This window comes from Streptomyces sp. SLBN-8D4 (assembly GCF_049739545.1).
Lineage (GTDB): Bacteria > Actinomycetota > Actinomycetes > Streptomycetales > Streptomycetaceae > Streptomyces > Streptomyces canus_C.
Genome location: NZ_JBMGQC010000001.1, coordinates 4,732,241 through 4,841,646, shown reverse-complemented (window position 1 = coordinate 4,841,646; position 109,406 = coordinate 4,732,241). Strand labels below are relative to the sequence as shown.

Sequence of the window (109,406 nt, the reverse complement as noted above, 5' to 3'; positions counted from 1 at the left end):
GCGGCTCCGGCTACACGCCGTCCTACACGCCGTCGTACACGCCCTCCTACACGCCTTCGCCCTCGGCGACGCAGCCGTCCGAGACGGCGACGCAGCCGTCCGACACGCCGGAGCCCACGGACACGGCGCCGCCCACGGACACGGCGGAGCCGACCGGCGGCGGTCTCGTAGGAGGCCCGGGCGGTGGCGACGGAGGCGACTCCTAGACCGACCGCGACGCCTCACGCGCGCGTGGCCCCGGAAACGGGCGCCACGCGCGCGTGCCGTTTCCGGGGCCCCGCGTCAGCCCGCGAACGCGTCGCACACCGCGTCGTACTCCCGTGTCCACCACACCACCAGCGCCGAGGCCGCCGGGAACTGGGGGTCCGCGCGGGTGTCGCCGCGCTCGTAGTGCCAGCGCAGCATCCAGAAGTCGTTGAGACGCTCCCACCACACGCGGTGCACGGCCGCCGCGAGTTCCGAGGGCGTGGCTCCCGCCGTACGCCGGTACGCGCGCGCGTAGGCCCGCACCTTCGGCAGGTCGAGCGTCCCCGCGGGCCGGACGAAGAAGATCGCGGCGGCGCGTACGGCCTCCTCGGCGCGGGGCTTCACGCCGAGCCGGTCCCAGTCGACGATCGCGGCGGGGGCGTCGCCCCGGTAGAGCAGGTTGAACGGGTGGAAGTCCCCGTGCACCCACCCCACCGGTCCGCTGTGCGGTGGCCGGCGCCCCACATGCTGTTCGAGCAGGGCCCGCCGCTCCAGCAGCCGGTGCCGTGCCAGCTCGTCGAAGGAGTCGGCGGGCCGGTGCCGGCGCACGCGCGCCAGGAGGTCGTCGATGAGGGCGAAGGTGGTGGCGGGGTCGGCACCGGCGTCGACGGGACCCGTGTCGACGGAACCCGCGTCGGAGTCCGCGACCTCGGTGGCCGGGTGACCGGCGTGCGGCTCTTCCGCGCGGACGCCGGCGGCCCGAGCGCGGGCATGGCACAGCGGTAGTGGGGTGCGGTGGTGCGGCGCGGTGGCCGGGGCGCCCGCGTCGCCTCGTACGCCCCCGTCTGCCCGCGCACTCTGCTCCGTCCCCGCACGCCCCTGCAGCGGCATGACCCGCTCCAGACTCGCGTGCACCATGCCCAGCAGTGCCCCGAGGCGGCCGCACTGGGCGGCGGTGAGCTGGGAGCCGTGGCGGTGGCGGCCCTCGATCCAGGGGTGGAGGGCGTAGGCGTGGCCCCCGACGACCGCGACCGTGCGGCCGTCCCGGGCGGGGAAGGGCGGGGCCACCGGGACACCCAGGGCGGCCAGGCGCTGGGTGGCGCGGTGCTGGCGGGCGATCGCCTCGGGGGCTGCCGTCTCGGGGTCGAAGTGGTGCTTGAGGAAGTAGCGCCCACGGGTCGTGCGGAGTCGGTAGCCGCGGTTGAGGAGACCTTGGTCGACGGGATCGCAGGCGAGGGCGGAGCCCGCGGCGTACTGGCGGAGGAGGGCGCCCAGCGGGGGCGCGTGAGGCATGAGGGGTGGTACAGGAGAGCGCGGCACGCGCCAGATGCTAGGGCACGACACAGGGCTGTGAGCTGGGCGTTGTCACAGGACGTCACAGATCGACACAGGGGGTCGGGCTCGGTCTGCTTCGGTCACGGGACGCCCTCCAGGAGGCTTTCCCCGCCGGACGATCTCATGTGGTCGAGGAGAAAAACCCTGATTTCTCCTTCTGGGCGCGGCCGGGAAGTCAGACACGGAAACTCTTCCGGTGACCTGGGTAGACGGGATAACGTGCCGTTGCTCCGGCCTCCTGCAAGGCTGTGACCAGCGCCGCTTCCACCCTTTCCCGATTTACTTGGAAATCCAAGCAAAATCGCAGGTCAAAGGGGGTTTCACAGAAATGTGACGCACTGGGTAACGTGATTCTTGCAGGGCGCTCGCCGGGGCACCTGTCACGCCTGTTCCGGCCGAGTGGCACCCACCCCGTGCACGGGGGTCGGGAACAGGTGAGCCGCACTGGTACACCCGGCAACCCCGGGGGCCGGACCGACGGAGGAGCACACGTGACCGTGGAGAGCACTGCCGCGCGCAAGCCGCGACGCAGCGCCGGGACGAGGAAGTCCCCGAGCACCAAGCCCGAACTGGTTCAGCTGCTGACGCCCGAGGGCAAGCGCGTCAAGGACGCCACGTACGACAAGTACGTCGCCGACATCACCCCCGAAGAGCTCCGCGGCCTCTACCGCGACATGGTGCTCACCCGCCGCTTCGACGCCGAGGCCACCTCCCTCCAGCGCCAGGGCGAACTGGGCCTGTGGGCCTCGCTGCTCGGCCAGGAGGCCGCCCAGATCGGCTCCGGCAGGGCCCTGCGCGACGACGACTACGTCTTCCCCACCTACCGCGAGCACGGCGTGGCCTGGTGCCGCGGGGTCGACCCGACCAACCTGCTCGGCATGTTCCGCGGGGTGAACAACGGCGGCTGGGACCCGAACAGCAACAACTTCCACCTCTACACCATCGTCATCGGCTCCCAGACGCTGCACGCCACGGGCTACGCGATGGGCATCGCCAAGGACGGCGCCGACTCCGCGGTCATCGCCTACTTCGGCGACGGCGCCTCCAGCCAGGGCGACGTGGCTGAATCGTTCACCTTCTCCGCGGTCTACAACGCCCCGGTCGTGTTCTTCTGCCAGAACAACCAGTGGGCCATCTCCGAGCCGACCGAGAAGCAGACCCGCGTCCCGCTCTACCAGCGCGCGCAGGGCTTCGGCTTCCCCGGCGTACGGGTCGACGGCAACGACGTGCTCGCGTCGCTGGCCGTCACCAAGTGGGCGCTGGAGCGGGCCCGCGCGGGCGAGGGGCCGACGCTCGTCGAGGCGTACACCTACCGGATGGGCGCCCACACCACCTCCGACGACCCGAGCAAGTACCGGGCCGACGAGGAGCGCGAGGCGTGGGAGGCGAAGGACCCGATCCTGCGCCTTCGCCGGTATTTGGAGGCCGCAAACCACGCGGACGAGGGATTCTTCGCGGAACTGGAGACCGAGTCCGAGGCGTTGGGCAGGCGAGTGCGTGAGGCGGTCCGTGCGATGCCGGACCCGGACCGTTTCGCCATCTTCGAGCACGCGTATGCGGACGGGCATGCGCTGGTCGACGAGGAGCGGGCCGGTTTCGCCGCCTACCAGGCGTCGTTCGCGGATGGGGAAGGGGCCTGATCATGGCAGTGGAAAAGATGGCTCTCGCCAAGGCGATCAACGAATCGCTCCGGCGCGCCCTGGACACCGACCCCAAGGTCCTCGTCATGGGCGAGGACGTCGGCAAGCTCGGCGGCGTCTTCCGGGTGACCGACGGACTGCAGAAGGACTTCGGCGAGGACCGGGTCATCGACACCCCGCTCGCGGAGTCCGGCATCGTTGGCACGGCGATCGGCCTGGCCCTGCGCGGCTACCGGCCGGTGGTGGAGATCCAGTTCGACGGATTCGTGTTCCCGGCCTACGACCAGATCGTCACGCAGCTGGCGAAGATGCACGCGCGGTCGCTGGGCAAGGTCAAGATGCCGGTGGTCGTGCGGATCCCCTACGGCGGCGGCATCGGCGCGGTGGAGCACCACTCGGAGTCCCCGGAGTCGCTGTTCGCGCACGTGGCGGGGTTGAAGGTGGTCTCGCCGTCGAACGCGTCGGACGCGTACTGGATGATGCAGCAGGCCATCCAGAGCGACGACCCGGTGATCTTCTTCGAGCCCAAGCGGCGCTACTGGGACAAGGGCGAGGTCAACACCGAGGCGATCCCCGGCCCGCTGCACAAGGCGCGGACGGTCCGTGAGGGCACCGATCTGACGCTGGTCGCCTACGGCCCGATGGTCAAGCTGTGCCAGGAGGTCGCGAACGCGGCCGCCGAGGAGGGCAAGAACCTGGAGGTGCTGGACCTGCGCTCGGTCTCGCCGCTGGACTTCGACGCCATCCAGGCCTCGGTGGAGAAGACGCGGCGGGTGGTGGTGGTGCACGAGGCGCCGGTGTTCTTCGGCTCCGGCGCGGAGATCGCGGCCCGGATCACCGAGCGGTGTTTCTACCACCTGGAGGCGCCCGTGCTGCGGGTCGGCGGCTACCACGCCCCCTACCCGCCGGCGCGCCTGGAGGAGGAGTACCTGCCGAGTCTGGACCGGGTACTGGATGCCGTCGACCGCTCGCTGGCGTACTGAGGAGAGGGCCGTGACGACGATGACGGATGCGTCCGTACGCGAGTTCAAGATGCCTGATGTGGGCGAGGGTCTGACCGAGGCCGAGATCCTCAAGTGGTACGTCCAGGTCGGCGACACGGTCACCGACGGGCAGGTGGTGTGCGAGGTGGAGACGGCCAAGGCGGCCGTCGAACTGCCCATCCCCTACGACGGGGTGGTGCGCGACCTGCGCTTCCCCGAGGGCACCACGGTCGACGTGGGCACGTCGATCATCGCGATCGACGTGAGCGGCAAGGCGCCCGCGGAGGCGCCGGCCGAGGCTCCCGAAGCCCCCGCGGCCGCCGCCACCGCCGCTGACACCGCCCCTGAGAAGAAGCCGGAGGGCCGCCAGCCGGTCCTGGTCGGCTACGGCGTGGCCGCCTCCTCCACCAAGCGGCGTCCCCGCAAGGGGCCCGAGGTGCCGGTCCAGCAGGCGTCGGTGTCGATCCAGACCGAGCTGAACGGCCACGGGCCGGCCCCCGCGGACCCGGCGCCCACCGCGCCGGCCGTCCTCGCGGCCGCCGCCGGGCAGTCCCGCCCACTGGCCAAGCCCCCCGTCCGCAAGCTGGCCAAGGACCTGGGCGTCGACCTCACCACGGTGATCCCGTCCGGCCCGGACGGCATCATCACCCGCGAGGACGTCCACGCGGCGGTCACCGCGACCGAGACGCCGGTGCCCGCGCCCGTGGTGCCCCAGGCCCAGGCTCAGGCCCCAGTCACCGTCCCGGCTGCGCCCGCCGCCTCCTACGACGCGGCCCGCGAGACCCGTATCCCCGTCAAGGGCGTCCGCAAGGCCACCGCCCAGGCGATGGTCGGCTCGGCCTTCACCGCCCCGCACGTCACCGAGTTCGTGACGGTGGACGTCACCCGGACCCTCAAGCTCGTCGAGGACCTCAAGCAGGACAAGGACTTCACGGGCCTGCGGGTCAATCCGCTCCTGCTGATCGCCAAGGCCCTCCTGGTCGCCATCAAGCGCAACCCGGACATCAACGCCTCCTGGGACGAGACGAACCAGGAGATCGTCCTCAAGCACTACGTCAACCTCGGCATCGCCGCGGCCACCCCGCGCGGCCTGATCGTCCCGAACGTCAAGGACGCCCACGCCAAGACGCTGCCCCAACTCGCCCAGGAGCTGGGCGAACTGGTGACCACCGCCAAGGAAGGCCGCACCAGCCCCACCGCCATGCAGGGCGGCACGGTCACCATCACCAACGTCGGCGTCTTCGGCGTTGACACCGGCACCCCCATCCTGCCGCCAGGCGAATCCGCGATCCTCGCCGTCGGCGCGATCAAGCTCCAGCCCTGGGTCCACAAGGGCAAGGTCAAGCCCCGCCAGGTCACCACCCTGGCGCTGAGCTTCGACCACCGGCTGATCGACGGGGAGTTGGGCTCCAAGGCCCTCGCCGACGTGGCGGCGATCCTGGAACAGCCGAAGAAACTGATCACCTGGGCGTGACCCCGCGCGGTGGACCAGTCGTCCCGCACTGAAGGGACGGCCGCACGCTCTGTGTGCGGCCGTCCCTTCATGACGAAGGGGCCCGCCGGTGGTGCCGTGGCAGGCCCCTTCTGAGGTGCGGAGATCAGCCGATCGTCGCGAAGCCGTAGGTGAGGAGCTTCTTCGCGTCCGCCTCGCGCTGGGCGATCGAGGTGGAGGCGAGGACCGTGCCGATGACGGTCTTGCCGTTGCGGGTGGCGGCGAAGACGAGGCAGTACTTGGCCTCGGGGCCGGAGCCGGTCTTCACGCCGATGGTGCCGCTGTAGCTGCTGAGCAGGCCGTTGGTGTTGGTCCACGCCGCCATCGTGCGGGTGGAGCCCGTCTTGGTGATGGTCTTCGCCGTGTACTTCTTCGTCTTCACGACCGTGCGGAACGTGGAGTTCTTCATCGCGCTGCTGGCGATCTTCGTCAGGTCGCGCGGAGTCGAGTAGTTGTTGCCGTTGCCGATGCCGTCGAACGAGTCGAACTTCGTGTTCCGCAGGCCGAGGTCCGTGGCGGCCTTGTTCATCTTGCTGATGAACGACTTCACGCGTGCGGCACGCGTCGAGCCGGTGCCGTAGGTGTCGGCGAGCGCGTACGCGGCGTCGCAGCCCGAGGGCAGCATCAGGCCGTACAGCAGCTGACGGACGGTGACCTTGTCGCCGACGATGAGGTGGGCCTGCGAGGCGTTGTTCGCGACGACGTAGTCGCTGTACGCCTTCTGGATCGTGACCTTCTTGTCCAGGTTCAGGTTCGACTGCGCGAGCACGACCTTCGCGGTCATGATCTTGGTGGTGGAGCCCGTGGAACGCTTGGTGTCCGCCGCCTTGGTGTACAGCGTCTTCGCGGTGGCGTTGTTCATGACGTAGCCGCCCTTGGCCACGATCGAGGGCGCGGTGGCGGCCTGCGCGGGCGCGGCGGCCAGGGCGCCGGTCGCGAGCATGGCGCCCGCGGTGATGCTGACCGCGGTGGCTCTGCGGATACGGCTGCCCTTGGTGCCGGTGATGGCGGTAATCAACTGAAATACCCCGATTATGTTGAATGCCCCTGAGGTGCGGCCGAGTTGAGGGGGAGAAAGGGGGCCGCACGCATGAGACACGTATGTAGCACGAATGGTTGTGGGGTGAAGCGGCCGGGGGTGCCTTCTGTGACACCGTTGGTACACAGGTCCGCATGTTGGACGCATGCTCCATGCGTACGTGTTGTATCTATGCTGTCGGCATGAGTCTGGCCGTGAAACAGCCTCCCGCCGCCGACCGCGTCTACGCCCACGTCAAGCAGGCTGTCCTGGACCGCCGTTACGAGGGCGGGACCCTGCTCACCGAGGGCGAGCTCGCCGAGGCCGTCGGGGTTTCCCGCACTCCCGTTCGAGAAGCGCTGCTCCGCCTTGAGGTCGAGGGGCTGATCAAGCTTTACCCGAAAAAGGGGGCGCTGGTCCTGCCCGTCTCCGCCCAGGAGATCGCCGACGTCGTCGAGACCCGCCAGCTCGTCGAGGGACACGCCGCCCGCAAGGCCGTACCCGCGTCGCCCCGGCTCATCGCGCGCCTGGAGGAACTGCTCGCGCGGCAGAAGGAGCAGGCCGCCGCCGGGGACCTGGCCGGCGCCGCCGTCACCGACCGCTGTTTCCACGCCGAGATCGTGCGCAGCGGCGGCAACGAGATTCTGAACCGGCTCTACGACCAGCTCCGCGACCGCCAGCTCAGGATGGGCGTCGCCGTCATGCACGCCCACCCGGACCGCATCACCAAGACCCTCGTCGAGCACGAGCAGATCCTCCGGGCACTGCGCTCCGGCGACGCGGAGGCGGTCGTAGGCCTGATTCACGGGCATGTCGAGTGGTTCTCCCACCTCGCCCGGGGTGAGGTCCGATGAACAGGTCCGCTCTTCCGGGTGACCCTCCGGGCGGCAGGCGCGCGATGGCCGTGTGGGGCATCGGCGTCTCCGTCTACTTCGTCGCGGTCATCTTCCGCACGTCCCTCGGGGTCGCCGGCCTGGATGCGGCCGACCGCTTCCATGTGAACGCCTCGGCCCTGTCGACCTTCTCGATCCTCCAGCTCCTCGTCTACGCCGGCATGCAGATACCCGTCGGGCTGCTCGTCGACCGGCTCGGCACCAAGAAGGTGCTGACGCTCGGCGTGGTGCTCTTCACGGCGGGGCAGCTCGGCTTCGCGTTCTCACCGTCGTACGGCACCGCTCTCGCCTCCCGCGCCCTGCTCGGCTGCGGCGACGCGATGACCTTCATCAGCGTGCTGCGCCTCGGCAGCCGCTGGTTCCCGGCCCGGCGGGGACCGCTGGTCGCGCAGCTCGCCGGACTCGCCGGCATGGCGGGCAACCTGGTCTCCACCCTGGTGCTGGCCCGGCTGCTGCACGGCATCGGCTGGACGCCCGCGTTCGCGGGCAGCTCGCTCGCGGGCGTCGTGGTGCTGGTGCTGCTGCTCCTCTTCCTCAAGGACCACCCCGAGGGGCACGAACCGGAGCCGTTCCCGCACCGGGGCGCGGCCTATGTACGGCGGCAGATCGCCGCGTCCTGGCGGGAGCCCGGCACCCGGCTCGGGCTGTGGGTGCACTTCACGACCCAGTTCCCGGCGATGGTGTTCCTGCTGCTGTGGGGCCTGCCGTTCCTCGTCGAGGCGCAGGGACTGTCCCGGGCGGTGGCGGGCGAACTGCTCACGCTCGTCGTGCTGTCCAACATGGTCGTCGGCCTGGTCTACGGCCAGGTCGTCGCCCGGCACCACGGGGCGCGGCTGCCGCTCGCGCTCGGGACCGTGGGGGCGACGGCGCTGCTGTGGGCGGCCACGCTGGTCTACCCCGGCGAGCGGGCGCCGATGTGGCTGCTGGTCGTGCTGTGCGTGGTGCTCGGCTCGTGCGGTCCCGCGTCGATGCTCGGCTTCGACTTCGCGCGGCCGGCCAACCCGCCCGAGCGGCAGGGCACCGCGTCCGGCATCACCAACATGGGCGGGTTCGTCGCGTCGATGACCACCCTGTTCGCCGTCGGTGTGCTCCTGGACGCGACCGACGACAACTACAGCGTCGCCTTCTCCTCCGTCTTCGTGCTCCAGGCGCTCGGCGTCAGCCAGATCCTGCGGCTGCGCGGGCGGGCGGCCCGGCGGGAGCGCGAGCGGCTGGTGGCGAGCCGGGTGGAGACGGTCCACGTGCCCGCCTGAACACGTGTCAGCGGACCTGGACGAGCGCGCGGCAGGCGGGCCGGCCGAGAGCGGGAACGGTCCCGGCCGCACCCGTCCGCTAGCGCGTCACCGTGAAGTTCCGCAGGATCGCCGACGTCAGTTCCGGGTCGCCCTCCGCCTTCACCCGGTCCGCCGCCGCCTCCACGCTCACGCGGCCGCAGGCCAGGCGGACGTAGGTCTCCCAGTCGAGGCTGAGGGCGGCGGCCGGGCCGAGCGCGGGCGCGGTCTCCAGAGTGCCGCGCCCCTGGATGTCGACGCGGATGGTGCGCAGGAACTCGACGGGCCCGTGGACGTCGAACACGATCGCCGAACTGCGGGGCGCGTCCGCCTTGACGGCCACTATGTCGGGGAGCGCGTCGAGCAGGACGTCACGGGCGATGTGCGCGCCGGGGGAGTCGAGGTTGCCGGGCCGGCCGAGAGCGGTACGCAGGTCCTGCTCGTGCACCCAGACGTTGAAGGCGTGCTGACGCATGGCATCCGCGAGGGTCAGCTCGGTGCCGAGCGGGCCGCGTACCTTCGTGCCGGGGTCGCGGGACTCGTTGCGCAGCTGGCGGTTGCGGCGGATGACGACGTACTCCAGCTCGGAGGTCATCTCCGGTGCCGTGTGGTGGCGGCGGACGTCGACCTGCATCTCCATGTACCGCTGGGACTCGTTGGTGACGTGGTAGAGGTCGCGCGGCAGTGAGTGGATGGGGCGCGGGTCGCCCAGCATCTCGCAGTCCAGGCCGATGACATGGGACACCACGTCCCGCACCGACCAGCCCGGGCACGGGGTCCGGCGGTTCCACTCTCCCTCCACGAGGGGGGTCACCAGCTCGGATATCGCTTCGATGGAGTGGGTCCAGGCGTCGGCGTAGGGCTGGAGGGTGGGATGCAGACTCACGGAACGGGACCCCTCGGCGGTCGGAGCACGGGCTGGTGATGGCGGCGTTGCCAGTGGAGGTGGTGGCTGTCGGCGGGTGTCTTGGAACGCTAAGTTACGCTGCTGTGAGGCACCCCGGCAGTGCTTTCGTGTGACGATCGTAGGCCCGTAAGGGACGGCCCGAATGCCAGGACGGTGGTAGTGTGCGCGCCTCTCTGATCCAGATCGCCGTGGATGAGGACGAATCGGTCGAAACGCGTCGCCTTCGCGTGGCGTCACTGGTACGCGAACAGGCCGGAGCCGACCTCGTCGTGCTGCCCGAGCTGTGGACCACCGGGGCGTTCGCCTTCGAGGAGTTCGCCGGCCAGGCCGAACCACTGGAAGGGCCGACCCACGAGGTCATGGCGAAGGCCGCGAGCGACGCGGGCGTCTGGCTGCACGCGGGCTCGATCCCCGAGCGGACCCCGGACGGCACCCTCTACAACACCTCCCTCCTCTTCTCCCCCTCCGGCGAACGCGCCGCCTCCTACCGCAAGATCCACCGCTTCGGCTTCGACAAGGGCGAGGCCGTCCTGATGGGCCGGGGCGAGGACCTGGTGACGGTCCGTCTGCCCGAGACGACCCTCGGCGTCGCCACCTGCTACGACCTCCGTTTCCCCGAACTCTTCCGCGGTCTCGTCGACGCGGGCGCCGAGACCCTGGTGATCCCGGCGGGCTGGCCGGAGCGCCGCCGGGAGCACTGGACGCTGCTGGCCCGGGCACGGGCGGTCGAGAACCAGGCGTTCGTGCTCGCTTGTGGAACGGCCGGGACGCACGCGCGAGTTCCACAGGCCGGTCACTCGATCGTGGTGGATCCATGGGGCCAGGTCCTCGCGGAGGCGGGCGCCGCCGAGGAGGTCCTCACCGTGGAGTTCGACCCCGGGAAGGTGGCCGTGACCAGGGAACAGTTCCCGGCCCTGAAGGACCGGGTGCTCTGAATCCCCCGTCGCCGCGTCAGCCGCCCCCGCCCGCCGCGTCAGTCGTCCTCCCGCTCCTTCTCCGCGAGGTGGATCACGCACACCGCCACCGCGATGAGCAGCGCCGGGTCCGCGTCGTCCCGGACGATGTCGACGCCGTAGGTCTCCCGGACGTGCAGCCAGCGCCGCGAGACCACCGCGAGCAGCTCACCGTCGTACTCGACGGCGAACTCCCGGTCGAGGATCTTGCCGCTGACGTCGAGTTCGGTGCTGCCGTCGGCGAGGGCCACCCGGTAGTGGTTGCGCAGCAGCGACAGGCGTTTCTTCTTGATCGTCGCCAGCGGCTCGCCGTCCCGCTCGATCACCATCGTGTCGCGCAGCGCGAACATCTTCTGGTGGATGTCGATCAGGACCCGCCCCTGGGTGTCCTTCAGCTCGAAGGTGTCCCGGACCCGCATGGCCTTGCCGTCGACGAGGAAGACCTTGTTGCCCCGGTCGTCCTCGATCCAGTAGTCGTCACCGATGCCGAGCAGCCGGTCGCGTACGAGGAATCTCATGCCGTTACCGCTTCCCCGGCGCCGGTCCCGAAACGCCGCCGATAGGCCGACGGGCTGAGTCCCGTCTCGCGCCGCACGCGCGAGCGAAGGTTCGCGGCCGTCCCCAGACCGCTCCTCGCGGCCACCACGTCCAGCCGCTCCTCCCCGCGCTCGATGAGCCGGCACGCGAGCGCCACCCGCTCTCCCGTCAGCCAGGCCAGCGGGGTCGTCCCGAGCTGCGCCTGGAAACGGCGGTGCAGGGTCGCGGGGGAGACGGCCGCGCGGGCCGCCAGGGCGGCGACGGTCAGCGGCTCCCCCAGCCGCTCCTGCGCCCACGCGAGCAGCGGGCCCAGCGACTCGTCCCGTACGTCGGGCACGGGCCGCTCCACGAACTGCCGCTGGCCGCCGTCGCGGTGGGCGGCGAAGACCAGTCTGCGGGAGACGTGGTTGGCGATCTCGGCGCCGTGGTCCCGTCGCACGAGGTGCAGCCCCAGGTCGAGCGCCGAGGCGCTGCCGGACGCGGTGAGGACGTCGCCGTCGTCGACGAAGAGGACGTCGGGTTCGAGCCGGACGCGCGGGAAGCGGGCCCGGAACGAGTCGGCCCACATCCAGTGACAGGACGCCCGCCGCCCCTCCAGCAACCCGGCCTCCGCCAGGGTGAAGGCGCCCGAGCAGAAGCCGACGAGCCGGGCGCCACGCGCGTGTGCCCGTCGTACGGCATCCAGCACGCGGGGCGAGCGCGGGGTGTCGGTGTCGGGCCGGTTCGGCACGATGAGCGTGTCCGCCTCGTCCGCCGCCTCCAGCCCCGCGACACCGGTGAGTGTGAAGAAGCCGTCCCGCATACGGGTGTTCGGCTCGGCGGCGCACAGGGTGAAGTCGTACAGCTCCCGCCCCAGTTCCGGCCGCCGCAGTCCGAAGATCTCGATGGCGCAGCTCATCTCGAACGGATTCGAGTTCTCGTCCACCACCAGGACGACACGATGAGAGGATTCTTGCGGCATGTGCGATTCCTAGCACTCGTACGCCGCCGGGGCCATCCCGCACGATGACGCCATGGCAACCGAACCCGTCTCCCTGCCCGCCGCCCTCGCGTCCTTCACCGAGCAGTGGAGCCCCCGCATCGTCACCGCCGTCAACGACTACGACGTCCGCGTCACGCACGTCGAGGGCGAGCATCTGTGGCACGTGCACGCCGACACCGACGAGTTCTTCCTGGTCCTCGACGGCGAACTGCACATCTCGCTGCGCGAACCGGCCGGCGAGCGCACGGTAGTCCTGCCGAAGTCCTCCGTCTTCACCGTCCCGCGAGGCGTCGAGCACAAGCCGTACGCCCCCGTCCCCACCGACATCCTCCTCCTCGAACCGACCGGCACCTCCACGGTCGGCGACCGCCACGAGGAGGTCCCCGACCACGTGGACGTGACGACGGGTCACGCGCTGGGGTGACTGTCGGTGCCGGGTGGCACTCTTGATCCATGAGCGGTTCCGCACCCCGTCGCGTCCGTGTCCGAGCCCCCGAGCTGATCGGCGAGGGCGGCTGGCTGAACACGGACGGGAAGCAGTACACCCTCGCCGACCTGCGGGGTCGCATCGTCATCCTCGAGTTCTGGACCTTTTGTTGTGTGAACTGCCTGCACGTCCTCGACGAGCTCAGAGAGCTGGAGGAGAAGCACTGCGACACCGTCGTGGTGATCGGGGTGCACTCGCCGAAGTTCGCGCACGAGGCGGAGCACGCGGCGGTGGCGGACGCCGTCGAGCGGTACGGCGTCGGGCATCCCGTCCTCGACGACCCGGAGCTCGCGACCTGGAAGCAGTACGCGGTCCGTGCCTGGCCGACGCTCGTGGTGATCGACCCGGAGGGGTATGTGGTCGCGCAGCATGCCGGTGAGGGGCATGTGCGTCGAGTCGGCCCGGCACCGGCTGACCCGGCTCAGGCTGCCCGAGGAGGCCGTACGCGTCGAGTCGACGGCCCACCGCACCCGGCGCGCGGCCACCGAAGTGGCTCCGGGCAGGCTTCGGTTGGACGTGGTCTTCCAGGCCCCGGCGGGCCAGAAGCCGGACACCGGATACGGCCCCTCGACCCGCCTCCTGGTCTCCGCCACCCCGCCCGAACTGCTGAAAGACGGCGAGGGTGCGGGAACAGAGCTGTTCCGCACCCTCGACCTGAACCCCGCGATCGAGCAGGGCGTCCTGCACATCTCGGCCATGGCCGCGTCCTGCGACGACGACCCGGCGAACGAGTACCCGGCCTGTCACGTCCACCAGCAGGACTGGGGAGTCCCGGTCCGTCTGACACCGTCGGGGACGGACCGGCTTCCACTGATCCTCGCCGGGATGGACGAGAGCTCGTAGGACCCCTACCGCCTGCGCGGAACCAACTTGAACAGCGCCACCCCCGCCGCCACCAAGGTCGTGGCGGTCACCAGCATCGCCATGCTGTTCAGCCACAAACCGGTCGCGGCCAGCGTGGCGCCTCCGGCACCGGTCGTGCCGGCACCGATCACTCTTCCGTACATGCGCTTTTCTCCTATGAGGGGTACATACCGAGGGTCACGTCGCCACCCACTTCTCCTCGCTGCGGCGCAACAGGCCCCACAGCGAGGTGAAGTAGACGGCGTGCTGGAAAAGGTCGTAGAGCATCTCCGGCACCATGAGCGCCGCCACCAGAACGGCACGTGGTCCCGCCCGGCGCACGGAGACCGTCTTCTCGACCACGAAGACGAGCCCGATCGCGGTCCAGAAGGGGGAGAAGCCGGGCCAGCCGTACAGGGTGGTGTAGGTGACCATGTAGGTCAGGTAGACCAGGAAGGACAGCGCGCCGAAGCCCATGAGGAACTGCTGCACGAAGTAGCGGGCGGTGACGCGGGTCCAGCCGTAGTCGCGCAGGTTCTCCAGGGCTCCGCGCTGCCAGCGCAGCCGTTGGTGCCACAGCTTGCCCAGGGTGGGCATGACCTCGGTGGTGACCGCGCAGCCGGCCGGGGACATGGCCCGGTAGCCGAGGGTCTTGACCGCCTTGGTCATCTCGTCGTCCTCGGTGAGCGAGGCGAGACTGTAGTAGGCGTGGCCGCCGCCGATCAGTCCGTCGCGGCGGGCGACGCGCACCTCGCGCAGGACGCGGGCGCGGAACATGGTGCCGGTGCCTGTGAGGACCTGGGCCTTGCCGCCGGTGCGCTCCAGTTCCCAGGCGTAGCGGTGGAACTCCATGCGCTGGAGCAGTCCGAGCAGTCCGCCGCCGTCCTCGCCGTAGAAGACCCCGCCGACGGCACCGACCTTGCGGTTGAAGGTGCCCATCGCCGTCTCGCTGAACGAGGGGTTGAGCACGGTGTCGGCGTCCTGGACCAGCAGCAGGTCGCGGTCCTCGAGATGGGGCAGCACCCAGGCGATGGCCTGATTGAGGGCGCCGGCCTTCTTGTGCGTGTTGCCCTCGGTGGCGAAGACCCGGGCGCCGTGCGCGACGGCGATCTCGGCGGTGGCGTCGGTGCAGTTGTCGGCGACCACCACGATCAGGTCGGGGCGCCGGGTCTGCCGCCACAGGCCCTGGATCGCGTCGGCGATGCGGTCCTGTTCGTTGTGGGCCGGTATCAGCGCCACCAGGCGCAGCGGGAGGTCGAGTTCGTCGGGGGCGGCGTGGGCGCGGCGAGCGGCGTGCCGGTGGGGGCGCGCTGATCTCGGATCGGGCGCCACGACGGTTGTCGTGGGGTGGAGCACGGGGAGCCCCCGGGTGTGCTGGTGGTTCACGCCCGGCACTGCAGACCCCCCGGGCTCTCAAGGATCCCGAGTTTTCACTATTTCCACACAAGCGGACAAGACAACTGTGATCACGGAATGCTCACAGTTGTCTCTGGACGCCCTGTGCGTCCGTCGTCCCGCTCGATGTCCCTTACGCGCTGTATTCGTCCGCGCGCCAAATCTGTCCATACGCCGTATCCGTCTACACGCCGTATCCGTCGGAGTATCCGTCCCGGCGCTCCTCCACGACCGTCGACGTGGTGGGCGGTACCACCACACGCCGACGCCGGGCGATGCTGCTGAACGTCGTCACGCCGATCAGTCCCACGATCATCAGGATCACACCGACCAGGTCGAGGTTGACCCCCTGCATGTGCCAGTCGGTGGCGAACGTGAGGATTGCTCCCACGGCGATGAGGATGATGCACCCGCCGAGGCCCATGAGTGTCGCCTCCCTGTCCGGTCCGGTAGTTCCGGCCCGGACCTCCGGGTACCCCCACTTCGCGCGAACTACCCCTCCAGGAACGCGACCAGAGCGTTCGCCAGCAGATGCGGGTCGTCCGCGCCGCACAACTCCCGCACGCTGTGCATCGACAGGATCGCCACGCCGATGTCGACGGTCTTGATGCCGTGCCGGGCCGCGGTGATCGGGCCGATGGTCGTGCCGCAGGGCATGGAGTTGTTGGACACGAAGGACTGGAAGGGCACGTCCGCCCGCTCACAGGCGGCGGCCCACACGGCACGGCCCGAACCGTCCGTGGCGTAGCGGTTGTTGACGTTGACCTTCAGGATCGGGCCGCCGTTGACCCGCGGGTGGTGCGTCGGATCGTGCCGCTCCGCGTAGTTGGGGTGCACGGCGTGCCCGGTGTCGGAGGACAGACAGACCGTCCCCGCGAAGGCCCGCGCCCGGTCCTCGTACGACCCGCCGCGCGCGAACACCGACCGCTCCAGGACCCCGCCGAGCAGCGGCCCGTCCGCGCCGGTGTCCGACTGCGAGCCGTTCTCCTCGTGGTCGAAGGCGGCGAGCACGGGGATGGACGACGGCTCCGAGCCGCTCGACACCGCGGCCAGGGCGGCCACCCCCGCGTGCACGGACAGCAGGTTGTCCATTCGCGGGCCGGCCACCAGCTCCTTGTCCCGGCCCAGGTAGGAGGGCGCCTCCACGGAGTGCGTCATCAGGTCCCAGCCGGTCACCTCGCCCGCGCCGAGGCCCAGTTCCTCGGCCAGGAAGGCGATCAGGTCGCCGTCGCGCACGTCGTTGCCGAGGCCCCAGACGGGCTGCAGGTGGCGCTGCTTGTCGAGCTTGAGCCCGTCCGACGACACCGCGCGGTCCAGGTGGATCGCGAGCTGGGGCACTCTCAGCAGCGGCCGGTCCACGTTCACCAGCCGTGTCGAACCGTCCCGCAGGGTCAGCCGGCCGGCCAGCCCCAGGTCACGGTCGAGCCAGGAGTTCATCAGGGGACCGCCGTAGATCTCCACGGCGACCTGGCGCCAGCCGTGCGCGCCGCTGTCCGGCTGCGGCTTGACCCGCAGGTTCGGGGAGTCCGTGTGCGCGCCGACGATGCGGTACGGCGTGTGGGGCGCCGTGCCCTCGGGGACGTACCAGGCGATGATCGCGCCGCCGCGCAGCACGTACTTGCCACCGCTCGACCCCTCCCAGGCGTCCGTCTCCGAGACCTGGCGGAAGCCTGCCTTCTCCAGCCGCTCGGCGGCGTTCGCCACGGCGTGGTACGGCGTGGGGCTCGCCGCCAGGAAGGTCATGAGGTCGTCGGTGTGGCCGCGGTCGAAGCGGTGGGGTGCGCTCATGGGGTTCACCTTAACGACGTACGAGAGCCCGCTCCGGCGATGGGAGCGGGCTCTCGTGAGGTGGGTGTGCAGCTGTACAGGTGTGTCCTAGAACGCGGCCTCGTCCAGCTCCATCAGGTCCAGCTCGACGCCCTCGGCGACCTTGCGGGCCAGGGTCACGCCGGGCAGGACGTTGGCCGCGAAGAACTTCGCGGCAGCGATCTTGCCGGTGTAGAACGCCTTGTCCTTGGCGGAGGCGGTCTCCAGCTTCTCGGCGGCGATCGCGGCGCCCTTGAGGAGCAGGTAGCCGACGACCACGTCACCCGAGGCCATCAGCAGGCGGGTGGTGTTCAGGCCCACCTTGTAGATGTTCTTGACGTCCTGCTCGGTGGCCGCGAGGTCGGTCAGCATCAGACCGACGATGGCCTCCAGCTCGACGGCCGCCTTGGCGAGGTGCTCGCGGGCGTCCGCGAGGTCCTCGCCGCCGGTGCCGAGGGCGAGGAACTTCTTGATGTCCTCGGCGAGCGAGTTCAGCGCGCTGCCCTGGTTGCGGACGATCTTCCGGAAGAAGAAGTCCTGGCCCTGGATCGCGGTGGTGCCCTCGTACAGGGTGTCGATCTTGGAGTCCCGGATGTACTGCTCGATCGGGTACTCCTGCAGGAAGCCGGAGCCGCCGAAGGTCTGCAGGGACTGGGCGAGCAGCTCGTAGGCCTTCTCGGAGCCGTAGCCCTTCACGATCGGCAGGAGCAGGTCGTTGAGGGCGTTCTCGACGGAGACGTCCTCGCCGTTCGCCTCCTTGACCTGGATCTCGTCCTGGACGGCCGCGGTGTACATCACCAGGGCGCGCATGCCCTCCGCGTACGCCTTCTGCGTCATCAGCGAGCGGCGTACGTCGGGGTGGTGGGTGATGGTGACCTTGGGCGCGGTCTTGTCCATGAAGTTGGCCAGGTCCGGACCCTGGACGCGCTCCTTGGCGTACTCCAGCGCGTTGAGGTAGCCGGTGGAGAGCGTGGAGATCGCCTTCGTGCCGACCATCATGCGGGCGAACTCGATGATGCGGAACATCTGGCGGATGCCGTCGTGCTTGTCGCCGATGAGCCAGCCCTTGGCGGGGTGGCGGTCGCCGAAGGTCATCTCGCAGGTGTTGGAGGCCTTCAGGCCCATCTTGTGCTCGACGTTGGTGGCGTACACGCCGTTGCGCTCGCCCAGCTCGCCGGTCTCGAAGTCGAACAGGTACTTGGGCACGAGGAAGAGGGACAGCCCCTTGGTGCCGGCACCGGCGCCTTCGGGCCGCGCGAGCACGTAGTGGAGGATGTTCTCCTCCATGTCGTGCTCACCGGACGTGATGAAGCGCTTGACGCCCTCGATGTGCCAGGAGCCGTCCTCCTGCTGGACCGCCTTGGTGCGGCCGGCGCCCACGTCCGAGCCGGCGTCCGGCTCGGTGAGGACCATGGTGGAGCCCCACTGCTTGTCCACGGCGATCTTCGCGATGTGCTTCTGGACGTCGTTGCCCTCGTCGAAGAGGATGCCCGCGAAGGCCGGGCCGGAGGAGTACATCCACACGGCCGGGTTGGCGCCGAGGATCAGCTCCGCGTAGGCCCAGATGAGGGAGCGGGGCGCGGTGGTGCCGCCGATCTCCTCGGGCAGGCCCAGCCGCCAGTACTCGGAGTCCATGAACGCCTTGTAGCTCTTCTTGAAGGACGCCGGGACCGGCGCGGTGTTCGTCTCGGGGTCGAAGACCGGCGGGTTGCGGTCGGCGTCCGCGAAGGACTCCGCCAGCTCGTTCTCCGAGAGGCGGGTCAGCTCCTCCAGGATGCTCTTCGCGGTGTCGACGTCCATCTCCGCGAAGGGCCCGGTGCCGTACAGCTTGTCGCGCCCGAGTACTTCGAAGAGGTTGAACTCGATGTCGCGCAGATTCGACTTGTAGTGCCCCATGGCGACGGCTCCGTTAAGAGTTCGGCGAGGCACTTGGTTCCTCGCGCTAGTTCACGTACCAACAAGTAGCTACGATGATGCTACCCGTCGGTAATAAGTCGCAACCCCGAACCGGCCATCTGTGACGGTTCACACCGCGATGGTCAGCGTGGCGTTGTACCCCTCCTCCACGCTCCCCCTCACCGTCGCGAGCTGCTGGTCGTGCCCGTCACGGAAGACACTGTCCGACTCCAGCGAGAGCCGGCCGAGATTGTCCACGCTCCGCTCGTAGCCCGCGGTCGCGTACACCGTCTCGCAGACGTCCTTCGGCAGCGCGAGCTGCGAGGTGTTCGTGATCGCGGTGGCGCCCGTCGCGTCCCGGAGGCTGCCGTAGACCTCGAAGTGGATGTGCGGCCAGCGGCCGGTGTAGCAGCCTGGAAAGACACTGGTGAAGGTGACCCGCCCCCGCTCGTCGGTCTCCTGGACCCCGCGCAGGTAGTTCTCGTCGGCGACCCCCTCGGTGTACAGGGAGTAGCCGCCCTCCCGGTCGCAGTGCCAGACGTAGACGGCGGCGCCCTTCCTCGGGGTCCCGCAGCCGGAGGCCGCGTCCACCACGGTGAGCGTGAAGGTCAGGGGGACGCCCTCGGCGGTGCTGCCCGCCGACTCACCGAAGCTCCCGGTGATGTCGCTGCGGACGACCCCGCTCTCCTTCAGCACGTTCACGCCGTTCGAGCCGTCGCCCGGGTAGGGGCCCGCGGTCTCCTCGGGAACGCCGGCGCAGTTGGCCGCGGAGTCCGCCGCGGAGGAAGAGGTGCCCTCGGCGGTGCAGCCCGCCAGGGCCGCCAGGCCCGCCCCCACCGCGGCCCCCGCCCCCGCTCCCGCCAGGAGCCGGATCATCCGTCGGCGGGCGAGCACGGGAAGGTCGTAGGACAGCCCTCGGTCGTGCTCGTGGACCTCGTCGTCGCCGTGTCTGCGCATGAACCGACGCTACGAGCGGCAGACGCCGGAACCCAGGGCCGGCGGCTGTCGGGTCGCTGTCGGTTTCCCGGGTGCCGGTAGCCGCCCGCGGCGCCCGCCCCCCTCGGTACGCTTACGCTCATGTACGGCTACGACCAGAACGCTGGTGCCCAGCAGCAGTACGGCGTCCCGCCACAGCAGCCCATGGCCGGCGGTGTGGGCGGGTACGGCCAGCAGCCGCCGCTGTACCCCGAGCCGTCCCCGCCCTCCCTCGCGGACGCGGTGCGTGCCTTCACCACCGGACAGATGTCGGCGGAGGACTTCCAGCAGGTCTTCGCCACGTCCAAGGTCTACTGCCCGCGCGGCGACAACCCCGGGTTCCTCGCCCTGCACAACACCCAGCAGCCGGTGATCCCCATGTTCACCACGCTCAAGGAACTGCGGCGGTACGCGGGCAAGGAGTCCAAGTACTTCGTCATCACCGGCGCGGAGGTCCTCGACCTGCTGCCGACGGGCTACGGCTTCGTCCTCGACATGGAGGGGGAGCACCGGATCGTCTTCGACGCGAAGGCCGTGGAGCAGATGGTCGAGTTCGCGATGCGCAGGATGTACGGCTAGCGCGTGCCCGGGCGGCCGAGGCGCTCCGCGATCACCGCGTCGCCGTCAGGAGCCCGGCGCTTGCAGGCGCAGTGACAGGCCGTCCAGGACGATCTCCAGGGCGGCCTCGAATTTGGCCTCCCGCAGGGCCGCCGGGTCCGTCGCGACCGCTTCCTCGGTCTCGGTGTAGCCCTGGGCCAGATGGCTGTGGGGCGCTGTGGCCTGCTGCACCGCGGGGAGAAGACGGGCGATGAGGCCCGATTCGGTGTCGCCGGAGCGGCTGACCGTGGTGAGCCAGGCGGCCTCCGTGGTGCTCATGCCGATCACGTACGACAGCACCGCGTCGATCGCCGTGCCGGGATCCGGGAACCCGGCGGCCGTGAACAGGGCCGCCAGCCGCTCCGAGTAGGACATGAGGTTGGGGCCCAGGTAGGCCAGGCCCGCCTGGCCGAGGACCGGCGGCAGCCACGGGTGCCGCAGGGCCGTCGCACGGAAGGAGCGGGCCGCCTCCGAGACGGCCGCCCGCCAGTCGGCGCCACCGGCCGACGGGACGTGGATCTCCGCGGCGACCTCGTCCACCGCCAGCTCCATCAGCTCGTCCTTCGTGGCCACGTGCCGGTAGAGGGAGGCCGCGCCGGCGTTCAGCCGGGTGGCCAGCTTGCGCATGCTCAGCGCTTCGACCCCCTCCGCGTCCAGCATCACGATCGCCTCGCGCACGATCGCGGCACGGCTGAGCGCCGGCTGGTCGGGCTCCCGCTGGGGGCGGGCCCAGACGGAGGGGATGGGGGTCGGCTTCGTCGCCATCGGTACTCCTGATCTCGCGGCCCGACCTGCTGCGTACGACGTTCGCGTCCAGCGTACAACAATCAGTGCTTGCGTACGACGTTCCGCTGTGCGTACAGTGTTCGCATCGAGGGAACGGTGTCACGAAGCCGGAGGGGAACCGACATGAACACCCTGGAAGTCCGCAACCCACGCCGCTGGTGGATCCTGGTCGTGCTCTGCCTGAGCAGCCTGGTACTCGTCGTCGACAGCATGGCGCTCACCGTCGCGGTACCGGTCATGACCGAGGAGATCGGAGCCGGCGCCCAGGACACCCAGTGGATCCTGGACTCCTACATCCTGGTCTTCGCCGGCCTGCTGCTCACCTCGGGCAGCCTCGGCGACCGGTTCGGCCGCCGCAAGGTGATGCTGATCGGACTCCTGCTCTTCGGGACCGCCTCACTGGCCGCGATCTGGTGCACCACCCCCGGCGAGGTGATAGGCGTCCGCGTCGCGATGGGCGTCGGCGGCGCGCTGATCATGCCGTCCACGCTCTCCATCCTCATCACCGTCTTCGACGAGGACGAGCGCGGCAGAGCCATGGCGGCCTGGAGCTCGGTCGCGATGCTCGGCCTGGTCGGCAGCCCGGTGCTCGGCGGCCTCCTGATCGACCACTTCTCCTGGCAGTCGATCTTCCTCCTCAACGTGCCGGTCGTCGCCCTCGCGATCATCGCGGGCCTGACGCTGATGCCGGAGTCGAAAGCGCCCTGGCAGAAGGCCGACCCGCTGGGCGCGGTGCTGTCGGCCGCCGGGATGACCGCCCTGGTCTGGTGGATCATCGAGCTCCCGCAGCACGGCATGTGGACGGCCGCCCTCCCCGTGGCCCTCGTCTCCCTGACCGGCTTCGTCATCTGGGAGAACCGCACCAAGTCCCCCATGGTCCCGCTGGTCCTCTTCAAGCACCGCAACTTCAGCGGCGGTTCGCTCTCCCTGGCCCTGGTCCAGACGGGCAACGGCGGACTGCTGCTGGTCCTCACCCAGTACCTCCAGTTCGTGCTCGGCTACTCACCGGTCAAGGCGGGCCTGGCCTTCCTGCCGCTTGCGGTCACGGCCCTGCTGGGCAACGGCGTGGGGGTCAAGCTCGCCGCCAAGTACGGCAACCGGTGGGTGATCCTCGCGGGCATGCTGGTGATGGTCGCCTGCTTCGCCCTGCTGACCACGGTCTCGGCGGACTCCGGCTTCACCGTCCCGGCGGTCGCGCTCGGCCTGCTCGGGCTCGGCGCGGGCCTGGCGATGCCCGCCGCGGTGGCGGCCCTGATGGGCACCATCCCCGAGGACAAGGCGGGCGTCGGCTCGGCCCTGAACGACACCGTCCAGCAGGCCGGCACCGCACTGGGCATCGCGATCCTCGGTTCGCTCCTGTCGAGCGGCTTCGCGCACCGGATGCCCGAGGGGACGCCCGAGCAGGCGAGGCACTCGATAGCCGGGGCGGTCGCCCTGAAGGACCCGGCGCTGGTGGCGGCGGCCCGCGAAGCCTTCGCCGCCTCCATGTCGACGACCTTCACGGTCAGCGCGGTCGGCGTCCTGGCGGCGGCGCTGCTGGCGACGCTGGTGATGCGCGAGGACCGGCCCGCGCCGGAGAAGATCGCCGATCGGGAACCGGAACTCGCCGCCTGACCTCTTCAGGGGGTGCGAGGTCTTGGAGAAGCCTGGAGGGAATGCCCTCCGGGCTTCTGCCGTTAGAGGTGGCAGAAAGTTCAACGCTCAACTAAACTCGTTCCACAAGGAGGTACCGACATGCCTGCAGTGACTGTCGACAACCCGCTGACCCTGCCGCGCGTGACCGCGACGGCGGACGCGGTGGCCCGTCCCGTCCTCGGCGTGACGACCGCGCCGAGTGGCTTCGAGGGCGAGGGATTCCCGGTGCGCAGGGCGTTCGCCGGGATCCATTACCGCCACCTTGATCCGTTCATCATGATGGATCAGATGGGCGAGGTGGACTATGCGCCGGGCGAGCCGAAGGGGACGCCCTGGCACCCGCACCGCGGCTTCGAGACCGTCACGTACATCATCGACGGGATCTTCGACCACCAGGACTCGCAGGGCGGTGGCGGCACCATCACCAACGGCGACACCCAGTGGATGACGGCCGGTTCGGGTCTTCTCCACATCGAGGCGCCGCCGGAGGCCCTCGTCATGTCCGGCGGTCTTTTCCACGGCCTCCAGCTGTGGGTGAACCTGCCTGCCAAGGACAAGATGATGGCACCGCGGTACCAGGACATCCGGGGCGGCAACGTGCAGCTGCTGTCGACGCCGGACGGTGGCGCGCTGCTCCGTGTCATCGCCGGTGAGCTGGACGGTCACCAGGGTCCCGGTGTCACCCACACCCCGATCACGATGATCCACGCGACGGTGGCGCCCGGTGCCGAAATCACTCTTCCGTGGCGCGAGGACTTCAACGGTCTGGCGTACGTGCTGGCGGGTCGCGGTTCGGTGGGGGCGGAGCGCCGGCCGATCCACCTGGGTCAGACCGCGGTGTTCGGTGCCGGTGGCTCCCTGACCGTCCGCGCGGACGAGAAGCAGGACTCCCACACCCCGGACATGGAGGTCGTCCTGCTGGGCGGCCGCCCGATCCGTGAACCGATGGCTCACTACGGCCCGTTCGTCATGAACACCCGCGAGGAACTCCAGCAGGCGTTCGACGACTTCCAGAAGGGACGGCTGGGGACGATCCCGGCCGTGCACGGAATGACTGAGGGCGGGCTGTAAGTCCGGTACGGTACGACGCAGGCCCGAAGCCGCAACCTTGTTTTGCGGCTTCGGGCCTGTCTGCGTAGGTGCTACCGGGCTACGGCAGCACGTAGAACGGTGCGCCGTCCGGCGCCCGGCCCACCTGCCGCACGCGCCCGTGCTCGGACAGCAACTCCAAGGAGTCACGGACACGGTCGGGCGTCAGCCCGGTGCATACGGCGATCTCCTCCACGCTGTAGTCGGCCCCGCCATGCAGCAGTGCGGGCGCCAGATGGGCGGCCACCCTGTGGATGTCCTCGGTGACGACCAGGTTCCTGGTCTTCCAGTTGATCAGGAGTTGCTCGGGCGTCAACTCCGGGGCCTGGACGGGCCGGGACCGGTCGCTGGGACGCCGGAGGGTCTGGGCGATGTCCCGCAGCACCTCGACGATGGCGGTCTGGCTGTTGTTGATCTGCCGGAGCAGGTCGTCCGTCCGGATGCTCCGTTGTTCCAGCGCGACGAGGGCGTCGGCGACCCGTTGGGGCATGACGTAGGCCGTGCAGCCGGCGGGGGCGGGTGGCACGACGGCCGGTTCCAGGGACTAGGAGCCGTCGCGCTGGATGGTGGCGATGACTTCGGAGACCCATGCCTTGAACGGCTGGGACTCCGGCTTCGTGCAGCCGTTGACCAACTGGATCAGACCCTGAAGATCCACCAGGTTCATATCTCGGCGCCACTCTCGACCTGCGGGAATGCCGAGAGTGTGACTTCCGGTCACACTCTCGAGAATCTCTCGATGGTCTTCAGGAACATGATCCAGCAGTGCCTTTCGAGTGGTCGTGTAATAGCGAAAGAAGTATCGACTCAGTCGCTGTTCTTGATCGCGCCGCGGGAAGCGTTACCGGCCGTCCGCGCCCGAGGACTCGTACAGCTCGAACCAGATGCTCTTGCCCTCGCCCTGGGGGTCGACCCCCCATGTGTCCGCCAGTAGTTCGATCAGCATCAGGCCGCGGCCCGAGGAGGCCAGTTCGCCGGGGCGGCGTTTGTGGGGGAGGTCGTCGCTGGTGTCGGTGACCTCGATCCGCATCCGGCGCTCGCCCGTCTCGCCGCGGACCTCCGCGAGCAGCAGCGCGTCCGCGTCGGTGTGGACGAGGACGTTGGTCAGCGTCTCGGAGAGCAGCAGGACCGCGGAGTCGACCTGGTCGGCGGAGGGCCAGTCGTGCAGCAGTTCGCGGAGTTGCTGGCGGGCGACCGCGACCCGTTCGGGTTCCGCCTGGGCCACCGAGAGCATCGTGCGGCGGACCGTGGGCCGTGCGGCGGCCGGGTCGCCGCCTTCTCCCTCCCGGTGCAGGAGCAGGATCGCTATGTCGTCCTCGCGGCGGTCGGCGAGGGGCCCGGTGGTGTGGTGGGAGGAGGGGCCGTGGACGGCCTGGATCAGGGCGTCGGCGAGTTCCTCCAGGTCGCCGTCGTGGGTCTCCAGGATGGTGCGGATGCGCTTCCAGCCGGTCTCGAAGTCGTGGCCGCCGGTCTCGATCAGCCCGTCGGTGCACAGCATCAGTGTCTCGCCGGGCTCCAGGGTGATCCGGGTGGTGGGGTAGTCGGCGTCCGGGTCGATGCCGAGCGGGAGACCGCCCTGCGTGCGGCGGGCCAGGACCGTGCCGTCGGCCATGCGGATCGCCGGGTCGGGATGCCCGGCCCGCGCCACCTCCAGGACGCCGGTCACCGGGTCGGCCTCGACGTACAGGCAGGTCGCGAAGCGCATGTCGGAGAGGTCGTCGACGCCGTACGCCATGCCGTTGAGGAAGCGTGAGGCGCGGGAGAGGACCGCGTCGGGGCGGTGGCCCTCGGCGGCGTAGGCGCGCAGGGCGATGCGGAGCTGGCCCATCAGGCCCGCCGCCCGCACGTCATGGCCCTGGACGTCCCCGATGACCAGGGCGAACCGCCCTTGCCCCGACTTCGTCCGGGAGGTGCCGCCGGGCAGCGGGATCATGTCGTACCAGTCGCCGCCGACCTGGAGGCCGCCGCCGGTGGGGACGTAGCGGGCGGCGACGGTCATGCCCGGTATCTCCGGGCCCAGGGTGGGGAGCATCGAGCGCTGGAGGCCGTCGGTCAGCTCGCGTTCCGATTCGGCGAGGCCCGCGCGGGACAGGGCCTGGGCCAGCATGCGGGCCACCGTCGTGAGGACCGAGCGCTCGTCCGGGGTGAACGCGACCGGGTAGGCGAAGCCCGCCATCCAGGCGCCCATCGTGCGGCCGGCCACGGTCAGGGGCAGGAACGCCCAGGACTGGCGGTCGAAGCGCTGGGCGAGCGGCCAGGTGACCGGGTAGCGGGAGCGGTAGGCCTCGGGGCTGGAGAGATAGACGGCGCGGCCGGTGCGCACGACCTCGGCGGCCGGGTAGTCCGTCTCCAGGGACATGTGGGAGAAGGGGCTCTCGTCGCCGGGCTGCTGGCCGTGGTGGCCGATGATCGTCAGCCGGTCGCCCTCGACGCCGAAGACGGCCAGGCCGTCGGGGCTGAAGCCGGGCATGGACAGGCCGGCGGCCACGCGCAGCACCTCGGCGGTGGAGCGGGCCTCGGCCAGGGCGCGGCCCGCGTCCAGCAGGAAGGCCTCGCGGGAGCGGCGCCAGTCACCGGTGACCGCGGTGCGTCCGGCGGGGGTGCCGGGGGTCGGCTCGGTGACCTCCTGGAGGGTGCCGATGAGCTGGAACGACTTCTTCTGGGCGTCGTACGACGGCTTGGAGCGGCTGCGGACGGTACGGGTCACGTGGCCCCGCTCGTCCATGATCCTGATCCGGACCTCGGCGAGCGTGTCCTCGGCGACGGCGAGTCCGACGACGCTGATGATCTCGTTCCAGTCGACCGGGTGCAGTCGGGCCCGTGCCTGGGCCTCTGTGAGGGTGGTCCGCTCGGCGGGCAGCCCGAGGAGCCGAGCCGCCTCCGCGTCGACGGTGACCAGTTCGGTGGCGGTGTCCCAGTGCCACAGGCCGGTCGCGAGGGCGGTGAGAACCTCCCCCACGGCGGGCAAGGGCTCACCAGTGCGCATTGCCCCACTTTAAGAACAGGAGATCCTGGAGTGCCACTGTTGGCCGAGTCGTAATGGTGGGGAGGCGATCTCGGGGTCCCCGGTAGGCTGGGGGCTGTTTCACGTGAAACACCTCCCCGATCCGCGAAGACTGGATGAACGACGATGCATCGGTACAGGTCCCACACCTGCGGCGAGCTCCGCTCCTCTGACGTCGGCACCGACGTCCGGCTGAGTGGCTGGCTGCACAATCGGCGCGACCTGGGCGGCATCCTCTTCATCGATCTGCGTGACCACTACGGCATCACGCAGCTGGTCGCCCGTCCCGGCACGCCGTCCTACGAGGCCCTCGACAAGCTGACCAAGGAGTCCACGGTCCGCGTCGACGGCAAGGTCGTCTCCCGCGGCACCGAGAACGTCAACCCGGACCTGCCCACCGGTGAGGTCGAGGTCGAGGTCGGCGAGGTCGAGCTGCTCGGTGCGGCCGCCCCGCTGCCGTTCACGATCAACACCGAGGACGGGGTCAACGAGGAGCGGCGTCTTGAGTACCGCTTCCTCGACCTGCGCCGCGAGCGCATGCACAAGAACATCATGCTGCGGTCGTCGGTGATCGCCTCGATCCGCTCGAAGATGGTCGCCCTCGGTTTCAACGAGATGGCCACGCCGATCCTGTCCGCGACCTCCCCCGAGGGCGCCCGTGACTTCGTGGTCCCCTCCCGTCTGCACCCGGGCAAGTTCTACGCCCTCCCGCAGGCGCCGCAGCAGTTCAAGCAGCTGCTGATGATCTCCGGCTTCGACCGCTACTTCCAGATCGCGCCCTGCTTCCGTGACGAGGACGCGCGCGCGGACCGTTCGCCGGGCGAGTTCTACCAGCTCGACGTCGAGATGAGCTTCGTCGAGCAGGAGGACGTCTTCCAGCCGATCGAGAAGCTCATGACCGAGCTGTTCGAGGAGTTCGGCAACGGCCGCCATGTCACCTCGCCGTTCCCGCGGATCCCGTTCCGTGAGGCGATGCTGAAGTACGGCTCCGACAAGCCGGACCTGCGGGCCCAGCTGGAGCTCGTCGACATCACCGATGTCTTCGAGGGCTCGGAGTTCAAGGCGTTCGCGGGTAAGCACGTGCGGGCCCTGGCGGTGCCGGACGTGTCGGCGCAGCCCCGGAAGTTCTTCGACCAGCTCGGTGACTTCGCGGTCTCACAGGGTGCCAGGGGTCTGGCCTGGGTGCGGGTGGCGGAGGACGGTTCGCTGTCCGGCCCGATCGCGAAGTTCCTCACCGAGGAGAACGTCGCCGAGCTGACCAAGCGGCTGTCGCTGGCCGCCGGTCACGCCGTGTTCTTCGGCGCCGGCGAGTTCGACGAGGTCTCGAAGATCATGGGCGCGGTCCGCGTCGAGGCCGCCAAGCGTGCCGGGCACTTCGAGGAGAACGTCTTCCGGTTCTGCTGGATCGTCGACTTCCCGATGTACGAGAAGGACGAGGAGACCGGCGCGATCGACTTCTCGCACAACCCGTTCTCCATGCCGCAGGGCGGTCTGGAGGCCCTGGAGACCCAGGATCCGCTGGACATCCTGGGCTGGCAGTACGACATCGTCTGCAACGGCGTCGAGCTCTCCTCCGGCGCGATCCGGAACCACGAGCCGGACATCATGCTGAAGGCCTTCGAGATCGCGGGCTACGACCGGGAGACCGTCGAGGAGAAGTTCGCGGGCATGCTGCGCGCGTTCCGCTTCGGCGCCCCGCCGCACGGCGGCATCGCCCCCGGCGTCGACCGCATCGTCATGCTCCTCGCGGACGAGCCCAACATCCGCGAGACCATCTCCTTCCCGCTCAACGGCAACGCCCAGGACCTGATGATGGGCGCGCCGACGGAGCTGGAGGAGGCCCGGCTGAGGGAGCTGCACCTGTCGGTGCGCAAGCCGCAGCCGAAGTAGGCGCCATCGACCGAAGGGGCCCGAGACCGACGCCGGTCTCGGGCCCCTTCGCATGCGCGGTGCCGCGCACAGCAAGCCACAGTCCGCTCCCATGCTGAGAACAGCCTTCTTACCTACCTTCGCCTTCCATGACGGGAAACCAGCCGAAACACAAGAAGGACCTGACCCGGCGCAAGGTCGTCGTCGCGGGAGCGGGCGCGGCCGTGGCGGTGGGGGCGGCGGGCACCCTCGCCGCGTCGGGGGCCTTCGCGGGCGAGACGAGCACGACCGCCTCCGCGAGCAGCGGCTCCACGGCGTCGGAAGCCTGCTACAAGCTCACCTCGGAGACCACCGAGGGGCCGTACTACATCGACGCGGACAAGATCCGCCAGGACATCACCGAGGACAAGGAGGGCATCCCGCTCACCCTCAGGCTCAGGGTGATCGACTCCGAGACCTGCAAGCCGATCGCGGATGCCGCCGTGGACATCTGGCACTGCGACGCGCTCGGCATCTACTCGGGCTACGAGGCCTCGTCGACCGGCGGTGGCGGCACCGCCCCGACCGACGCGCCCTCGGGCATGCCGAGCGGTACCCCGACGGGTGAACCGCCGTCGGGTGCGCCGAGCGGTGGCACCGGTGGCGGTGTCCACCAGAACCCCACCGACGACGAGCGCTATCTGCGCGGCACCTGGAAGACCGACAAGCACGGCCAGGTCACCTTCAAGACGATCTTCCCCGGCTGGTACCAGGGCCGTTGTGTGCACATCCACACCAAGGTGCACGTCAACGGCGAGTGGACGGACGCCGGTTACGAGGGCGGCAACACCTGCCACACCGGCCAGTTCTTCTTCGACGAGGAGTCCGTCCTTGCCTCCGCCGAGGTCGAGCCGTACTCCACCAGCACCACCACCCGCACCACGCTCACCGAGGACACGATCTACGACCAGAGCGGCACCACCGGCGGCCTGCTCAAGCTGAAGTACAACAAGAAGAACATCGCCAGGGGCGTCATCGGGTCGATCACGATGGGCGTCGACCCGGACGCGACGAACGACAACACGACGATGTAGCTCCGCGAACACGGACGAGGGCGCCCGGGACCGTGTGGTCCCGGGCGCCCTCACGCGCGCATCCTCTGTCTCCACAGCCTGGTGAGTGCGGGCGCGGGAAAAACCTGCGCACGGCGGCAACCTCCCTGATTCCGGCGGCTACTTGAGGACGGAAGCGCCTTCACCGGTGCTCCATGAAACGCACATGTCCCACCGCCGCTCGTAAGGAATCCCCCGTGGCCTCTGCCTCCCACCGCCGGTCCCTCCGCACCCGCCGCACCCTGGTCGTCTCCGCCGCCGTGGTCGCCGCGGGCGTCGGGGCCGGTGCCGTCGTGATGAACGCGAACGCCCAGGCCGTGGACCTGTACCACCAGACGCTCGCCGCGAAGGACGGCTGGGCGTCCTCCGGCACGGGCACGACCGGAGGCACGAAGGCCGACTCCGCGCACACCTTCACCGTCTCCACCCGGGCCCAGCTCGTGAAGGCGCTCGGGTCCGCGTCCGACACCACCCCGAGGATCATCAAGGTCAAGGGCACGATCGACGCCAACACCGACGACGCGGGCAAGAAGCTGACCTGCGCGAACTACGCGTCCGGCACGGGCTACTCGCTCTCCTCCTACCTGAAGGCGTACGACCCGGCGACCTACGGCCGCTCGAAGCTGCCGTCGGGCACGCAGGAGACCGCGCGGGCCGCCGCGCAGAAGAAGCAGGCCGCGACCATCGTCTTCAAGGTGCCCGCGAACACCACGATCGTGGGGGTGCCGGGCACGAAGGCCGGGATCTCCGGTGGCATGCTCCAGATCCAGAACGTGGACAACGTCATCGTCCGCAACCTCGCCTTCGCCGGCACCGAGGACTGCTTCCCGCAGTGGGACCCCACGGACGGCGACGACGGCAACTGGAACTCCAACTACGACTCGGTGACCCTGCGCGGCGCCACCCACGTCTGGGCGGACCACAACACGTTCACGGACGCGCTGCACCTGGACTCCGCCAACCCGAAGTACTACGGCCGTGAGTACCAGATCCACGACGGGTCGCTGGACATCACCAAGAGCTCGGACCTGGTGACCGTCTCCCGCAACCGGTTCACCAACCACGACAAGACGATGCTGATCGGCAGCAGCGACAGTGAGCCGAGCGGCAAGCTGCGGGTCTCGATCCACCACAACGTGTGGAAGGGCATCGTCCAGCGGGCGCCGCTGTCCCGAGTCGGCCAGATCCACATCTACAACAACTACTACGACGTGACGACCCTGAACGGCTACGCGGTGCAGTACAGCATCAACTCCCGCGCCAAGGCCCAGGTCGTCGCCGCGAACAACTACTGGACCGTCCCGTCGAGCGTGAAGGTCTCCAAGCTGCTGTCCGGCGACGGCACGGGCGCGATCGCGGGCTCCGGCAACCTCGTCAACGGCACGACGACCGACCTGGTGGCCGCCTACAACGCCGCCTCCTCGAAGGACCTGAAGACGAGCGTGAACTGGACCCCGACCCTGACGGCGGGCCTGGAGACCTCCGCGAAGAACCTGCCGGCGTCGCTGGCGACGACCACCGGCGCGGGAGTGCTCTCCTAGCTCACGTGCAGCTCACGTGTCGTAGGTCCCGTCCCAGGGTTCCGCGAAGGCGAGGCGGTCCGGGTAGAGCTCCGCCCACTGCTCGCCCTCGTCCTCGCGGATCACCAGGCCGAAGCGGACGCCCTCGTGGGTGACGCTGAAGGGACGGATCGCGATGTCCGTGTACGAGCGGCGGGGCAGGCTGCGGAGCAGGGTCGCGCGGTGGACCTGGGCGCGGGTCAGGGGCGAGGCGTCGCCGCCCGGGTCGCGCTGCTGCTCCGCCCAGGTCCCGGCACACCAGATGTCCGAGTCGCGGTAATTGCCCTCGGTGTCGAAGGTGTGCAGGACCGCGTAGAGGCGTTTCTGATCTTCCCAGCCCTCCTCGAGGTGGAATCCCTCAGGGAAGGCATATGTGATCGACGCCAGGAACTGACCCTCCGCATACCGCCCGATCGTCTCGGTGCGGTGCTTCGGCTCGTACGCGACAGGAATGACCCCGGGCACTGCCATGGCGCAAACCATACGGCTTGGCGCGGACACGGCGATGCCCGGGTCGGTATCCGGACGGTCCGGTGACGGCTTCCGGACTACTCCGGGGAGCCGCCGAAGCGCTCCTTGTAGTTCTCCAGGTCCTCGTCCGTCAGCTTGGCGAAGAGGACCGGGGGGACGGTGAAGGCGATGCCGGGGGTGAGGGCGGTGAGGGCGCGGGCCTCGTCGGCGGTGATCCAGGTGGCCGTGTCGGAGGGCAGGGCGAAGGCCTGGCGCATGGCGGCCGAGGTCGCCGGGATGAAGGGTTCCGAGACCACCGCGTACAGGTGGATCAGGTTCATCGCGGTGCGCAGGGTCAGCGCCGCGCCGTCCTTGTCGGTCTTGATCTCCAGCCAGGGGGCCTTCTCCTCCAGGTAGGAGTTGCCCGCCGACCACAGGGCGCGCAGCGCGGCCGCCGCCTTGCGGAACTGGAGCGCCTCCATCTGGGACTCGTACTCGGCGAGGAGGCGGGCGATCTCCTCGCCCAGCTTCGCCTCCGCCTCGCCCGGCGCACCGCCCGCCGGGACCTCCTCGCCGAAGCGCTTCTTCGAGAAGGACAGGACGCGGTTGACGAAGTTGCCGAGGGTGTCGGCCAGGTCCTTGTTCACCGTCGCCGTGAAGTGCTCCCAGGTGAAGGACGAGTCGTCCGACTCCGGGGCGTTGGCGATCAGGAAGTAGCGCCAGTAGTCGGCCGGGAGGATGTCCAGGGCCTGGTCGGTGAAGACGCCCCGCTTCTGGGACGTGGAGAACTTCCCGCCGTAGTACGTCAGCCAGTTGAAGGCCTTGACGTAGTCGACCTTCTTCCACGGCTCGCGCACACCGAGCTCGGTGGCCGGGAACATCACCGTGTGGAAGGGGACGTTGTCCTTCGCCATGAACTCGGTGTAGCGGACGGTGGTGTCCACGTCGTACCACCAGGACTTCCAGTCTCGGTTCGACGGGTCAAGATCCGCCCACTCCTTCGTCGCGCCGATGTACTCGATCGGGGCGTCGAACCAGACGTAGAAGACCTTGCCCTCCGCCGCCAGCTCGGGCCAGGTGTCGGACGGGACCGGCACGCCCCAGTCCAGGTCACGGGTGATCGCACGGTCGTGCAGGCCCTCGGTCAGCCACTTGCGGGCGATGGAGGAGGCCAGCTGCGGCCAGTCGTCCTCGTGCCGGGAGACCCACTCCTCGACCTCGTGCTGGAGCTTGGACTGGAGGAGGAAGAGGTGCTTGGTCTCGCGGACCTCCAGGTCGGTGGAGCCGGAGATCGCCGAGCGCGGGTTGATCAGGTCGGTGGGGTCCAGGACGCGCGTGCAGTTCTCGCACTGGTCGCCGCGGGCCTTGTCGTAGCCGCAGTGGGGGCAGGTGCCCTCGACATAGCGGTCCGGGAGGAAGCGGCCGTCGGCGGGCGAGTAGACCTGACGGATCGCGCGCTCTTCGATGAAGCCGTTCTCGTTCAGACGGCGGGCGAAGTGCTGGGTGATCTCGACGTTCTGCTCGCTGGAGCTGCGGCCGAAGTAGTCGAAGGCCAGCGCGAAGCCGTCGTAGACCGCCTTCTGCGCGTCGTGCGCCTGCGCGCAGAACTCGGCGACCGGCAGGCCCTGCTCCTTCGCGGCCAGCTCCGCCGGGGTGCCGTGCTCGTCCGTCGCGCAGATGTAGAGGACCTCGTGGCCGCGCTGGCGCAGGTAACGGGAGTAGACGTCCGCCGGGAGCATGGACCCCACCATGTTGCCCAGGTGCTTGATCCCGTTGATGTACGGAAGGGCGCTGGTGATGAGGTGTCGAGCCATCGGGGGCTGCTCCCAGGTTGGTCGTGCGGGTGAGTCGCTTCGCGAGTCTTGAAATCGTATCCGACATGGGTGGGCCGCCCGCTTCCCGTTTTACGGTCTGGGAAGGGGCGGCCCGGTGGTGCGTGGTGGTGACCTTCGGGGGTTACGGGCGCCAGTTCGCCAGGATGCCCTCGTAGATCTCCGCGTCCGTGAGTTCCTTCGGGGTCTCGCCCGCGAGGAAGTGGGACGTGTTGGCGAGCTTGAGCTTGCGGAGGTAGTCGAAGGCCTTGTTCTCCGGGTCACCGAAGGCGACGAAGGAGAAGAAGACGCCGGGGTGGGTCTTCGCCGCCTCCGTGAGGGCCTGGGTGGCGGGGGTCTTCGCGTCCGGGGCGCCGTCGGTCTGGAAGACGACCAGGGCGGGGGTGTCGGGGGAGTTCTTGGTGTGGTGCGCGAGGACTTCCTCGACGGCCGCGTGGTAGCTGGTACGGCCCATGCGGCCGAGGCCGGCGTGGAGTTCGTCGATCTTGTTCTCGTGGTCGGTGAGGGTGAGCTCGCCGGTGCCGTCCAGTTCGGTGGAGAAGAAGACGACGTGCACCTTGGACTCGGGGTCCAGGTGGGCGGCGAGGGCGAGGGTCTGCTCGCCGAGGGCCTGCGCGGAGCCGTCCTTGTAGTACGGGCGCATGCTCGCGGAGCGGTCCAGGACGAGGTAGGTCCTGGCGGTGGTGCCGGTGAGGCTGTGGGTGTCGAGGGTGGTGGCGGCGGCGTCGTAGGCGGTGCGGAGGGTGGCGGGTACGGTCACCGACCGGCCTTCGGCCGGGTCGTCGTTCCCACCCGCACCACCCGTAACACTGTCCTCGCTGTCGGCGGCCGCGGCGACCGCCGTGACCTCGGGGGTCGGCTCCGGCTCGGCCTTGTCTTCCTTCACGGCCACTGGCTCGGTCTCGGGCTCGGGCTCGGGCTCGTTGGTCGGCTCCGCCTCCGGGGTGACCTCGGCCTCGGGTTCGGCCTTCGGCTCCGCCTCGGGCTCGGGTTCCACAGCCTCGACAACCGGATCCGGGTCCGGGGCCGCCTCGGGCTCCGGCGCCGCTACGGCCGCCTCCTCCGCCACCGGCTCCTCAGCGGGCGACTTCTCGGCCACCGGCTCCTGCAAAGCTGCCACGGCCTCGGCCGCGGGCTCTTCCGCCGCCGGGGTCTCGGCAGCCGGCTCTTCGTCGGCCGTCGCAGGCTCCTCGGCCGCCGGTGTTTCAGCCACCGGTTCCTCGGCGTCTGGCGTCTCCGCGGCCGTCGCAGGCTCCTCGGCCGCCGGTGTTTCAGCCACCGGTTCCTCGGCGTCTGGCGTCTCCGCGGCCGTCGCAGGCTCCTCGGCCGCCGGCGCTACAGCCACCGGTTCCTCGGCGACCGGCGTCTCCGCAGGCGCCGCCGTCGGCTCTGCCGCGGGCTCCTCCGTCACCGGTGTCTCGGGTGTCGTCTTCTGCCGCGGTGCCGTGGGCTCCGGTGTTTCCGCCGGAGGTGTCTGCTTCGGGACCGCCGCCACCTTGTCGAAGGCGGCCGCGACCAGTTCGTGTTCGGAATCGGTGGGGTGGGTGGACGTGCGGGGCTCGGGGACCGTCGCCGTCGGAGGGACCGGCTCGGACGCCGGGGAGGGAAGCTTCGGTTCCGCCTCCTGCGAAGGAGTCGTCTCCGCACCCTCTGCCTCGGTGGCAGCGCCCTTGCGTGATCGGCCGCCGAACGCGTTCCGCAGGAGAGTGAGAATGCCCATGTGCGCAACCCTTCGCATGAGTTGTAGCCCGTCAATCCCTGGCCAGGACGGACACGTAAGGTTAGCGGCCCCGGATTGCGATCTTGGGCAGGGGCAGGTGACCCGGGCCCCGGGCGTCAAGACCTACTTCCGGACTTCACCCGCGCGGACGTCAACTCCGCTTCGTCCAATCCGCATTCATCCACCGTTCACCGCTCCGCCCGCCCCGCTCTCGCACAGACGCGCACCTACCGTCCGTCAAGCGAGCTTCAAGGGGAAGTAAGGGGAGAGCAAAAGTGCGCACACAGCTGCCGTTGATCAACACCGTCCTCGGGCGGTCCGCCCTGACTTGCCGTTTCCGGTGCGGGGACGCCTGTTTCCACCCGGCGCCCAACACCTCCTCCAACCCGTACGTCGGCGATGTCATCGCCATCGCTCAGCCGCCGCCACCCGCGGTGAACTCAAGCAGTTCCTGACCGTGCCGACCGGCGCCGAGACCTGCGGTCCGCTGGTGCAGGACCGGCGCGTGCTGGTCGCCGTGCAGCACCCGGGGGAGATCAACGGGGCGACGGTGGAGAAGCCGGCGAGCACGTGGCCGGACGGGCCGGGGAAGATCGTGCGGCCGAGGCGGTCGTCGATGCCGCGCGGGTCCACGTCCGGTACGGCGACGACCTCGGCCGCGTGCCGCAGGGCGTGGTCGACGGCGCGGGCGGTCTCCGTCACCGGGACCGGCAGGCTCAGCCCGGTCGGTCCCGTGGATCCGCATCCGGTAGGCGTCCGCGGTGTCGCCGATGACTCCGGACAGGGCGCCCATGGAGGCGAGGGCGCCGTACGCCGGCCGGTCGACCGCGAGGCCGATCGCCAGGGGCAGGGTCATCGCGATGGCGGCGCGGGCCACGGCGGGCCGGTTGACGGGTGACGGTTGCGGTTGGAGGTTCCGGACCAGCCAGTCGGGCGGGGTGAGGCCGATGCGGGACATGGGGACATTATGAACAGCCGGGTCAGGTGGGCCCGTGCAGTGTGATGTCCACCAGCAGGGCACGGTGGTCGGTGTCCGCCAGGTCCAGGAAGCGGGCGTCGTCCGCCGAGAAGTCCGCGGACACCAGCACGTGGTCGATCTGCGCGCCGATCACCGGGGCGGTGCGGGCCGGCCAGGTCGGGGTGCGGCCGGATCCGGCGAGGCGGGCCGCGTCGCGCAGTCCGGTGTCGAGGATCGCGCGGAAGGCCGCGTGGTCCTGGGAGGCGTTGAAGTCGCCGGCGAGGACGGTCGGGGGACGGCTGGCGGCGGCGAAGTCCCTCAGCTTTCCCAACTCCTGTCGCCATGGTTCCAGTTGGCCGGGCAGTGGGGGCATCGGGTGCGCGAGTTGCAGCCGTACGGCATGACCGCGCACGTCGGCGACGGCCCCCGGCATGCCCATGGTGGTGCCCCGGATCGCGGCGGCGGGCCTCAGGGGGAAGCGGCTGAGGAGGACGGACCCCGCCGAACCGGAACCCTCCACGGACCGCCGGTACGGATAGCCCCCGGACAGGGACCGTCGCAGGGTGGCCGAGCAGCCGTACTCGCACTCCTCCACGAACACGAGGTCCGGCTTCTGTTCGCGGACGGCGGCGACGAGGGCGTCGGTGGCCCGCCCGAACTCGACGTTCGAGGTCATGACGCGGAAGGAGACGAGCGCCCGCCCGTCCGGCTCGCCGCCCTGACCGTAGGGGGCGATGAACCACGCCAGCAGACCGAGGACCACGGCCGCCCAGACCGTCCCGGGCCACCAGCGGGCCAGCAGGGCGAGGGCCAGGCCCGCTCCCGCGGGCGCGAGCAGCCAGGGGAGGAAGGCGAGGAGCTGGGGGACGGGGGTGACACCGTCCGTGTCGGCGAGCCGGCACCCCAGGACCACACTCACGGCGGCGAAGAGCAGGGCGGCGGTCCAGGTACCGAGTCTTCGGCGGGTCACCGTCCCGAGCCTACGAGCGGGCGTCGACCTTCGCCAGGAACTCCCCGAGCACGGCGTTGAACTCCCCCGCCCGTTCCAGGTTCGGCAGGTGCGCCGCCCCCTCGAAGACATGCAGCCGCGACTGCGGGAGCGCCGCGTGCAGGGACTCGGCGTCGGCGACCGGTGTGTAGGTGTCGTCGGCGCCCACCAGTACCAGCGACGGGACCGCGACCCGGGTGAGCAGGTCGCGGTAGTCGGGGCGGGCGGCGCGGGCGCGCAGGGCGGCCGCCGCGGACGCGGGGCGGGTGGCCGTCATCATGCCGTGGACGTGCGCCTTGACCTCGGGGGAGGCGTACGGCGCGACCATCTTCTCCAGCACCTCGTCGGCGTACCCGCGCATCCCCTCGCGCTCCAGCCGGTCCGCCATGGCGTGCCGGACCCGGACGCCCTCGGGGGTCTCCGCCGCCGGGAAGGTGTCGGCGAGGACCAGGCCCCGGAGCCGCCCGGGGAAGCGCCGGTAGCAGTCCATGGCGATCTGGCCGCCCATGGACAGGCCCGCCACCACGCAGGCCCGCACGTCGAGTTCGTCCAGCAGTGCCTCGATGTCCTGCGCGAACCGCTCGAAGCGGTCGACCTCGGCGGCCGGTCCCGAGGTGCCGTAGCCGCGCAGGTCCGGGGCGATCACGCGGCGGGAGGCGGAGAACGCCTCGATCTGCGGGCGCCACATCGTGTGGTCGAAGGGATGGCCGTGGACCAGGACCAGGGGGATCGCCGTCATGCCGTCGACCCTAGGTCGGCCGAACTTCTCGGTGCAATAAAATCTTTGCCCTCAGTGCAATCGCGGGACAGCCGCAATCACAGGGGGTCTTCGTGCACGACTACCGGCGCATCGCCGACCGCATAGCCGCCGACATCACCACCGGCCGGCTCCGCCCGGGCGAACGTCTGCCCCCGCAGCGGAAGTTCGCGCGCCGGCACGGAATCGCCGCGTCGACGGCGGAGCGGGCCTACGGCGAACTCGTACGGCGGGGACTGGTCGTCGGCGAGGTCGGACGCGGCACCTTCGTGAAGGCCACCGGGCCGGGGTGGCCCGCTCGGGGACTCATCGAGGACGTGGGGGCACCCGTCAACCTGGAGCTCAACTACCCCTCCGCGCAGGGCCAGTCCGAGCTGCTCGCCGACGCCCTCGCACCCCTGCTGCGCCCCGACGTGCTGACCGAGGCGCTCCGCCCGGCCGCCGTCACCGGCACCCCGGCCGCCCGCGAGGCCGCCGCCGCCCTCCTCACCACCCCCGGCTGGCGCCCCGACCCGTCCCGGATCCTCTTCACGGGCAACGCCCGCCAGTCCGTCGCCGCCGCCCTCGCCTCCCTGGTACGGCCGGGCGGCCGGGTCGGCGTCGAGGAGCTGACGTATCCCGTGGTCAAGGAGATCGCGGCCCGGCTCGGCATCACGCTGGTGCCGCTGGCCACGGACCAGGACGGCCTGCGTCCCGAGTCGGTGGCCGCCGCCCACCGCACGGCTCCCCTGGCGGCCCTCTACGTGCAGCCGACCCTGCACAATCCGACGTCCGTCACCATGAGCGCCGGGCGTAGGCGCCAACTCGCCGCCGTCGTGAGCGACTTGGAGATCCCCGTCGTGGAGGACCGGATCTGGTCGTTCCTCGCGGAGGCCGACGACCCCTTCGCGGTGCACGCTCCCGCCCTCACCCATGTCGTCGACGGTCTGTCCAAGCGGGTGGCGCCCGGGCTCACCGTCGGCTTTCTCGTCGTACCCGAGAAGCGGGTGGACGCGGTGGCGGACGCGGTCCGTTCCGGTGGGTGGAGTGCGGGGCGGTTCGCGCTGGAGGCGGGGGTGCGGTGGACGGCGGACGGCACCGTGGCGCGGCTGGTCGAGGCGAAGCGGGCGGATGCCGAGCGCAGGCAGCGGGTGCTGGCCGAGTGCCTGGACGGGTTCGCCGTACGGTCCGATCCGCGCGCCTATTACGCCTGGTGGGAGCTTCCGGTCCCCTGGCGGGCGGACACCTTCACGGCCGCCGCCGCGGCGCTCGGCATCGCGCTCTCGCCCGGGCCCTCCTTCGCCGTCGACCCGCACCGCACCCCGGACGCGGTCAGGCTCGGGCTCGCGTCGGCTGCTGTGCCGGATCTGGAACGGGCCCTGCGGACGCTCGCCGGGCTCGCAGCAAGCCGTACCGACCGGTGAGCCAGCAGGTCAGGGCCACCGCCAGGCCGACGGCCACCAGCAGCCAGGAGACCGTGCGCAAGGTGCCCGTCAGGGCGTCGTAGACGGCGCCCGCGGCCGGGCGGCGCACCCGGTCGGGCAGGTCGGTCAGGGTGAGACTGCGGCCGACGGCGACGGCGAGGCCCAGCAGGGCGCCGCCGAGCGCCGTGCCGAGGGCGGTCGCGGTGACGGCGCGGCGGCGGCAGGCGGCGACCGCGATGCCGGCGGCGGCGAGGACGGCGGCCGTGACGGGCAGCCAGAAACCGGCGACTTCGAGCACGTCGTACCCCTTCCGGAGACGGTCGAGTGCGGAGGCCGGGAGCACGGCGACCTCGGTGCGGGGCAGGGGGACCCGGTGCTCCACCCGGGCGGCGATCGGGGCGATGTCGACGGTCACCTCGTGGTGGCCGCCCTCCCGCAGCGCCCGCAACACGGCTTGGTGGACCGCCCTGTTGCCCGCGTCCCACGCGGTGCCGAAGTCCCGGGTGCGGGTGAGGGAGCGGACCAAGGGCCGTACCGGTTCGCCGACTTCGTCCGCCACCGCGTCCGCGACGCCGTCCCGCACGGCGGGGTCCGCGGCGAGCGGTGCCATGGTCGTGACGTACCGGCCCGTGTCGGCGAGGCCGTACGCCGCCCAGGCCGCCAACGCGCCGAAGGGCACGAGCAGACAGGCCAGGGCGATCAGGACGGCCGACAGGGCGTCGCGGACACGGGAGGTCACCCTTCCAGGCAAAACGGTCGCGGGCGGCCGCGCGAGCGGTGGAGCCGCAGATTCCGCCCTCCGGTGGAGAGTTCACCCGAACGGGTGTCTCATGGTGGTAGGGAGAAGGAGGCCGACCATGCGCACCACTCCGGCCCTGCGGACCCTGGCCGTGGCACTGTTCACCGGCGCGACCCTCGCCGTCACGGCGGGCGGCACCTTCGCCGCGGCGGCCCCGCCCACGTATGCCGAGGGCCGTGGCGGCGGTCCGATCCGGGGCACCATCGTCTCGCGCACCGCGATCGACGTGCGGGCGGCGCCCACCACGCACTCCGCCGCCGTCGACCGGCTCGCGCCGGGCAGTCGGGACCGGATCGCGTGCATGGTCCGCGGACAGAGCGTCAACGGCAACCCGTACTGGTACTGGTTCACCGGTGCCCGGGGCTGGGTGAGCGCCGCGTTCGTGGACACCGGCCGGCGGTCCGTGCCGACCTGCGCGGACCCGCGCCCGCAGTGGAGGAACGGCGGTTGGGACAACGCCGACCGGAACGACCCGAGCTGGAACTCCGGTTCCGACTCGTGGGCAGCCTCCGGCTCCGTCTCCCGGAGCTTTTCGGGGACCTGGAGCCGGAGCGTGGGATGAGGGAAGCCGTGGGCCCCGGTCGTCTCACCGGCCGGGGCCCACGCGCGTCCGCTAGCGGATCCGGTTCCCCTCGGCGTCCTCGTGCGTGTAGTAGCGGTAGAAGAACACCAGGAAGACGCCCGCCGCGACCGCGAGACCCAGGGCCGTCGAGCGCAGCACGCTCTCGCCCGTCTGGCTGTACAGGAACCCGACGGCCGCCCCGGCGAAGCCGGACTTCACGGCCGAGTGGAGTTCCCGCTTCAGCAGCGGGGCGAACGTCGCCACGGCGAGGCACAGCACGATGAACGCGATCGCCGTGACACAGCCGAACAGCACGTTCCAGCCGGTGATCGGCCCGCCGCCGCGGCGGTTCGCGGCCGCCCAGTAGCCGTAGACGAGGCCGAGCACGACCGGGATGCCGTACCTGGCGGCCGTGTGCATCTTGGCGCCGAAGACATCGGGTGTCCGGGCGAACCCGCCCGCGGGTGCCGCATGAGCCATGAGAGCACTCCTCTCTGTCCACCCCGATACGCCCCCGACTACCAGAGCACACCTGCGAAGGGGCGCTGGCAAGTCGGATGGCGGCGGCAAGCGCCCCGTGTTTCGCTGACTCCATGAGCGGTGTCGGCCGGGCGCAGGTGCTCCGCGTCCGCGGCCGCGGTGTCGCCTGGGTGCCGCCCCTCCTGCTGCTGGTCGCGATCACCGCGATCCCCCTGTCCGCCGACGGCCCGCCGCCCGTCCACCGCGTGCCCCTCGGCCCGGGCGAGACCGTCCTGCTGACCAGCGACGGCGTCACCGAGGCCCGCGACCCCGCCGGGCAGTTCTACGCCCTCGCCGACGAGGTGGCCCGCGCCCTCGCCGCCGACCCGCGCGCCGTCGAACCCCGCCGCCTGGTGGCCCTCGTCCGCGACGGCACCCTCGGGCACTGCCGCGGACGACTGCTCGACGACACCACCGTCTTCGCGGTGCGCAGAGCCGACGAGCGGGCAGGAAAGGGACGTCTGCCGTCCTGAGAACCTCCCCTTCGCAGCCGCAGCGGATACCGTGCTGCCGTAAGTGATCGAGGGGGATGGGGAGGGACCGATGCCCGGAACCGTGCTGCTGCTCGCCGCCTCACCGGTGGGCAAGAGCCGTCTGGTGGACGCGGCGTCCGTGCTTCCCGTCCTCGCGGCCGTGCCGCCGGCCGTGCTCTCCGGCACCGACACCGCCAACGTCGTCGAGCTCGCCGACCCCCTGGAACCGCAGGCCGTCCTGACCCGGCTGCGCGCCGTGGCGGCCACGCCGGGCCCGCTCACCGTGTTCGTCACCGGCCAGCTCGCCCTGGACCGCCGCCAGCACCTGCCTCACCTCGCGCTGGCCCGCACCACACCGGCCACCGTGCGCTACACCGCGCTGCCCTGGCAGTGGATTCGTGAGGAGTTCCGGCTGCGTTCCCCGGGCTCGACGACCCTCTTGGTAGACCTGCACGCCGACGCCGACACCTGGGGCTGGCTGCGGACGCACACCCTCGACTCCGGCCGCAACAACGCGGTGTTCGGGCGGATCGCGCCCCCGCCGTCCCGGCGTACGGTGGCCGTGCCGGCGTACATGAAGACGATCGCGACGATTCTGCGCAGCGGGTGGCGTCCGCCCGTCGAGCAGTTGCACCAGCAGGCGTTCACCAGGCTGGGCCCCGAGGCGTACGGGGACCTGGTGCTGACGGTGCCGCCGATGCCGGTGCCGGTGGCCGCGCCCGGGGGACCTTCGTACCGGCCCGAGGGGCCGCGTGCCCAGGCGCCGGGCGGGCCGGTGGGCGCCGACCGGGCCCCGCAGGCGGCCGCCGCTCCTCCTCAGCCGCAGGAACCCCACCGTCCCGAGGTGTACGGGGACCTGGTGCTGACCGTGCCGCCGATGCCGGTGGCCGCACCCGGGGGCTTCGCCGCCAGACCGTCGTACCGGCCTGCCTCGCACCCGGCAACCGTCAGTCCTCCCCCGCCCCAGGACCCCCACGTCCAGGTCACCGCCGCCGTCCAGGCCGGCCGCCACCAGGAGGCCGACGAGCTCGCCCTGGCGCACGAGCAGGCCGCCACCCGGGCCCACGGCCCCGCCTCCGAGCAGGCCCTGCACTGGTCCGAGGTCCGGGCGGATCTCGCGATGTTCGCCAGGGACTCGGCGCGCAGCTGCCGGATCTGGCTGACGGTGGCCGAGACCCGGCTGGCCGCCGGACAGGCCCCGGACTCGCCGGGCGTGGAGAAGGCCGTGGACCGCGCCCACCACCAGTGGGGGCAGGTCCGCGACAAGGCCCGGGCCCAGGAACTCGGCGCCCTGCTCGCGCAGTTGCGCGCCCGCGTTCCCGGCCGTCGCCCGGGCGCCCTGGAGAACGTACAGAAGCAGCTGCGGGAGCTGCAGGCGACACCGTTCTAGACGAGACAGGCCAGCGCCCCCGACACCAGCGTCCGCACGCCCGGCGCCACCGCCGACAGGTCCGGGGCGAAGTCCGGGCTGTGGTTGCTGGGGACGGCGTCGAACTTCTCCATCAGGTCCGCGCCCGGCGCCGCGTCCCAGGTGGCGGCCGGCGTGCAGGTCACGAACCAGTAGGAGTACGGGAGTTCGCCGAGCGCGAGCTTCGAGAAGTCCTCGCTGCCCATCGCCGGGCCGGAGTCGAAGACGGTGTCGGTGCCGAACACCTCGCGGTGCACGGCGGCGATCCGGTCGTCGGTCTCCGGGTCGTTGACCGTGGCCGGGAACGAACCGCCCAGGATCACCTCGGGCTCGCGCGGACAGCCCGCCGCATGGCACTCGCCCTCCGCGATACGGCGGATCGAAGCGAGCATCCGGTCCCGGACCGCCTCGGACTGGGTGCGCAGATTGAGGGAGATACGGGCGGTGGAGGGGATGATGTTCGGGGCCGTGCCCGCCTCGATCCGCCCGACGGTCAGCACGGCCGACTCGCGCGGCCTGATCTCCCGGCTGACGATCGTCTGGAGCCGCGTGACGACGTAGGCGGCCGTGACGACCGGGTCGACCGTCGTCTCGGGGCGCGAGCCGTGGCCGCCCCGGCCGTGCACCACGATCTCCACGTCCGTCGTCGCCGACATGATCAGGCCCGGCACGTGCGCGTACAGGCCCGCCAGGCCCGGCACGGCGTGCTGGCCGAGCAGGACATCCGGGCGCGGGACACGGTCGTAGAGCCCGTCGGCGACCATCGCGGCCGCCCCGCCGCCGGCCTCCTCGGCGGGCTGGCCCACCAGGAGCAGCGTCCCGGACCAGGCGTCCCGCCCGTCCGCGAGCGCCTTCGCCGCCCCCGCCAGCCAGGTCACATGCAGGTCGTGCCCGCAGGCGTGCATCACCCCGGGCGTCGTCGAGGCGTACGGCAGTCCGGTCCGCTCCTCGACGGGCAGCGCGTCCATGTCGGCGCGCAGCAGGACGGTCGGCCCGTCGCCGTTGCGCAGGAGGCCCACGACACCGGTGCGGCCGATGCCCTCGGCGGTCTCGAACCCGGCCGCCTTCAGCCGCTCGACGAGCCGGGCCGCCGTGCGGTGCTCCTGGAAGGAAAGCTCGGGGTGGCGGTGCAGGTCCCGGTAGAAGTCCTCCAGGTCGGGGACCGGGAGCGAGGCGGTGAGGTCCAGCGCGGTACGGGCGGCGGAAGACGTCATGCGGGCAGCGTAGGCGCCGGGGGCGTCGCCCGCAGGGGGTCGTGTCCAGGGGGCGCGGGCCGTGAGAGGGAGGGGCCGCGGACGCCAGGGGAGTGGGCGTCGGCGGGGGCGGCACGGGGGCCTCCGGCTCTGGGTCGTCCCGGCCCCGCAGTCGCTCGGCGGCCCGCCGACCACCCCGGGGAGTGGAGCGACGGACGTACACCCCCGGCGCGGAGTCCCGGGGGATCTGCCGACGGCACTTGGTGGAACCTTTACCCGGACCTGTCCGTTGACCGGGTGAGATCACTCAGACGAGTACCGAGGTGACGTCATGGCACTGTTCGACCGGCTCAAGGACCAGGCCAAGAACCTGCAGCAGCAGGCGCAGGGCGGGCGCGGCACGACGACCGGTGGGCACGGACAGGGCGGCTCCCGCGGCGGTTCGCGGTCCCAGCTCGTCGGCGTGCTGAAGACCCAGCTCGGCTCCCTCAAGACCGAGTTGAAGAGCGGCGCCTACCGGGACGCCAGCATGGCGATGTGCGCCCTGGTCGCGGCCGCGGACGGCCAGGTGGACGCGGCCGAGACGCAGCAGATGGAGTCGTTGATCCTCGGCAACGAGGTGTTGCAGAACTTCCCGCCGGAGCAGCTGCGCCAGCGCTTCCACAAGCATGTGGACCAGCTGACCCGCAACTTCCCGCAGGGCAAGGCCGAGGCGCTCCAGGAGATCGCCAAGGCCGCCAAGAAGCCCACCGAGGCGCGCGCCGTGATCCAGACCGGCATCGTCATCGCCGGTGCCGACGGCCACTTCTCCCAGGCGGAGCAGGCGGTGCTGAGAGAGGCCTGCGGGGCCCTCGGTCTCGCGCCCGCGGAGTTCCAGCTCTGAGAGCCGCTCCCCGGACGAAGCTCCTCGGCCGTCGGTCCGGTGCCTGAGCCGGGCGCTCAGTCCGCGGTGGGCCCGGCCGGATGCCGGGCCTGCGCGGCCTGTTCGGCGGGGCGCGGCTCGGACGCCTTCGCGGGGCCCGCGTTCGCCGCCAGGACCAGCGTGGCCACGGCCACGACCGCGGCGGCGAATCCCCTGGCGTAGCGTGCGGTGGTGCTGGTGCGTTCGAGCACGGCGACCTCGCAGCGGTGGCGGTGAGTACCCAGGACGGTGACGGCGTATTAAGCAGGGTTAATACGCCGTTTAACCTAGGGGCTGCGCGAGCCGAACGGCAAGAGGGGCTTGGGGAGTTGGCCATGTCGGAGCGGGACGACCCGGGCATCATCGGGCGACGGGTGCAGCAGCTGCGGGTCGAACGCGGGCTGACCCAGAAACAGCTGGCCGAACCGGCCTACACACCGGCCTACATCTCCACCCTGGAGTCCGGGCGGGTGCGGCCCTCCGACGACGCGCTCCGGCACCTCGCCGACCGTCTCGGCGTCGGCTTCGAGGAACTGGCCACCGGCCGTCCGGCCCGGCTCGTCACCGATCTGCGGCTGCGCCTCACCGAGGCCCAGCGCACCCTGGCCACCGGGGAGGCCGAGGAGTCCGCCGCGCAGTACGCCCGGCTGCTCACCGAGGCCGACGGGCTCGACCTCGCCGAGGCGAGGGCCGCCGCCCTGCTCGGGCTCGGGGAGTGCGCGGTGGAGACGGGCGAACTCGGCGCCGCACGCGAGTACTTCGAGCGCGCGGAGAAGGCGCTCGGCGAGGACGTACCGCTGCCCGCCCGCGTTCCCGCCCTGCGCGGACGAGCCCTCGCCCACTACCTCACCGGTGAACTGCGCTACTCCGTCTACCTGTTGGAATCCACCATCGACGAGCTCAACCGCGGTGGCCTCCACGACCCCGACGCCCTGCTCCTCCTCTACGCGAGCGTCATCGGCCCCTACATGGACATGGGCGCCCACGCGCGCGCCGCCCAGGCCGCCGAACTCGCCCTCGCGCTCGCCCCGCAGTCCGGCGACCCCGCCCTCGTCGCCCGCATGCACCGCTCCGTCGCCCGCACCCTGCTCGCCGAGGGCCGCCTCGCCGAGGCCGACGCCTCCCTCGCCAAGGCCGCCGAACTGTACCGGCAGCTCCAGCTCCGCACCGAACTCGCCAACTGCCACTGGATGCGCGGATACGTCTACGCCCAGAACGGCGAACTGGAGCGCGCCGAGGCCGAGTTGCGGCAGGCCCTCGCCATGCTCTCCGCCAAGCGGGCCGCCCTCTACTCCAGCCAGGCCGCCGTCGAACTCGCCGACGTGCTGCACCGGCGCGGCAAGTCCGACGAGGCCGCGGCCCTTCTCCACGACGTGCTCAGCGACCTCAGCTCCGAGCGCGGCGCCCTGCACTCCGCCGCCGCCCACCGCCTCCTCGGGATCATCGCCGAGGACGCCCGGGACACCGAGGCCGCCGAGGAGCACTACGTCCGCGCCCTGAGCCTCCTGGAACGGGCCGGAGCCGCCGGTGACCTGGCCGACCTGTGCCGGCTGCTGGGTGATCTGCTCCGCCGTACGGGACGGGTCGAGGCGGCGCTGGACGCGTACCGGACGGGCCTCGGACACCGTACGGCCCCCGGCACCACCACGCTCGGCCCCGCACCCGCACAGCCCCCGCTGTGACGGTTCAGGGCGGCCCTCCTGGAAGGTCCCCGGTCCGCTCGGGAGGAGGCGCCCGGGTCGGCGTCGCGGAACAGGGACGAAGAGCACGGCACGGCTGAGGCCGGCGGCCGAGGGGTGGGCGCGAGCCCCGGTCCTGGGCGTTTCGCCCAGGGGACGAGGGGTAGCCGGGCGGTGCCCCTGGGCGGGAACGCCACGAGCGGCGCCCCCCGCTTCCGGTGAGTCTGCTCGGGGGCCGGTGACGGACAGCTCCGCGTCGACCGAAGGAGGCGGTGACCGTGCGGCCCAGGGACGCGTACGGCGAGGAGCCCGGTCCGTTCTCCGGGGCGTCCGACGAACCCGACGTCGATGCCGACTCGTCCGCCCTCCCACGAGGCGCGCACGAACGACAGCACGGACGGGAACGGGGCCGCCGGGGCGGGCGTGAGGGCGGCATCGAGCGTGAACGTGAGACGGGACGTGATCGCGGCGGCGGCCGGGAGTACGGGGTCGGGCGGGAGCGCGAGGTCGGACGCGATCGCACGGCCGGACGGGAGCTCGGGACCTGCCAGGACCACGAACCCGCCCCCACCCACCGCACCGACCCCCCACCGACCCGCGATCATGCGCGGGTCTCCGAGGTCATCGCCGCAGGCGTGCGCGGCTCCGGCCCCGCCGAGATTCCGGGCAAGCTGTGTGTGGCCGCCGTCGAGTTGTTGCCGGTGGCCGGGGCGAGTGTGTCGTTGTGGACCGACGGGATGCCCGTGCAGCTCAGTGCCAGCAGTGACCGGGCCGCTCAACTGTCGGACATCCAGGCCACGTTGGGGGACGGCCCCTGTGCGGCCGCCGCGGCGACCGGTGCCGCCGTGTTCGCCACCGACCTGACGTCCGGCCGGGACGCGGGCCGCTGGCCGGTGTTCGCCGAGGAGGCCACCGCCGCCGGGATACGGGCGGTGTACTCGATGCCGCTCGGCAACGACACCGTGTGCGTGGGCACCCTCGACCTCTGTCGCGAGGCCCCCGGCGCACTCACCCGGCGTGAGCTGCGCGTCGCCGAGCTCGTGGCCAGTGTCATGACGGGTGGCCCTGATGGCCCTGCCCCGGGGCGAGGAGAACGGCCCCGACGGCGAGGACCCCTGGCTCAACGGCCTGGCCTCCGCGCACGACGAGGTGTACCAGGCCGTCGGCATGATCATGGTGCAGCTCGGCGTCGACTCGGACGAGGCGCTGGCCCGGCTGCGCGCACACGCCTTCGCACACGGCCGGACCGCGCTCGAGGTCGCGCACGACGTGGTCTGGCACCGCAAGCGGTTCGACGGGGACTGACCGCTCACACCTGCACCCGCCCCTGCCTGCGCACCTCCGTCAGCCGCTCCGCGCCCAGCTGTACGGCCGTCCGCGTGGCGTCCGTCTGCACGTCGCCGAAGCCGCCGTTCGTCACACTGATCGCGTCCTGCCCCACGCGCAGCGCCGCGACCTCCAGCGTGAGCGTCGTCGGTGCGCCGTCCGGCGACTGCCCGGTCAGCAGCACCCGCAGCCCCTGCCGGGCGTCCCCCGCCTCCGGCAACGGCATCGCGGCGACCTGCACCCCCAGGACGGCCCCGGTTGCCGTGGTGGCCGCGAACCGCCCGCACGTGCGCGGAAGGCTCTTGAGCCAGTCCAGGGTCCTGCCGATCTCCGCAGGCGGACGCGCGAGCACCTGGTACCGCATCTGCGCCTCGTTCCACACGTCGTCCATCCCGACGACCGCACGGGCCTGGGCGTCGGCCCCGAACACCTCGTCCGCGTACAGCGCGTCGAGCAGCCGCTGACACGCCCGCCGGTCGGCCTTCGCCTTCAGCACCCCGTCGTGCCAGGTGGCCACCCCCTGGGCCGGCGTCCAGGGCTCACCCAGGTCCGTCTCGGTGACGAGCGCGGCCCGTGCCATGGCCTCGGTGAGGACCGAGGACGCGGCGGGAGACGCCTTCGGAGACCGGGGCGGCGCGCTGCTGGGCGGCGTGATCGGCGCCTTGGGAGCGGTGGGCGGCGTGGAGAGCGCGGAACAGGCCGTGGCGGCGAGGAGCCCGGAGAGGGCGAGGGCGGAGGCGGCGGCGCGGGCGACGCGGGGCGGGGTCATGCTTCAAGTGATCACCGGGTTCACCGAGGTCACCAGCGGTCCGGGCCGTACGGGTTACGGGTGTGCCGGGCCGCGGGCCGCAGCTGTGCCGCGCCGCGACTACGACCCGTGCCCGCCCACGGCCTCCACGCCCTCCACGAGCACCACGGCTTCCTCGCAGGCGACCCCGATCGGGTCGGCGAAGACGCGCAGTCCGTGGGCGACCAGTGCGCCCTCGTGCAGGAGCATGAGCGTGCGGGCCTGTGCGGGAGCCAGGTCGGTGAAGAGCCGGAGCATCCACCGCTTCTGGCCGGTGATGACGGCGTACGCCGGGTGGGAGGGGTCGCTGATCTCGGCGTGCGCGTTGACCATGCCGCACCCCTTGGGGCTGTGCTCGTCCATCCAGTCCCGGGAGGCCGCGAAGACCGCGCGGACCCGGTCGACGGCCCTGGGCCCCGCCGTCTCCAGCCGTTCCCCGACATACGCCCGCCAACGCTCGTCCCGGTCGGCGAGGTACTCCACGACGATCTGCTCCTTGGAGCCGAACCGGTCGTAGAGCGTCTTCTTCGTCACCCCTGCCTCGGCGGCGATCAGGTCCACGCCGACCGCGTGGATGCCGCGCTCGTAGAACAGCCGGGACGCCGACGCGAGGGCGCGCCGCGCGGCCGGGGTCATGTCGATCCGCCGTACCTGAGGTGTGCCGTCTCCGTCTCCCACCCTCCCGACTATACCGATCTGTATAGTGGGCGGCCAGGGACGGAATATACAGATCGGTATAGTCACGGGTGGTGACCCTCATGAACGTCCTGCTCTCCGCGGCCTTCGTCGTGTGCTGGAGCTCCGGATTCGTCGGCGCCAAGCTGGGCACGCAGGACGCCGGCGCGACGACGCTCCTGATGTGGCGGTTCCTGCCGCTGGCGGCCGTCCTCGCGGTGTTCGCCGCATACCGGGGCCGGGCCTCGTGGCGCGCCCTGACGCCCCGCGCCGCCGGCCGGCAGGCCCTGATCGGGCTGCTCTCCCAGAGCGGCTACCTGCTCACCGTCTACCACGCCATCCAACTCGGCGTCTCCAGCGGTACGACGGCCCTGATCGACGGCACCCAGCCCCTGGTCGCGGGAGCGCTCGCCGGCCCGCTGCTGCGCCAGTACGTCCCGGCCCGGCAGTGGCTCGGCCTGTGCCTGGGCCTCGGCGGGGTCGCCCTGGTCACCACGGCCGACGCGGCGTCGACCACCGGTGTGGCCTGGTGGACCTACCTCGTCCCGTTCGCCGGGATGCTCTCCCTGGTCGCGGCCACCTTCCTCGACCGGCGTTCGCGCACCCCGGTGGCCCCGGCCGTGTCGATGACCGTCCACTGCGCCACCAGCGCCGTCGTCTTCACGACCGCCGCCCTCACGACCGGCACCGCGACCCCGCCCGCCACCGGGTCCTTCTGGCTGGCGATGATCTGGCTCGTGGCCCTGTCCACCTTCGGCGGCTACGGCCTGTACTGGCTCGTCCTCCAGCGCTCCGGAGTCACCGAGGTCAACACCCTCATGTTCCTCATGGCGCCCGTCACCGCCGTCTGGGGCGCGTTGATCTTCGGCGAACCCTTCACTCCCCAGACCGCGTTGGGCCTGGCGGTCGCCCTGACGGCGGTGGCCGTGGTGCGCGGGGTGAGCTCCCGCGCGCGCCCGGGTGTCGGCGTCTCAGCGACGGTCTTGGTCACTGTGGTGGGGTTCTGCGTCGGCGTCGAGTCGGTGCCTCCACAGCCGCTCACGCCGATCACTGCGGTCAGCAGCAGTGACACTGCTCCCACATGAGCGACGCGGTTCATGGGTGTTACCTCATGGCAAGGGACGTCTTCATCTCCAGACTGCGCCCCCGCCATCGGGACAGCAACGTGTGGCGGACACCATGCGAGGCGAACTGGATCAGCCGCCCTGGTCCCGGCTGTTCCCCGTGGTTCCCCGCCCGATCTGGCACGGGTCTGGCACGGGTCTGGCACGGCCGGGTCCTCAAGCGGCGCGGCAAGTTCGCTCAGGTCGTTGGACGCCTCGGCCAGCGACCACAGCTGGTGGAGGCGACGGTGCTCTAGAAGCACCGCTTCAGCAGTTCGATCACTGACCTGTGGGCCCAAGCAGTCCGGCTAGCGCTTCTTACGTATCGTGCGCTTCTTCTCTTTGGCCTCCTTCTCCTTGCGCTGCGCCACTCCGTACGCCGACCACGAGCCTTGATGGACTGGGCAGCGGGAGGTGCCGGACACGACCTTCCTTTGACACCGCCCGCCTGTCTTCGTTCGTGCGCCACACTTCGCCATGCCTTCTCCCTCGTCTGATGCGCAGTGCTCAGGGCGCTAGGCACCGTGACGCGCTCTCTCGTCACTGCGAAGGCGTGAACCGCGGCGAGTTGTAGTGCGCGGGCGCACCCTGCCGTCAGTGGCCGTGGGGCCCGATGCCGTTGTCGTTCGTTACTGGCGCGACCACCTGTGGAGAGAGCGTCGAGGCCGAGCCGTGGCTCTCACCGCCTCCGGACAGTTGCCCGTCGCGCTTCCTTGGGATGTCCAGTTCCGCCCATACGGTCTTGCCCACCGTGAGCCTCTCCACCGCCCAACGACCGGCCAATACGCGCACGATGAGCAGGCCCCGGCCGAACTGGTCGTCCGGCGAGGCCGGGTGGGCGTTGGGCAGGCGTTCCCCCCTCGGGTCGGTCACCACGACGCGGAGTGCCGTGTCCGAGAGGGACGTCTCGACACGGAAGAGGCGGTTTCGTAGGCAGCCGTGGAGCAACGCGTTCGTGCACAACTCGCTTGCCAGCAGCGCCGCGTCGCCGGCGAGGTCGGGATGGCCCCAGTCGGCGGCGAGCCCGGCGACGCGTCTGCGGGCGAGGGTGATGCTGCGGGGGTAGGGGGTGTAGCTGACCTCGTCGTGGCGGGCGTAGGGCTTGGGCGGGCCGGGAGGGCAGGTGTCGGTCACGGGGTCCTCCGGGGTGGGGGGAGTTGCGGTGGCTCCGCCGTGCGGGCGGCACGGTGCACTTCCGCCAACTCTCTGCACTGAGCGAGCGATCGAGCACTGACGGTAGTGGCCCGCTCACGGTGTGCACAAGCAGTCTCGGGGAAATATGTCTCCAGTTTCACTTGTGTTGTGACCACGGTGAACCACACACTGGCCACGATCAGGAGGTGACACGAAGTGTCCACAGGCCAGTTCACACGCGGCAGCCGCGTATCCACCGTCCTCGCACGCAAGTTGGGCGGTGAACTGCTGAGGCTCCGGGACCGGGCAGGCCTGACCCAGCCGCAGGCTGCGGAGGCGCTGTCGGCTACGGCCGCCAAAGTGGCCAAGATGGAGCGCGGGTGGGTGCCGTTCCGCGATCCTGACATCAAGATCCTGTGCGAGTTGTACGGCGTGACCGACCCGAAGGCCCTGGAGCGGTTGTTGAGCCTCGCCAGGACCGACCGGGAGCGTCGCAAGGCCAAGGGGTGGTGGAACCAGTACCCCGAGCTGCGTTCCCTGGTGGAGTACGTGGCCCTGGAGGACATTGCGACCGGCGTCCGGACCTGGCAAGGGGCCTTCGTCCCGGGTCTGCTGCAGACGCCGGACTATGCCAGGGCGCTGGCCATCGGCAATGCCGACTGGGACGAGCCGGGCGAGATCGAGCGCTTCGTGGAAGCGAAGATCGCACGGCAGGCGCGGCTGGCGGACGGCAGTCCGCTCGACCTGTGGGCCGTTGTCGGAGAGGGGGCACTACGTCAACTGGTCGGCGGACGTGAGGTCATGCGTGCCCAGCTGACACACCTGGTCGAGGCGTCCGGGCTTCCCAACGTCAAGGTGCAGGTGGTTCCGTTTCTCGCCGGCTCCCACCCCGGCATGACCAGCGCCTTCAGCGTCGTCTCCTTCGCCGAACCTGGTGCGATGGACGTGGTCTACATGGACACGACCTCGTCTACGCTGTGGCTGGAGAGCGAGGCGGACGCGGTCCGGCACAACACCAAGTTCGAGCGGATCGCCAGGAACGGACTCGTTCTTCACGACTCCGTCGAGCTGATCGAACGCATCCGCAAGGAGCTGTGAACCGTGCCGCACTTCGAGTTCGCCAAGTCCAGCCACAGCAGTGGGAACGGCGAGTGTGTCGAAGTCGCCCGCAACATCCCCATCACCGTCGCCGTCCGCGACTCCAAGACCCCCCACGGGCCGATACTCCGCGTCGTCCCCCACACCTGGACCACTTTCATACGGTCCCTGGACAGCCGCCGAAGCTGATCCACCCGCACCATGACCTGGACCGAAGCCGAGTACCTCCACCTCCTCCAGTCCAAGCGCCGCGCCTACGCCTGGGTGATGCGGCGCTATGGCGGCAGAGGCATGGCACTGGGCGATGAGCCGGATCCACGGGGCGCGCTACCCCGTCGAGCATCCCGAACCGACCGATCCGTCACCCGCGTACCGAACCGCCCTGTCCTGACCGGCCCAGCCTCTCAGGACACCTGCCCCAACAACCCCCGCACCGCCTCGTCCACCACCCGGTACCGCACCACGCGCCCCTCTTTCTCCCCCGCGACCACCCCCGCCGCCCGCAGCAGCCGCAGTGCCTGAGATACGGCCGGGTCGTTCATCCCCGTCGCGATCGCGAGGTCCGAGACCGCCAAGGGGCCGGTGCGGTGCAGGGCCAGGAGCAGGGCGAGGCGGTTCGGGTCGGCGAGGAGGGCGAAGCGGTCGGACCAGGTGCGGACGTGTCCCGGGTCGCCGATCGCGGCGATGGCGTCGCACACCCGGTGTCCGTCGATGGTGCGGCGGTCGGCTCGGTCGGCCGGGACGAGGTGCATGGGGCACATCCTCGCAGGCGGCCTTGTGTGATCTTCCATACCTGCGCAGGTGTGCAGCTATGCAGGAGCCCCCGCCCCCGCCTACGGTGGGCGGGCCGTGGTGCTCGGGAAACCGGTGACGACCCCTCAAAGGTCCATGCCGGTGCGGCCCTCGCCACTGTGATCGGGGAGTTTCCCTCCCACGTCCCCCGCGGGACAGCCACTGGCCGTCGTCATCAGGCCGGGAAGGCGGGCAGGGAAACGCACGACCCGTAAGCCAGGAGACCGGCCACGGCAGCTCACGCGTTCATCCACGAGGTGCTGGAGTGACCACCGTATGACCGACCCTGCCCTGCCCGACGCCGCCCAGCCCTCCGCCTCGTTCCGCTGGCGGCGCGAGGACACCGTCAGGACGGCCGGTCTGATGGCCGCGATAGCCGCCCTGCACGTCCTCGCCTTCGGCATCCTGTTCCTGCTGGTCGTCCCGGGGCACTACGAGGTCGGCGACAAGGCCTTCGGCATCGGCCTCGGCATCACCGCCTACACCCTCGGCATGCGGCACGCCTTCGACGCGGACCACATCGCCGCGATCGACAACACCACCCGCAAGCTGATGGCCGACGGCAAGCGGCCGGTGTCGGTGGGGTTCTGGTTCGCGCTCGGGCACTCCAGCGTGGTGGTCGTGCTCGCCGCGCTCATCGCGGGCGGCACCCAGCTCGCCGGCAAGGTCATGAACGAGGGGTCCGGCACCCACCAGGTCCTGGGCTTTCTCGGTACGACGATCTCAGGGACCTTCCTCTATCTCATCGCCGCCCTCAACCTGGTCGCCCTGGTCGGCATCCTGAAGGTCTTCCGGTCGATGCGGGCGGGGTCGTACGACGAGAAGGAGCTGGAACAGCACCTGGATTCCAGGGGCTTCATGAACCGGATCCTCGGGCGGCTCACCAAGTCCATCACCCGGCCGGGGCAGATGTTTCCGCTGGGCTTCCTCTTCGGGCTGGGCTTCGACACGGCGACCGAGGTGACGTTGATGGTGATGGCCGGGTCGGGTGCGGCCGCCGGTCTCCCCTGGTACGCGATCCTCTGCCTCCCCCTCCTCTTCGCCGCCGGAATGAGCCTGTTCGACACCCTCGACGGCACGTTCATGAACTTCGCCTACCAGTGGGCCTTCTCCAACCCCGTCCGCAAGGTCTTCTACAACCTCGCCATCACCGGACTGTCGATCGCGGTCGCCTTCTTCATCGGGACGATCGAGCTCGTCGGTGTCCTGCACGACAAGCTCGACCTCACCGACGCCCTCACCACCTGGATCGCCGACATCGACCTCGACAACGTCGGCTACGTCATCGTCGGCCTGTTCGTGGTGGTGTGGGCGGCGGCGATCGCCTACTGGCGGCTCGCGAAGGTGGAGCAGCGGTGGGGCGTCAGCAGTTCCTGAGGGGACCGGACCCGCGCTAGACCCCCTCCACCGCCGTCAGCCACAGCTTCACGTACCGCTCCACGTCGACGCCCAACCCCACGTCCACGAGGGTCACTTCACGCTCGCCCTCGTGGAGCTCGGACTCACCGGGACGGCGGCGGCGGTCGACGACGGTCTGGCCGCGGGTCGGGCCCGGGGCCAGGCTCACCTCCACCGGCAGCAGCTCGGTGGTCAGTCCGTCCGGGTCGACGACCGCGCAGACCGCGCCCGCGTCGCCGAGGCCGCCCGTGGGGGTGGGGTCGCCGGAGGTGGCGGGGTCGCGGTGGGCGAGGAGTTCGCCGGCCATGCGCAGGCTGGGCTCCGAACTGTCCCGCAGCCGCTGGACGTCGGCGGCCGGGACGACGACCCGCTCGAACACGTCCAGGCCGTACATCGTGATCGGTACCCCGGCGGTGAGCAGGACGGCGGCCGCCTCCGGGTCGTGCCAGACGTTGAACTCCGCGACCGGCGTGGCGTTCCCGGTCGCCACCGCGCCGCCCATGAAGACGATCCGCTCGATGTTCCGCACCACTTCGGGATGCGTACGAAGGAGCAGCGCGATGTTGGTGAGCGGCGCGGTCGGGATCAGCGTGACCGGTCGGGGCGAGGCCAGGATCTCCCGCCTGAGCAGGGTCACCGCGTCCACGTCCACCGCCACCCGGGTCGGCGCGGGCAGCCCCAGGTCGCCCATGCCGTCGAGGCCGTGCACGTGCTGCGCGGTGCGCACGGGCTCGATCAGCGGCCGCGCGGCACCCCGGGCGACCGGGATGTCACCGGCCCCGGCCTGCTCCAGGACGGTCAGCGTGTTGCGGACCACGCCGTCGACGTCGGTGTTCCCTGCGACACAGGTGACCGCGCGCAGGTCGATGCCGGGATGCCGTACGGCGAACAACAGGGCCAGGGCGTCGTCGACACCGGTGTCGCAGTCGATGATCACCGGGATGGGCTGACCGGTCACGGCGGGGGTCCTTTCGTCACTGGCGTACGGGACCGACCTTACGCAGCCGCCCAGAGTTCGGCCCCGCGATCACCGTCCCGGGCGCCGATCCGGTCCAGCAGCTCGTCGACCGGCACGGCTCCGGGCCTGCGGCCGTCCCGCAGTCGTACGGCCGCACTGCCGGCCTCGGCCTCCCGCTCGCCGATCACCGCCTGGTACGGCACGAGGCGCGCGGCGCGGACGCGGGCGCCGAGGGTGCCGTGGCCGGGGCCGGAGAGTTCGGCCCGGATGCCGCGCTCCTCGGCCCGCCGTACGACGTCGAGGGCCTGCTCCTCCTGGGCGTCGCCCACCGGCAGGACCACGAGCTGCACGGGGGCGAGCCACACCGGGAAGGCGCCGCCGTGGGTCTCGACGAGATGCGCGACCGCCCGTTCCACGCTGCCGATGATGCTGCGATGGACCATCACCGGGCGGTGTTTGTCGCCGTCGGGGCCGATGTAGTGGAGGTCGAAGCGTTCGGGCTGGTGGAAGTCGATCTGGACGGTGGAGAGGGTGGACTCCCGGCCGGCGGGGTCGGTGATCTGCACGTCGATCTTGGGACCGTAGAAGGCGGCCTCGCCCGCGACCGACTCGTACTCGACGCCGTCCAGGACCTCTTCGAGGAGGGCGTTGGCGCGGCGCCAGAGCGCGGGGTCCGCGACGTACTTGCCGGAGTCTCCCGGGAGGGACAGACGGTACCTGGACGCCCGGATGCCGAGGTCGTCGTAGGCGCGGCGGATGAGTGCGAGGGCGTCGCGGGCTTCCGCCACGGCCTGTTCCGGGGTGCAGAAGATGTGGGCGTCATTGAGCTGGATGGCGCGGACGCGGGTGAGGCCGCCGAGGACGCCGGAGAGTTCGGAGCGGTACATGCCACCCAACTCTGCGATGCGGAGCGGGAGTTCGCGGTAGCTGTGAGAACGGGACCGGTAGATGAGGGCGTGATGCGGGCACAGGCTGGGCCGCAGCACGACCTCCTCGCCACCTAGCCGCATCGGCGGGAACATGTCGTCGCCGTAGTGCGACCAGTGCCCTGAGATCTCGTACAGCTCCCGCTTCCCGAGCACGGGCGAGTACACGTGCCGGTATCCGGCGGCCCGCTCGGCCGCCCTGACGTACTCCTCCAGGACATGCCGTACGACGGCCCCGTCGGGCAGCCAGTACGGCAGCCCGGCGCCCATCAGCGGATCGGTGTCGAACAGATCGAGTTCACGGCCGAGTCGGCGGTGGTCGTGCACGGGGTTCATGCGGTTCTCCTTCGCGGTGGGGGGCGAGGAACCGGCGGGAACGGCGAAGCCCCGGGGCACTCGCCCCGGGGCTTCGGACTGCGTCAGCGGTCAGCGCGCCGGGACCTGCTCCGGCGTCGTCGTGATCGACGGGATGGCGAGGGCTCGGGCGCGCTGCATGGGGTGAGCGTAGGGGAGGGATGGAGGTCGAGGCGAAGGATTTTGGTGCCCTTCGCATCCAATCCGCGACGGCCGCAGAAACGGATTACGCCCGGACATGTCCCGATCGTGGAGGCCCGCGGTGAAAGAAGCAGTACACATCGGAAGAAAACCCTCTGCGGAACCCGATCTTCAGGAGCTGGTGGGCCGGGTGGCGCTGGGCGACGAGGAGGCGTTCGCCCGGGTCTACGACACGGTGGTGGGTTCCGTACTGGGGGTCGTGCGCGCCGTACTGCGTGATCAGGCGCAGTCGGAGGAGGTCGTGCAGGAAGTGCTCGTGGAGGTGTGGCGGACCGCTCCCCGTTACCGCTCCGACCGCGGGACGGCCCTCAACTGGATCCTCACCCTGGCGCACCGCCGGGCGGTGGACCGGCTGCCCGAGTACGACGAGGTGGTCGAGCACGTCGAGGCCCGCCTGGAACGGGAACAGGTACGGCGCTGTCTGCGCACCCTGACCGAGATCCAGCGCCAGGCCGTCACCCTCGCCTGCTACCGCGGACTGACCTACCGCCAGGTGGCGGAGGCGCTGGCGCTTCCGCTCGGCACCGTGAAGACCCGACTGCGCGACGGACTCATCCGGCTGCGCGACTGCCCGGGGGTGACCGCATGACGACCGTCGACCTGCACCGGATGACGGGTGCCTACGCACTGCACGCGCTGTCCGACGACGAGACCGCCGCCTTCGAACGCCACCTTCCGCGGTGAAGAAGGCCGGGCTGGTCGACACCCTCAACAACGCCCAGGACATCACCGTGTTCGCGCCGACCAACGACGCCTTCGCGAAGATCCCGAAGGCCACGCTGGACAAGGTCCTGAACGACAAGGCCCAGTTGACGAAGATCCTCACCTATCACGTCGTCGGCCGGAAGCTCACCCCGAAGGACCTGGAGAACGGCTCCTTCGACACCCTGGAGAAGTCGAAGGTGACCACCGCCGGTTCCGGCGAGTCGTACACCGTCAACGACTCCGCCAAGGTGGTCTGCGGCAACGTCAGGACCGCCAACGCCAACGTCTACATCATCGACAGCGTGCTCATGCCCACCAGCTGACGATCCGTCGATGAACGGGAACCCGAGGGCGCCACTCCCCGTGGCGCCCTCGGGCCGTTTCCGGTGAGTTGTTCTGGCGACCGAGCCGGTCCGGCGGCCGCCCCTCGCCGAACCGGCCCCGGACACCGAGCCCGTCTGCGGCGCCGTGGAGCGGGCATCCGTACGGGAACACCCTCGTACCGCAGGAGGTGGAGCGTGATCTCGCGCACCCGTGGCACCGTCGACCGGGCCGCTCTCGGCGTCATGGGACTCCTGTTCCTCCGCACGGGCTCGTGGCCCGCCGCCACGGACCGCGCCGTCGCCGGCCGGCTGCCGTCCGGGTGGCCCGTGACCCGAGAGGGCACCGTCCGCCCGCAGGCACCGGCCGAGGCGCTGACCGCACGGGTGGCCGCCCTGCCCGGCGTCGCCCGCGACCGGGCCCGTGTGCCGTCCCGGCGGGCGCAGCGGCCGGAGGCCCGACTGCGGGTCCGGCTGGAACCGGACACACCCCCGCACGCCCTCCTGCCCGGTCTCCGCGCGGCGACCGCGGAGGCCGAACGGACGGTGGCGCCCCACGAGCTGCGCGCCCGGGTCCGCCTGAGCGCCGCGTCGCACCGCATGCCGCATGTCCGCTGAGCCCTGCGTCGACGACGCCCGCCGGCCCCGCCGTCTGCCGCGGCCGCCCGCCGCCTGGTGGCCCGCGCTGCGGCGCACGCCGGTGTCGCTGTGGAACGACGACCTCTCGGACGACGCGGCGGCGCTGACGTACTACGCGATCCTCGCGGTGCTGCCCGCGATGCTGGCCATCGTCCTGGCGGTCGGCATGATCAGCCCGGACACGGCGGAGGAGTTCGTCCGGCAGGTCACCGCGTACGCCCCTGCCCAGTCCGGTACCGACCTGCACGCCGTCCTGGCCCGCGCGCTGGGCGGCGGCCGCACCGCCTGGCCCCTGCTGGTGGCCGGTGCGGCCAGCGCCCTGTGGTCGGCGTCCAGTTACCTCGCCGTCTTCCGCCGCTCCCTGCACCGCATGCACCGGGTGGAGGACCGGCGGTCGCCCTGGCGCAAGGCGCACCGCTTGGTGCTCACCGCGCTGGCGCTGCTCGGGCTGCTGCTGGTCGGCTCGCTCACCCTGCTGCTGACCGGCCCCCTCGCGCAGGCCGCCGGCCGGGCCGCGGGCGTGGACTCCACCGCCGCCTGGGCGTGGAGCCTGCTGCGCTGGCCCGTGCTGCTGTGCCTGGTGGCACTCCTGGTCGTGGTCGTCTTCCGTACCGGCCCGGCTCCGGCGCGGCGGCGCGGACACAGCCTGCCCGGCGGGGCGCTGGCCGCGGGCCTGTGGCTGGCGGTCTCCGCGGGCTTCTCCGCGTACGCCTCGACACTCGGCGCCTACAGCCGGCTGTACGGCTCGCTCGCCGGCGTCGTCGTCTTCCTCGTCTGGCTGTGGCTGTCGAACCTGGCCCTGCTGACGGGAGCGCAGTTCGCGGCGGAGCTCGCGGGGGCCCGCGGTCGGAGCACCGGGAAGTCCCCGGTGCCGTAGCACTCCCGGGCAAGCGGGTCGGGGGTGCCCTGCGGGTCGGGCAGATGGACGACGACGGCCGCGGCCGCTCCGCCGCCGGGCGGACGGATTCCGCGCGGCGGCCCACGCGGGACCGGGGAGGTGCGGCGATCGTCGTCGTCCCCGCGGAGCCGCCGGCCACGCGGCCGTGCGGCGGGCCGCGCACCGGACGAGGGGGCGCGTATGCACTGGCCCGGCGCCCGGAGCAGCGCGCCGTGGACAGGCCCGTGGCACAGAGGCGTCACTCCCGGCGCCTGTCGGCCTTGTCCGCGTCAGAGCCGGCCCCCGGCCGGGACGTCGTGCCGCTGTCCGTACGTCAGCCGCTTGTCTCCGGCCCCCACCGTTCCGGCCCACCCCCCTTCCACTCGATCCACGGCGACTGCGCCACCTCCGCCGCGTCGATCTCCAGCCCCGCCCGGCGGAGGAACTCGGCGACGTCGGTCAGGTTGTGGGCCAGGCCGAGGATCTCGCCGTCGACGCGGACACGGCGGCCGCCGGTGGGGGACGGGGGGTGCACGATCACGCGGATCGGTCCGGACATGTCCTCAGGATCGTCCGGGACGTACGGTCCCGCACTTCGGTCCGTCATGAGTGCGACCGTTCGCGCCCGTCGTTGCCACGGCGCCCCAGATCACGGAGCTCCCACCACTCCGCCGGGCGGGGGCGCCGTTGCTGCCAGTAGGGGTGGAAGAACAGCTGGGCCGACAGCCGGTGCAGGCGTCGGCGCAGCTCGGTGCGGCCGGGGCGCTCGGCGAGCTGCCGGTAGGTGGCACTCCACTCGCGCTGTGCTCGGGCCAGGTCGTCGGGGAACGATCGCATGCCCGGATTCAATCATGTGTTCGATTTATTGGGCCATGGCGAGTACGGCGACGCATCCGGTACGGCGATGACTTCCGGAGGCGGGCCGGGTCTACCGGGAGGACGGACAGACGGACATCCCTTCAGAAGACCGGAGAACGACATGACCGCCACGTACACCTTCGACGTTTTTTCCAGCCTCGACGGCTACGGCGCCGCCGGCGGCGACTGGGGCGGCTACTGGGGCAAGCAGGGCCCCGAGCTGCTCGACCACCGTCTCGCCCTGTACGGCGCGGAGCAGCGGATGGTCTTCGGGGCCACCACCTTCCGGGCCTTCGTGCGGATGCTGGCCGAGAGCAGTGAGGGGGACGACGTGCGGGACCCCTGGGTCACCCGGATGAAGAACCTGCCGACGACGGTGGTGTCGAAGACGCTGGAGGGCCCCCTCGACTGGCCGGACGCGACCCTCCTGAGCGGGGACGCCGTCGAGGTCGTGGCCCGGCTCAAGAAGGAGTCCGAGGTGCCGTTGCGCTCGCACGGCAGTCTGGCGATGAACCGGGCCCTGATGGCCGCCGGCCTGGTCGACCGTGTGCAGGTGACGGTTTTTCCCGTCATCACCGGCCGGACCGGCCTTGACCCGGTCTTCCGGGGCGCGGAGGACTTCGATCTGGAGCTGCTGGAGAGCCGGACGCTCGACGGGAACATCCAGGAGCTCGTCTACCGGCCCACCCTGCACTGAACCCAGAAGGGCCGCCCGCACCGCGAACGGTGGGACGGCCCCCTCGGAAAGGGTCAGGCGAAAGGGTCAGGCGCGCGAAGCCTTGCGGCGACGCGTGGCGAGCACGATGCCCGCGCCACCCGCGAGCAGCACCGCCGCACCGCCCGCGATCAGCGGGGTGTTGCTGCTGGCGCCGGTCTCGGCGAGGTTGTCACCGCCGCCACCGTTCGGGGTGGGGGCGCCCGGAGTCGTGGTGGACTCCGAGGCGGACGGGGTCGGGCTGTCGGTGCCCGGGGTCTCGGAGGCCGGGGGCGTGCTCTCGGACGCCGGCGGCGTGGACTCGGAGGCCGGCGGGGTCGACTCCGAGGCCGGCGGAGTGGTCTCCGAGGCCGGCGGGGTCGCCGGAGGCGTGGTCTGCGTGGTCGTGCAGTCCTTCGTGCCGCCGTTCCAGGCCGCGATCAGCTTGTCCTTGATGACCGGGTGGTCCGGGCCCTTGGGGAGGTCGCCGTGCGGAAGGCCGTCCTTGGCGTCGAGCCGGCCGTCGAACTTCGTGTTGCCCCGGTAGAGGTCGATCTGCGCGTAGCAGCCGAGGTCCGGGATCGAGATGTCGAGGGAGTCCACGGAGCCGGCCTTGACGGTCACGGTGTCGAAGTCGTGGAAGACCTGCTCGCCGGAGGTGGCGAACGTCGGGCCGTGCGCGCGGTAGGACGCGAGAGAGGCGGTGCAGGTGGACGCGTCGCCCGCCGCGCGGACCTTGACGTGCACCTTGCCGTCGTCGGTCGGCTTCAGGTTCAGGTCGTCGACCTTGACCGAGGCGAAGAAGTTCTTGCCGTCGAGGGAGAACTCGCAGCGGTCGGTCTCGGTCTTCGAGCCGGCGCCCGTACCCGGCTTGTAGCTTCCGCCGTTGTCCCAGCCCTTGCCGCCGGGGCAGTCGGAGGCGGAGGCGACGGAGGCGAGGGCAGCGGAGAAGGCGAGCGTCGCGGCGCCCGTCCCCAACAGGCGCCGCATGGTGACACGTCTCGCTATGGACATACGTATCCCGTCAGGATGAGAGTGAGTGGTTACAGCAAGCATCAGAAACACTGGGCCCATTGGTCACACGGGCCACGGTGTTCACACATCGTGGATCTCGTTGCGGAATGCTGTCAACCTGCGGTGATACGGGGGCCGTTCGGCGGCCATCACAATTTCGACACACCAGGAATCATTCACTCCGCACAACCCAGGTTCACTTTTCCATCGACGTGGACAGATATCCCCTTTGTCGCCTTGATGGGCCGCACTTCCGCACCCGCCTTGCAGAGGAGCCCGCGTGACCGCCCGCACCACCACGCCCGACCCCTCGCCCGACCTTTCCAGCAACGACCCGAACTGGTGGCGGCAGGCCGTCGTCTACCAGGTCTACCCCCGCAGCTTCGCCGACGCCGACGGTGACGGTCTCGGGGACATCAGGGGCGTCACCGAGCGCCTCACGCACCTGGCCGCCCTCGGTGCCGACGCCCTGTGGCTGAGCCCGTTCTACCCCTCCGAACTCGCCGACGGCGGCTACGACGTGGCCGACTACCGGAATGTCGACCCGCGCCTGGGCACCCTCGACGACTTCGGCGCCATGGTCGCCGAGGCCCACCGGCTCGGCCTGAAAGTGATCGTCGATCTCGTCCCGAACCACACCTCCCACCAACATGTCTGGTTCCAGGAGGCCCTCGCGGCCGGGCCCGGGTCCGCGGCACGCGCGCGGTACGTCTTCCGGGACGGCCGGGGAGCGCACGGCGAACTCCCGCCCACCGACTGGCAGTCCGTCTTCGGCGGCAGCGCCTGGCGGCGGGTCGCCGACGGGCAGTGGTACCTGCATCTGTTCGCCCCCGAGCAGCCCGACCTCGACTGGTCCCACGACGAGGTCCGTGAGGACTTCCGCACCACCCTGCGCTTCTGGTCCGACCGCGGGGTCGACGGCTTCCGCGTGGACGTGGCGCACGCGCTGGCCAAGGACCTGACCGAGCCGCTGCGCGACCTCGGCGACCTGCCCGGCGTCGCGGAGGAGGCCCTGGACCTGCTGCCCCCGGGCGGCCACCCCTACTGGGACCGCGACGAGGTCCACGAGATCTACCGCGACTGGCGCACCATCCTCGACTCCTACACGCCACCGCGTACGGCCGTCGCCGAGGCCTGGGTCCCGGGTCCGCGCCGCGCGCTGTACGCCCGCGCGGACGAACTCGGCCAGGCCTTCAACTTCGAGTACCTCCAGACGCCCTGGGACGCCGGCGAACTGCGCCAGGTCATCGCCGACTCCCTCGCCACCGCCCGCGCGGCCCACGCCTCGGCCACCTGGGTGCTCTCCAACCACGACGTCGTACGGCACGCCTCGCGCCTCGTGCTCCCGCCGGGCACCGACGAGAACGCCTGGCTGCTGTCCGGCGGCCACGCCCCCGGGATCGACCTCTCCCAGGGCCTGCGGCGCGCCCGCGCGGCCACGCTGCTCATGCTCGCGCTGCCGGGATCGTCGTACGTCTACCAGGGCGAGGAACTCGGGCTGCCCGAGGCCGCCGACCTGCCCGTCGAGGTGCTCCAGGACCCGATCTGGGAGCAGACGGGCCGGGTCCGCAAGGGGCGCGACGGGTGCCGGGTGCCGCTGCCGTGGACGAGGAGCGGTCCGTCGTACGGCTTCGGCGCGGGCGGTGCCTGGCTGCCGCAGCCGCAGTGGTTCGCCGAATACGCCGTCGAGGCCCAGGACGGTGTCGAGGGCTCCACGCTGGAGCTGTACCGCACCGCCCTGCGCCTGCGCCGCAAGCTCCTCCAGGGGGAGGAGCTCACCTGGACGGACACCAGGCCGGCCGGGGTGCTGGACTTCGTCCGCCACGAGGGCTGGCGGTGTGTCGCCAACCTGTCGGGGACCGCGGTGCCGCTGCCCGCCGGGGAGGTGCTGCTGACCAGCAGCCCGGTGGAGGACGGGCTGCTGGGGCCGGACACCACGGCCTGGCTCGGGTAGGGCTATCCGATCGTCGGCGTCGGGCTCGCGCCCGTGGCCGGGGTGGCGCCGTTCGCGTTCTGGCCCGGGATCCCGAGCGGCGTCGACGTCGGGTTCGGCGGCGGGGTGAGCACGACCATCTGTGCGCCGGGCTGCGGGGCCGGCGGGGTCAGGTCACTGCTGGGCAGCTTCGGCGGAGTGGTCTGCATGAAGAGGGCCTGGTCGAAGTTGACGAAGCCGGTCTTCTCCATGACCGTCATGTGGTCCAGCACCGTGTCGTTGGCCATGTCGGCAAGCGACCGCACCAGCGAGTTCTTGGTGGTGGAACGGATCTTCGCGATCGCGTTGAAGATCGAACCGTGCGTCACCCGCAGGATGTTGGCGAAGTTCGTGTCGAACTGCTGGCCGGAGCTGGAGTCGATCGTGTTCACGAAGCCGACCTGCTGCGGACTCGCCACGTTCGGGATGGTGATGTTGAGCATCGGCGCGATCTTGCGGCAGGCGTCGTCCAGGGCCGCGTGCCCGTCGATGAGGTGGCGCCCGGCCTCCTTCACCTCCGGGGTCGTCCCCTTCTGCAGGGCGATCTGACCCAGCGGGTACTCCCACAGACCGGCCGCGCGCACCTTGACGACGAAGTCGCGGTCCTGCTCGGTCAGCGGGCCCCACTGCGTCTGGGCGATGATTCTGTCCTGCGCGGTCGAAGCCTGACTGACACCCAGCATGGACGGGTACGTGAGAGCGCCCAGCGTCAGAATGAGGGCTCCGCCCACGACCAGCGTTCCCATCGCGTTGCGCGAGAGTGGCACCGTGCCTCCTGCCCGGTAGGGGTTCCCCGCCGGGAGGCGGGTCGGACGCACAGGAGTACGGACGCGGGGGCGTGAGTGTTCATCAGCTCTGCCTGGATGACCGTAGTCACAGACGGGCGGCGCGTTGACCGTCCGTTGACCGGTTCGCGGGGAAGTCCGGGGGAAATCGCGGGAGAGACCTGACGGGCCCCGGACCTAGATTCGCTGCATGTCCATGCCACAGCGGTCGCAGCGGCCCCTGCCCGTCCTCCCGTACCGCAAGCCCACCAAGGGCCGTGACTACTGGGTGCTCGACGACGTGCTCCCGGATGCCGACGCCGTACGGGAACGCTGCCTCGCCAAGGACGACTGGGTACAGGGGCATCCGTACACCTCGGAGACCTGGCCGGGGCTGCGGGCCATGCCCGGACTCGAACCCGCCGAACTCGCGAGCGTGGAGCGGCTGGTGCGCAAGGCGACCGGTGCCGGGAAGCTGTGGGTGCAGCAGGCGCCCGGCGGGGGCACCCTCAACCACAACTGCGTACAGGTCGTGGGCGAGGGCGAGAGCGAACCCCGGCCGCACACCGACTCCCGGGCACTGTGCCGGTACGCCGCCGTGCTGTACCTCAACCCCGGCGTCCCCAAGGACTGCGGCACCAGCTTCTACCGGCAGTCCCTGCCCGGCGGCCGGCTCGGCGGCAACGTGGTGCAGGCCCCGCACACCAACCTCGTCGAGGCACTCGGCACCCGGTTCGTCGCGCCCGACGCCTTCGAGGAGGACGTACGGGTGCCGCACAAGTACAACCGGCTGCTCCTCTACAACGCCAACCTGGTGCACAGCGCGACCGGTTACACCGGCCGCACACTGGAGGAGAAGCGGATGACGGCCGTCTTCTTCTGGATGGCCTGACCCACGCCGGCCGCGCGGGCCGGTGGACGCGTCAGTAGCGCACCGCCCGGGACACCTTCGCCCGTACGTCCCCCGACAGGTGGTGCGTACTGCGGGCGGTGCCCTTCCCGGTGCCGCCCGCAGGGACGTCCGGCACCGTCACCACCACCGCGTCCAGCAGCTTGCCCGTCCCGTCGGTGAAGTCGACCTGGACGGCGAAGGACTTCGCCGAGGCCGCCCTGTTGGCGGCGGTGACCGCGACGGTGGTACGGCCGCCGGAGGCGGTCGCGGGCGTACCGATCCGTACGTCGTCCCTGGCGTCGACGCCGTTCTTGATGTCGTCGAAGCGTCGGCCGGCCTCCGCCGTCGCCGACGCGACGGCGTCCCCGGCGCGGGAGGCGGCCGACGCGACCTTGCTCGCCACCGACGAGGGGCTGCCGTCGTCGGAGCAGGCGGTCAGGCCGGTGAGGGCCAGGGCCGTCAGCAGCGCGGCCGCCGTCCAGCGGGTCATCTCGCCTCCCGGGTGCAGGTCCCTCCAGTGAAGGTCCGGCGCGCTGCGGCCGCACCTCCCGTGTCACCCGTACGGCCCACTCCCATGGTGGCCGGGCCCGCCGCGCCGGATGGTCGAAGCACATCGACCACGAAAGGCGGGTCACAGCCATGACGCAGCAACCGCACGCCCCGCAGTCGTCCGCCGGCACGACTGCCACCCCGACGCCGGCCCCGGGGCTCGGACCCACGCCGACCGAGGCCGCGTGGGCCGCCGGCGGGGTCGTCTTCGCCGGTGTGCTGATGCTGATGAACGGCGTCCTCGCGATCCTCCAGGGCATCTCCCTGCTCGCGGACGACGACGTCTGGGCCCGTGTCGGCGACTACGTCTACAAGATCAACCACACCGGCTGGGGTGTGATCCTGCTCTGCCTGGGCGCCCTCGCGGCCGTCACCGGCGCGTTCATCCTCAGAGGTGCTGCCTGGGCCCGGATGACGGGCATCTTCCTGGCCTCGCTGAGCATGCTCGCGCAGTTCCTCTTCCTGCCCTACGCGCCGGTGTGGTCGGTCATCATGATCGGCATCGACTTCTTCGTGATCTGGGCCCTCGCGGTGTACCGGCCGCAGGATCAGGCGCGGGCCTGACCCCGCGGGGCCCGGTCACACGTGCCCGAGGCCGCCGCTGCCGAAGCCGCCGCTGGAGCCGGGCAGCCAGCGTTTGCGGTCCTGGTCCTTTCCTCGTCTGCTTCCCGAGTGATGGAGCTGGTACGGCATCAGCCGTTCCTGCTCGTCCGCGGTGACCGGCACCTCGTCCGGCTCGCGCATCTCCCGCATCTCACGGATCGGCCCGGTCTCCGGGAGGTGCGGCTGCTCCTTGCTGAGCGGCCGTGGAAGCTCCCGGTCCTGGACCCGCATGCCGAACACCACGGCACACACCAGCGCGCCGGCGATGAACAGCCCACCGGCGAAGGCGGCGATCACGTTGAGTACTTCGCTCGACGAGGCCGCCAGGACAAACGTCGCGGTACTCATACGCCGATTATCGCCCAATCGGGGCGAAAGGGGAGTCCCGGGGGACCACCGTGACCCGGTGGAAGTTGCAGGCGGCCGGACCGGCGGCGCGCGGGCCCGTCTGATGGGCCTTGAGCGCCATGCTGACCAGGCTCATCAGCAGGTCCACGTCGGTCTCGCAGTCGAGGTGGACGGTGACCCAGCGAGAGCCCGGCAGGAGCCGCACCGCGGTCGACTCCTCGAGGTCGTCGTGGAACCGGCGGATGGCCGCTTCGGTGAGGTGCAGATCCACGTCCCGCCCCGGGTGGAAGTGCACGATCTCGCTGTGGACGGAGCGCAGCGCCAGGCCCGCTCCGCAACTGGGCAGGCCCGTGCTGAGGTCGGACCACGCTTCCAGACGCTCCAGGGCACGCTCGGCCAGAGTCATGTGCCCATCGTCGCCCGCTCATCGCCCCGCAACCAGGGGTTGAGCAAAACGTAACCGGGGCGGGAGGTGTCGCGTGGGCCACAAGTGACCGGTCGGCGGGCGAACTCGCGGGTCCCACCGGGTTCGCGTGAACCGATCGCGGGGTTCGCGACGATGACGGGGTGAACCGATGCTTCGAAGGAGGACCCCGTGAGTGAGAACGCAGGCCGGGACGCGCTGTGCGGCGTGCGCGGCTCCGCCCGGCTCGCCGTCACCGGACTCGGGCTCGCCGGGGCCGCCTGGGCGGTGCGGGCCGTGTGGCACATCCGGCTGGCCCTGGCGGGGGAGCCCGCCTCGGGGCCGCCCGACCAGGGCGAGGGCCGGCACCGGCCGCTGAACTCCCTGGAGGACTCGTACCACCTGGTCAGCACCGCGGGAAGCATCCTCACCCTGCTGTGCGCGGCCCTGTTCATCGGCTGGCTGGGGCGGATGCGGGACAACGCGCGAGCCCTGTCCGGCCGGCCCCCGCGCCATGCCGGCATCTGGGTCTACGTCTCCTGGTTCGTGCCGGTCGCCAACCTCTGGATCCCGCGCGGCATCGTCGCCGACATCCACGAAAGGAGCGCCCCGGGCCGGAAACTGCCCGTCGTCGTGAACGTGTGGTGGGCGCTGTGGCTGGCCGGCATGGTCACCGGGGTGGGGCTGATGTACGACGGCGACACCGACGACGTCATCGCCCGCGCCTACCACGGGGTGACCACGCTGCTGGTCGCCGACCTCGCCGTGGTCGGTGCCGCCGTGGCCGCGATCCTCATGGTCCGTGCCCTGACCGCCGTACAACTTGTGCACATCGACGCCCGGTTGCGGACGCCGGGTGGTGATCCCTTGAAGGAAACGGTCAGGGCGTTTGATCGGGATTGAGGGCACTTACTGTTGCGCCTACGTGACAGCCCCCCACCCCCAGGATCGCCATGCGTCCCATCCCCCCTGTCATGGCCGTCTGCGTGTCGGCCCTTCTGCTCACCTCCTGCGGGGTGGGCAGCACCAACACCGCGGTGAGCCCCAAGAAGGGCAACGACATCACGCTGGGTCTGCTGCTGCCCGACCGGGGCACCAGCCGCTTCGACCGGTTCGACTACCCCCTCATCAAGAAGGAGGTGGCGACCCTCACCCACGGCAAGGGCAAGGTCAGTTACGCCAACGCCGAGGCCAGCGCGAAGAAGCAGAGCCGGCAGTTCCAGCAGATGGTCGCCGACAAGGTGGACGTGATCCTGGTGGACGCGGTCGACGCCAAGGCCATCGGGCCGGACGTCCAGAAGGCGAAGGACGCGGGCATCCCCGTCATCGCCTACGACCGGCTCGCCCAGGGCCCCATCGACGCCTACGTCTCGCACGACAACGAGCTCGTCGGCGAGGTGCAGGGCCGGGCCGTCGTCGAGGCGCTCGGCGACAAGGCGGAGACCAGCAAGATCGTGATGATGAACGGCTCGCTCGCCGACCCCAACACCGCGCTCTTCAAGAAGGGCGCGCTCAACGAGCTCAACGGCAAGGTCGTCATCGCCAAGCAGTACGACACCCGGGAGTGGCTGCCGTCGGTCGCCAAGGCCAACATGAAGGCGGCGATCGCCTCCGTCGGGCTGAACAACATCGCCGCCGTGTACTCGGCCAACGACGACATGGCGGGCGCGGTCATCGACGAACTCAAGGAGGCGGGGGCCACCAAGATCCCGCCGGTGACCGGGCAGGACGCGAGCCTCGCCGCGGTGCAGCGGGTCGTGTCGGGCGAGCAGTACATGACCGTGTACAAGTCGTTCCTGCTGGAGGCGACCAACGCGGCGCAGATCGCGGTCTACAAGATCCAGGGCCGCGACCTCCAGTTCGACGCGCTGATCCGCGACAAGTTCGACAGCCCCACCCAGAAGGACATCCCGTCACTGCTGGTGCCGGTGGTCGCCCTGACCAGGGACAACATCAAACAGACAGTGATCAAGGACGACGTCTACACCGTGAAGCAGATCTGCACCGCCGAGTACGCGGCGGACTGTGCGGCGATCGGCCTCAAGTAGGCGTTCCCCCGGACGGCCGGCGCTTCCTCAGGGGCCGGTGCGCAGACGCCGCACGGCAAGGACGGTGGCCGTCAGCGCGGTGACCGTGCCGAAGGCCAGGTGGACGGCGGTGTCGGCCGGAGTGAAGGACGCCAGCGCGTTGCCGAGCACGCTGAGGACGAGCAGGGGCCAGAGCAGCAGGTGCACGGGGTACTCCAAGGGGCTGTGGGGTGTCTTCGGTGAGCACGACGCTACGAGCCGCGGCCCTCGTCCGGCGATCCAGCACTCCGCCCGCTCCGGGGTACAGCAGGCTGTACTTTCCGCCTCCCGGCCTGTCCGTGGACCCGCCCTCCGCCTAGGGTCGGTGTCCTCCGGCCCGAGGAGGATTCGCATGGCCACCGCCGACGTCAAGGGCCTTGCCGTGGGGACCGCGACCACCGCGGCCGCCGCGCTCGGCCAGCTGGTCTCCGGACTCGGCACGGCGATCCTGACGCCGTTCGTGCTGCTGTGGCTGGTGCTGGCGCCCGGCGGGGTGCGCGTGCTGCACGCCCTGGCCGACATGGAACGGGTCCGGCTCGCCCGCTGGGGTCCCGAGGTCGTCGCGCCCGCGCCGCCGCCGGTGCGGCTGCGGGCCGCCCTCGCCGACCCCACGACCCGGCGCGAACTGCTGTGGCTGGTCCGGCATCTGGCCATGGGCCTGCCGCTGGGCCTGCTCGGCTTCGTCCTGCCGGTGCTCGCCCTGCGGGATGCCGCGTTCCCGCTGTACTGGCGGCTCGCCCCGAAGGACGCGACCGCCACGTCCATCGGGATCGGCGTCGCGCACTCCTGGCCGGACGCCCTCGCGGTGTGCCTGCTCGGCGTGGGCTGGATCGCCATCATCCTGGGGCTCACGCCCGGCCTGGCCCGGCTCCAGGCGAGCCCGGGGCGCCGCCTCCTGTCGGCCGGCCCCGACGCCGACCTGTCCCTGCGCGTCGCCGAGCTGACCGCGACCCGGGCCGCCGCGCTGGACGCCCACGCCACCGAACTGCGGCGCATCGAGCGCTCGTTGCACGACGGCACCCAGAACCGGATCGTCACGGTGACCGTGCTGCTGGGGGCCGCCCGCCGGATGGTCGCCCGCGACCCGGCCGGCGCCGACGAGCTCCTGGAGCGGGCCCAGTCCGCGGCCGAACAGGCCCTGGCGGAGCTGCGCACGGTCTCCCGCAGCATCCTGCCGCCGGTGCTCGCGGACCGGGGTCTGGCGGGGGCCCTGACCGGGCTCGCGGCCGAGAGCGCGGTGCCGTGCGCGGTCGACGTGGAGATGCCCCGACGCTGTGCCGCGTCCGTCGAGGCGACCGCGTACTTCGTCGTCGCCGAGGCGCTCACCAACATCGCCAAGCACAGCGGGGCGTCCCGGGCCACGATCACCGTCCGCGCCCCCGGCCCCCGGCTCCTGCTGCGGGTCACGGACGACGGGCGGGGCGGCGCCGACGAGCACACCGGCTCCGGCCTCACCGGCATCCGCCGCCGCGTCGCCGCCCACGACGGCACCCTCCGCCTGACGAGCCCGCCGGACGGCCCGACGGTGGTGGAGGTGGACCTGCCGTGCGGTGTGTGACAGGCGCCGGACCCGCCGGCCGCGCGGACGTCCTCTGCCCGGCGAGACCATCGGGCGGACCTGTGACCCTGGAGAGTGAGCTGCCATGCGGATCGTGATCGCCGAGGACGACCCCCTGCTGCGGGAGGGGCTCGCGCTGCTGCTGCGCGCCGAGGGACTGGACGTGGTCGGCACGGCCGACACCGCCGAGGGGGCGCTCGACGCCATCGAGGCGCACAAGCCCGACGTGGCCATCCTCGACGTACGGATGCCGCCCACCCACACCGACGAGGGGGTCCGCGCTGCCGTCGAGGCCCGGCGGCGCAGCCCGGACCTCGCCGTCCTCGTGCTGTCCGCCTACGTCGAGCAGAGCTTCGCGACCGAGCTGCTGACCGGCGGGGTCGGGGGGCTTGGCTATCTGCTCAAGGAACGGGTCGGCCGGGTCGAGGAGTTCCTCGACGCACTGCGCCGGGTGGCCTCCGGCGGCACCGCCATCGACCCCGAGGTCGTCGCCCAGCTGTTCACGCGGTCCCACCAGGACGTGCGGCTCGAGCGGCTCAGCCCGCGGGAGAAGGACGTACTCGCCCTGATGGCCGAGGGGCTCGGCAACAGCGCCGTCGCGGAGAAGCTGTTCGTGACCGACGGGGCCGTGCACAAGCACATCCGGAGCATCTTCGCGAAGCTCGATCTGGCGCCGACGGACCAGGTCGACCGGCGTGTGGCGGCCGTACTCCACTACCTGGAGGACGCGCGGCGACGGTCGTAGTACAGCCTGCTGCACCGGACTCGGGCCCTGTACGGCAATGATCCGCGGACCTGGCACTGGTGTGCTGGACGCATCACATCAGCCCCCCTTTTTTTGATCCTGCTGGCCGCGACCCGGGGCCGGCTGGGCCTGCCCCGGCGGTGACCGGCACCCACCCGGCCTCCATCGCACATGAAACGGGCTCCCGGCGCCTCCCTCGTCGCCCCGGGAGCCCGTTTCGGTGCGTCCCCTGGTGCTGTTCGTCGTTCGCGGCCGACCGGATGTCGTTTCGCCGCGGGAATCTCGACGGAACGCGCGGTTACTTCTGCGCGCCGCCCGCGAACTGGAGCGAGATGCGCCGCAGCACCTCCGCGGAGCTGTCGGTGCGGCCCGTGTCGTGGGCCTCGGCCAGCTGTACGAAGGCGAACGCGAAGCAGTGGGCGATGCTCGCGATGGCGGGCCCCAGCTCCTCGACCACGGCGTCCGCAGCCGCGTGGCCACTGGCGTCCGCGGGCAGGTGGATCTGTGGGAGGGTCTCCACGAGCAGCGCGGAGACGGCCCCGGTCAGGGAGACCTGCTGGTCGGGGTGCTCGCGGACCTGCCGCCGCATCTCCAGAGCCTCGGTGAGGATACCGACGACGTTCTGCATGACCTCGCGCTGTTCCATGGCGCGCAGCGTAGGCGGTCCGCCGGGCGGGACGCGCTGCGTCGCCCTCGTCCGCCGTGGCGTGTGGTGCAGGACACAGGAACCCGGGACCGGGGTGCGGAGCGTTACGGGTGTGAGGGAAACAGAAGCGGCGGAACCGGAGCGGGCACGGATACGGGCCGGGGACCGGGCGGCCTTCGGCGAGCTGTACGACCGGCACGCGCGGGCGGTCTACAACCACGCCCTGCGGCTGACCGGCAACTGGGCGGAGGCCGAGGAGGCGATGTCCGAGACCTTTCTCGCCGCCTGGCGGACCAGACAGACCGTGGAGCCGGAGGGCGGTTCGCTTCGGCCCTGGCTGCTCGGCATCGCCACGCACAAGGCGTACAACGCCAACCGGGGCCTGCGGCGCCGGCTCGCGTTCCTGGCGCGCAGTCCGGAGCCGCGCCCCGTCGAGGACTTCGCCGAGGAGACCGCCGGCCGTATCGACGACGCACGGCGGCTCGCGCTGGTGCACCGCGCCCTGGGCCGGCTCAAGAGGCAGGACCGTGAGGTGTTCGCGCTGTGCGTGTCGGCGGGCCTCGACTACCAGCAGGCCGCCGAGGCCCTGGGCGTACCCGTCGGGACCGTGCGGTCCCGGCTGTCGCGGGCCCGCGCCCGGCTCGCCCGGCTGAGTGCTCAGGCGGAACCGCCCCCGGCCCACGGAGAGATGGAGAGTGAGGCCGCACTCGCGGCCCTGTTCCTGCGGGAGGAGACCCGATGAGCGAGGCCGAGGAACTGCTGACGGCCCCGGCGGAATGGGACCTCCCGCCGGAGCGCCACCGTCACTTCAAGGACGTACTGATGCAGCAGATCGATCAGGACCAGGACCAGAACCAGGACCAGAGCCAGGACCTTCTCGTAAGGACCCCGGTACGGCCCTCCGCGCGACGCCGGTTCGCCCGCCCCGCCGTCCTGGTGCCCCTGGCCTCCGCGGCCCTGGCGGGCGCCCTGCTCGTGACCCTTTCCGTGGACGGCCGGGGCCCGGCGGCCGGGCCGACCCCGTCGGCGACCGCCGCCGGCGCCTCCGTCACCCTGAACCGGATCGCCACGGCCGCCATGGCGAGCGACGCGATCCGGGTGCGGGACGACCAGTTCGTGTACGTCAGGACGCTGGAGCGTTCCAACACGGGCGACTTCAGCGGCCCCGTGCGGCTCGGCGCCCTGCACACCGAGGAGCGCTGGACCGCGCAGGACCCCGGCCCGCTCCATGTCACCGGGTGGATCCGGGCCAGCGGCAAGGACGCGATCATGCCGGACCGGATGCTCCCCATCGAGTCCCCCGACGCCATCCGGGCGGGCCTCCACCACCCCACCTACCGGTGGCTGGCCTCGCTGCCCACCGAGCCCGACGCCCTGCTGCGCCGGCTCCGCAAGGAGGCCAGGCCGGTCGAGGGCGAGTCGCGGGACCAGGCGGTCTTCTCCCTGATCGGGGACCTGATCAGCGGCACGGTCATGCCGCCCGCCAACGCCGCCGCGTTCTACCGGGCGGCCGCCAGACTGCCCGGGGTGCGGGAGATCCCGGACGCCGTCGACGCGGCCGGCCGGCACGGCATCGCCATCACCCTCGACGACACCGGCTTCGCGACCCGCGACGAGTGGATCTTCGACAAGGAGACCCTGGCCCTGCTCGGCTCCCGTTACTACGTCACCGATCCCGACCGGGGCATCACGAAGGAGACCCTGTACGGCACCAGCGCCGTGATGGAGACCGCCGTCGTCGACGCCAAGGGCGAGGTGCCCGCCCGGGCCGCGTCCCGCTGACGTCCCGTTGATGCCCCTTGGCGCACAATGGCCGCCATGAGCATCGTCAAGATCAATGTACTCACGGTCCCCGAGGAGCAGCGCGAGACGCTGGAGAAGCGGTTCGCCTCCCGGGCGGGAAGCGTGGAGGGCTCGGACGGCTTCGAGTGGTTCGAGCTGCTGCGTCCCGTCGAGGGCACCGACACCTACCTCGTCTACACGCGCTGGCGGGACGAGGAGTCCTTCCAGGCCTGGATGGAGGGGTCGATGAAGGCGTCCCACCAGGGCGGCGAGGGCGGCGGCGAGCGTCCCAGGCCCGCCGCGAGCGGGTCGACGCTGTGGAGCTTCGAGGTCGTGCAGCAGGCCGCGCCCAAGTAGGGGACGGCGAGGAGGCCCCGGACCGTGCGTCCGGGGCCCCCTTCCGTTGCGCTACGACCTTTACAGCGTGACCTGGCGGCCGCCGAAGGTCACCAGGAGGCTGCCGTTCGAGGCGAGCGACCAGCCCAGGGCGCCGGAGTAGGCGGAGCAGCGGGACCCGTTGGTGCCGGACCAGAACTGGTTCGAGCTGTCGGAGTCGCCGATGATCCGGTCGTTCGTCCCGCTGCTGAAGCGGCACGAGGTGTTGGTGCGGAACACCGAGGTCCCGCCGTCGAAGTTGAAGTTGCGCTCGGTGTTGTCGATGGACACGTTGTTCGACACGGTCATCGTGCCCGGGTTGCTGTTCCAGGTGAACCCGTGCTTGCCGTTGGCGTAGGCGATGCTGTGCTGGACGACGTGGTTGACCGCGATGTCGTCGCCGCCGAGCTTGTAGCCGTTGCGGTCGCCGTTGCCGGCCTGGGAGCCGTCGCTGAGCGTGCCGTTGTCGTAGGACAGGGAGTACTCGACGGTCACCGGGCCGATCGCGCCGGTGTCGGTCTTGGTGTAGAGGTCCCAGCCGTCGTCGATGTTGTTGTGCGAGACCGCGTACCGGAAGACGTTCCCGGTGCCGGTGGTGAGCTTGGCGGCGAAGCCGTCGGCGTCCTCGCCGTCGGAGTCGGCGTTGTCGTGCGACTCGGCGCTGAGGATCAGGTTGTCGGCGGGCCAGGCGCTGCTCGGGGTGGTGGAGGCGATCCGGCCGAGCTGGAGGCCGGTGTCCCGGTTGAAGCGGGTCACCGTGCGCTCGACGACGTTGTTGCTGCCGCCGACGTAGATGCCGTTGTCACCGGCATGCTCGACGACCAGGCCGTAGAGCTTCCAGTAGTCGGCGTTGAGCTGGATCCCGCGGTTGGACGAACTCTCGCTCTGCGCGGAGAAGTTGAGCACCGGGGTCTCGCCCGGGTAGGCGGAGAGCGTGGTGCGGGCGGCCGAGGTGCCGTTGTTCCCGGCCGGGATGGTCACCGTCGAGGAGTAGGCGTACGTCCCTCCGCGCAGGTAGATCGTGCCGCCCGCCGCGATACGGCTGATCGCCGAGGTGAGCGTGGTCGGGGCGGTCACCGTGCCGGCCGCTCCGTCGGTGCCGCTCGGCGACACGTACAGGGCGCTGCTCGACGGCGGGGTCGTGGTGCCGGACGTCTCGGCGTCCACGTAGTCGACGTTGGGCAGACCGTTCGCGCTCGTCGGGTTCAGCCGGACGGTGTTGCTGCCGGCGGTCACCGGGACGGTGAGGGTCTTCGTGGTCCAGCCGGTCCAGGTGCCGGTGGACGCGAAGGAGGCCGAGGAGACCGTCGTACCGTTCACGATGATGTCCGCGGGGCGGGCGGTGGTGGTGCCGTTGGCGAAGCGGACGCTCAGGGTCGCCGTGCCCGATGCGGGTGCGGTCACGGTGAACTGGGCGTACGCGCCGCTGGCGTTGGTGCCGTTGCAGAATCCGCTGCCGGAGTAGCCGGCGTACTCGGTCTCGACGGCTCCGGTGCAGATGGCGGGGGATGTCTCGGCTTCGTAGCGGGCGGTGGCGGCTTGTGCCGGGGTCGTGCCGGAGAGTGCGACGAGCGTGCCGGCGAGGAGGCCGGCGGAGGTGATGAGGGGTCTCAAGTGCATCGTTCGTCTCCATGGTGTGCGGCGACGGGGGCACGTATCCTTCGGACGGTAAGCGCTTGCCATGGGCGCGTCAACGGTCGTGTATGTGATTGCTGTTCACACATACGAATTAGATACGGTGGGCGGCATGACGCTCTTCGTGAAAATCTGCGGCCTGCGGACCGGGCAGGACGTCGACACGGCCGTCGAGGCCGGCGCCGACGCCATCGGGTTCGTCTTCTCCGACAGCCCGCGCCGCATCGACCCCGCCGCGGCGGCGCGGCTGGCCGCCAGGGTCCCCGAGAGCGTCCTGACGGTGGGTGTGTTCCGCCGTGAATCCCTGGAGTACGTCCGGTCCGTGGCCGCCGAGTCGGGCATCGGGGCGGTCCAGCTGCACGGTCCCGAGGACCGCGGCTACTACGCCGAACTCGCGACGGGCGGCTGGACCCTGATCCGCGCGGCCGCCTTCGGCGACTCCGTACCGCGCTGCGGCGAGCTGGGCGAGGACATGCTGCTCCTCGACGCCCCGGTGCCGGGCTCCGGCATCGCGTGGGACTGGTCGAGGAAGCAGGTCGCCGGGGCGGGGGAGAAGTGGCTCCTGGCCGGGGGGCTCACGCCGGAGAACGTACGGGAGGCCGTGGACGTCACCCGCCCCTGGGGCGTCGACGTGTCCAGCGGTGTGGAGGCGAGCCGGGGCGTCAAGAACCCGGCCCTGATCACCGCGTTCGTCGAGGCGGCGCGTGCGGGGGTTGTCACCTCGGGGTGAGCCGCCGGCGCCGGTGCGGGTGAGTCGCCCGTGGGCGTCGGTGCTCTGCCGGGGCAGCGCCGTGGGGGCCGGTCGTCGTTGTCGGGTGCGGGTCCGTCGTGGCTGGGTGCGCAGTTCCCCGCGCCCCTGGGGGGTGTGCCGTGTTCGTCGGCTTTCCGTCGGGGGTCCGGATGCCGGTGCGGTCTGTTGTCGGGTGCGGGACCGTCGTGGCTGGTCGCGCGGTTCCTCGCGCCCCTGGGGGGTGTGCCGCGTCCGCCGAACGGGCCGGCGGACGCGGGCTCTTGGGTTACTTCGACGGGGAGGGTGAGGGGGAGGACGGCGGCGTTCCCGTGTCCGCCGGCTTCTCCTTCAGGGGGACGAACGCCAGCGCGTCCCAGGCGATCGAGGCGTCGCCGGTGCCGTCCGCCGTGGCCGAGCTCAGGGAGACGCTCGGGGTGCCCTTGAACTCGTACGACCCCAACGACACCCAGGCGTTCTCGCCGCCGGTGTTCTGGGAGATCGTCTTCTCCACGACCGTGCCGTCACCGAGGTCGATGCGGTACGTGGCCGACGGGGTGTTGGCCTCGTGGTCGGGCAGGTGCACCATGACCTCCGCCCAGCCGCCGAGCTTCCGGTCCGGCGTCCAGGTGCCGGTGACGACCGAGTCGGTGTAACTCGGCACCCGGGTGTGGGTGAGCCAGAAGTGCCCGCCGAAGCCGGCACCCAGCTGATGGAAGTCGATCTTCGAGGGGTAGACGGTCGCGCCGTTCTGCTGGGCCGACCCGAAGGTGAACCTCAGGCTGCCCCGACTCGTCCAGTTCCGTTCGCCCGCGCACGGGTTGGAGCCGCCGACCCGGAACTTCACCGTGTTCGGCACGTCGTCCACGACCAGGGCGTTCGCCGGCAGGGTGGACGTGCAGGCGGCCGGGTGCGGGGCCGCGACCTTCGGCTCGGGGTCGGTCGCCTGGTACTTGAGCACCTCGGTGCCGCAGGTGGCCGTGCAGTCGGTCCAGCTCACCGGCTGGTGCCACCAGCACTTGAAGTCGTCCCGCTGGCACGGGCCCTCGGGCTGGGGCGACCCCTCGACCTTGTGCGGCTTGGTGATGTCGCAGTCGTTGACCGTGGGCTTGCAGAACGTGTCGTGCGCGGGCTCGGCGGCCGGCGCGCCCGCGGGCCAGTCGCCGACGGTGAACGCCCTGACCGTGGCCCCGGTCGCCGGGTCGGTCTTCTGCTGGGAGTAGGCCGCCCAGCCGAGCACCCGCTCCGGGTACGTCCACAGGTTGGGGTTGCGGGCGTCGTCGTAGCCGGAGGACAGGAACATCTTGCGGTCGGCCGGGTATAGGCCGTTGGCCGGGTTGTTGAACCAGCCCAGGCCCCAGGGGGCGGTGGCGTCGGTCGAACTGGGCAGGTTGAAGCCGCTGTTGTAGGCCCACAGCGCGAGCCACCAGTTCTCCAGGTACTTCGGGTCGCCGCCGTTGACGAGCAGACCCTTGTCGTACAGCTGGTTCCACTTGTCCTGGAGGATCTGGAGCCCGGCGGCGATGTTGGCCGCGTAGTCCACGGTGAGCGCCTGCTGCTGCTCGGCGGTGTAGGTGGTGTCGGCCTTGGCCATGCCGCTGGTCACCTGGGCGATGCCGTAACCGCAGTCGGCGGCAGCCCAGTTGACGGTGTGGACGCTGCCGGCGTTGCCGTAGTAGCCGCCCTGGATGAAGTTGCTGCTCTCGCCCGCCGCCGCCCGGGAGCTCGCCTGGAGGAGGTTGGACTCCTGGGAGAGCACCCCGAGCATGATCTGCGCGGGCACCCGGCCGCCGCCCTTGAGCGCGGTGGACGGGAACAGGCCCTGAGGGGTGTACGAGGGGAGTTCGCTGCCGTTCCAGCCGCTGCGCCGGCGCACGTCGAGCTTGCCCTGCACGGCGAGGTCCGTCGCCCACTCGGCCTGCGCGGTCGAGGGCTGGAGCGACTGGAGGCTCGGGTCGTTGCGGGTGACGGCGCAGGCGCGGTCGGGGTCGGTGGTGGAGGTCGACGGGTCGTCGTCGCCCGGGGTGACGCTGTCCGTGTGCACGCCGTCGGACAGCGCCGGGGACTGCTCGGCACCCTGCGACCTCACGGAGATCCTCGGCTTGACCGTGAAGTCGACGGTGCTGTCGCTGCCGGGCAGCACCGCGTCGATCCCGACGGACGGGGCGATGTCCGCCGCCGCCTTCCTGCCGCCGGCCGCCTCGGTGCCGTTGCCGACGGAGGTCAGGGCGAGGCCGCCGGTGGTGGAGACCTCGGCGGAGGCCGGCACGTCCAGCGTCCGCCAGCTCTTCGGCAGCGTCCGCACGGCGTCCTCGGCGTCCTGGCCGGTCACGAAGACCCGGCCGCCGGTGCCGTGCACCGCGAGGGCGCCGAGCGCGCCGGAGCCGAGAAGACGGTCGGAGCCCGTCGAGGTGACCCGGCGGACCTGCACCTTCTTCCCGTCCGGGACCTGGTAGGCGAGCCCGCTGTGCGCGTCCGGCACCAGCCGGAAGGGCGTGCCGGCGGTCCTGGCCAGGGTGCTGGTCGCGCCCTTGGCGTCCACCGAGACCACGGAGTCGCCCAGAGCGGCCGCGATCCTGTTCCCCAAGGGCACGGCGGAGGTGAGCTGACCGGCGACGGTCTGCTGCCGGACCAGCTCTCCCTTCTCGGCGTCGACGGTGAGCAGTTGCGTGCCGGCGCCCTGCGGCCGGGTCAGGACGGCCTGTTCGCCGTCGCCGCAGCCCGGGTTGAAGTAGGCGAGGGAGACCAGCTCCGGCAGCTTGGTCACCTTGCCGTCCGCCAGGTCGACCACGGCCGCGAACGCTCCCTGCTGGAAGCCCTGTTGGTCGTTGACGGCCTGCCGGGGCGCGTAGACCACGACGGCACGGTCGCCGGACCCGGTCACACAGGTCTGGCCGATCCACTGGTCGGTGTCGACTCCCGGCTCGGACAGGGTGGCGGCGGTGTGCCACGTGTAGGCGTCGGCCGCGTCGGCGACCAGGACGTGCAGTCCGGTGCCGTCGCCGTCGTAGGTGACGATCCGGTCGCCGGACTTCTGCCAGCCGGAGGGGAGTCGGGAGGTGTCGGTGATGTGGTCCGCGGTCGGGGCGGTCGTCGGGTCGGCGGGGCCGGTCAGGGCCGCCGAGGCCAGCGGGGCGATGAGGGCCAGCGAGAGCAGGGACATCGCGCCGGCCGCCGCTATACGGCCGCGCCGACTCTTCGGTACGCGCCAGCGGTGTCTTCCGCCGGGGCTTTCACGGAAAGTACGCAAGGAATTCCGTCCGGTCATTCAGAGAAAGGGGTGGGGGGTACCGGCTTCGAAGCTCCCCCAGGCCGGTGACGCGGAAGTTATCAGTCCGCTATGGCCGTAAGGGTGTCGTGGGTGATCTACCGGACGGTATCCACGAAAGATCCACGAGAATCCACCAACGAATTTCCTTTGGCGGCCGGAGTCTCCTTTTGTGGCTTCAGTGGCCGCGGTCATGACCCTCGCGGGTCTGGCGGCGGCAGGTCCGGCGGCGGCCGGCACGGTTCCCGCGACGGCGGCCGTACAGGACCGACAGCCCGCCGTACCCGTCGACTTCGTGGACCTGCCCACCAGCGCCCTCGTGGCCGACGGCGAGCGGCACCAGGTCACCGTCACCTACCGCAACGACACCTCGGCGGACCGGGCCGTCGCCCCGCAGCTCCTGGTGGAGTCGCCGGACGCGGGTCCCTTCCTCGCGCCGTCGGACGTCGTCGTCGAGCAGCGCACCGCGCACGGCTGCCGGCGGCCGGTGGAGACCGTGAGCCGGACCGGCACGCTCTTCACCGAGCTGACGGGAGCTCAGCGCACGCTGCACGCGGGCGAGACGCTCACCCAGGTCTACCGGATCACGGTCGTCGACCCCGACGCCCAGGGCATCGTGCAGCCGAGGATCGCGCTGTACTGACCCGCGTGAGAGGGCCCAGGCCTCCCTGTGAGACCTGGGCCCTCACGCTGTTATCGCAGCGAGCCGATGTGGTCGACCCGCTCGTTGACGCCGTTGCGGAGTTCCGAGAGCGTCGTGCCGGGCGGGGCCACCGTCGGGGTGGACGACGGCGGCTGGGTCTCGTCCGCGCAACTCGCGCCGCGCGCCGGGATCTTCAGGTCCACCAGGTAGTTCGTGATCGCGTCCGAGGCGCACGCGCTGCGGCCGAAGGCGGTGTGCCCCTCGGCCTTGAAGGTGAGCAGCCGGCCGTTGTCGAGCTCACGGGAGAGCGCCACCGCGTCCTGGTACGGGGTGTCCGGGTCACCGGTGTTGCCGATGACCAGGATCGGCGCGGAGCCCTTCGCGTGGAAGTTGCCCGCGTAGCGGCTGGTGTGCTCGCCCTTCCACTGCACACACGCGGTGGCGTGCTGGTGGTCGTAGGTCGGCGGGCCGTACGCCATGGCCGGGCCCAGCAGCGGGGCCAGCCTGGCGTTGGTCGTGACCTCGCGCTTCAGCAGGGCCGGGTCGGTCGGGTACTTCTTGTCGACGCACTCGACCACGACGTTCGGGTTGAGGAAGTCGAAGCTGGCCGGGGACGGCGGCCGCAGCAGGAACGACGTGTTGTCGCGCAGCTGCGCCTTGCGCAGGGCCGCACCGAAGGACGGCCAGATGACCTTGCCCTCGTTGATGTTGAACATCAGCCGGTAGACCAGCGTGTAGCCGTTCGCCTGGCCCCCGTTGGCCGTGGGCACCGGGTTGGCGTCCAGGTCGGCCTTCAGCTTCTCGAACGCCCCCCGCGGGTCGCCGTCACCGAAGCCGCAGGTCGCCTGGTCGGCCTTGCACCAGTCCAGGAAGCGGCCCATGGCGCCGTCCAGGGCGAGGTACTGCGGCCGGTCGTAGGCGTAGGGCCGGTTCGTGTAGTGCTCCGGGTCGTACGCCCCGTCGAGCGCGAGCGCGCGGACCCGCTTCGGGAACATCGCGGCGTAGACCGTACCGATGTAGGAGCCGAACGACCGCCCGTAGTAGGTCAGTTGCTGCTCGCCCAGGGCCTGGCGCAGCAGGTCGATGTCCCGGGCCACGTACTGGGTGCCGACGTACGGCAGCAGGTCGCCCGCGTTGGTCTGGCAGGCCTGGTCGAAGTCGGCGGCCTGCTGGACCGCGGGCTCGTAGGCGTCGGGGCCGGGGACGCCCTTGGCCGCGGTCACGGCCCTGGTGTAGGTCGGGTCGTCCCAGCACACGACCTGTGAGCTCCGGCCGACGCCCCGCACGTCGTAGCCGAAGACGTCGAAGTCGTCGCGCAGGGCGGCCGGCAGGTCGGCGTAGTTGTTGCGCACGAAGTCCACGCCGGAGTTGCCGGGGCCGCCGGGCTGCAGGAACAGGGTTCCCTTGCGCTTGGAGGGGTCGGCCGCCGGCTTGCGTATGACGGCCAGGGTGAGCGTCCTGCCCTGCGGATCCCGGTAGTCCAGGGGCACTTGGGCGTTGGCGCACTGGAAGCCGTCCTGACAGTCCGACCAGGCCAGGGTCGGCACGGTCGGAGCGGCGGGAGGGGTCGGCGTGGTCTGCGCGGCCGCCGACACCGGGGACGCGGTCCAGGCCACGGCGAGTGCGCTCACCGCGGCTCCGGCGAGTCTGAGTCGTCTGAACTTCACTGCTCTTGTTCCCCCTTGGGCTGGTCAAGCCTCAAAGAACCGGTGGTCTCACAGAGAACACACAGAGGAACAGGCGTTCCGGTTCCCGCCGGACCGTGAGGGAACGGGAAAGGCGGTAGTCCCGGGGGTGGACGCGGGGGCCGCCGCGTACTGCGTTCTCAGTAGCGGGGAATGTCGGCAGGCGCACGACGACATGGGGGCCCTCGTCCCGACAGCCTGGGTGGACCGTTCGGCACCAGATCTGGAGACCCCCGCCCGTGGCTACTTTCCTTTACCGCGTGGGCCGCCTGGCCTTCCGGCGACGCTGGTACGTCGCCCTGGTCTGGGCGGCCGTCCTGGCCGCCGTCGGGCTGGGGGCCCTGAAGGCGCCAGGAGCGGCCGACGAGGGGTTCTCGATGCCGGGCATCGAGTCCCAGAAGGCGTTCGACCTCATGGAACAGCGCTTCCCGGGGGCCACCGCCGACGGCGCGACCGCACGGGTCGTCTTCGTCGCGCCGAAGGGTGAGAAGGTCACCGCGGCCGGGAACAGGAAGTCCGTCGAGGAGACGGTGACCGACCTCGCCGACGGCTCGCAGGTCGCGTCCGCCGTGGACCCCTTCCAGGCGAAGGCCGTGAGCAAGGACGGTACGACGGCGTACGCGACGGTCACCTACAAGGTCGCCGCCAACGACCTGACCGACGCCAGTAAGAAGCAGTTGGAGCACGCCCTCGACGCGGCCCGGGACACCGGGCTGACCGTCGACGCCGGAGGCACCGCCATGAACGACGGCGGCGGCGCGGGCGGTGCGGCCGAGGGGATCGGTGTCGCGATCGCCGCGGTCGTCCTCCTCGTCACCTTCGGCTCGCTGGCCGCGGCCGGACTCCCGCTGCTCACCGCGCTCATCGGCGTCGGCGTCAGCATGGCCACGATCCTCGCCCTGGCCGACGCACTCGGCCTGTCCACCACGACCGGCACCCTGGCGATGATGCTGGGCCTCGCCGTCGGCATCGACTACGCCCTGTTCGTCGTCTCCCGCTACCGCGAGGAACGCGCCAAGGGGCGGGCACCCCAGGAGGCGACGTCCCTCGCGGTCGGTACGGCCGGTTCCGCGGTCGTCTTCGCGGGCCTGACCGTCGTGATCGCCCTCGCCGGGCTCTCGGTGGTCGGCATCCCGATGCTCACCAAGATGGGCCTGGCCGCGGCGGGCGCGGTCGTCGTCGCCGTGGTGATCGCGCTGACCCTGGTCCCGGCGCTCCTCGGCTTCTGGCCGAACGCGGTCCTCGGGCGCAAGGCCCGCAAGAGCGGTCGCGGCGCGGCCGAGACCAAGGACAACGGCGTGGCGGAGACCAAGGACAACGGCGGCACCCGCTGGGCCCGGTTCGTGCTGCGCCGCCCGCTGCCCGTGCTGCTGCTCGGCGTGGTCGGCCTCGGGGCCCTCGCGCTGCCGATGACCTCCCTCCAGCTGGGCATGCCCGGCGACGAGGCCAAGTCGACGTCCACGACCGAGCGCCGGGCCTACGACGCACTCGCCGAGGGCTTCGGGCCCGGCTTCAACGGCCCGCTGACCGTCGTGGTGGACGCCAAGGGCGACGACGACGCCAGGGGGGCCGCCTCGACGATCGCGCAGGAGATAGGGGCGACGAAGGGTGTCGTGTCCGTCTCCCCGGCCCGCTTCAACGAGGCCGGTGACACGGCCGTCTTCTCGGTCGTGCCGTCCACCGCGCCGACCGACGAGAAGACCAAGGACCTGGTCACCACGATCCGCGGCGAGCGCCCCGGCGTCGAGTCCGCGACCGGCGCCACCTTCGAGGTCACCGGCAGCACCGCGCTGAACATCGACATCTCCGAGAAGGTGCAGTCCGCGCTGGTGCCGTACCTGATCGTGGTGGTGGGCCTCGCGATCGTGCTGCTGATGGTGGTCTTCCGCTCCCTGCTCGTCCCGCTGAAGGCGGCCCTCGGCTTCCTGCTCTCCGTCCTGGCCTCCCTCGGCGCGGTCGTCGTGGTCTTCCAGGAGGGACACGGCGCCGGACTGCTGGGCGTGGAGACCACCGGCCCGATCATGAGCCTGATGCCGATCTTCCTGGTGGGCATCGTCTTCGGCCTCGCCATGGACTACGAGGTCTTCCTGGTCTCCCGGATGCGCGAGGCGTACGTCCACGGCGAGAGCGCCCACCAGGCCGTCACCTCCGGGTTCCGGCACAGCGCCCGGGTGGTCGTGGCCGCCGCCATGATCATGATCGCGGTCTTCGCCGGGTTCATCGGCGAGAGCGACTCCATGATCAAGATGATCGGGTTCGGCCTGGCCGCGGCCGTCCTGCTCGACGCCTTCGTGGTCCGGATGGCCATCGTGCCGGCCGTGCTCGCCCTGCTCGGCGACAAGGCGTGGTGGCTGCCGAAGTGGCTCGACCGTGCCCTGCCCCGCGTGGACGTCGAGGGCGAGGCGCTCACCAGGGCGGCCGACACCCCCGAACCCGCGCCCGTGGGCCAGGAGACCGCACGCGTCTGACCTCCCACCAGGGGCCGCCGGTGTCGTCGTACGACGCGGGCGGCCCCGTTCCCCCACCATGGGTCCCTGAGCCCACCCACCGGAGACCCCGATGACCACCAGCCCGGAGCGGCGCTACACGGACCGCCTGGAGGAGTTCGCGGACCGCCGTCCCTTCCTCGTCGACCTGGCGCTGATCGCGGCACTGATGGGATCGGCGGTCCTCGGAGCCTCGCTCACCCTGCCCAACGCCGACCCGCCGGGCGACCACAGGGCCGCCGTCCTCCTCCTGGGGGTCTCCTGCCTGGCCCTGTTCCTGCACCGCACCCACCCACGCGTCACCGTCGTGGTGAACGCGGTCTGCGCCACCGTCGTGATCGCCCAGGGCTATCTGCTCACCCCCCTCCTCCTCGCCCCGGTCATGGCGTCCCTGTACTGGCTGGCCACCCGCACCGAACGGGGAACGATCCGCCGCTTCGGCTTCGCCACCATGGCGGCGCTGACCGTCGCGGCAGCCGTGTCCGACTCCATGGACCACGTGTCGCTGCTGCTCCGCACGATCGGCCCGTTCTTCTGGCTGCTGCTCCCGCTCGCCGCCGGCACCATGACCCGACTGCGGCGGGCCTACCTCGAGGCCACCCAGGCCCGCGCCGAGCACGCCGAACGCACCCGGGAGGAGGAGGCGCGGCTCCGGGTCACCGAGGAACGCATGCGGATCGCCCGGGAGCTGCACGACGTCGTCGCCCACCACCTGGCCCTGGCCAACGCCCAGGCCGGCACCGCAGAGCACCTCGCGCTCGCCAACCCGCGGCAGACCCAGCAGATCCTGCACGACCTCACCGGCACGACCTCCTCCGCACTGCGTGAACTGAAGGCCACGCTCGGTCTGCTGCGGCAGACCGACGACGAGGGCGCCCCGCTGGAGCCCGCCCCCGGCCTCGCCCGGCTGCCGGAACTGGTCTCCTCGTGCGCCTCCGCCGGGATCACCGTCACCGTCGCCACGGAGGGCGAGCCGCAGCCCCTCTCCCCGGGCGTGGACCTGACCGCGTTCCGGATCGTGCAGGAGGCGCTCACCAACGTCACCAAGCACGCGGCCACCCAGGCCGCGCACGTCCGCTTCGTCTACGACGGCCCCCGCCTCCTCATCACGGTCACCGACGAGGGCCCGCCCACCGCGGCCGCCGAGCCGTCGAAGGGCTTCGGCGTCATGGGCATGCGCGAACGCGCCCACTCCATCGGCGGCGAACTGCGGGCGGGACCGCGCCCGGAGGGCGGCTTCGAGGTGAGCACGGCCCTGCCCCTGCAACCGTCGGTGAGCGGCGACGAGGTGGGGTGAGGGGCGGGGCAGCGCGGTGGGGCAGGGGCCATCCGGGGTTCACCGGAAGGTCGCCGGCCGCCGGGCGCCGTCCCCGTAGGGTGGCCGGCATGGCTGACGTGGATCTCGACAGGGCCCTGGAGGTCGCGACGGAACTCGCGGCCTGGGCGTCGGAGGCGATCCGGCGCCCGCGCGACCCGGGTGCCGAGGTGCGGGAGAAGGACGGGCCCGCGGACATCGTGACCGCCACCGACGAGGCGGTGGAGACGCACACCCGCGAGGTGCTTGGGCGGGCCTTCCCCGACCACGGGATCGTCGGCGAGGAGTACGGCACGACGGAGGGCGCCGCCGGGGCCCCGCACTGGGTGATCGACCCGGTCGACGGCACCACCAACTACGCCCACGGACTGGGCTGGTGCTCCTTCTCGCTCGGTCTGGCCGCCGCCGACGGCACCCCGCTGCTCGGCGTGGTGGCGGACCCGTGGCGCGGCGAGACGTTCACCGCGGTCCGGGGCCGCGGGGCGTATCTGAACGGCACCCGGGTGCACGCGGCCGCCCACACCACCCTCACCGGCCATGTCTTCCTCACCGAGTGGGCCGCGCACGCCCATTGGCCCGGCATGGACGCCCTCCTCGCCGAACTCGCCGACCGGCACTGCACGGTGCGCGTGATGGGTTCGACGGCCCTCTCCCTCGCACAGGTCGCGGCGGGCCGGGCGACGGCGGCGGCGATCGGCGGTTTCCACGCGGTCGACGGACTCCCGGCGCTGCTGATCGCACGGGAGGCGGGAGCGGTGGCCCTGCCCGAACTCCCCTCCCACAACCAGCCGTTGCTGCTGGTCGCGCCCGGCGCCGCGGAGGAGACGGCCGACCTCTGGCGCAGCTCGGGTGCGGAGGCCGGCTGACGGCTCCTGGGCGAGACCCGACCAGGAGACAACCGTCAGGGAGGCATCAAGAAGCCGTCCGGAGCACATACTTCAACAAGCGGGCTAGTCCCGGGGGAACTTCGACGGGGAGCGGCTTGATGCATGCCGATGGTGCGGGTCTCGGCAAGGTCCAGGTGCGGCTCAAGTGGGATCCGAGCCCCTACGGGGAACCGGCCCGGCATCTCGACATCGTCGCCGCGACCTACGCGGCGGGCGACCCGTACGGGCGGCCGGAGTACGTCGTGCACACCGAGAGCCGCTCGCCGGACGGCACCATCACCATGACCCGGCACAGCGAGACCGGCCTCGGCCTCGGCTTCGTCGAGGTGATGGAGCTGGAGTTCGAGCGCCTGTCGTCCGCGTACGGGCGGGTGGTGGTCGGTGTCGCCATCCATCAGAACGGCGGCCCCCGCACCTTCGGCGATCTCACCCACGCGGGGGTGCTCGTCGTCGAGGGCTACCGGCAGCTGCTGGCCGACGACTTCGCGGGCGTCGCGGACGCCACGGCCGCGACGATCGCGGAGTTCACCCGGGACGCGTCCGGGGCGTGGCACCTCGGGGAGCTGATCCGGGGCTTCGACAGCAACCCCGCGGGATTCATGGCGGAGATGGGCGGTGTACGCGGGTGAGGGGGCCGGGCCGCCCCCTCACCGCGGTCACCGCCGTCAGGCGGACGGGTTGACGACCACCTTGGCCGAGTTGTTACGGGTGTTCGGGTCGAAGGCGAAGGCCGCGCTGCCGTCGTAGGGACGGACGACGACCCGGCCCGTGGCGTCGGGGATCACCTGGTCGACCCGCAGCCGGAACGGGAACCTGACCTTCAGGTCGGGCCTGGTCCAGGTCGGCAGGGTGCAGACGTAGTGCGGGACCGCCGGGTTGTCGGCGGACGGCGCGCCGGTGCGGCAGGTGCTGGGCACGGAGGTGGCGGTGGTGCCCGGCGGGAGGTAGTAGTCGATCGCGGGGATCGGGTCTCCCGAGGCGACGTCGGCGACCCAGGCCGGGCCGCGGTTGACGAAGCGGAAACCGGCCGTGACGGTGTCGCCCTGCGCGCCGCTCACCTCGGTGCCGTGCACAGCGAAGTCGGCGGTGTTGTCGGCGTCGATGTGCCAGGCGCGGCCGTTGTCCGAGCTGTCGAGGTCGGCGACGTCACCGGCGGGCTCGACCTCGTAGTCGAACCGCTCGTGCAGCGCGTGGCCGGTGACCGCGAGCCGCAGCGGCTCGGGCAGCTCCACGGCGGCGCCCGGCGCGACGTCGGTGTCGAAGGAGCAGGTCACGTGGGTCATGGGCGGGTACTGGGTGTCGGCGTCGTCCGGGCCGGTGTAGGTGCACTGCGGGTAGCGGGTGATGACGTCGAGGCCGTACGTCGCCCACAGCTGCACGGTGAAGCCGTGGGCGGTCTCGTTGCCGGTGTTGGTGACCGAGAACGGCACGGTGAGGTCGGTGCCGGGCGCCACGCCGGAGACGTCCTGCGGGGCGCTGACACCGAGGTCCGGGCCGGAGCCGACGGTCACGAAGGTCTCCGTGGAGTACTCCGGGACGGTGAGCGTGCCGTCCGGGCCACCGGTGGCCGTGGCGGAGTACTCGATCGCACCCTGCGTACCCACGGCGGCGCCGGCGACGGCCCGCACCCTCAGCCGCACCTGCGGGCTGTAGCGGACCGGCACGTCGCCGGTGTCGCAGACGGCGACGGTGCCGGCGTCGTCGGGCACGCAGTTGTCGGGCCAGGCGATCTCGGCGACCCCCGCGAGCCCGGAGGCGTCGACGGTCAGCCGCCCGTCGGTCACGGTGACGTCGCTGTTGTAGTGCTGAAGCCCGAGCGCCATCGACCGGTACTGCGCCGCACCGCCGTCACCGGGCGCGACGACGACCGCCTGCTCGTAAGGGGCCTGGATCTCCAGCCCGTCACTGGGCGCCGCGTCATCGGCGAACGCGACTCCGCTCCCGAGCCCGGCGAGGACCAATGCCCCCGCGACCGCACGCCCGACGACGACAGAACTCATGACATCCCCCACATGGGACAGAAGGACCCCGGCACTGATCAACACCGGGCGCAGGTTGGACCCCCACCCGCTCCGAAGGTTGCCCCTGGCCAGGGGGTTCTTACCTATTTCTTGATCGGCGGGGAGGAGGGACCCCCGAGGGAAACGGCAAGCGCGAATCCCGGCCACCTCGGTGCGCAGGGCCCTTCTCGGCGATCTTCGCGACGTGCATCGTGGGCCCTGGCCAGTTGCGTGTTCGTATCGGTCCTGGACAGACGGCGCGGGCCGGGCGGCCGTAGGCGCATACTGAGGAGGATGACAAAGCCTGCTGCACAGAAGCGTCACTTGCCCACCAGCCCCTTCAAGGCACCGGTCGCACCCGCTCCCAAGCACTTCGCCGTGGGCGACCAGGTCACACACGACATGTACGGTCTCGGCCGCGTGATCGGCGTCGAGGACGGAATCGCGGTACTCGTCGATTTCGGCTCGTCGCAGATGCGGATCCTGAGTCCGTACTCGAAGATGACCAAGCTGTAGGAGAAAGGACCCTCTCTCATCGATCTGACCTCGCTGTTCTCGGCGCCCGAAGGGCAGCCCCAGCGCACCCCCGCGGCCCTGCCGCCCCCCACGACCAACCCCTTCCAGGCCCCGGACTTCGGGGACGACGAGGACGAGACCTTCCCGCGGCCGGAAGCGGAAGCGGCCTAGTTCCCCGCCTCTGCGTCGGGCCGCCTCACTGGCTCGCGACGCACGCGCCTGGCCAGCCAGGGGGCCCGGACCCTGGCAGTAGACCTCGCCCCGAGTCCGCGAGGTCAGCGGACTTCCGCCGGCCGTACCTTCGCCGCGTCCGCTTCCGCGCGCCCGTCAACACGCCGGCGCGCAGTCCCTCGTACGCCTGGACAGCCCCCGACCGCTCGGTCGACCCCCCGCCGCCCTCCCCGCGCCCCGGACTGTGTCGCGCGGGTCTGAGGGCACCCTGTGTGCGTGCTGTGGCCAGTCGGTGATTCCGCACAGTCGACGCCCAGGGACGCATGCGAGCGTGATTTCCGGTTAGGCGCACCGGGATTACTCGATTCAGCGGGCAGGTGAGAAGAGATCTCTTTCATGGCGAAGGCACCGGACTCGACAGCCGTGGCGGACACCGAGCAGGAAGGAGTCCGCAGACCTCCGGCCCCGGTCGCACCCCGTGCGAGCCGGGGTTTTCCGTCCGCGGTGTCCCGCACCGGCCGGGTGAGCGGCCTGGACGGACTGCGCACCCTCGCGGTCGCGCTGGTCATCGTCCACCACGTGGAGCCCGAGGTGCTGCCGGGCGGCGCGGTCGCCGTGGACGTCTTCTTCACCATCAGCGGCTTCGTCATCACCCGTCTGCTGATCGCCGAGTACGTCCGCCGCGGCGGCGTCTCCCTCATGTCGTTCTACCGCCGCCGCTGGCTGCGGCTCGTCCCCGCCCTGCTGGCCCTGTGCGCGGTCTGCGTGCTGCTCGCGTCGACGACGTCCCTGTGGGGCTTCGACGGTTCGCTCCAGGCCACGGGTCTGTCGGCCGCCTTCCTCACCAACGTCGTACGGGCCATGGAGTCCGGCCCCTACTCCGACCTCACCAGCCCGCTCGCGCACACCTGGTCCCTGGGCGTGGAGGAGCAGTTCTACCTGCTGTGGCCGCTCGCCCTGCTCTTTCTCCTACGCCGGTTCCGGGCCCGTACGGTCCTCCTGTGCACGGCCGCCCTGTGCGTGCTCCCCCTGCTCTGGCGCTGCGTCCTGTGGAACCCGGAAGCGGCCCACCGCATCTACAACGGCACCGACACCCGCGCCGACCAGCTGCTGGCCGGTGCCCTGGTGGCCGTGGCCCTGGCCCGCCTGCGCTCCGACGACCCGCGACTCGCCCTGCTGCGCACCTGGTCCGCCCGCCTGGCCTGGCCGTCCCTCGCCCTGCTGGCCCTCATCGCCTGGCAGGTACCGGTCACCGAGGACCTCGGCCCGTGGACGGCCGCGTGGTACACCCTCGGCTTCCTCGCCGTGGCCGCCCTCTCCGCCACCCTGGTCACCGCCCTGGAACTGCGCCCCGAGAACCACCTGTCCCGCCTGCTCGCCCTGACCCCCCTGGCCTGGGTGGGCCGCAACCTGAGCTACGGCATCTATCTCTGGCACTACCCGGTCGTACGGCTCCTCGCCTCCCTCGGCGTCCGGGAGGGCCGGCTGGCCGCGACGGTGGTCCTGACCCTGCTGATGGCCCTGCTGTCGTACTACGCCATCGAGAAGCCGTTCCTGCGCAGGGCACACACGGCGAGGACACCGGTGCCGGCCCTGGCGGCGGCGTAGGGCCGCGGGGCCGGTTCAGCTGAAGGGGACGGCGAGAACCGCACGGGGACCGGACCGCCCGCGCCCCGTGCGGAACGCCGTACTCCCTGTCAGACGGCCACCGAAGCCTGCGCCCCGGATCCCACCTCCGCGGCAGCCCTCCGCTCCTCCCGCCACCAGGACGCCCCCCAGGCCAGCACCGCTCCGCCCACCGCGTACGCCCCCAGCACCCACAGCGCCGAACTGGTCGCGTGTCCCGAGAAGTACACCGTGTTGCGGACCAGGGTCGTTCCGGCGCCCGGCGGCAGCGCCTGGCCGATCGCGCTCCAGAAGGGCGGGAGGAGGGGGGCCGGGTAGACGCCGCCCGAGCTCGGGTTGCCGAGGACCACGAAAAGGAGGATGACCAGGCCGGTGCCGAGCAGGCCCAGCAGGGTCTGCAGGGCCAGTGCCGTGGTCGCCGAGGCCAGGACGGTCAGGGTTCCGATCGCGCTCAGGGCCCAGAAGTGGCCGCCCAGGGCGTCGAACACCGGACCCACGATCACCGCTCCGGCCACGCCCGACACCACCGCGTACGGGATCAGGGCCGCCAGCCGGATCAGGGTGCGGGGGCGGTTCGCCGGGCGGGAGCCGGACGCCATGCCCATGATCGTGGCGGTGAGGTAGCCGCCGATCACCCAGCCCAGGACCAGGTAGAAGGACGTCATGCCGCGGCCGTCGCCGGAGTTGGGGGAGCGGATGTCCGTCACCGTGATCCGGCGCTTCTCGGACGCCTCGATCTTCTGGGCGATCTGGGTGGCCGTCTGGGAGACCGACGGGCCGCCCGCCGAGGCGACGAGCAGGGTGTCCTCGGTGCCCTTCGGGTTGAAGAGGAAGGCCGCGTCCGTGCGGCGCGTCATGACCCACTCGCGGGCAACGGCCGTACTGGGGGCCGCCGTTGCCTTCACCGGTTCGCCGTCCAGCGAGTTCAGCTGCGCGACGATCTTCGCGGACGCCTGTTGGGGGGCCACCACGGCCACGGGGATGTGCTCGGGGGTGGGGGAGTGGAAGGCGCCGACGTACGAGAGGACGAAGGCCAGTTGGACCAGCAGGCCGCCGAGGACCAGGCCGAAGGCCCGGAACGTCACGGCGTCCTTGAACTCCGCCGCGAAACCAGGGGACTTGGGGGCCGGCTCCGTGGGGGACGGGCCGGTGGAAGGGCTGGAGGGTGCGTTCACGGGCGCATCGTCGCACAGAGCGGTGAATTCACCGTTCCGGTTGCCGTCCCGCGCACACCGTGCCTACCCCTCCAGTAACCCCAGCTCCGCCCAGATCGTCTTCCCCGTCGCCGTCTGCCGGCTCCCCCACCGCTCCGCCATCTGCGCGACCAGCAGCAGCCCCCGCCCGCCCTCGTCGAACACCCGCGCCCGCCGCAGGTGCGGAGCCGTGCTGCTGCCGTCGGAGACCTCGCAGATCAGCGCATGGTCACGGATCAGTCGGAGGACGACCGGGTCGTCGCCGTAGCGGACGGCGTTCGTGACGAGCTCGCTGACGATCAGTTCCGTCGCGAAGGACGCTTCATCCAGGCCCCACGCCGTCACCTGCTCGCTCGCCCACTTGCGGGCCCGTGCGACCGCCGCCGGGTCCCGCCGGAGGTGCCAGGTGCGGACCTTCGCCGCGTCCAGGGCCGAGGTGCGGGCCAGCATCAGGACGATGTCGTCGGCCGGGCGGGCCGGCAGCACCGTCCGCAGGACCTCGTCGCAGGTCTCCTCCAGCGGGCCCGCCCTGTCGGCGAGGGCCCCGCGCAGCAGGTTCAGGCCGACCTCGATGTCGCGGTCGGCCGTCTCTACCAGGCCGTCGGTGTAGAGGGCGAGCAGGCTGCCCTCCTCCAACTCCACCTCCATGGACTCGAACGGCAGGCCGCCGAGGCCGAGGGGCGGGCCGGTCGGGAGCTTCAGGAAGCGGACCTCGCCGTCCGGGGTGACCACGGCCGGCGGCGGGTGACCGGCGCGGGCCATCGTGCAGCGGCGGGAGACCGGGTCGTAGACGGCGTAGAGGCAGGTGGCCCCGACCTCGCCCGGTGTCGGGGCGTCCGCGCCCCCGTCGCGGGTGTCCGGCCCCTCCTCCCGGTCGAGCCTGACGACCAGGTCGTCGAGCTGGGTGAGGAGTTCGTCGGGGGCGAGGTCGACGTCCGCGAGGGTGCGTACGGCCGTGCGCAGGCGGCCCATCGTCGCTGAGGCGTGGATGCCGTGGCCCACCACGTCGCCCACGACCAGGGCGACCCGGGCGCCGGACAGCGGGATGACGTCGAACCAGTCCCCGCCCACGTCCGCGCCGGAGCCCGCCGGGAGATAGCGGTACGCCACCTCCATGGCCGCGAGGTCCGGCGGCCGCTCGGGCAGCAGGCTGCGCTGGAGGGCGAGCGCGGTCCGGCGCTCGTGGGTGTAGCGGCGGGCGTTGTCCACGCTCACCGCGGCCCGCGCGACGATCTCCTCCGCGAGCAGCAGGTCGTCCTCGCTGAACGGCTCCGTCGTACGGTGCCGCAGGAAGTGCACCAGGCCCAGGGTGACCCCGCGGGCGCGCACCGGCACCATCAGCACCGAGTGGATCATGTACTTGGCCACGGTCTCGGCACGCGCGGGGGAGGACTCGATCCACTCCCGCATCCCGGGGTCCAGGGGCCCCGGCCGGTTGCCGCGACCGGCGATCAGGGCCCGCATCGGGGGCGTGCCCACCGGGTAGAACGTCCGCTCGCCGGTGGGGACCACCGACTCCGGGCAGCCGTCGAGGACCGACCGCTGTGCCGTACGCCGCACCGTGACCGGCCGGTCCGGGGGCACCGGTTCCGGTTCCTCGCCGAACGCCACCGACTCCAGCAGATCCACGGTGACGAAGTCCGCGAAGCCGGTCACGGCCACCTCGGCCAGTTCCTCGGCGGTCCTGGCCACGTCCAGGGTGCTGCCGATGCGGAGGCTGGCGTCGTTGAGGATGGAGAGGTGGCGGCGGGCCCAGTACTGCTCGGTGGTGTCGAAGACGGCCGCGGACAGGCCCCGCACCGCGCCGCTCCCGTCCTTCAGCGGGGAGAGGAACATCGACCAGGCGTGGCCCTGCACCTCGCCGGGTGCCTGTCCGAAGTTCTCGTGGAAGAGCGGCTCACCCGTGCGCAGCACCTGCCGCTGGAGGCGGTCGTACTCGTCGAAGGGCGGGTTCGGTTCGATCTCCCACAGGGTCAGCCCGCGCATCTCGGCCACGCTGCGGCCCATCATCCGGGTCATGACCTCATTGGCCGCCACCAGCCGGGCCTCGGTGTCGTAGACCGCCACCGGCACGGGCAACTGCGCGAGCGTGAGGTCCCACAGGGCCTCCGCGTCCGGTTCGACGGGCCCGGCCATGTGCTCGGGGGCGGCGGTCACCAGCCACGGTCGCGCGCCCTCGCCGTCCGCGAGCGGTATCGCCTTCAGCCGTACGACGACCCGGCCGCCGCTCCGGTGCCGCAGCGCGACCTCGGTGGCCCAGCGCCGGCCCTCGGTGACATGGCGGCGCGCGGTCTCGGGCAGTTCGGCGGCGAGCAGTCCGGTGGCCGGGTGTCCTACGACCTCATCGGCCTCGTATCCGAGCAGCTGACGGGCCCCGGCGCTCCACACCGTGATGGTCCCGGTGGCGTCGACGACGACCGCCAGGTCCTCGGGTACGCGTCCCTCCACGGTGCCTCCGGGTGTGCCGCCCCTGCTGTTCATGCTCCCAGCGTCCCGCCGCACAGCTCCCGGCTCAAGCGATGTCGGACGACGACAAGCAATGACAGGGGGAACACGGCGGCTCTGCCGTGGGGAGCCGCAGTCTTGCACGGGGTGGTGGGGAGGGGGAACGGAAAGGGGTGATCTCCGTTCCGGCGGCTACGGAGACGGGCGCCGCACGGCGGGAGGGAGCGGTTGCGTGACCGCCGTGCCGTGCGCCCGGACGCGTCAGCCCAGCGGGGTGTCGGCCCAGGGCAGGGAGGCCGCCGGGTCGTTGAAGGCTTCCTGGCGGGGCGGCTGGACCTCGTGGCAGGTGAAGCCGAGCCGGGTCAGCGCCCGGCCCACCTCGTGGGCGGTGAAGTCACGGCGGTCCTGCCGGGTGATGACCTGACCGACCTGCTTGACCGGGTAGACGTGGGGGCCGACGGTCACGCACAGGCCGGTGGCGGGTTCGGGCTGGATGCCGGTCATCGACCTCTCGACCTCGCTCATGGTCAGGTCGAAGGGAAAACGTGCGATGACGATGCGCATGGTGCCTCCACGGGGAGCGGTCGGGACGTGACGGTGAGAACGGCCAGGGTGCGGCCCTGTTCGTCTCCTTCTCGACGGGGACGTCGTACGGCTATCGGCTGCTGGGGGTGGAGCGGCGGCGGCCCCGCGCGGAGCGGCTGCTGCGGTTGCGTCCCGCGGGCCCGGAGCGCCTCGGGGTCTCGGCGGGCGCCGGGGCGGGGAGGACGACGGGCACGCCGGAGGGGGTGCGGGCGCCGGTGATGCGGTTGAGCTCCGCCTCGCCGGGGCGCACCCGGGTGATCCGGGCGGTGACGCCGGCGTCGGACATCAGACGGTCCACCGAGCGGCGCTGGTGCGGCAGGACCAGGGTGACGACGGTGCCGGACTCGCCGGCGCGGGCGGTACGGCCGCCGCGGTGCAGGTAGTCCTTGTGGTCGGCCGGCGGGTCGAAGTTGACGACGAGGTCGACGTCGTCCACGTGGATGCCGCGGGCCGCGACGTTGGTGGCCACCAGGACGGTCACCTGGCCGTCCTTGAACTGGCCGAGGGTCCGGGTGCGCTGCGGCTGGGACTTGCCGCCGTGCAGCGCCGAGGCCCGCACGCCCACCGACAGCAGGTGCTTGGCCAGGCGCTCCGCCGCGTGCTTGGTGTCCAGGAACATGATCACGCGGCCGTCGCGGGCGGCGATCTCGGTGGCGGTGGCGTGCTTGTCGTCGTCCCGCACGTGCAGGAGGTGGTGGTCCATGGTGGTGACGGTGCCCGCGGACGGGTCGACCGAGTGCACCACCGGGTCGTGCAGGTAGTTGCGCACCAGCCGGTCGATGTTGCGGTCGAGCGTGGCGGAGAACAGCATCCGCTGGCCGTCGGGGCGCACCTGGTCGAGCAGGGCCGTGACCTGGGGCATGAAGCCCATGTCGGTCATCTGGTCGGCCTCGTCCAGGACGGTCATCGTCACCTGGCTCAGGCTGCAGTCGCCGCGCTCGATGAGGTCCTTGAGCCGGCCGGGCGTCGCCACGAGGACCTCGGCGCCGGCCCGCAGCGCGGACGCCTGGCGGCCGATCGACATGCCGCCGACGACGGTGGCCGCGCGCAGGCGCAGTGCCCGCGCGTACGGGGTGAGTGCGTCGGTGACCTGCTGGGCCAGTTCGCGGGTCGGGACCAGGACCAGGGCGAGCGGGTGCCGGGGTTCGGCGCGCTGTCCGTCGAGGCGGGCCAGCAGCGGCAGACCGAAGGCGAGGGTCTTGCCCGAGCCGGTGCGGCCACGGCCGAGGACGTCACGGCCGGCCAGGGAGTTCGGCAGGGTGGCCGCCTGGATGGGGAAGGGCGTGGTCACACCCTCGGCCAGGAGCGCGGCCTGCAGACGCTCGGGCAGGTCGAGGTCGGCGAACGCCTCCACCGCGGGCAGGGCCTCGGTGACGGTGGTGGGGAGGGTGAACTCGCCGCGGGGAGCGGCGGCCGGGCGGGAGCGCTGGTGGCTCGCGCCCCGGGAGCGGAGGTGGGACGCGTTGTTCCCGTTGTTCCCGGTACGGCGGGTGCGGTTCATGGGAGGGGAACCCTTCCTCGATGCGTGCGGCACGTGTCGAGGAATTCCTCCGAAGGCGCGATTGAACCGCGCGAGAATTCGCAAGAAAGAGCCGGGGAAAAAGAAGAAAATCAGATTCTTCAGGACAATCTGATTCTTCGGGGCAATGGGACAGGGCCCGCACCCCAAGAGTGCGGGCCCCAGCCGTGAAGATACGCGTCAGCGTCAGGCGGGAACGATGTTCTCGGCCTGCGGGCCCTTCTGGCCCTGCGTGACGTCGAAGGTAACCTTCTGGCCTTCCTGAAGCTCGCGGAAGCCGGAGGTGGCGATGTTCGAGTAGTGCGCGAACACGTCGGCGCCGCCGCCGTCCTGCTCGATGAAGCCGAAGCCCTTTTCCGCGTTGAACCACTTCACGGTGCCAGATGCCATATTGAATCTCCCTAGGGGGCAGTGCCGGGACCCGCACTGTACGGACCCCGAGTCGCCGCGATGGACTCCCCTCCGGAAGACCCGGAAAGACGCCGGTGAATCTCATAGAAATTCGCCGGAAACCAAAACTGCAACTTTTATCACGGTAACACATGGTAGGCGGACGGATCTACGGCGACCCGAGTCCCGGTGGCGGCCGCTCCGAAAACTTCGTCGCGTCCCGCACGTGATTCTGTCGCGACGGCGACAGTTATTCGTCGGGCTGTCGACGCGGGGTGGTCTTCACCGCCGAGACGCTTCGGCGGGCCCGGCGCCTCCGATTGGGGGGCGAGCGGGGTTGTGACGCCGAGGCGGCCCCAATCCTTGCGTCGGTGCCCACGTATATGTAACTCCGTCACACCAGATTTTCGCGCCCGACCGAACCGCCCGAAAACCCGCCCCGGACGCCACCGTGATCCATCACACGCGTGGACGTCGACGGGGGGAGGGCAGGAGCTCGCTCACACCGGGTACGGCGTCGTCCCGCGCGCCGAGTGCAGGGCGCCCGCCCACCAGAACAGCTGCTCCAGCAGGGTCTTGGCGTACCCGGGGGCCTCGGGGTCGAGGGGGCGGCCGTCCTGCCACGCGGTGAAGTAGTTGGGGAAGGCGAGTCCGTCGCGGACGGTGACCGCGTGCAGTTCGGTCAGCACGTTCTCCAGGTGCAGCACCGCGTGCCGCCCGCCGGCAGCACCGCCGTAGCTGACGAAGGCGACCGGCTTGGCCGTCCACTGGGTGAAGTGCCAGTCGATCGCGGCCTTCAGGGACGCCGGGTAGCTGTGGTTGTACTCCGGCGTGATCACGATGAACGCGTCGGCGCTCTCCAGAGCCGACGTCAGCGGCGCCATCCCGGCCGGCCGCGGGTAGTCGTCCCCGGCGTACTTCGGCGACACCGCGGGCAGCGACAACGGGACGTCGATCCCGGCCAGATCGACGACCTCCACCTCGAAACCCCCGTGCGCCGCGGCCTGTTCGGCGACCCACGAGGCCACGACCGGCCCGAACCGCCCTTCCCGGACGCTGCCGACGATGACCACCAGTTTGTATGTGTCGTTTGCCATGCCCACCACGATCGAACCCCGCCGCGGGCGCAGCCAGACCAGGCTGAGGCTGGCCCCCGCAGGGCCAGGCTGAGCTCTCCGCGGACGGCGGGACAGCAACCTATGCTCGGGCCATGGGGACACCACTGGGGGATTTCGTCCGGGCCAAGCGGGACAGTGTCCAGCCGGAGTCGCTGGGCCTGCCGGACCACGGCCGCCGCAGGTCACCGGGGCTCCGGCGATCGGATCTCGCCGGCCGGGCGGGCATCAGCGTCGAGTATCTGACCCGCATCGAGCAGGGCCGCGACCGCCATCCCTCGATCGCGGTGATCAACGCCCTGGCCGACGGGCTCAGCCTCGACCCCGCGGAGCGCGACCACCTGCGCTATCTGGCGAAGATCAGCGGCGGTGAGTGCGTCACCCACACCCGGCCCGCCCCGCCGTCGCGCGAGGTGCGGCCGTCCGTGCTGCGGACGCTGAGCCTGCTGGAGCCGGGCATCGCCCTGGTGACCAACCGGATGGGCGACGTCCTCGCCCGCACCGGCGCGTTCGACGCGGTGACGAGCGGGACCGGACTGCTCGACTCCGACACCCCGAACCTCACCCGGTACGTCTTCACCGACCCTCGCGCCAGGTCCTTCTTCGCCGACTGGGACGACGTCGCGGACGAGCGGGCCTTCGATCTGTGGCTGGGCCCGTCCCTCGACTCCTACGAGTGGTTCACCGCGGAACTCGCCCCCGTCGCCGGCCCCGACCTCACCCGCCGCCTGCACCGGCACGTCGTCCCGCAGCGCGGGGACCTCCGGCTCCGGCACCCCTCCGGACGCGAACTCCGGCTGGTCCGCGAGACCCTCGAACTCTCCGCGGACGCACAACAGCTGGTCGTTCTCCTCCCCGCCGACGGGGCGACGGACCGGGCCGTCGAGGAACTCCGCCGCCCGGCCCACGGCGGGCTGCGCGCCATCTCCTGACGTGAGCACCGGACGGTGTTCGATTACCGCCGTATGTCATACCCTGCATCTTCGGTGAGCCGGGCTTCTCAGGGGGGACACAGGAACCCGGACCGCGATCCTTCCCTCTTCCTCAGTCGGGTGGGCGGTTCTCTGACGAGCATCTAGTGAAATTGGCCGAAATTGATACAAATGCCACCGCAGATTCGTTCGCGGGCGAGACTCTGGGCCGTGGCGGCCGTCGTGGCCCTCGGCTTCTTCGTCGCGATGGAGCTCACCGCACATCACTACGGCCTGCCGGGACCGCTCGGCACCCAGATGCGCGAGTTCGTGTACCCGCCCAAGTCGGGCCCCCTGCTGTACGCCGGCCTGGCCCTGATGATGGTGGTGCTCACCTGGCGGCAACGCTTCCTCGCGATCGGTGCCGCGGTCGGCATCGACCTCGTCATCGCGGGGGTCCGGTGGGCGTGCGACATCAAGGTGACCCACGGCCACCCCTTCGGCAACGGCGCGCTGTGGGTGATCGTCGGCTGCGCGGTCATCGCCCTCACCCGCCGCACCGGCCCCGAACGCGTCCTGCTGCTGAAGGGCGTCGGGCTGGGCCTGCTGCTGGTGGCCGGCCGCAAGACCGGTGACACCTGGCTGCTCATCACCGCGAAGAGCCGGCCGCTGGTGCTCGACCCGTACCTGGCGAACGCCGACCACGCCCTGGGCAACCCGTCATGGCTGATGGGCCGGCTCGTCACGGCCACCGGAGCGGTCGGCTTCAACTTCCTCGACACCATCTACGGCCAGCTCGCGGTGGCCGCGGTGGTCGTCGCGCTGTACCAACTGCGCCACGTGGCTGCGGAGCGCCGCTTCCCGCGCCACCACCTGGTGCGCACCTTCCTGCTGATCGGCCTGCTCGGACCGGCCATCTACATGATCTTCCCGGTGGTCGGCCCGGTCTTCGCGTACGGCACCGGCACCGACCACTGGGCGTCGATCGCCCTGTGGTCGCCGCAGATACCGAGCGACGGCCACTGGGCGGTGGCGAACCTGTGGCCGCAGACACCGCCGCCGATATCCGCCCCGCACTCCATACCGTTCGACGGGGTCACCCCCCGCAACTGCATGCCCAGCCTGCACACGGCGTGGGCCACCGCGATCTTCATCCATTCCCGCAAGGGCTCCCGGTTCCTGCGGTACGCGGGCACCTTCTGGCTGGTCGCCACCCTCAGCGCCACGCTGGGCTTCGGCTACCACTACGGCGTGGACCTGGTCGCCGGCGTGGTGTTCACCCTCACCATCGAGGCGGGAGTGCGCTCGTTCGACCGAGGCTGGGACCACGCCGGGCTCCGGCTGACCGCCTACGGTACGGCGGTCTTCGTCGCGCTCCTGGTGTCGTACCGCTTCCTGCCGGTGCGGATGGCCGAGTACCCCTGGCTGGCCGGGCCGCTCGTCCTGCTGGCGATGGCCTCGGTGATCTACGGCTACACACGGACCGTCGCCCGGTGGGAGCCGGCTCAGCCGCCCGTCCGCGCGATCCACTCGCTGCTGCCCAGCGGATAGTCGTAGCCGGGGCGGCCCACGTCGGCGCTGGTGCGGAACGGCCTGCCGTCGTCGTCGATGTGGACGGTGCCGCTCCGGTCGCCGCTGGACCAGTCCAGGCTGAGGTCCCAGCGGACGTCGTGCGCCCTGGCGCGGGCGGTGACGTAGAAGACCTCCGGGTCGGACTCGCTGACCTTGTACGGGAAGTCGCGCTGGCCGTTCTTCACGGTGACCCTGGGGTTGCCGTCGTCCAGGTCGATGTCGAACGACTTGGTGCCGACACCGCCTCCGCAGCCGACGCCCATCGAGTAGTCGTTCCAGGCGAGCGGCGCGTCCTTGCCGAGGAAGCGGACGTGCAGGGCGTTCAGGACGACGGTCTTGGCGCCGGTGCCCTGGACGGTCAGCGCGATCCGCTGCTCGCCCGAGGAGACCGCCCCGTACGCGGCGGCCCAGCGCGGCGCGTCCTGCTCGGACGCCGGCGGGCCGACCTGCTCGGGATCGCTGTCGACGAGGAAGTGCTGGCTGCACGGACTGTCGTAGACGTAGGGGCGGACACCGACCGTGAGCGGTACGGCGTCGGTGGCGCCGCCGCCGGTGGACCGGCCCGCGCCCTGCTTGCCGTCACCTTTCGAGGCGCCGGACCGTCCGCCCCCGGCCCCGGCCGTCCGGGTCGGGGAGGCGGTGGCCGACGTGGACGGCTCGTGTCCGCTCCCGTCGGCGGACCGGCCGGCGGAGGGCTGCCGGGGGGCGCCCACGTCCAGGGTTCCGGTGGACGCCGGCAGCGAGGTGTCCCCGGCGCGGATGCCCGTCGGACGCAGGGTGTAGGTGCCGATGCCCAGCGCGGCGACCACCGCGAGGGAGGCGATCAGCGCGGTACGGCGACGGCGGAGCCAGGAGCGGTGACGGGACGGCGTGGTCTCGGCCGCCCTGTCGGTGACCACCGGCTCGCGGTCCTCGGCCTCGGCCGACTCGGCCCCCTCCGGACCGGCCGAACCCCCCTCCTGGGCGGGTTCCTTCGCCAGGGCGGCCTGGTCCGGCCTGCGCCCCCGTTCCGCATCCGCCAGGATCCAGCGCCGGTGCAGCTCCACCAGCTCCTGCGGTGCGGCCCGGCAGACCCGCGCGAGACGCTCCACCGGGGCGTAATCGACCGGCACCGCCGTGCCGTTGCAGTAGCGGTGCAGCGTCGACGTACTCATGTGCAGACGCTTGGCGAGCGTCCCGTAACTCAGCCCCGACCGGTCCTTGAGCTCCCGCAGCAGCTGCGCGAACGCCTCCGTCCGCTCGGTCCCCGTTGCCCCTGACACCCGTTCCCCTCAACCCCCCGCATCCCAGTCCCGCATTCCAGGGTCAGTGCGTTCCCCCTGGTCAGAGCCCATTTCGGCGTTCCAGTGTCCCCAACTGCCCGCTGAACGTGGCGGTCGGGACGGATCACCTCACAAGCTTCGGTCATCCAATCACCACCGCCACCCGAACTCCGAAGGGGCACATCGACATGTCCAGGACCTCCCGCACCCGTCTCGTCGTCGCCGCCGCGACCACCGTCCTCGCCGCGCTCTCGCTGAGCGCGTGCAGCGACGGGACAGGCACCCAGGACGAGGGCCGCGCGACCGGCACGAGCCCTTCCACCACCGGCTCCCACTCCCCGGCGCCCTCGGCCGCCACGGACCAGTCGTCCCTCACGGATTCCACGGGCTCCTCGGCCGGCACGGGCTCGTCCGGCAACGGCACCGGTTCCACGGGCGGCGCGGCCACCTCCGCCAAGCGCACCCCCGTGTCGAAGGCGCCCTCCTCCTCCGGCAGGCCGGTCACCTGCGAGGGCTCCACCGTCAGGACGGTCGCGGCCCCGCTGACCCGCCCCGTGAACCACATGCTGCTCACGGTGACCAACACCGGCAGCAAGAGCTGCTACCTGTACGGCTACCCGGTCGTCCGCTTCGGCGAGGCGCAGGCCGTGCCCCCGGTCATCGAGGCCTCGCAGCCGCAGGCGGTCGTCACGCTCGCACCGGGCGAGTCCGGCTACGCCTCCGTGAACCTCGCCGCCACCGACGGCAGCAGCGCCAACGGCTACACCGCGAAGACCCTGACCGTCTACTTCCAGGGCCGCTCCGGCAACGGGACCGTCGGCAAGAGCGCCCACCCCTCGCTGCCCGCGCAGGGCACGTACGTCGACGACGCCCTCAAGGTCACGTACTGGCAGCAGTCGATGGACGACGCCGTCACCTGGTGACTCCCCGCCGCCCGCCGGCCGGGCGCTCCGGTCACGACTCCAGATACCGCAGCACGGCCGGGATCCGGCGGTTGCAGCCGGTGGCGTGGGCGAGGACGAGAGGGCCACGGCGCCGGCCACCGAGCCGAGGGGCGTCCGGAACAGGGCCGAGAACTGGGCAGGGGCGGAAAGAGGTTCTCCAGGGCGATGGCGAGGCCCGCTCCGGGGCCGCCCAGGGCGTCCACGAGGTCGGCCGCCCGGCCCGCGACACCGTCGGCGGGCTCCTGGGGCAGGGCCGGGGTCATGAGGTCCATGCGAGGTCTCCGGCTGCGGTGACGGTCGCCGCGGGCAGGCCCCGCGGTCCGTCGACCACGCCAGAAACCGCTGATCAGCTCCGGTATGAGGAAGACCGTCGCACGCGCGCGGTTCCCCGCGCCCTCGACCCCCCGGGTTGGTCAGTGGGGGCCGGGGCCGGTGGTGGTGTTGGCGGCGCGGCGGTATTCGGCGTTGATGCGTTGTGCTTCTTCGAGTTGGTCTTCGAGGATGACGATGCGGCAGGCGGCTTCGATGGGGGTGCCGCGGTCGACGAGTTCGCGGGCGCGGGCGGCGATGCGTAGTTGGTAGCGGGAGTAGCGGCGGTGTCCGCCTTCCGAGCGCAGGGGTGTGATGAGTCGGGCTTCGCCGATGGCTCGCAGGAAGCCGGGTGTCGTGCCGAGCATCTCCGCGGCCCGGCCCATGGTGTACGCGGGGTAGTCGTCGTCGTCCAGGCGATCGCCGAGTGGAATATCTGCTGTCATGTCACCTCGTTGTGCAACGCGTCGAGGGGCCCCGATGCCATACGGCACCAGGGCCCCGAAGGGAATTCAACACCATCTGTCGGCCCTTGTGCTGCGCCGACCTTCTGTGTCCGCTACCCGGCCCGGTGACGGGAGGGGTGCGGGGATCGCAACTGCGTGACCGGGGACCACCATCCATTCCGGGGTCTTGCGGTACCCGGGCCGAATACGTCGGGCCGGGCGATCCTGATGGCGTCTGCTCCTCCGTCCTTGCTGTGAACCACTTACTAGTGAACGGGTACTGCGGTACTGCCACCCGCCAGTTCGTGTCTGCCGGGTCTCGCTTGACCATGTCTACGAGAAAAACAGTAACCGCGACAGGAGCCAATGTCTACTCTGACAAGAGGAGATTTTGGCGTTCGAGAGTCGCAGATACGACGATGGGGCCCTGCCGACGCGCGTCGGCAGGGCCCCATCGGGCTTGTGCGGTGGATCCGGGGTGGGGACGGATCAGCCGGCGAGGCTGAGGACGTCCCGCAGTCGGAGCCGGTCCGTGTAGGAGGTGCTGTCCCGGAGAACGGCGAGTCCGGCCAGGGTGACCAGGCCCGTGCGCTGCTCGTCGCCGTCGCAGAGGACGAGGTGATCGACACCGGCACCGGCCATGAGGGACAGCGCCACCTCGACCGTCATGTCGTCACTGACCTGCGGTCCGGTCCCCTGCCTGTCGAGGACCACGTGGGGCGTCCGGCTCGGCGTCATGGGTGCCTCCTACGGGAAGGGGTGGGTTGGTCGGCGGGCACGGCCGCCCTAGGCGGCGGAATCGAAGCCGGTCCGCCGCGGCGCACCGCGACGGGGCGCGGCGCCCGCGGGGCGCCCCTGTCCCGCCTGGCCCCGGCGCCCACGACGGCCCCGGGACGAGGACGAGGAGGACGCGCCGCGGGGGCGTTCCGCCGGCGGCGAGGTGATGACGACCGGGATACCGGAAGGGGCCTGGGCCCCGGTGATGCGGCTCAGCTCCGCCTCGCCCGAACGCACCTGGGCGACCTGAGGGGTGATGCCCGCCGAGATCATCAGCCGGTTCATGCCACGACGCTGGCCGGGGGTCACCAGGGTGACGACGCTGCCGGACTCGCCGGCACGGGCCGTACGACCGCCGCGGTGCAGGTAGTCCTTGTGGTCGGTGGGCGGGTCCACGTTGACGACCAGGTCGAGGTTGTCGACGTGGATGCCGCGGGCCGCGACGTTGGTCGCCACCAGCACGGTCACGTGCCCGGTCTTGAACTGGGCGAGGGTGCGCGTGCGCTGCGGCTGGGACTTGCCGCCGTGCAGGGCCGCGGCACGGACACCGCTGCTCAGCAGGTGCTTGGTCAGCCGGTCCACCGCGTGCTTGGTGTCCAGGAACATGATCACCCGGCCGTCGCGGGCGGCGATCTCGGTGGTGGTCCGGTTCTTGTCCGTGTCGTGCACGTGGAGGACGTGGTGCTCCATCGTGGTGACCGCGCCCGCGGAGGGGTCGACCGAGTGGACGACGGGGTCGTGCAGGTAGCTCCGCACCAGCCGGTCGACGTTGCGGTCCAGGGTGGCGGAGAACAGCATCCGCTGCCCGCCCGGACGCACCTGGTCGAGCAGCGCCGTGACCTGCGGCATGAAGCCCATGTCGGCCATCTGGTCGGCCTCGTCGAGGACTGTGATGGCGACCTCGTTCAGCCAGCAGTCGCCCCGGTCGATGAGGTCCTTGAGCCGCCCGGGCGTCGCGACGACCATCTCGGCCCCGGCGCGCAGCGCACCGGCCTGCCTGCCGATGGACATACCGCCGACGACGGTGGCCAGCCGCAGGTTCACGGAGCGGGCGTAGGGGGTGAGCGCGTCGGTGACCTGCTGCGCGAGCTCACGGGTGGGGACCAGGACGAGAGCGAGCGGCTGGCGCGGCTCGGCACGGCGTCCCGCCGTACGGGCCAGCGCGGCGAGGCCGAAGGCCAGGGTCTTGCCCGAGCCGGTGCGGCCACGGCCGAGGACGTCACGGCCGGCCAGCGAGTTCGGCAGCGTCGCCGCCTGGATCGGGAACGGCACGGTCACGCCTTCATGGCCCAGCGTGGCCAGCAGCTGGGCGGGCATGGCGAGATCGGCGAACGACTCGACCGCGGGCAGTGCGGGAGTGATCGTCCTGGGCGGTGCGAACTCGCCCTGTACGGTCTGCCGGTTTCCGTGCGTCCTGGAACCGGAACCACGGTTCGGACCGCCGGAGCGGCCACGGGTGGAGTTCGAGCGTGTGCGATTCATGCGAAACCTTCCTTGATGCGGCGCGTATCAAGGAATTCACGCAGCCGATGAGCGGCGCAGAGAATCGCGAGAACGAACCGAAGGCGATGGGGGATGCGCCCTGAAATGCGCGAGCTGGGGCCCGCACCCCTAGGTGCGGGCCCCAGCTGCGAAATATGCGCGGCAGTGCCGGTGATCAGGCGGGAACGATGTTCTCGGCCGTCGGGCCCTTCTGGCCCTGCGCGATGTCGAAGGACACCTTCTGGCCTTCGAGCAGCTCACGGAAGCCCTGCGCGGAGATGTTGGAGTAGTGGGCGAAGACGTCGGCGCCGCCGCCGTCCTGCTCGATGAAGCCGAAGCCCTTTTCCGCGTTGAACCACTTCACGGTGCCAGTAGCCATGTCATATCTCCTTCGGAGGCGGTTTCGGAATTCACCCTGCGTGAATTCCGTGTCGCCGTGCTGATTAACCCGTCGGAAATAAACCTTCTGGCAACCACACCTGCAACTGAGATCGACAGTAGCACGGTGCGATCGGCCCTGCGCGGACGATGATTTTCGACCCGGTCGGTGTTCGGGGAATACGGGCCGTGCCCCGGAGCTATTTCTCCTTTCGTGGGCACAGATATTGCGATCCCCTGGACGTGGCCTACCTCCCGCGCAGACCCGTCGCACCCCTGTGACCTCCGGTGACGGGAGATGTGCCGCCGGCATCGGCGTCGGTGCACGGAACCGCGGTGGAGGGCCCGGAACTCCGTGATCACGACGAACATCACATCCCGTCGTCGCCCTTCGGGCCGGTCAGCTCGTCCAGTTCGGCGGCGTAGAACCGCGCGGGGTCGAATCCCATCCCGGTGAAGTGGCCGGCGAGCTCCAGGGACAGGGTGCCGTGCAGCCGGGTCCAGAAGGTCAGGGCCCGGTGCAGGGTCGCGGCCGGGGCGGGGTGGCCGTCCGCCCAGTCCCGGTGTTCTTCGAGGTGGGCGTCGAAGGGTGTCGCGGTGCCGTTCGGCGGCAGCTCGGCGAAGGCGTCCAGGAGTGTCGCCATGATCTCGGACGCGATCGCGGTGATGTCGTCGGGCGCGTGATAGCCGGGGACGGGCGTGCCGTAGATGAGGAAGTAGCGCTGGGGGTCCTCCAGGGCCCAGGCCCGCAGGGCGCTCGCCAGCGTGGTCACGTCGGCGCCGGGCCGGGAGGAGGCGGCGCGGAAGGTGTCGGCGAGGCTGCGGTACGCGTCCCCGACCAGCTCGGTGATCAGCTCGTCGCGCCCGGCGTAGTACCGGTACAGCGCGGGTCCGCTCATCCCCAGCTGCTTGGCGATCGCGTTGAGGGAGAGCGCGGACGCGCCCGCCGTGGCGATCTGCTCCCACGCGCGTTCCTTGATCTCCGTCCGCACCTGGGCGCGGTAGCGCTCGCGCGGGGTCTTCGTCTCCTGATTCACCATAGTTAGATGGTATCACTGAAGTTATTGACACTCTCGATCCCGTGGAGTTATAACTTCTAACGAACGCGAAGTCGAGTAACCAGCCGTCTGTGGAGGTCGTCATGAACACCGAAGGACTCGTCGAGGTCGTCCTGCCGGGCAAGGTCGAGCCCGAAGGGCTGGAGATCCGGCACGGAGCCGTCCCCGCCGCGGGCCCCGGCCAGGTCGTGATCCGCATGGAGGCGACCGGCGTCTCCTTCGCCGAGCAGCAGATGCGGCGCGGCCGCTACTACGACCAGCCGCCCTTCCCCTTCGTCCCCGGCTACGACCTCGTCGGCACCGTGCAGGCGACCGGCGAGGGCGTCGATCCGGACCTGGCCGGCACGCGGGTCGCCGCCCTGGTCAAGGTCGGCGGCTGGGCCAGCCACGTGCGCGTCGACGCCGCCGACGTGGTGCCGGTGCCCGACGGCATCGGCGCGGCGGAGGCCGAGACCCTCGTCGTCAACGGCATCACTGCCTGGCAGATGCTGCACCGCAAGGCCCGCGTCCGCGCCGGCCAGACCGTCGTCGTGCACGGCGCCAACGGCGGCGTCGGCTCGGTCCTGGTCCAGCTCGCCCGGGCCGCGGGCGCCCACGTGATCGGTACGGCGTCCCCGCGCCACCACGA

General features: G+C 71.2%; 107 protein-coding genes, 7 pseudogenes and 1 riboswitch (2 of these 115 running past the window's edge). Of the genes and pseudogenes, 56 read left to right on the top strand and 58 right to left on the bottom strand.

All coding sequences use genetic code 11. The features are described from left to right. Positions 1-206, top strand: partial view of a protein kinase domain-containing protein gene (locus RKD20_RS21860; protein WP_424879209.1) — the 3' portion only. Its footprint begins 1,363 nt before the window's first position; only the last 206 of its 1,569 coding nucleotides appear in the window; its start codon lies beyond the left edge, outside the window; the stop codon is at positions 204-206. Between the two features lie 76 nt (positions 207-282). On the opposite strand, the gene RKD20_RS21855 is transcribed toward RKD20_RS21860, so the two are convergent. After that, positions 283-1,479: a phosphotransferase gene (locus tag RKD20_RS21855; RefSeq protein WP_424879208.1), complete on the bottom strand. Its 1,197-nt coding sequence runs from the start codon at positions 1,477-1,479 to the stop codon at positions 283-285. Positions 1,480-2,012: 533 nt separating this feature from the next. On the opposite strand from RKD20_RS21855, the gene pdhA reads away from it, so the two are divergent. From pdhA to RKD20_RS21840, 3 genes are read left to right on the top strand one after another with little or no spacing between them, the layout of a single operon-like run. Next, positions 2,013-3,161 (top strand): pyruvate dehydrogenase (acetyl-transferring) E1 component subunit alpha, encoded by a 1,149-nt coding sequence (gene pdhA, locus RKD20_RS21850; protein ID WP_424879207.1) that lies wholly within the window; start codon positions 2,013-2,015, stop codon positions 3,159-3,161. 2 nt (positions 3,162-3,163) lie between these two features. Next, a complete protein-coding gene (locus tag RKD20_RS21845) occupies positions 3,164-4,144 on the top strand; it encodes an alpha-ketoacid dehydrogenase subunit beta (RefSeq protein WP_424879206.1) in 981 nt (326 codons plus the stop codon). A gap of 10 nt (positions 4,145-4,154) precedes the next feature. After that, positions 4,155-5,618, top strand: coding sequence for a dihydrolipoamide acetyltransferase family protein (locus RKD20_RS21840; RefSeq protein WP_424879205.1), 1,464 nt, complete (start codon positions 4,155-4,157; stop codon positions 5,616-5,618). A gap of 124 nt (positions 5,619-5,742) precedes the next feature. On the opposite strand, the gene RKD20_RS21835 is transcribed toward RKD20_RS21840, so the two are convergent. After that, positions 5,743-6,579 carry a D-alanyl-D-alanine carboxypeptidase family protein gene (locus RKD20_RS21835; protein WP_424883285.1) on the bottom strand — a complete coding sequence of 279 codons (837 nt, stop codon included), beginning with the start codon at positions 6,577-6,579 and terminating at the stop codon, positions 5,743-5,745. Between the two features lie 278 nt (positions 6,580-6,857). Here RKD20_RS21835 and RKD20_RS21830 point away from each other — a divergent pair, with 278 nt between their 5' ends. Both RKD20_RS21830 and RKD20_RS21825 read left to right on the top strand, forming a co-directional pair. Next, positions 6,858-7,508 carry a GntR family transcriptional regulator gene (locus RKD20_RS21830; protein WP_424879204.1) on the top strand — a complete coding sequence of 217 codons (651 nt, stop codon included), beginning with the start codon at positions 6,858-6,860 and terminating at the stop codon, positions 7,506-7,508. Then, on the top strand, positions 7,505-8,800 hold the full coding sequence (locus RKD20_RS21825; protein WP_424879203.1) for an MFS transporter: 1,296 nt from the start codon (positions 7,505-7,507) through the stop codon (positions 8,798-8,800). The genes RKD20_RS21830 and RKD20_RS21825 overlap by 4 nt, the downstream gene beginning before the upstream one ends. Before the next feature lie 79 nt (positions 8,801-8,879). On the opposite strand, the gene RKD20_RS21820 is transcribed toward RKD20_RS21825, so the two are convergent. Next, positions 8,880-9,704: a maleylpyruvate isomerase family mycothiol-dependent enzyme gene (locus tag RKD20_RS21820; protein ID WP_424879202.1), complete on the bottom strand. Its 825-nt coding sequence runs from the start codon at positions 9,702-9,704 to the stop codon at positions 8,880-8,882. Positions 9,705-9,886: 182 nt separating this feature from the next. Here RKD20_RS21820 and RKD20_RS21815 point away from each other — a divergent pair, with 182 nt between their 5' ends. Then, positions 9,887-10,660, top strand: coding sequence for a carbon-nitrogen family hydrolase (locus tag RKD20_RS21815; RefSeq protein ID WP_424879201.1), 774 nt, complete (start codon positions 9,887-9,889; stop codon positions 10,658-10,660). 38 nt (positions 10,661-10,698) lie between these two features. Here RKD20_RS21815 and RKD20_RS21810 read toward each other — a convergent pair whose 3' ends face one another. After that, positions 10,699-11,196, bottom strand: a complete 498-nt coding sequence (locus RKD20_RS21810; RefSeq protein ID WP_424879200.1) for an LURP-one-related/scramblase family protein — start codon at positions 11,194-11,196, stop codon at positions 10,699-10,701. Next, positions 11,193-12,176: a helix-turn-helix domain-containing protein gene (locus RKD20_RS21805; protein WP_424879199.1), complete on the bottom strand. Its 984-nt coding sequence runs from the start codon at positions 12,174-12,176 to the stop codon at positions 11,193-11,195. Before RKD20_RS21805 ends, RKD20_RS21810 begins: the two co-directional genes overlap by 4 nt. 52 nt (positions 12,177-12,228) lie before the next feature. Between RKD20_RS21805 and RKD20_RS21800 the strand changes: the two genes are divergently transcribed. Together RKD20_RS21800 and RKD20_RS21795 are read left to right on the top strand one after the other, a co-directional pair. Further along, positions 12,229-12,621: a cupin domain-containing protein gene (locus RKD20_RS21800; protein ID WP_424879198.1), complete on the top strand. Its 393-nt coding sequence runs from the start codon at positions 12,229-12,231 to the stop codon at positions 12,619-12,621. A gap of 29 nt (positions 12,622-12,650) precedes the next feature. After that, a pseudogene (locus RKD20_RS21795) lies at positions 12,651-13,527 on the top strand (redoxin domain-containing protein). A 5-nt stretch (positions 13,528-13,532) separates the two neighbouring features. On the opposite strand, the gene RKD20_RS21790 reads toward RKD20_RS21795, so the two are convergent. From RKD20_RS21790 to RKD20_RS21765, 6 genes are all read right to left on the bottom strand, one after another. After that, positions 13,533-13,691 carry a hypothetical protein gene (locus RKD20_RS21790; protein WP_020119422.1) on the bottom strand — a complete coding sequence of 53 codons (159 nt, stop codon included), beginning with the start codon at positions 13,689-13,691 and terminating at the stop codon, positions 13,533-13,535. 34 nt (positions 13,692-13,725) lie between these two features. Further along, entirely contained in the window at positions 13,726-14,922 is a 1,197-nt protein-coding gene (locus RKD20_RS21785; RefSeq protein WP_424879197.1) for a glycosyltransferase, read from the bottom strand. A 184-nt stretch (positions 14,923-15,106) separates the two neighbouring features. Beyond that, positions 15,107-15,346 carry a DUF6458 family protein gene (locus RKD20_RS21780; RefSeq protein ID WP_020119420.1) on the bottom strand — a complete coding sequence of 80 codons (240 nt, stop codon included), beginning with the start codon at positions 15,344-15,346 and terminating at the stop codon, positions 15,107-15,109. A 68-nt stretch (positions 15,347-15,414) separates the two neighbouring features. Then, positions 15,415-16,710 (bottom strand): M18 family aminopeptidase, encoded by a 1,296-nt coding sequence (locus RKD20_RS21775; RefSeq protein WP_424879196.1) that lies wholly within the window; start codon positions 16,708-16,710, stop codon positions 15,415-15,417. Between the two features lie 87 nt (positions 16,711-16,797). Further along, on the bottom strand, positions 16,798-18,624 hold the full coding sequence (locus RKD20_RS21770; RefSeq protein ID WP_424879195.1) for an acyl-CoA dehydrogenase: 1,827 nt from the start codon (positions 18,622-18,624) through the stop codon (positions 16,798-16,800). Between the two features lie 129 nt (positions 18,625-18,753). Further along, positions 18,754-19,581, bottom strand: coding sequence for an intradiol ring-cleavage dioxygenase (locus RKD20_RS21765; RefSeq protein ID WP_424879194.1), 828 nt, complete (start codon positions 19,579-19,581; stop codon positions 18,754-18,756). Between the two features lie 120 nt (positions 19,582-19,701). Between RKD20_RS21765 and RKD20_RS21760 the strand changes: the two genes are divergently transcribed. Next, complete coding sequence (locus RKD20_RS21760; RefSeq protein ID WP_020119415.1) at positions 19,702-20,178, top strand: SseB family protein; 477 nt, start codon at positions 19,702-19,704, stop codon at positions 20,176-20,178. 45 nt (positions 20,179-20,223) lie between these two features. Here RKD20_RS21760 and RKD20_RS21755 read toward each other — a convergent pair whose 3' ends face one another. Continuing rightward, a complete protein-coding gene (locus RKD20_RS21755) occupies positions 20,224-20,961 on the bottom strand; it encodes a TetR/AcrR family transcriptional regulator C-terminal domain-containing protein (RefSeq protein ID WP_424879193.1) in 738 nt (245 codons plus the stop codon). Positions 20,962-21,105: 144 nt separating this feature from the next. Here RKD20_RS21755 and RKD20_RS21750 point away from each other — a divergent pair, with 144 nt between their 5' ends. Next, on the top strand, positions 21,106-22,596 hold the full coding sequence (locus RKD20_RS21750) for an MFS transporter (protein ID WP_424879192.1): 1,491 nt from the start codon (positions 21,106-21,108) through the stop codon (positions 22,594-22,596). Positions 22,597-22,716: 120 nt separating this feature from the next. After that, a complete protein-coding gene (locus RKD20_RS21745; RefSeq protein WP_424879191.1) occupies positions 22,717-23,688 on the top strand; it encodes a pirin family protein in 972 nt (323 codons plus the stop codon). Positions 23,689-23,767: 79 nt separating this feature from the next. Here RKD20_RS21745 and RKD20_RS21740 read toward each other — a convergent pair whose 3' ends face one another. Genes RKD20_RS21740 through RKD20_RS21730 form a run of 3 tightly spaced genes read right to left on the bottom strand, consistent with a single transcriptional unit; the run spans position 23,768 to position 26,692 of the window. Next, entirely contained in the window at positions 23,768-24,232 is a 465-nt protein-coding gene (locus RKD20_RS21740) for a hypothetical protein (protein WP_424879190.1), read from the bottom strand. An 18-nt stretch (positions 24,233-24,250) separates the two neighbouring features. Next, the gene (locus tag RKD20_RS21735) at positions 24,251-24,517 is read right to left on the bottom strand and encodes a BRO-N domain-containing protein (RefSeq protein WP_424883284.1); all 267 of its coding nucleotides are present in this window, start codon (positions 24,515-24,517) and stop codon (positions 24,251-24,253) included. 30 nt (positions 24,518-24,547) lie between these two features. Continuing rightward, the gene (locus tag RKD20_RS21730; protein WP_424879189.1) at positions 24,548-26,692 is read right to left on the bottom strand and encodes a SpoIIE family protein phosphatase; all 2,145 of its coding nucleotides are present in this window, start codon (positions 26,690-26,692) and stop codon (positions 24,548-24,550) included. Positions 26,693-26,836: 144 nt separating this feature from the next. Between RKD20_RS21730 and aspS the strand changes: the two genes are divergently transcribed. The 3 genes from aspS to RKD20_RS21715 all read left to right on the top strand — a co-directional run bounded on the left by aspS (position 26,837) and on the right by RKD20_RS21715 (position 31,211). Continuing rightward, positions 26,837-28,600, top strand: a complete 1,764-nt coding sequence (gene aspS / locus RKD20_RS21725) for an aspartate--tRNA ligase (protein WP_424879188.1) — start codon at positions 26,837-26,839, stop codon at positions 28,598-28,600. Positions 28,601-28,728: 128 nt separating this feature from the next. Continuing rightward, positions 28,729-29,652 (top strand): intradiol ring-cleavage dioxygenase, encoded by a 924-nt coding sequence (locus RKD20_RS21720; RefSeq protein WP_424879187.1) that lies wholly within the window; start codon positions 28,729-28,731, stop codon positions 29,650-29,652. A gap of 215 nt (positions 29,653-29,867) precedes the next feature. After that, positions 29,868-31,211: a pectate lyase family protein gene (locus tag RKD20_RS21715; RefSeq protein ID WP_424879186.1), complete on the top strand. Its 1,344-nt coding sequence runs from the start codon at positions 29,868-29,870 to the stop codon at positions 31,209-31,211. Positions 31,212-31,223: 12 nt separating this feature from the next. Here RKD20_RS21715 and RKD20_RS21710 read toward each other — a convergent pair whose 3' ends face one another. The 3 genes from RKD20_RS21710 to RKD20_RS21700 form a co-directional block, all read right to left on the bottom strand. Next, a complete protein-coding gene (locus RKD20_RS21710; RefSeq protein ID WP_424879185.1) occupies positions 31,224-31,700 on the bottom strand; it encodes a hypothetical protein in 477 nt (158 codons plus the stop codon). A gap of 77 nt (positions 31,701-31,777) precedes the next feature. Continuing rightward, positions 31,778-33,493, bottom strand: coding sequence for a methionine--tRNA ligase (gene metG, locus RKD20_RS21705; RefSeq protein WP_424879184.1), 1,716 nt, complete (start codon positions 33,491-33,493; stop codon positions 31,778-31,780). A gap of 142 nt (positions 33,494-33,635) precedes the next feature. Then, on the bottom strand, positions 33,636-35,231 hold the full coding sequence (locus RKD20_RS21700) for a VWA domain-containing protein (RefSeq protein WP_424879183.1): 1,596 nt from the start codon (positions 35,229-35,231) through the stop codon (positions 33,636-33,638). A 430-nt stretch (positions 35,232-35,661) separates the two neighbouring features. On the opposite strand from RKD20_RS21700, the pseudogene RKD20_RS21695 reads away from it, so the two are divergent. Then, positions 35,662-35,835, top strand: a pseudogene (locus tag RKD20_RS21695) (alkaline phosphatase PhoX); the annotation flags it as partial. 132 nt (positions 35,836-35,967) lie between these two features. Here RKD20_RS21695 and RKD20_RS21690 read toward each other — a convergent pair. The 3 genes and pseudogenes from RKD20_RS21690 to RKD20_RS21680 form a co-directional block, all read right to left on the bottom strand. Further along, positions 35,968-36,189, bottom strand: a pseudogene (locus tag RKD20_RS21690) (FUSC family protein); the annotation flags it as partial. A gap of 22 nt (positions 36,190-36,211) precedes the next feature. Next, positions 36,212-37,159 carry an endonuclease/exonuclease/phosphatase family protein gene (locus tag RKD20_RS21685; RefSeq protein ID WP_424879182.1) on the bottom strand — a complete coding sequence of 316 codons (948 nt, stop codon included), beginning with the start codon at positions 37,157-37,159 and terminating at the stop codon, positions 36,212-36,214. 10 nt (positions 37,160-37,169) lie between these two features. Further along, positions 37,170-37,916, bottom strand: a complete 747-nt coding sequence (locus RKD20_RS21680; protein WP_424879181.1) for an alpha/beta fold hydrolase — start codon at positions 37,914-37,916, stop codon at positions 37,170-37,172. 92 nt (positions 37,917-38,008) lie between these two features. Between RKD20_RS21680 and RKD20_RS21675 the strand changes: the two genes are divergently transcribed. Then, on the top strand, positions 38,009-39,337 hold the full coding sequence (locus tag RKD20_RS21675) for a PLP-dependent aminotransferase family protein (RefSeq protein WP_424879180.1): 1,329 nt from the start codon (positions 38,009-38,011) through the stop codon (positions 39,335-39,337). Here RKD20_RS21675 and RKD20_RS21670 read toward each other — a convergent pair. Continuing rightward, positions 39,246-40,076, bottom strand: a complete 831-nt coding sequence (locus RKD20_RS21670; protein ID WP_424879179.1) for a hypothetical protein — start codon at positions 40,074-40,076, stop codon at positions 39,246-39,248. The genes RKD20_RS21675 and RKD20_RS21670 overlap by 92 nt on opposite strands. Positions 40,077-40,194: 118 nt before the next feature. Between RKD20_RS21670 and RKD20_RS21665 the strand changes: the two genes are divergently transcribed. Beyond that, on the top strand, positions 40,195-40,698 hold the full coding sequence (locus RKD20_RS21665; RefSeq protein ID WP_424879178.1) for an SH3 domain-containing protein: 504 nt from the start codon (positions 40,195-40,197) through the stop codon (positions 40,696-40,698). A 51-nt stretch (positions 40,699-40,749) separates the two neighbouring features. Here the strand turns inward: RKD20_RS21665 and RKD20_RS21660 are convergent, their stop codons facing one another. Beyond that, the gene (locus tag RKD20_RS21660) at positions 40,750-41,178 is read right to left on the bottom strand and encodes a hypothetical protein (RefSeq protein ID WP_424879177.1); all 429 of its coding nucleotides are present in this window, start codon (positions 41,176-41,178) and stop codon (positions 40,750-40,752) included. Between the two features lie 113 nt (positions 41,179-41,291). Here RKD20_RS21660 and RKD20_RS21655 point away from each other — a divergent pair, with 113 nt between their 5' ends. Then, positions 41,292-41,690, top strand: coding sequence for a SpoIIE family protein phosphatase (locus RKD20_RS21655; protein WP_424879176.1), 399 nt, complete (start codon positions 41,292-41,294; stop codon positions 41,688-41,690). A gap of 70 nt (positions 41,691-41,760) precedes the next feature. Continuing rightward, positions 41,761-43,080 (top strand): hypothetical protein, encoded by a 1,320-nt coding sequence (locus RKD20_RS21650; protein WP_424879175.1) that lies wholly within the window; start codon positions 41,761-41,763, stop codon positions 43,078-43,080. Here the strand turns inward: RKD20_RS21650 and RKD20_RS21645 are convergent. Then, entirely contained in the window at positions 43,077-44,312 is a 1,236-nt protein-coding gene (locus tag RKD20_RS21645; protein WP_424879174.1) for an amidohydrolase, read from the bottom strand. The genes RKD20_RS21650 and RKD20_RS21645 overlap by 4 nt on opposite strands. A gap of 310 nt (positions 44,313-44,622) precedes the next feature. Between RKD20_RS21645 and RKD20_RS21640 the strand changes: the two genes are divergently transcribed. Continuing rightward, positions 44,623-45,174 (top strand): tellurite resistance TerB family protein, encoded by a 552-nt coding sequence (locus RKD20_RS21640; protein ID WP_424879173.1) that lies wholly within the window; start codon positions 44,623-44,625, stop codon positions 45,172-45,174. Between the two features lie 56 nt (positions 45,175-45,230). Here the strand turns inward: RKD20_RS21640 and RKD20_RS21635 are convergent, their stop codons facing one another. Beyond that, the gene (locus RKD20_RS21635) at positions 45,231-45,404 is read right to left on the bottom strand and encodes a hypothetical protein (RefSeq protein ID WP_020119389.1); all 174 of its coding nucleotides are present in this window, start codon (positions 45,402-45,404) and stop codon (positions 45,231-45,233) included. 123 nt (positions 45,405-45,527) lie between these two features. Here RKD20_RS21635 and RKD20_RS21630 point away from each other — a divergent pair, with 123 nt between their 5' ends. From RKD20_RS21630 to RKD20_RS21620, 3 genes and pseudogenes are all read left to right on the top strand, one after another. Then, positions 45,528-46,874, top strand: coding sequence for a tetratricopeptide repeat protein (locus RKD20_RS21630; protein ID WP_424879172.1), 1,347 nt, complete (start codon positions 45,528-45,530; stop codon positions 46,872-46,874). Between the two features lie 269 nt (positions 46,875-47,143). Beyond that, a pseudogene (locus RKD20_RS21625) lies at positions 47,144-47,863 on the top strand (GAF domain-containing protein); the annotation flags it as partial. Between the two features lie 76 nt (positions 47,864-47,939). Beyond that, on the top strand, positions 47,940-48,176 hold the full coding sequence (locus tag RKD20_RS21620) for an ANTAR domain-containing protein (protein WP_424879171.1): 237 nt from the start codon (positions 47,940-47,942) through the stop codon (positions 48,174-48,176). Positions 48,177-48,180: 4 nt separating this feature from the next. Here the strand turns inward: RKD20_RS21620 and RKD20_RS21615 are convergent, their stop codons facing one another. Together RKD20_RS21615 and RKD20_RS21610 are read right to left on the bottom strand one after the other, a co-directional pair. Then, complete coding sequence (locus RKD20_RS21615) at positions 48,181-48,966, bottom strand: hypothetical protein (protein ID WP_424879170.1); 786 nt, start codon at positions 48,964-48,966, stop codon at positions 48,181-48,183. Between the two features lie 99 nt (positions 48,967-49,065). Next, positions 49,066-49,620 carry a TetR/AcrR family transcriptional regulator gene (locus RKD20_RS21610; RefSeq protein ID WP_424883283.1) on the bottom strand — a complete coding sequence of 185 codons (555 nt, stop codon included), beginning with the start codon at positions 49,618-49,620 and terminating at the stop codon, positions 49,066-49,068. Positions 49,621-49,742: 122 nt separating this feature from the next. Between RKD20_RS21610 and RKD20_RS21605 the strand changes: the two genes are divergently transcribed. Then, complete coding sequence (locus tag RKD20_RS21605) at positions 49,743-50,744, top strand: DMT family transporter (RefSeq protein WP_424883282.1); 1,002 nt, start codon at positions 49,743-49,745, stop codon at positions 50,742-50,744. Between the two features lie 326 nt (positions 50,745-51,070). Here RKD20_RS21605 and RKD20_RS21600 read toward each other — a convergent pair whose 3' ends face one another. Next, entirely contained in the window at positions 51,071-51,241 is a 171-nt protein-coding gene (locus RKD20_RS21600; RefSeq protein ID WP_424879169.1) for an HGGxSTG domain-containing protein, read from the bottom strand. A gap of 115 nt (positions 51,242-51,356) precedes the next feature. Further along, on the bottom strand, positions 51,357-51,896 hold the full coding sequence (locus RKD20_RS21595) for an ATP-binding protein (protein ID WP_424879168.1): 540 nt from the start codon (positions 51,894-51,896) through the stop codon (positions 51,357-51,359). 216 nt (positions 51,897-52,112) lie between these two features. Between RKD20_RS21595 and RKD20_RS21590 the strand changes: the two genes are divergently transcribed. After that, positions 52,113-52,994: a helix-turn-helix domain-containing protein gene (locus RKD20_RS21590; protein WP_424879167.1), complete on the top strand. Its 882-nt coding sequence runs from the start codon at positions 52,113-52,115 to the stop codon at positions 52,992-52,994. 3 nt (positions 52,995-52,997) lie between these two features. After that, the gene (locus RKD20_RS21585) at positions 52,998-53,183 is read left to right on the top strand and encodes a DUF397 domain-containing protein (protein ID WP_424879166.1); all 186 of its coding nucleotides are present in this window, start codon (positions 52,998-53,000) and stop codon (positions 53,181-53,183) included. 215 nt (positions 53,184-53,398) lie between these two features. On the opposite strand, the gene RKD20_RS21580 is transcribed toward RKD20_RS21585, so the two are convergent. Next, positions 53,399-53,746, bottom strand: a complete 348-nt coding sequence (locus tag RKD20_RS21580) for an ArsR/SmtB family transcription factor (RefSeq protein WP_424879165.1) — start codon at positions 53,744-53,746, stop codon at positions 53,399-53,401. An 81-nt stretch (positions 53,747-53,827) separates the two neighbouring features. Beyond that, a riboswitch (cobalamin riboswitch) is annotated at positions 53,828-54,033 on the top strand. 29 nt (positions 54,034-54,062) lie between these two features. Here RKD20_RS21580 and RKD20_RS21575 point away from each other — a divergent pair. Further along, complete coding sequence (locus RKD20_RS21575; RefSeq protein WP_424879164.1) at positions 54,063-55,163, top strand: HoxN/HupN/NixA family nickel/cobalt transporter; 1,101 nt, start codon at positions 54,063-54,065, stop codon at positions 55,161-55,163. Between the two features lie 16 nt (positions 55,164-55,179). On the opposite strand, the gene RKD20_RS21570 is transcribed toward RKD20_RS21575, so the two are convergent. Together RKD20_RS21570 and thrS are read right to left on the bottom strand one after the other, a co-directional pair. After that, positions 55,180-56,142 carry a nucleoside hydrolase gene (locus tag RKD20_RS21570; RefSeq protein ID WP_424879163.1) on the bottom strand — a complete coding sequence of 321 codons (963 nt, stop codon included), beginning with the start codon at positions 56,140-56,142 and terminating at the stop codon, positions 55,180-55,182. Between the two features lie 38 nt (positions 56,143-56,180). After that, on the bottom strand, positions 56,181-57,404 hold the full coding sequence (gene thrS / locus RKD20_RS21565) for a threonine--tRNA ligase (RefSeq protein ID WP_424879162.1): 1,224 nt from the start codon (positions 57,402-57,404) through the stop codon (positions 56,181-56,183). A gap of 280 nt (positions 57,405-57,684) precedes the next feature. Here thrS and RKD20_RS21560 point away from each other — a divergent pair, with 280 nt between their 5' ends. The 5 genes and pseudogenes from RKD20_RS21560 to RKD20_RS21540 all read left to right on the top strand — a co-directional run bounded on the left by RKD20_RS21560 (position 57,685) and on the right by RKD20_RS21540 (position 60,164). Further along, positions 57,685-58,212, top strand: coding sequence for a sigma-70 family RNA polymerase sigma factor (locus RKD20_RS21560; protein WP_424879161.1), 528 nt, complete (start codon positions 57,685-57,687; stop codon positions 58,210-58,212). After that, positions 58,209-58,298 (top strand): annotated as a pseudogene (locus RKD20_RS21555) (RskA family anti-sigma factor); the annotation flags it as partial. The gene RKD20_RS21560 and the pseudogene RKD20_RS21555, both read left to right, overlap by 4 nt. Beyond that, positions 58,283-58,651 (top strand): annotated as a pseudogene (locus RKD20_RS21550) (fasciclin domain-containing protein); the annotation flags it as partial. The pseudogenes RKD20_RS21555 and RKD20_RS21550, both read left to right, overlap by 16 nt. A gap of 195 nt (positions 58,652-58,846) precedes the next feature. After that, positions 58,847-59,266, top strand: a complete 420-nt coding sequence (locus tag RKD20_RS21545) for a hypothetical protein (protein WP_424879160.1) — start codon at positions 58,847-58,849, stop codon at positions 59,264-59,266. After that, complete coding sequence (locus RKD20_RS21540) at positions 59,256-60,164, top strand: YihY/virulence factor BrkB family protein (RefSeq protein WP_424879159.1); 909 nt, start codon at positions 59,256-59,258, stop codon at positions 60,162-60,164. Before RKD20_RS21545 ends, RKD20_RS21540 begins: the two co-directional genes overlap by 11 nt. 334 nt (positions 60,165-60,498) lie before the next feature. Here the strand turns inward: RKD20_RS21540 and RKD20_RS21535 are convergent, their stop codons facing one another. Further along, the gene (locus tag RKD20_RS21535) at positions 60,499-60,723 is read right to left on the bottom strand and encodes a hypothetical protein (protein WP_391176962.1); all 225 of its coding nucleotides are present in this window, start codon (positions 60,721-60,723) and stop codon (positions 60,499-60,501) included. A 44-nt stretch (positions 60,724-60,767) separates the two neighbouring features. After that, positions 60,768-61,001: a hypothetical protein gene (locus RKD20_RS21530; protein WP_424879158.1), complete on the bottom strand. Its 234-nt coding sequence runs from the start codon at positions 60,999-61,001 to the stop codon at positions 60,768-60,770. 142 nt (positions 61,002-61,143) lie between these two features. Here RKD20_RS21530 and RKD20_RS21525 point away from each other — a divergent pair, with 142 nt between their 5' ends. Next, positions 61,144-61,719 (top strand): dihydrofolate reductase family protein, encoded by a 576-nt coding sequence (locus RKD20_RS21525; RefSeq protein ID WP_424879157.1) that lies wholly within the window; start codon positions 61,144-61,146, stop codon positions 61,717-61,719. Positions 61,720-61,785: 66 nt separating this feature from the next. Here the strand turns inward: RKD20_RS21525 and RKD20_RS21520 are convergent, their stop codons facing one another. After that, positions 61,786-62,730 carry an LAETG motif-containing sortase-dependent surface protein gene (locus RKD20_RS21520; RefSeq protein ID WP_424879156.1) on the bottom strand — a complete coding sequence of 315 codons (945 nt, stop codon included), beginning with the start codon at positions 62,728-62,730 and terminating at the stop codon, positions 61,786-61,788. Between the two features lie 280 nt (positions 62,731-63,010). Between RKD20_RS21520 and RKD20_RS21515 the strand changes: the two genes are divergently transcribed. After that, on the top strand, positions 63,011-64,684 hold the full coding sequence (locus RKD20_RS21515; RefSeq protein ID WP_424879155.1) for an alpha-amylase family glycosyl hydrolase: 1,674 nt from the start codon (positions 63,011-63,013) through the stop codon (positions 64,682-64,684). Positions 64,685-64,686: 2 nt separating this feature from the next. Here RKD20_RS21515 and RKD20_RS21510 read toward each other — a convergent pair whose 3' ends face one another. Further along, positions 64,687-65,448 (bottom strand): DUF4142 domain-containing protein, encoded by a 762-nt coding sequence (locus RKD20_RS21510; protein ID WP_424883281.1) that lies wholly within the window; start codon positions 65,446-65,448, stop codon positions 64,687-64,689. A 229-nt stretch (positions 65,449-65,677) separates the two neighbouring features. On the opposite strand from RKD20_RS21510, the gene RKD20_RS21505 reads away from it, so the two are divergent. Then, entirely contained in the window at positions 65,678-66,358 is a 681-nt protein-coding gene (locus RKD20_RS21505) for a DUF6445 family protein (RefSeq protein ID WP_424879154.1), read from the top strand. A gap of 31 nt (positions 66,359-66,389) precedes the next feature. Here RKD20_RS21505 and RKD20_RS21500 read toward each other — a convergent pair whose 3' ends face one another. Beyond that, entirely contained in the window at positions 66,390-66,848 is a 459-nt protein-coding gene (locus RKD20_RS21500) for a hypothetical protein (protein WP_424879153.1), read from the bottom strand. A 149-nt stretch (positions 66,849-66,997) separates the two neighbouring features. Here RKD20_RS21500 and RKD20_RS21495 point away from each other — a divergent pair, with 149 nt between their 5' ends. Next, on the top strand, positions 66,998-67,471 hold the full coding sequence (locus RKD20_RS21495) for a DUF7144 family membrane protein (RefSeq protein ID WP_424879152.1): 474 nt from the start codon (positions 66,998-67,000) through the stop codon (positions 67,469-67,471). A 15-nt stretch (positions 67,472-67,486) separates the two neighbouring features. Here RKD20_RS21495 and RKD20_RS21490 read toward each other — a convergent pair whose 3' ends face one another. Continuing rightward, positions 67,487-67,858, bottom strand: a complete 372-nt coding sequence (locus RKD20_RS21490) for a DUF6479 family protein (protein ID WP_424879151.1) — start codon at positions 67,856-67,858, stop codon at positions 67,487-67,489. Positions 67,859-67,865: 7 nt separating this feature from the next. Continuing rightward, on the bottom strand, positions 67,866-68,264 hold the full coding sequence (locus tag RKD20_RS21485) for a luciferase family protein (protein WP_424879150.1): 399 nt from the start codon (positions 68,262-68,264) through the stop codon (positions 67,866-67,868). A gap of 189 nt (positions 68,265-68,453) precedes the next feature. On the opposite strand from RKD20_RS21485, the gene RKD20_RS21480 reads away from it, so the two are divergent. Both RKD20_RS21480 and RKD20_RS21475 read left to right on the top strand, forming a co-directional pair. Continuing rightward, positions 68,454-69,164: a DUF4328 domain-containing protein gene (locus tag RKD20_RS21480; RefSeq protein ID WP_424879149.1), complete on the top strand. Its 711-nt coding sequence runs from the start codon at positions 68,454-68,456 to the stop codon at positions 69,162-69,164. 50 nt (positions 69,165-69,214) lie between these two features. After that, positions 69,215-70,309: a sugar ABC transporter substrate-binding protein gene (locus RKD20_RS21475; RefSeq protein ID WP_424879148.1), complete on the top strand. Its 1,095-nt coding sequence runs from the start codon at positions 69,215-69,217 to the stop codon at positions 70,307-70,309. 27 nt (positions 70,310-70,336) lie between these two features. Here RKD20_RS21475 and RKD20_RS21470 read toward each other — a convergent pair whose 3' ends face one another. Beyond that, on the bottom strand, positions 70,337-70,495 hold the full coding sequence (locus RKD20_RS21470) for a hypothetical protein (protein ID WP_424879147.1): 159 nt from the start codon (positions 70,493-70,495) through the stop codon (positions 70,337-70,339). A gap of 184 nt (positions 70,496-70,679) precedes the next feature. Here RKD20_RS21470 and RKD20_RS21465 point away from each other — a divergent pair, with 184 nt between their 5' ends. Together RKD20_RS21465 and RKD20_RS21460 are read left to right on the top strand one after the other, a co-directional pair. Beyond that, entirely contained in the window at positions 70,680-71,885 is a 1,206-nt protein-coding gene (locus tag RKD20_RS21465) for a sensor histidine kinase (protein ID WP_424879146.1), read from the top strand. Positions 71,886-71,970: 85 nt separating this feature from the next. Further along, entirely contained in the window at positions 71,971-72,630 is a 660-nt protein-coding gene (locus RKD20_RS21460) for a response regulator transcription factor (protein WP_424879145.1), read from the top strand. Positions 72,631-72,928: 298 nt separating this feature from the next. Here RKD20_RS21460 and RKD20_RS21455 read toward each other — a convergent pair whose 3' ends face one another. Beyond that, positions 72,929-73,276, bottom strand: coding sequence for a hypothetical protein (locus RKD20_RS21455; RefSeq protein ID WP_402267716.1), 348 nt, complete (start codon positions 73,274-73,276; stop codon positions 72,929-72,931). Positions 73,277-73,388: 112 nt separating this feature from the next. Here RKD20_RS21455 and RKD20_RS21450 point away from each other — a divergent pair, with 112 nt between their 5' ends. Genes RKD20_RS21450 through RKD20_RS21440 form a run of 3 tightly spaced genes read left to right on the top strand, consistent with a single transcriptional unit; the run spans position 73,389 to position 75,415 of the window. Further along, the gene (locus RKD20_RS21450) at positions 73,389-74,018 is read left to right on the top strand and encodes an RNA polymerase sigma factor (RefSeq protein ID WP_424879144.1); all 630 of its coding nucleotides are present in this window, start codon (positions 73,389-73,391) and stop codon (positions 74,016-74,018) included. Beyond that, a complete protein-coding gene (locus RKD20_RS21445; protein WP_424879143.1) occupies positions 74,015-75,058 on the top strand; it encodes a CU044_5270 family protein in 1,044 nt (347 codons plus the stop codon). The genes RKD20_RS21450 and RKD20_RS21445 overlap by 4 nt, the downstream gene beginning before the upstream one ends. Positions 75,059-75,094: 36 nt before the next feature. Further along, positions 75,095-75,415, top strand: coding sequence for an antibiotic biosynthesis monooxygenase family protein (locus tag RKD20_RS21440; protein ID WP_028807968.1), 321 nt, complete (start codon positions 75,095-75,097; stop codon positions 75,413-75,415). Positions 75,416-75,475: 60 nt separating this feature from the next. Here RKD20_RS21440 and RKD20_RS21435 read toward each other — a convergent pair whose 3' ends face one another. Beyond that, positions 75,476-77,053, bottom strand: coding sequence for a carbohydrate-binding protein (locus RKD20_RS21435; RefSeq protein ID WP_424879142.1), 1,578 nt, complete (start codon positions 77,051-77,053; stop codon positions 75,476-75,478). A 127-nt stretch (positions 77,054-77,180) separates the two neighbouring features. Between RKD20_RS21435 and RKD20_RS21430 the strand changes: the two genes are divergently transcribed. Continuing rightward, positions 77,181-77,798, top strand: coding sequence for a phosphoribosylanthranilate isomerase (locus RKD20_RS21430; RefSeq protein WP_424879141.1), 618 nt, complete (start codon positions 77,181-77,183; stop codon positions 77,796-77,798). Between the two features lie 286 nt (positions 77,799-78,084). Here the strand turns inward: RKD20_RS21430 and RKD20_RS21425 are convergent, their stop codons facing one another. Further along, positions 78,085-80,958 (bottom strand): transglycosylase SLT domain-containing protein, encoded by a 2,874-nt coding sequence (locus tag RKD20_RS21425; protein WP_424879140.1) that lies wholly within the window; start codon positions 80,956-80,958, stop codon positions 78,085-78,087. 277 nt (positions 80,959-81,235) lie between these two features. Here RKD20_RS21425 and RKD20_RS21420 point away from each other — a divergent pair, with 277 nt between their 5' ends. Next, positions 81,236-81,706, top strand: coding sequence for a signal peptide protein (locus tag RKD20_RS21420; RefSeq protein WP_424879139.1), 471 nt, complete (start codon positions 81,236-81,238; stop codon positions 81,704-81,706). A gap of 50 nt (positions 81,707-81,756) precedes the next feature. Here the strand turns inward: RKD20_RS21420 and RKD20_RS21415 are convergent, their stop codons facing one another. Further along, complete coding sequence (locus tag RKD20_RS21415) at positions 81,757-83,373, bottom strand: alpha/beta hydrolase (RefSeq protein ID WP_424879138.1); 1,617 nt, start codon at positions 83,371-83,373, stop codon at positions 81,757-81,759. A 257-nt stretch (positions 83,374-83,630) separates the two neighbouring features. Here RKD20_RS21415 and RKD20_RS21410 point away from each other — a divergent pair, with 257 nt between their 5' ends. From RKD20_RS21410 to RKD20_RS21395, 4 genes are all read left to right on the top strand, one after another. Beyond that, on the top strand, positions 83,631-85,859 hold the full coding sequence (locus RKD20_RS21410; RefSeq protein ID WP_424879137.1) for an MMPL family transporter: 2,229 nt from the start codon (positions 83,631-83,633) through the stop codon (positions 85,857-85,859). A gap of 91 nt (positions 85,860-85,950) precedes the next feature. Then, entirely contained in the window at positions 85,951-87,174 is a 1,224-nt protein-coding gene (locus tag RKD20_RS21405; protein WP_424879136.1) for a sensor histidine kinase, read from the top strand. An 80-nt stretch (positions 87,175-87,254) separates the two neighbouring features. Beyond that, the gene (locus RKD20_RS21400; protein ID WP_424879135.1) at positions 87,255-88,058 is read left to right on the top strand and encodes an inositol monophosphatase family protein; all 804 of its coding nucleotides are present in this window, start codon (positions 87,255-87,257) and stop codon (positions 88,056-88,058) included. Between the two features lie 119 nt (positions 88,059-88,177). Further along, positions 88,178-88,708 carry a TerD family protein gene (locus RKD20_RS21395; protein ID WP_020119345.1) on the top strand — a complete coding sequence of 177 codons (531 nt, stop codon included), beginning with the start codon at positions 88,178-88,180 and terminating at the stop codon, positions 88,706-88,708. Positions 88,709-88,744: 36 nt separating this feature from the next. On the opposite strand, the gene RKD20_RS21390 is transcribed toward RKD20_RS21395, so the two are convergent. Further along, positions 88,745-90,079 carry a hypothetical protein gene (locus RKD20_RS21390; RefSeq protein WP_424879134.1) on the bottom strand — a complete coding sequence of 445 codons (1,335 nt, stop codon included), beginning with the start codon at positions 90,077-90,079 and terminating at the stop codon, positions 88,745-88,747. A gap of 294 nt (positions 90,080-90,373) precedes the next feature. Between RKD20_RS21390 and RKD20_RS21385 the strand changes: the two genes are divergently transcribed. Further along, positions 90,374-90,595, top strand: a complete 222-nt coding sequence (locus RKD20_RS21385; RefSeq protein ID WP_007383474.1) for a hypothetical protein — start codon at positions 90,374-90,376, stop codon at positions 90,593-90,595. A gap of 567 nt (positions 90,596-91,162) precedes the next feature. Beyond that, positions 91,163-92,374, top strand: coding sequence for an acyltransferase family protein (locus RKD20_RS21380; protein ID WP_424879133.1), 1,212 nt, complete (start codon positions 91,163-91,165; stop codon positions 92,372-92,374). A gap of 89 nt (positions 92,375-92,463) precedes the next feature. On the opposite strand, the gene RKD20_RS21375 is transcribed toward RKD20_RS21380, so the two are convergent. The 6 genes from RKD20_RS21375 to RKD20_RS21350 all read right to left on the bottom strand — a co-directional run bounded on the left by RKD20_RS21375 (position 92,464) and on the right by RKD20_RS21350 (position 99,621). Continuing rightward, the gene (locus tag RKD20_RS21375) at positions 92,464-93,567 is read right to left on the bottom strand and encodes an ABC transporter permease (RefSeq protein WP_424879132.1); all 1,104 of its coding nucleotides are present in this window, start codon (positions 93,565-93,567) and stop codon (positions 92,464-92,466) included. 63 nt (positions 93,568-93,630) lie between these two features. After that, entirely contained in the window at positions 93,631-96,066 is a 2,436-nt protein-coding gene (locus RKD20_RS21370) for a SpoIIE family protein phosphatase (RefSeq protein ID WP_424879131.1), read from the bottom strand. 225 nt (positions 96,067-96,291) lie between these two features. After that, positions 96,292-96,594, bottom strand: a complete 303-nt coding sequence (locus tag RKD20_RS21365) for an SCO5918 family protein (protein WP_007383478.1) — start codon at positions 96,592-96,594, stop codon at positions 96,292-96,294. Positions 96,595-96,685: 91 nt separating this feature from the next. Continuing rightward, on the bottom strand, positions 96,686-98,116 hold the full coding sequence (locus RKD20_RS21360) for a DEAD/DEAH box helicase (RefSeq protein WP_424879130.1): 1,431 nt from the start codon (positions 98,114-98,116) through the stop codon (positions 96,686-96,688). 204 nt (positions 98,117-98,320) lie between these two features. Beyond that, positions 98,321-98,524, bottom strand: coding sequence for a cold-shock protein (locus tag RKD20_RS21355; RefSeq protein ID WP_007383480.1), 204 nt, complete (start codon positions 98,522-98,524; stop codon positions 98,321-98,323). Between the two features lie 500 nt (positions 98,525-99,024). After that, entirely contained in the window at positions 99,025-99,621 is a 597-nt protein-coding gene (locus tag RKD20_RS21350; protein WP_424879129.1) for an NADPH-dependent FMN reductase, read from the bottom strand. Between the two features lie 113 nt (positions 99,622-99,734). On the opposite strand from RKD20_RS21350, the gene RKD20_RS21345 reads away from it, so the two are divergent. Together RKD20_RS21345 and RKD20_RS21340 are read left to right on the top strand one after the other, a co-directional pair. Continuing rightward, positions 99,735-100,571: a helix-turn-helix domain-containing protein gene (locus tag RKD20_RS21345; protein ID WP_424879128.1), complete on the top strand. Its 837-nt coding sequence runs from the start codon at positions 99,735-99,737 to the stop codon at positions 100,569-100,571. A gap of 210 nt (positions 100,572-100,781) precedes the next feature. Then, on the top strand, positions 100,782-102,101 hold the full coding sequence (locus RKD20_RS21340; protein WP_424879127.1) for a phosphatase PAP2 family protein: 1,320 nt from the start codon (positions 100,782-100,784) through the stop codon (positions 102,099-102,101). On the opposite strand, the gene RKD20_RS21335 is transcribed toward RKD20_RS21340, so the two are convergent. Beyond that, the gene (locus tag RKD20_RS21335; protein ID WP_424879126.1) at positions 102,056-103,384 is read right to left on the bottom strand and encodes a helix-turn-helix domain-containing protein; all 1,329 of its coding nucleotides are present in this window, start codon (positions 103,382-103,384) and stop codon (positions 102,056-102,058) included. The two genes, RKD20_RS21340 and RKD20_RS21335, sit on opposite strands and share 46 nt — an antisense overlap. 188 nt (positions 103,385-103,572) lie before the next feature. On the opposite strand from RKD20_RS21335, the gene RKD20_RS21330 reads away from it, so the two are divergent. After that, positions 103,573-104,307: a DUF4232 domain-containing protein gene (locus RKD20_RS21330; RefSeq protein ID WP_424879125.1), complete on the top strand. Its 735-nt coding sequence runs from the start codon at positions 103,573-103,575 to the stop codon at positions 104,305-104,307. Positions 104,308-104,406: 99 nt separating this feature from the next. Here RKD20_RS21330 and RKD20_RS21325 read toward each other — a convergent pair. The 6 genes and pseudogenes from RKD20_RS21325 to RKD20_RS21300 form a co-directional block, all read right to left on the bottom strand. After that, positions 104,407-104,600, bottom strand: a pseudogene (locus RKD20_RS21325) (DedA family protein); the annotation flags it as partial. Positions 104,601-104,741: 141 nt separating this feature from the next. Continuing rightward, on the bottom strand, positions 104,742-105,083 hold the full coding sequence (locus RKD20_RS21320; protein ID WP_424879124.1) for a MerR family transcriptional regulator: 342 nt from the start codon (positions 105,081-105,083) through the stop codon (positions 104,742-104,744). A gap of 489 nt (positions 105,084-105,572) precedes the next feature. Continuing rightward, a complete protein-coding gene (locus RKD20_RS21315) occupies positions 105,573-105,821 on the bottom strand; it encodes a CBS domain-containing protein (protein WP_020119328.1) in 249 nt (82 codons plus the stop codon). A 48-nt stretch (positions 105,822-105,869) separates the two neighbouring features. Then, positions 105,870-107,342, bottom strand: a complete 1,473-nt coding sequence (locus RKD20_RS21310; protein ID WP_424879123.1) for a DEAD/DEAH box helicase — start codon at positions 107,340-107,342, stop codon at positions 105,870-105,872. Between the two features lie 175 nt (positions 107,343-107,517). After that, on the bottom strand, positions 107,518-107,721 hold the full coding sequence (locus tag RKD20_RS21305; RefSeq protein ID WP_030730357.1) for a cold-shock protein: 204 nt from the start codon (positions 107,719-107,721) through the stop codon (positions 107,518-107,520). A 370-nt stretch (positions 107,722-108,091) separates the two neighbouring features. Continuing rightward, a complete protein-coding gene (locus RKD20_RS21300; protein ID WP_424879122.1) occupies positions 108,092-108,760 on the bottom strand; it encodes a TetR/AcrR family transcriptional regulator in 669 nt (222 codons plus the stop codon). Between the two features lie 101 nt (positions 108,761-108,861). On the opposite strand from RKD20_RS21300, the gene RKD20_RS21295 reads away from it, so the two are divergent. Continuing rightward, on the top strand, positions 108,862-109,406 hold the 5' portion of the coding sequence (locus tag RKD20_RS21295; protein ID WP_424879121.1) for a medium chain dehydrogenase/reductase family protein. Its footprint extends 490 nt past the window's final position; the window shows 545 of its 1,035 coding nt (coding positions 1-545); its start codon is at positions 108,862-108,864; its stop codon lies off the right edge, out of view.

Excerpts from the sequence above, each read along its gene's own strand:
- RKD20_RS21855 (WP_424879208.1), bottom strand. The coding sequence starts at position 1,479 with ATGCCTCACGCGCCCCCGCTGGGCGCCCTCCTCCGCCAGTACGCCGCG.
- RKD20_RS21845 (WP_424879206.1), top strand. The coding sequence starts at position 3,164 with ATGGCAGTGGAAAAGATGGCTCTCGCCAAGGCGATCAACGAATCGCTC.
- RKD20_RS21835 (WP_424883285.1), bottom strand. The coding sequence starts at position 6,579 with ATGCTCGCGACCGGCGCCCTGGCCGCCGCGCCCGCGCAGGCCGCCACC.
- RKD20_RS21830 (WP_424879204.1), top strand. The coding sequence starts at position 6,858 with ATGAGTCTGGCCGTGAAACAGCCTCCCGCCGCCGACCGCGTCTACGCC.
- RKD20_RS21825 (WP_424879203.1), top strand. The coding sequence starts at position 7,505 with ATGAACAGGTCCGCTCTTCCGGGTGACCCTCCGGGCGGCAGGCGCGCG.
- RKD20_RS21810 (WP_424879200.1), bottom strand. The coding sequence starts at position 11,196 with ATGAGATTCCTCGTACGCGACCGGCTGCTCGGCATCGGTGACGACTAC.
- RKD20_RS21805 (WP_424879199.1), bottom strand. The coding sequence starts at position 12,176 with ATGCCGCAAGAATCCTCTCATCGTGTCGTCCTGGTGGTGGACGAGAAC.
- RKD20_RS21800 (WP_424879198.1), top strand. The coding sequence starts at position 12,229 with ATGGCAACCGAACCCGTCTCCCTGCCCGCCGCCCTCGCGTCCTTCACC.
- RKD20_RS21790 (WP_020119422.1), bottom strand. The coding sequence starts at position 13,691 with ATGTACGGAAGAGTGATCGGTGCCGGCACGACCGGTGCCGGAGGCGCC.
- RKD20_RS21780 (WP_020119420.1), bottom strand. The coding sequence starts at position 15,346 with ATGGGCCTCGGCGGGTGCATCATCCTCATCGCCGTGGGAGCAATCCTC.
- RKD20_RS21775 (WP_424879196.1), bottom strand. The coding sequence starts at position 16,710 with ATGAGCGCACCCCACCGCTTCGACCGCGGCCACACCGACGACCTCATG.
- RKD20_RS21770 (WP_424879195.1), bottom strand. The coding sequence starts at position 18,624 with ATGGGGCACTACAAGTCGAATCTGCGCGACATCGAGTTCAACCTCTTC.
- RKD20_RS21765 (WP_424879194.1), bottom strand. The coding sequence starts at position 19,581 with ATGCGCAGACACGGCGACGACGAGGTCCACGAGCACGACCGAGGGCTG.
- RKD20_RS21760 (WP_020119415.1), top strand. The coding sequence starts at position 19,702 with ATGTACGGCTACGACCAGAACGCTGGTGCCCAGCAGCAGTACGGCGTC.
- RKD20_RS21755 (WP_424879193.1), bottom strand. The coding sequence starts at position 20,961 with ATGGCGACGAAGCCGACCCCCATCCCCTCCGTCTGGGCCCGCCCCCAG.
- RKD20_RS21750 (WP_424879192.1), top strand. The coding sequence starts at position 21,106 with ATGAACACCCTGGAAGTCCGCAACCCACGCCGCTGGTGGATCCTGGTC.
- RKD20_RS21745 (WP_424879191.1), top strand. The coding sequence starts at position 22,717 with ATGCCTGCAGTGACTGTCGACAACCCGCTGACCCTGCCGCGCGTGACC.
- RKD20_RS21730 (WP_424879189.1), bottom strand. The coding sequence starts at position 26,692 with ATGCGCACTGGTGAGCCCTTGCCCGCCGTGGGGGAGGTTCTCACCGCC.
- aspS (WP_424879188.1), top strand. The coding sequence starts at position 26,837 with ATGCATCGGTACAGGTCCCACACCTGCGGCGAGCTCCGCTCCTCTGAC.
- RKD20_RS21720 (WP_424879187.1), top strand. The coding sequence starts at position 28,729 with ATGACGGGAAACCAGCCGAAACACAAGAAGGACCTGACCCGGCGCAAG.
- RKD20_RS21710 (WP_424879185.1), bottom strand. The coding sequence starts at position 31,700 with ATGGCAGTGCCCGGGGTCATTCCTGTCGCGTACGAGCCGAAGCACCGC.
- metG (WP_424879184.1), bottom strand. The coding sequence starts at position 33,493 with ATGGCTCGACACCTCATCACCAGCGCCCTTCCGTACATCAACGGGATC.
- RKD20_RS21700 (WP_424879183.1), bottom strand. The coding sequence starts at position 35,231 with ATGGGCATTCTCACTCTCCTGCGGAACGCGTTCGGCGGCCGATCACGC.
- RKD20_RS21680 (WP_424879181.1), bottom strand. The coding sequence starts at position 37,916 with ATGACGGCGATCCCCCTGGTCCTGGTCCACGGCCATCCCTTCGACCAC.
- RKD20_RS21665 (WP_424879178.1), top strand. The coding sequence starts at position 40,195 with ATGCGCACCACTCCGGCCCTGCGGACCCTGGCCGTGGCACTGTTCACC.
- RKD20_RS21660 (WP_424879177.1), bottom strand. The coding sequence starts at position 41,178 with ATGGCTCATGCGGCACCCGCGGGCGGGTTCGCCCGGACACCCGATGTC.
- RKD20_RS21655 (WP_424879176.1), top strand. The coding sequence starts at position 41,292 with ATGAGCGGTGTCGGCCGGGCGCAGGTGCTCCGCGTCCGCGGCCGCGGT.
- RKD20_RS21650 (WP_424879175.1), top strand. The coding sequence starts at position 41,761 with ATGCCCGGAACCGTGCTGCTGCTCGCCGCCTCACCGGTGGGCAAGAGC.
- RKD20_RS21645 (WP_424879174.1), bottom strand. The coding sequence starts at position 44,312 with ATGACGTCTTCCGCCGCCCGTACCGCGCTGGACCTCACCGCCTCGCTC.
- RKD20_RS21640 (WP_424879173.1), top strand. The coding sequence starts at position 44,623 with ATGGCACTGTTCGACCGGCTCAAGGACCAGGCCAAGAACCTGCAGCAG.
- RKD20_RS21630 (WP_424879172.1), top strand. The coding sequence starts at position 45,528 with ATGTCGGAGCGGGACGACCCGGGCATCATCGGGCGACGGGTGCAGCAG.
- RKD20_RS21620 (WP_424879171.1), top strand. The coding sequence starts at position 47,940 with ATGGCCCTGCCCCGGGGCGAGGAGAACGGCCCCGACGGCGAGGACCCC.
- RKD20_RS21615 (WP_424879170.1), bottom strand. The coding sequence starts at position 48,966 with ATGACCCCGCCCCGCGTCGCCCGCGCCGCCGCCTCCGCCCTCGCCCTC.
- RKD20_RS21610 (WP_424883283.1), bottom strand. The coding sequence starts at position 49,620 with ATGACCCCGGCCGCGCGGCGCGCCCTCGCGTCGGCGTCCCGGCTGTTC.
- RKD20_RS21605 (WP_424883282.1), top strand. The coding sequence starts at position 49,743 with ATGAACGTCCTGCTCTCCGCGGCCTTCGTCGTGTGCTGGAGCTCCGGA.
- RKD20_RS21600 (WP_424879169.1), bottom strand. The coding sequence starts at position 51,241 with ATGGCGAAGTGTGGCGCACGAACGAAGACAGGCGGGCGGTGTCAAAGG.
- RKD20_RS21580 (WP_424879165.1), bottom strand. The coding sequence starts at position 53,746 with ATGCACCTCGTCCCGGCCGACCGAGCCGACCGCCGCACCATCGACGGA.
- RKD20_RS21575 (WP_424879164.1), top strand. The coding sequence starts at position 54,063 with ATGACCGACCCTGCCCTGCCCGACGCCGCCCAGCCCTCCGCCTCGTTC.
- thrS (WP_424879162.1), bottom strand. The coding sequence starts at position 57,404 with ATGAACCCCGTGCACGACCACCGCCGACTCGGCCGTGAACTCGATCTG.
- RKD20_RS21540 (WP_424879159.1), top strand. The coding sequence starts at position 59,256 with ATGTCCGCTGAGCCCTGCGTCGACGACGCCCGCCGGCCCCGCCGTCTG.
- RKD20_RS21535 (WP_391176962.1), bottom strand. The coding sequence starts at position 60,723 with ATGTCCGGACCGATCCGCGTGATCGTGCACCCCCCGTCCCCCACCGGC.
- RKD20_RS21530 (WP_424879158.1), bottom strand. The coding sequence starts at position 61,001 with ATGCGATCGTTCCCCGACGACCTGGCCCGAGCACAGCGCGAGTGGAGT.
- RKD20_RS21525 (WP_424879157.1), top strand. The coding sequence starts at position 61,144 with ATGACCGCCACGTACACCTTCGACGTTTTTTCCAGCCTCGACGGCTAC.
- RKD20_RS21520 (WP_424879156.1), bottom strand. The coding sequence starts at position 62,730 with ATGTCCATAGCGAGACGTGTCACCATGCGGCGCCTGTTGGGGACGGGC.
- RKD20_RS21510 (WP_424883281.1), bottom strand. The coding sequence starts at position 65,448 with ATGGGAACGCTGGTCGTGGGCGGAGCCCTCATTCTGACGCTGGGCGCT.
- RKD20_RS21505 (WP_424879154.1), top strand. The coding sequence starts at position 65,678 with ATGTCCATGCCACAGCGGTCGCAGCGGCCCCTGCCCGTCCTCCCGTAC.
- RKD20_RS21500 (WP_424879153.1), bottom strand. The coding sequence starts at position 66,848 with ATGACCCGCTGGACGGCGGCCGCGCTGCTGACGGCCCTGGCCCTCACC.
- RKD20_RS21495 (WP_424879152.1), top strand. The coding sequence starts at position 66,998 with ATGACGCAGCAACCGCACGCCCCGCAGTCGTCCGCCGGCACGACTGCC.
- RKD20_RS21490 (WP_424879151.1), bottom strand. The coding sequence starts at position 67,858 with ATGAGTACCGCGACGTTTGTCCTGGCGGCCTCGTCGAGCGAAGTACTC.
- RKD20_RS21485 (WP_424879150.1), bottom strand. The coding sequence starts at position 68,264 with ATGACTCTGGCCGAGCGTGCCCTGGAGCGTCTGGAAGCGTGGTCCGAC.
- RKD20_RS21475 (WP_424879148.1), top strand. The coding sequence starts at position 69,215 with ATGCGTCCCATCCCCCCTGTCATGGCCGTCTGCGTGTCGGCCCTTCTG.
- RKD20_RS21465 (WP_424879146.1), top strand. The coding sequence starts at position 70,680 with ATGGCCACCGCCGACGTCAAGGGCCTTGCCGTGGGGACCGCGACCACC.
- RKD20_RS21460 (WP_424879145.1), top strand. The coding sequence starts at position 71,971 with ATGCGGATCGTGATCGCCGAGGACGACCCCCTGCTGCGGGAGGGGCTC.
- RKD20_RS21455 (WP_402267716.1), bottom strand. The coding sequence starts at position 73,276 with ATGGAACAGCGCGAGGTCATGCAGAACGTCGTCGGTATCCTCACCGAG.
- RKD20_RS21445 (WP_424879143.1), top strand. The coding sequence starts at position 74,015 with ATGAGCGAGGCCGAGGAACTGCTGACGGCCCCGGCGGAATGGGACCTC.
- RKD20_RS21440 (WP_028807968.1), top strand. The coding sequence starts at position 75,095 with ATGAGCATCGTCAAGATCAATGTACTCACGGTCCCCGAGGAGCAGCGC.
- RKD20_RS21435 (WP_424879142.1), bottom strand. The coding sequence starts at position 77,053 with ATGCACTTGAGACCCCTCATCACCTCCGCCGGCCTCCTCGCCGGCACG.
- RKD20_RS21430 (WP_424879141.1), top strand. The coding sequence starts at position 77,181 with ATGACGCTCTTCGTGAAAATCTGCGGCCTGCGGACCGGGCAGGACGTC.
- RKD20_RS21425 (WP_424879140.1), bottom strand. The coding sequence starts at position 80,958 with ATGTCCCTGCTCTCGCTGGCCCTCATCGCCCCGCTGGCCTCGGCGGCC.
- RKD20_RS21405 (WP_424879136.1), top strand. The coding sequence starts at position 85,951 with ATGACCACCAGCCCGGAGCGGCGCTACACGGACCGCCTGGAGGAGTTC.
- RKD20_RS21395 (WP_020119345.1), top strand. The coding sequence starts at position 88,178 with ATGCATGCCGATGGTGCGGGTCTCGGCAAGGTCCAGGTGCGGCTCAAG.
- RKD20_RS21390 (WP_424879134.1), bottom strand. The coding sequence starts at position 90,079 with ATGAGTTCTGTCGTCGTCGGGCGTGCGGTCGCGGGGGCATTGGTCCTC.
- RKD20_RS21385 (WP_007383474.1), top strand. The coding sequence starts at position 90,374 with ATGACAAAGCCTGCTGCACAGAAGCGTCACTTGCCCACCAGCCCCTTC.
- RKD20_RS21380 (WP_424879133.1), top strand. The coding sequence starts at position 91,163 with ATGGCGAAGGCACCGGACTCGACAGCCGTGGCGGACACCGAGCAGGAA.
- RKD20_RS21370 (WP_424879131.1), bottom strand. The coding sequence starts at position 96,066 with ATGAACAGCAGGGGCGGCACACCCGGAGGCACCGTGGAGGGACGCGTA.
- RKD20_RS21365 (WP_007383478.1), bottom strand. The coding sequence starts at position 96,594 with ATGCGCATCGTCATCGCACGTTTTCCCTTCGACCTGACCATGAGCGAG.
- RKD20_RS21360 (WP_424879130.1), bottom strand. The coding sequence starts at position 98,116 with ATGAACCGCACCCGCCGTACCGGGAACAACGGGAACAACGCGTCCCAC.
- RKD20_RS21355 (WP_007383480.1), bottom strand. The coding sequence starts at position 98,524 with ATGGCATCTGGCACCGTGAAGTGGTTCAACGCGGAAAAGGGCTTCGGC.
- RKD20_RS21350 (WP_424879129.1), bottom strand. The coding sequence starts at position 99,621 with ATGGCAAACGACACATACAAACTGGTGGTCATCGTCGGCAGCGTCCGG.
- RKD20_RS21345 (WP_424879128.1), top strand. The coding sequence starts at position 99,735 with ATGGGGACACCACTGGGGGATTTCGTCCGGGCCAAGCGGGACAGTGTC.
- RKD20_RS21330 (WP_424879125.1), top strand. The coding sequence starts at position 103,573 with ATGTCCAGGACCTCCCGCACCCGTCTCGTCGTCGCCGCCGCGACCACC.
- RKD20_RS21320 (WP_424879124.1), bottom strand. The coding sequence starts at position 105,083 with ATGACAGCAGATATTCCACTCGGCGATCGCCTGGACGACGACGACTAC.
- RKD20_RS21315 (WP_020119328.1), bottom strand. The coding sequence starts at position 105,821 with ATGACGCCGAGCCGGACGCCCCACGTGGTCCTCGACAGGCAGGGGACC.
- RKD20_RS21310 (WP_424879123.1), bottom strand. The coding sequence starts at position 107,342 with ATGAATCGCACACGCTCGAACTCCACCCGTGGCCGCTCCGGCGGTCCG.
- RKD20_RS21305 (WP_030730357.1), bottom strand. The coding sequence starts at position 107,721 with ATGGCTACTGGCACCGTGAAGTGGTTCAACGCGGAAAAGGGCTTCGGC.
- RKD20_RS21300 (WP_424879122.1), bottom strand. The coding sequence starts at position 108,760 with ATGGTGAATCAGGAGACGAAGACCCCGCGCGAGCGCTACCGCGCCCAG.